General features: G+C 74.1%; 102 protein-coding genes (1 of these 102 only partly in view). 55 read left to right on the forward strand and 47 right to left on the reverse strand.

From position 1 onward, the window contains the following. Positions 1-92 precede the first annotated feature (92 nt). Positions 93-296: a cold-shock protein gene (locus ACFXDE_RS07805; RefSeq protein WP_359971493.1), complete on the reverse strand. Its 204-nt coding sequence runs from the start codon at positions 294-296 to the stop codon at positions 93-95. A gap of 415 nt (positions 297-711) precedes the next feature. Here ACFXDE_RS07805 and ACFXDE_RS07810 point away from each other — a divergent pair, with 415 nt between their 5' ends. Next, a complete protein-coding gene (locus tag ACFXDE_RS07810; protein WP_380447332.1) occupies positions 712-939 on the forward strand; it encodes a hypothetical protein in 228 nt (75 codons plus the stop codon). 372 nt (positions 940-1,311) lie between these two features. Continuing rightward, positions 1,312-2,082: a pirin family protein gene (locus tag ACFXDE_RS07815; protein ID WP_380491894.1), complete on the forward strand. Its 771-nt coding sequence runs from the start codon at positions 1,312-1,314 to the stop codon at positions 2,080-2,082. Positions 2,083-2,127: 45 nt separating this feature from the next. Here ACFXDE_RS07815 and ACFXDE_RS07820 read toward each other — a convergent pair whose 3' ends face one another. Next, entirely contained in the window at positions 2,128-3,096 is a 969-nt protein-coding gene (locus tag ACFXDE_RS07820; protein WP_380491896.1) for an RNA polymerase sigma factor, read from the reverse strand. 86 nt (positions 3,097-3,182) lie between these two features. Continuing rightward, entirely contained in the window at positions 3,183-3,758 is a 576-nt protein-coding gene (locus ACFXDE_RS07825) for a hypothetical protein (RefSeq protein WP_380491898.1), read from the reverse strand. 255 nt (positions 3,759-4,013) lie between these two features. On the opposite strand from ACFXDE_RS07825, the gene ACFXDE_RS07830 reads away from it, so the two are divergent. Beyond that, the gene (locus ACFXDE_RS07830) at positions 4,014-5,990 is read left to right on the forward strand and encodes an NHL repeat-containing protein (RefSeq protein ID WP_380491900.1); all 1,977 of its coding nucleotides are present in this window, start codon (positions 4,014-4,016) and stop codon (positions 5,988-5,990) included. A gap of 173 nt (positions 5,991-6,163) precedes the next feature. Next, complete coding sequence (locus ACFXDE_RS07835) at positions 6,164-8,416, forward strand: MMPL family transporter (RefSeq protein ID WP_380491902.1); 2,253 nt, start codon at positions 6,164-6,166, stop codon at positions 8,414-8,416. Between the two features lie 13 nt (positions 8,417-8,429). Here the strand turns inward: ACFXDE_RS07835 and ACFXDE_RS07840 are convergent, their stop codons facing one another. Then, positions 8,430-8,912, reverse strand: coding sequence for a hypothetical protein (locus ACFXDE_RS07840; RefSeq protein ID WP_380491904.1), 483 nt, complete (start codon positions 8,910-8,912; stop codon positions 8,430-8,432). A 258-nt stretch (positions 8,913-9,170) separates the two neighbouring features. Here ACFXDE_RS07840 and ACFXDE_RS07845 point away from each other — a divergent pair, with 258 nt between their 5' ends. Further along, positions 9,171-9,485 (forward strand): WhiB family transcriptional regulator, encoded by a 315-nt coding sequence (locus ACFXDE_RS07845; protein WP_380447346.1) that lies wholly within the window; start codon positions 9,171-9,173, stop codon positions 9,483-9,485. Positions 9,486-9,597: 112 nt separating this feature from the next. On the opposite strand, the gene ACFXDE_RS07850 is transcribed toward ACFXDE_RS07845, so the two are convergent. Both ACFXDE_RS07850 and ACFXDE_RS07855 read right to left on the reverse strand, forming a co-directional pair. Then, the gene (locus ACFXDE_RS07850; protein ID WP_380491907.1) at positions 9,598-11,169 is read right to left on the reverse strand and encodes an alpha/beta fold hydrolase; all 1,572 of its coding nucleotides are present in this window, start codon (positions 11,167-11,169) and stop codon (positions 9,598-9,600) included. Positions 11,170-11,297: 128 nt separating this feature from the next. Then, the gene (locus tag ACFXDE_RS07855; protein WP_380491909.1) at positions 11,298-12,329 is read right to left on the reverse strand and encodes a medium chain dehydrogenase/reductase family protein; all 1,032 of its coding nucleotides are present in this window, start codon (positions 12,327-12,329) and stop codon (positions 11,298-11,300) included. A 178-nt stretch (positions 12,330-12,507) separates the two neighbouring features. Between ACFXDE_RS07855 and ACFXDE_RS07860 the strand changes: the two genes are divergently transcribed. From ACFXDE_RS07860 to ACFXDE_RS07885, 6 genes are all read left to right on the forward strand, one after another. Beyond that, on the forward strand, positions 12,508-13,086 hold the full coding sequence (locus tag ACFXDE_RS07860) for a helix-turn-helix domain-containing protein (RefSeq protein WP_380447352.1): 579 nt from the start codon (positions 12,508-12,510) through the stop codon (positions 13,084-13,086). Next, positions 13,083-14,390 carry an MFS transporter gene (locus ACFXDE_RS07865; RefSeq protein ID WP_380491911.1) on the forward strand — a complete coding sequence of 436 codons (1,308 nt, stop codon included), beginning with the start codon at positions 13,083-13,085 and terminating at the stop codon, positions 14,388-14,390. The genes ACFXDE_RS07860 and ACFXDE_RS07865 overlap by 4 nt, the downstream gene beginning before the upstream one ends. Positions 14,391-14,403: 13 nt before the next feature. Beyond that, a complete protein-coding gene (locus ACFXDE_RS07870) occupies positions 14,404-15,129 on the forward strand; it encodes a class I SAM-dependent methyltransferase (RefSeq protein ID WP_380491913.1) in 726 nt (241 codons plus the stop codon). 131 nt (positions 15,130-15,260) lie between these two features. After that, positions 15,261-15,734, forward strand: a complete 474-nt coding sequence (locus tag ACFXDE_RS07875; protein WP_380491915.1) for a carboxymuconolactone decarboxylase family protein — start codon at positions 15,261-15,263, stop codon at positions 15,732-15,734. A 48-nt stretch (positions 15,735-15,782) separates the two neighbouring features. Further along, positions 15,783-16,706, forward strand: a complete 924-nt coding sequence (locus tag ACFXDE_RS07880) for an RNA polymerase sigma-70 factor (RefSeq protein ID WP_380491917.1) — start codon at positions 15,783-15,785, stop codon at positions 16,704-16,706. A gap of 139 nt (positions 16,707-16,845) precedes the next feature. Beyond that, positions 16,846-17,316, forward strand: coding sequence for a nuclear transport factor 2 family protein (locus ACFXDE_RS07885; protein WP_380491919.1), 471 nt, complete (start codon positions 16,846-16,848; stop codon positions 17,314-17,316). Here the strand turns inward: ACFXDE_RS07885 and ACFXDE_RS07890 are convergent. Beyond that, positions 17,297-17,608 carry a DUF6928 family protein gene (locus ACFXDE_RS07890; RefSeq protein WP_380492168.1) on the reverse strand — a complete coding sequence of 104 codons (312 nt, stop codon included), beginning with the start codon at positions 17,606-17,608 and terminating at the stop codon, positions 17,297-17,299. The two genes, ACFXDE_RS07885 and ACFXDE_RS07890, sit on opposite strands and share 20 nt — an antisense overlap. A 420-nt stretch (positions 17,609-18,028) precedes the next feature. On the opposite strand from ACFXDE_RS07890, the gene ACFXDE_RS07895 reads away from it, so the two are divergent. Continuing rightward, positions 18,029-19,525, forward strand: coding sequence for a helix-turn-helix domain-containing protein (locus tag ACFXDE_RS07895; protein ID WP_380491921.1), 1,497 nt, complete (start codon positions 18,029-18,031; stop codon positions 19,523-19,525). Between the two features lie 70 nt (positions 19,526-19,595). Here ACFXDE_RS07895 and ACFXDE_RS07900 read toward each other — a convergent pair whose 3' ends face one another. The 5 genes from ACFXDE_RS07900 to ACFXDE_RS07920 all read right to left on the reverse strand — a co-directional run bounded on the left by ACFXDE_RS07900 (position 19,596) and on the right by ACFXDE_RS07920 (position 24,328). Further along, positions 19,596-20,267, reverse strand: coding sequence for a hypothetical protein (locus ACFXDE_RS07900; RefSeq protein ID WP_380491923.1), 672 nt, complete (start codon positions 20,265-20,267; stop codon positions 19,596-19,598). Further along, the gene (locus ACFXDE_RS07905) at positions 20,264-21,640 is read right to left on the reverse strand and encodes a DUF58 domain-containing protein (RefSeq protein WP_380491925.1); all 1,377 of its coding nucleotides are present in this window, start codon (positions 21,638-21,640) and stop codon (positions 20,264-20,266) included. The genes ACFXDE_RS07900 and ACFXDE_RS07905 overlap by 4 nt, the downstream gene beginning before the upstream one ends. Then, positions 21,637-22,683: an AAA family ATPase gene (locus tag ACFXDE_RS07910; RefSeq protein WP_380491927.1), complete on the reverse strand. Its 1,047-nt coding sequence runs from the start codon at positions 22,681-22,683 to the stop codon at positions 21,637-21,639. Before ACFXDE_RS07910 ends, ACFXDE_RS07905 begins: the two co-directional genes overlap by 4 nt. A 95-nt stretch (positions 22,684-22,778) precedes the next feature. Continuing rightward, positions 22,779-23,309 (reverse strand): hypothetical protein, encoded by a 531-nt coding sequence (locus ACFXDE_RS07915; protein ID WP_380491929.1) that lies wholly within the window; start codon positions 23,307-23,309, stop codon positions 22,779-22,781. After that, positions 23,306-24,328: a DUF4129 domain-containing protein gene (locus ACFXDE_RS07920; RefSeq protein WP_380491931.1), complete on the reverse strand. Its 1,023-nt coding sequence runs from the start codon at positions 24,326-24,328 to the stop codon at positions 23,306-23,308. Before ACFXDE_RS07920 ends, ACFXDE_RS07915 begins: the two co-directional genes overlap by 4 nt. A gap of 384 nt (positions 24,329-24,712) precedes the next feature. On the opposite strand from ACFXDE_RS07920, the gene ACFXDE_RS07925 reads away from it, so the two are divergent. Further along, positions 24,713-25,150, forward strand: a complete 438-nt coding sequence (locus tag ACFXDE_RS07925) for a universal stress protein (protein WP_380445723.1) — start codon at positions 24,713-24,715, stop codon at positions 25,148-25,150. A 32-nt stretch (positions 25,151-25,182) separates the two neighbouring features. Here the strand turns inward: ACFXDE_RS07925 and ACFXDE_RS07930 are convergent, their stop codons facing one another. Next, the gene (locus ACFXDE_RS07930) at positions 25,183-25,881 is read right to left on the reverse strand and encodes a hypothetical protein (RefSeq protein WP_380491933.1); all 699 of its coding nucleotides are present in this window, start codon (positions 25,879-25,881) and stop codon (positions 25,183-25,185) included. Positions 25,882-26,020: 139 nt separating this feature from the next. Here ACFXDE_RS07930 and ACFXDE_RS07935 point away from each other — a divergent pair, with 139 nt between their 5' ends. Beyond that, positions 26,021-26,323, forward strand: a complete 303-nt coding sequence (locus ACFXDE_RS07935; RefSeq protein ID WP_380491935.1) for a hypothetical protein — start codon at positions 26,021-26,023, stop codon at positions 26,321-26,323. Between the two features lie 227 nt (positions 26,324-26,550). Beyond that, complete coding sequence (locus tag ACFXDE_RS07940; protein WP_380491937.1) at positions 26,551-27,789, forward strand: AI-2E family transporter; 1,239 nt, start codon at positions 26,551-26,553, stop codon at positions 27,787-27,789. On the opposite strand, the gene ACFXDE_RS07945 is transcribed toward ACFXDE_RS07940, so the two are convergent. From ACFXDE_RS07945 to ACFXDE_RS07955, 3 genes are all read right to left on the reverse strand, one after another. Further along, positions 27,676-28,014, reverse strand: a complete 339-nt coding sequence (locus ACFXDE_RS07945) for a hypothetical protein (RefSeq protein ID WP_380491939.1) — start codon at positions 28,012-28,014, stop codon at positions 27,676-27,678. The two genes, ACFXDE_RS07940 and ACFXDE_RS07945, sit on opposite strands and share 114 nt — an antisense overlap. 371 nt (positions 28,015-28,385) lie before the next feature. Then, positions 28,386-29,216: an alpha/beta fold hydrolase gene (locus ACFXDE_RS07950; protein WP_380491941.1), complete on the reverse strand. Its 831-nt coding sequence runs from the start codon at positions 29,214-29,216 to the stop codon at positions 28,386-28,388. 154 nt (positions 29,217-29,370) lie between these two features. Continuing rightward, positions 29,371-30,156: an HAD family acid phosphatase gene (locus tag ACFXDE_RS07955; RefSeq protein ID WP_380491943.1), complete on the reverse strand. Its 786-nt coding sequence runs from the start codon at positions 30,154-30,156 to the stop codon at positions 29,371-29,373. Positions 30,157-30,280: 124 nt separating this feature from the next. Here ACFXDE_RS07955 and ACFXDE_RS07960 point away from each other — a divergent pair, with 124 nt between their 5' ends. Then, positions 30,281-30,427, forward strand: a complete 147-nt coding sequence (locus ACFXDE_RS07960; RefSeq protein WP_380491945.1) for a hypothetical protein — start codon at positions 30,281-30,283, stop codon at positions 30,425-30,427. 1,008 nt (positions 30,428-31,435) lie between these two features. Here ACFXDE_RS07960 and ACFXDE_RS07965 read toward each other — a convergent pair. Both ACFXDE_RS07965 and ACFXDE_RS07970 read right to left on the reverse strand, forming a co-directional pair. After that, entirely contained in the window at positions 31,436-32,011 is a 576-nt protein-coding gene (locus ACFXDE_RS07965) for an HD family hydrolase (protein ID WP_380491947.1), read from the reverse strand. Between the two features lie 238 nt (positions 32,012-32,249). Next, positions 32,250-32,768 (reverse strand): HAD domain-containing protein, encoded by a 519-nt coding sequence (locus tag ACFXDE_RS07970; protein WP_380491949.1) that lies wholly within the window; start codon positions 32,766-32,768, stop codon positions 32,250-32,252. Positions 32,769-32,927: 159 nt separating this feature from the next. Between ACFXDE_RS07970 and ACFXDE_RS07975 the strand changes: the two genes are divergently transcribed. Continuing rightward, positions 32,928-36,278: a DEAD/DEAH box helicase gene (locus tag ACFXDE_RS07975; RefSeq protein ID WP_380491951.1), complete on the forward strand. Its 3,351-nt coding sequence runs from the start codon at positions 32,928-32,930 to the stop codon at positions 36,276-36,278. A gap of 79 nt (positions 36,279-36,357) precedes the next feature. Here the strand turns inward: ACFXDE_RS07975 and ACFXDE_RS07980 are convergent, their stop codons facing one another. Then, positions 36,358-36,786 carry an SgcJ/EcaC family oxidoreductase gene (locus ACFXDE_RS07980; protein ID WP_380491953.1) on the reverse strand — a complete coding sequence of 143 codons (429 nt, stop codon included), beginning with the start codon at positions 36,784-36,786 and terminating at the stop codon, positions 36,358-36,360. Positions 36,787-36,872: 86 nt separating this feature from the next. On the opposite strand from ACFXDE_RS07980, the gene ACFXDE_RS07985 reads away from it, so the two are divergent. Next, positions 36,873-37,400 carry a GNAT family N-acetyltransferase gene (locus tag ACFXDE_RS07985; RefSeq protein ID WP_380491955.1) on the forward strand — a complete coding sequence of 176 codons (528 nt, stop codon included), beginning with the start codon at positions 36,873-36,875 and terminating at the stop codon, positions 37,398-37,400. 110 nt (positions 37,401-37,510) lie between these two features. Here the strand turns inward: ACFXDE_RS07985 and ACFXDE_RS07990 are convergent, their stop codons facing one another. After that, the gene (locus tag ACFXDE_RS07990) at positions 37,511-38,653 is read right to left on the reverse strand and encodes an LLM class flavin-dependent oxidoreductase (protein ID WP_380491957.1); all 1,143 of its coding nucleotides are present in this window, start codon (positions 38,651-38,653) and stop codon (positions 37,511-37,513) included. 485 nt (positions 38,654-39,138) lie between these two features. On the opposite strand from ACFXDE_RS07990, the gene ACFXDE_RS07995 reads away from it, so the two are divergent. The 4 genes from ACFXDE_RS07995 (at position 39,139) to ACFXDE_RS08010 (ending at position 42,394) form a co-directional block, all read left to right on the forward strand. After that, positions 39,139-40,023: an ABC transporter substrate-binding protein gene (locus ACFXDE_RS07995; protein WP_380491959.1), complete on the forward strand. Its 885-nt coding sequence runs from the start codon at positions 39,139-39,141 to the stop codon at positions 40,021-40,023. 42 nt (positions 40,024-40,065) lie between these two features. Further along, positions 40,066-40,899: an amino acid ABC transporter permease gene (locus tag ACFXDE_RS08000; RefSeq protein WP_380491961.1), complete on the forward strand. Its 834-nt coding sequence runs from the start codon at positions 40,066-40,068 to the stop codon at positions 40,897-40,899. After that, on the forward strand, positions 40,892-41,647 hold the full coding sequence (locus ACFXDE_RS08005) for an amino acid ABC transporter ATP-binding protein (RefSeq protein ID WP_380445746.1): 756 nt from the start codon (positions 40,892-40,894) through the stop codon (positions 41,645-41,647). The genes ACFXDE_RS08000 and ACFXDE_RS08005 overlap by 8 nt, the downstream gene beginning before the upstream one ends. A 63-nt stretch (positions 41,648-41,710) precedes the next feature. Further along, positions 41,711-42,394, forward strand: coding sequence for an esterase/lipase family protein (locus ACFXDE_RS08010; RefSeq protein WP_380491964.1), 684 nt, complete (start codon positions 41,711-41,713; stop codon positions 42,392-42,394). Between the two features lie 21 nt (positions 42,395-42,415). Here ACFXDE_RS08010 and ACFXDE_RS08015 read toward each other — a convergent pair whose 3' ends face one another. Together ACFXDE_RS08015 and ACFXDE_RS08020 are read right to left on the reverse strand one after the other, a co-directional pair. Next, entirely contained in the window at positions 42,416-43,600 is a 1,185-nt protein-coding gene (locus ACFXDE_RS08015) for an erythromycin esterase family protein (protein WP_380491966.1), read from the reverse strand. 34 nt (positions 43,601-43,634) lie between these two features. After that, entirely contained in the window at positions 43,635-44,573 is a 939-nt protein-coding gene (locus ACFXDE_RS08020; protein ID WP_380492170.1) for an NADP-dependent oxidoreductase, read from the reverse strand. Between the two features lie 79 nt (positions 44,574-44,652). Here ACFXDE_RS08020 and ACFXDE_RS08025 point away from each other — a divergent pair, with 79 nt between their 5' ends. Continuing rightward, positions 44,653-45,312 carry a TetR/AcrR family transcriptional regulator gene (locus tag ACFXDE_RS08025; protein WP_380491968.1) on the forward strand — a complete coding sequence of 220 codons (660 nt, stop codon included), beginning with the start codon at positions 44,653-44,655 and terminating at the stop codon, positions 45,310-45,312. 16 nt (positions 45,313-45,328) lie between these two features. On the opposite strand, the gene ACFXDE_RS08030 is transcribed toward ACFXDE_RS08025, so the two are convergent. Further along, a complete protein-coding gene (locus ACFXDE_RS08030) occupies positions 45,329-46,621 on the reverse strand; it encodes an MFS transporter (protein ID WP_380491970.1) in 1,293 nt (430 codons plus the stop codon). 211 nt (positions 46,622-46,832) lie between these two features. On the opposite strand from ACFXDE_RS08030, the gene ACFXDE_RS08035 reads away from it, so the two are divergent. The 3 genes from ACFXDE_RS08035 (at position 46,833) to ACFXDE_RS08045 (ending at position 51,225) form a co-directional block, all read left to right on the forward strand. Next, a complete protein-coding gene (locus ACFXDE_RS08035; RefSeq protein WP_380491972.1) occupies positions 46,833-47,399 on the forward strand; it encodes a hypothetical protein in 567 nt (188 codons plus the stop codon). A gap of 111 nt (positions 47,400-47,510) precedes the next feature. Further along, positions 47,511-48,077, forward strand: coding sequence for an RICIN domain-containing protein (locus ACFXDE_RS08040; RefSeq protein WP_380491974.1), 567 nt, complete (start codon positions 47,511-47,513; stop codon positions 48,075-48,077). Positions 48,078-48,231: 154 nt separating this feature from the next. Continuing rightward, positions 48,232-51,225, forward strand: coding sequence for a BTAD domain-containing putative transcriptional regulator (locus ACFXDE_RS08045; RefSeq protein ID WP_380491976.1), 2,994 nt, complete (start codon positions 48,232-48,234; stop codon positions 51,223-51,225). Between the two features lie 272 nt (positions 51,226-51,497). On the opposite strand, the gene ACFXDE_RS08050 is transcribed toward ACFXDE_RS08045, so the two are convergent. Then, positions 51,498-52,787, reverse strand: a complete 1,290-nt coding sequence (locus ACFXDE_RS08050) for a nucleotidyl transferase AbiEii/AbiGii toxin family protein (RefSeq protein ID WP_380491978.1) — start codon at positions 52,785-52,787, stop codon at positions 51,498-51,500. Next, positions 52,784-53,533, reverse strand: a complete 750-nt coding sequence (locus ACFXDE_RS08055) for a hypothetical protein (protein WP_380448950.1) — start codon at positions 53,531-53,533, stop codon at positions 52,784-52,786. Before ACFXDE_RS08055 ends, ACFXDE_RS08050 begins: the two co-directional genes overlap by 4 nt. A gap of 222 nt (positions 53,534-53,755) precedes the next feature. On the opposite strand from ACFXDE_RS08055, the gene ACFXDE_RS08060 reads away from it, so the two are divergent. Next, positions 53,756-54,262 (forward strand): SRPBCC family protein, encoded by a 507-nt coding sequence (locus ACFXDE_RS08060; protein WP_380491981.1) that lies wholly within the window; start codon positions 53,756-53,758, stop codon positions 54,260-54,262. Positions 54,263-54,319: 57 nt separating this feature from the next. Here the strand turns inward: ACFXDE_RS08060 and ACFXDE_RS08065 are convergent, their stop codons facing one another. The 9 genes from ACFXDE_RS08065 to ACFXDE_RS08105 all read right to left on the reverse strand — a co-directional run bounded on the left by ACFXDE_RS08065 (position 54,320) and on the right by ACFXDE_RS08105 (position 67,797). Next, on the reverse strand, positions 54,320-55,723 hold the full coding sequence (locus tag ACFXDE_RS08065; RefSeq protein ID WP_380491983.1) for a hypothetical protein: 1,404 nt from the start codon (positions 55,721-55,723) through the stop codon (positions 54,320-54,322). A gap of 248 nt (positions 55,724-55,971) precedes the next feature. Further along, the gene (locus ACFXDE_RS08070) at positions 55,972-56,301 is read right to left on the reverse strand and encodes a DUF3040 domain-containing protein (RefSeq protein WP_380491985.1); all 330 of its coding nucleotides are present in this window, start codon (positions 56,299-56,301) and stop codon (positions 55,972-55,974) included. Positions 56,302-56,453: 152 nt separating this feature from the next. Further along, positions 56,454-57,359: a hypothetical protein gene (locus tag ACFXDE_RS08075; RefSeq protein ID WP_380491986.1), complete on the reverse strand. Its 906-nt coding sequence runs from the start codon at positions 57,357-57,359 to the stop codon at positions 56,454-56,456. Positions 57,360-57,775: 416 nt separating this feature from the next. Further along, a complete protein-coding gene (locus tag ACFXDE_RS08080; RefSeq protein ID WP_380491988.1) occupies positions 57,776-61,990 on the reverse strand; it encodes an SAV_2336 N-terminal domain-related protein in 4,215 nt (1,404 codons plus the stop codon). 7 nt (positions 61,991-61,997) lie between these two features. Then, positions 61,998-63,056, reverse strand: a complete 1,059-nt coding sequence (locus tag ACFXDE_RS08085) for an AAA family ATPase (RefSeq protein WP_380491990.1) — start codon at positions 63,054-63,056, stop codon at positions 61,998-62,000. Beyond that, positions 63,053-64,762, reverse strand: coding sequence for a hypothetical protein (locus ACFXDE_RS08090; protein ID WP_380492171.1), 1,710 nt, complete (start codon positions 64,760-64,762; stop codon positions 63,053-63,055). The genes ACFXDE_RS08085 and ACFXDE_RS08090 overlap by 4 nt, the downstream gene beginning before the upstream one ends. A 5-nt stretch (positions 64,763-64,767) precedes the next feature. Beyond that, positions 64,768-65,652, reverse strand: a complete 885-nt coding sequence (locus tag ACFXDE_RS08095; protein WP_380491992.1) for a trypsin-like peptidase domain-containing protein — start codon at positions 65,650-65,652, stop codon at positions 64,768-64,770. A 32-nt stretch (positions 65,653-65,684) separates the two neighbouring features. Beyond that, positions 65,685-66,119, reverse strand: coding sequence for a CU044_2847 family protein (locus tag ACFXDE_RS08100; RefSeq protein WP_380442850.1), 435 nt, complete (start codon positions 66,117-66,119; stop codon positions 65,685-65,687). 115 nt (positions 66,120-66,234) lie between these two features. Next, on the reverse strand, positions 66,235-67,797 hold the full coding sequence (locus ACFXDE_RS08105) for an MFS transporter (protein ID WP_380491994.1): 1,563 nt from the start codon (positions 67,795-67,797) through the stop codon (positions 66,235-66,237). A gap of 90 nt (positions 67,798-67,887) precedes the next feature. Here ACFXDE_RS08105 and ACFXDE_RS08110 point away from each other — a divergent pair, with 90 nt between their 5' ends. Next, on the forward strand, positions 67,888-68,625 hold the full coding sequence (locus ACFXDE_RS08110) for a TetR/AcrR family transcriptional regulator (RefSeq protein WP_380491996.1): 738 nt from the start codon (positions 67,888-67,890) through the stop codon (positions 68,623-68,625). Positions 68,626-68,644: 19 nt separating this feature from the next. Here ACFXDE_RS08110 and ACFXDE_RS08115 read toward each other — a convergent pair whose 3' ends face one another. Beyond that, positions 68,645-71,560 (reverse strand): AAA family ATPase, encoded by a 2,916-nt coding sequence (locus tag ACFXDE_RS08115; RefSeq protein ID WP_380491998.1) that lies wholly within the window; start codon positions 71,558-71,560, stop codon positions 68,645-68,647. Between the two features lie 155 nt (positions 71,561-71,715). Then, positions 71,716-72,378, reverse strand: coding sequence for a DUF4232 domain-containing protein (locus ACFXDE_RS08120; RefSeq protein ID WP_380442858.1), 663 nt, complete (start codon positions 72,376-72,378; stop codon positions 71,716-71,718). 223 nt (positions 72,379-72,601) lie between these two features. Here ACFXDE_RS08120 and ACFXDE_RS08125 point away from each other — a divergent pair, with 223 nt between their 5' ends. The 9 genes from ACFXDE_RS08125 (at position 72,602) to ACFXDE_RS08165 (ending at position 82,479) form a co-directional block, all read left to right on the forward strand. After that, positions 72,602-73,381 carry a phosphotransferase family protein gene (locus tag ACFXDE_RS08125; RefSeq protein ID WP_380492000.1) on the forward strand — a complete coding sequence of 260 codons (780 nt, stop codon included), beginning with the start codon at positions 72,602-72,604 and terminating at the stop codon, positions 73,379-73,381. A 33-nt stretch (positions 73,382-73,414) separates the two neighbouring features. Further along, positions 73,415-74,035: a sigma-70 family RNA polymerase sigma factor gene (locus ACFXDE_RS08130; RefSeq protein ID WP_380492002.1), complete on the forward strand. Its 621-nt coding sequence runs from the start codon at positions 73,415-73,417 to the stop codon at positions 74,033-74,035. A 104-nt stretch (positions 74,036-74,139) separates the two neighbouring features. After that, entirely contained in the window at positions 74,140-75,093 is a 954-nt protein-coding gene (locus ACFXDE_RS08135; protein ID WP_380492004.1) for a MerR family transcriptional regulator, read from the forward strand. A 205-nt stretch (positions 75,094-75,298) separates the two neighbouring features. After that, positions 75,299-76,582 (forward strand): NAD(P)/FAD-dependent oxidoreductase, encoded by a 1,284-nt coding sequence (locus ACFXDE_RS08140; RefSeq protein ID WP_380492173.1) that lies wholly within the window; start codon positions 75,299-75,301, stop codon positions 76,580-76,582. 17 nt (positions 76,583-76,599) lie between these two features. Next, positions 76,600-77,397 carry a DUF1365 domain-containing protein gene (locus ACFXDE_RS08145; RefSeq protein ID WP_380492175.1) on the forward strand — a complete coding sequence of 266 codons (798 nt, stop codon included), beginning with the start codon at positions 76,600-76,602 and terminating at the stop codon, positions 77,395-77,397. After that, on the forward strand, positions 77,394-78,692 hold the full coding sequence (locus tag ACFXDE_RS08150; RefSeq protein WP_380492006.1) for a class I SAM-dependent methyltransferase: 1,299 nt from the start codon (positions 77,394-77,396) through the stop codon (positions 78,690-78,692). The genes ACFXDE_RS08145 and ACFXDE_RS08150 overlap by 4 nt, the downstream gene beginning before the upstream one ends. 71 nt (positions 78,693-78,763) lie before the next feature. Further along, a complete protein-coding gene (locus ACFXDE_RS08155; RefSeq protein WP_380492177.1) occupies positions 78,764-79,543 on the forward strand; it encodes a DUF1295 domain-containing protein in 780 nt (259 codons plus the stop codon). After that, complete coding sequence (locus tag ACFXDE_RS08160) at positions 79,540-80,859, forward strand: cryptochrome/photolyase family protein (protein ID WP_380492008.1); 1,320 nt, start codon at positions 79,540-79,542, stop codon at positions 80,857-80,859. Before ACFXDE_RS08155 ends, ACFXDE_RS08160 begins: the two co-directional genes overlap by 4 nt. Positions 80,860-80,985: 126 nt before the next feature. Next, a complete protein-coding gene (locus ACFXDE_RS08165) occupies positions 80,986-82,479 on the forward strand; it encodes an SDR family oxidoreductase (protein ID WP_380492010.1) in 1,494 nt (497 codons plus the stop codon). On the opposite strand, the gene ACFXDE_RS08170 is transcribed toward ACFXDE_RS08165, so the two are convergent. Next, positions 82,451-82,831, reverse strand: coding sequence for a hypothetical protein (locus tag ACFXDE_RS08170; protein ID WP_380492012.1), 381 nt, complete (start codon positions 82,829-82,831; stop codon positions 82,451-82,453). The genes ACFXDE_RS08165 and ACFXDE_RS08170 overlap by 29 nt on opposite strands. A 128-nt stretch (positions 82,832-82,959) precedes the next feature. Here ACFXDE_RS08170 and ACFXDE_RS08175 point away from each other — a divergent pair, with 128 nt between their 5' ends. Together ACFXDE_RS08175 and trxA are read left to right on the forward strand one after the other, a co-directional pair. After that, on the forward strand, positions 82,960-83,388 hold the full coding sequence (locus tag ACFXDE_RS08175) for a MerR family transcriptional regulator (RefSeq protein ID WP_380492014.1): 429 nt from the start codon (positions 82,960-82,962) through the stop codon (positions 83,386-83,388). A 1-nt stretch (position 83,389) separates the two neighbouring features. Continuing rightward, a complete protein-coding gene (gene trxA / locus ACFXDE_RS08180; RefSeq protein ID WP_380442878.1) occupies positions 83,390-83,719 on the forward strand; it encodes a thioredoxin in 330 nt (109 codons plus the stop codon). Here the strand turns inward: trxA and ACFXDE_RS08185 are convergent. The 3 genes from ACFXDE_RS08185 to ACFXDE_RS08195 all read right to left on the reverse strand — a co-directional run bounded on the left by ACFXDE_RS08185 (position 83,712) and on the right by ACFXDE_RS08195 (position 86,584). Continuing rightward, positions 83,712-84,386 carry a DUF998 domain-containing protein gene (locus tag ACFXDE_RS08185; RefSeq protein ID WP_380492016.1) on the reverse strand — a complete coding sequence of 225 codons (675 nt, stop codon included), beginning with the start codon at positions 84,384-84,386 and terminating at the stop codon, positions 83,712-83,714. The two genes, trxA and ACFXDE_RS08185, sit on opposite strands and share 8 nt — an antisense overlap. A gap of 123 nt (positions 84,387-84,509) precedes the next feature. Further along, the gene (locus ACFXDE_RS08190) at positions 84,510-85,745 is read right to left on the reverse strand and encodes a hypothetical protein (protein WP_380492018.1); all 1,236 of its coding nucleotides are present in this window, start codon (positions 85,743-85,745) and stop codon (positions 84,510-84,512) included. Continuing rightward, entirely contained in the window at positions 85,742-86,584 is an 843-nt protein-coding gene (locus tag ACFXDE_RS08195) for an alpha/beta fold hydrolase (protein WP_380492020.1), read from the reverse strand. The genes ACFXDE_RS08190 and ACFXDE_RS08195 overlap by 4 nt, the downstream gene beginning before the upstream one ends. A gap of 344 nt (positions 86,585-86,928) precedes the next feature. Between ACFXDE_RS08195 and ACFXDE_RS08200 the strand changes: the two genes are divergently transcribed. From ACFXDE_RS08200 to ACFXDE_RS08235, 8 genes are all read left to right on the forward strand, one after another. Next, positions 86,929-88,770 carry an FAD/NAD(P)-binding protein gene (locus ACFXDE_RS08200; protein WP_380492179.1) on the forward strand — a complete coding sequence of 614 codons (1,842 nt, stop codon included), beginning with the start codon at positions 86,929-86,931 and terminating at the stop codon, positions 88,768-88,770. Next, positions 88,767-89,504: a class I SAM-dependent methyltransferase gene (locus ACFXDE_RS08205; protein ID WP_380442886.1), complete on the forward strand. Its 738-nt coding sequence runs from the start codon at positions 88,767-88,769 to the stop codon at positions 89,502-89,504. The genes ACFXDE_RS08200 and ACFXDE_RS08205 overlap by 4 nt, the downstream gene beginning before the upstream one ends. A gap of 3 nt (positions 89,505-89,507) precedes the next feature. Then, the gene (locus tag ACFXDE_RS08210) at positions 89,508-90,998 is read left to right on the forward strand and encodes an argininosuccinate lyase (RefSeq protein ID WP_380492022.1); all 1,491 of its coding nucleotides are present in this window, start codon (positions 89,508-89,510) and stop codon (positions 90,996-90,998) included. A 125-nt stretch (positions 90,999-91,123) separates the two neighbouring features. Beyond that, entirely contained in the window at positions 91,124-92,062 is a 939-nt protein-coding gene (locus ACFXDE_RS08215; RefSeq protein WP_380492024.1) for a kinase, read from the forward strand. Further along, positions 92,052-94,316, forward strand: a complete 2,265-nt coding sequence (locus tag ACFXDE_RS08220; RefSeq protein ID WP_380492026.1) for a pyridoxal-phosphate dependent enzyme — start codon at positions 92,052-92,054, stop codon at positions 94,314-94,316. Before ACFXDE_RS08215 ends, ACFXDE_RS08220 begins: the two co-directional genes overlap by 11 nt. Continuing rightward, on the forward strand, positions 94,313-95,032 hold the full coding sequence (locus ACFXDE_RS08225) for an AzlC family ABC transporter permease (protein ID WP_380492028.1): 720 nt from the start codon (positions 94,313-94,315) through the stop codon (positions 95,030-95,032). The genes ACFXDE_RS08220 and ACFXDE_RS08225 overlap by 4 nt, the downstream gene beginning before the upstream one ends. Then, entirely contained in the window at positions 95,032-95,331 is a 300-nt protein-coding gene (locus tag ACFXDE_RS08230) for an AzlD domain-containing protein (RefSeq protein WP_380442896.1), read from the forward strand. The genes ACFXDE_RS08225 and ACFXDE_RS08230 overlap by 1 nt, the downstream gene beginning before the upstream one ends. Before the next feature lie 186 nt (positions 95,332-95,517). After that, on the forward strand, positions 95,518-96,261 hold the full coding sequence (locus tag ACFXDE_RS08235) for an alanyl-tRNA editing protein (RefSeq protein WP_380442898.1): 744 nt from the start codon (positions 95,518-95,520) through the stop codon (positions 96,259-96,261). A gap of 432 nt (positions 96,262-96,693) precedes the next feature. Here ACFXDE_RS08235 and ACFXDE_RS08240 read toward each other — a convergent pair whose 3' ends face one another. Together ACFXDE_RS08240 and ACFXDE_RS08245 are read right to left on the reverse strand one after the other, a co-directional pair. Further along, the gene (locus ACFXDE_RS08240) at positions 96,694-97,677 is read right to left on the reverse strand and encodes an aldo/keto reductase (RefSeq protein WP_380492031.1); all 984 of its coding nucleotides are present in this window, start codon (positions 97,675-97,677) and stop codon (positions 96,694-96,696) included. A 55-nt stretch (positions 97,678-97,732) separates the two neighbouring features. Then, positions 97,733-99,016, reverse strand: coding sequence for a cation:proton antiporter (locus ACFXDE_RS08245; RefSeq protein WP_380492033.1), 1,284 nt, complete (start codon positions 99,014-99,016; stop codon positions 97,733-97,735). Positions 99,017-99,284: 268 nt separating this feature from the next. Between ACFXDE_RS08245 and ACFXDE_RS08250 the strand changes: the two genes are divergently transcribed. From ACFXDE_RS08250 to ACFXDE_RS08280, 7 genes are all read left to right on the forward strand, one after another. Then, the gene (locus tag ACFXDE_RS08250) at positions 99,285-99,470 is read left to right on the forward strand and encodes a hypothetical protein (RefSeq protein WP_380492035.1); all 186 of its coding nucleotides are present in this window, start codon (positions 99,285-99,287) and stop codon (positions 99,468-99,470) included. A gap of 182 nt (positions 99,471-99,652) precedes the next feature. After that, a complete protein-coding gene (locus ACFXDE_RS08255; RefSeq protein ID WP_380492037.1) occupies positions 99,653-100,846 on the forward strand; it encodes an ROK family protein in 1,194 nt (397 codons plus the stop codon). A 345-nt stretch (positions 100,847-101,191) separates the two neighbouring features. Continuing rightward, on the forward strand, positions 101,192-102,214 hold the full coding sequence (locus ACFXDE_RS08260; protein ID WP_380492039.1) for an ABC transporter substrate-binding protein: 1,023 nt from the start codon (positions 101,192-101,194) through the stop codon (positions 102,212-102,214). A 42-nt stretch (positions 102,215-102,256) separates the two neighbouring features. Next, positions 102,257-103,204, forward strand: a complete 948-nt coding sequence (locus ACFXDE_RS08265) for a TauD/TfdA dioxygenase family protein (RefSeq protein WP_380492041.1) — start codon at positions 102,257-102,259, stop codon at positions 103,202-103,204. Between the two features lie 54 nt (positions 103,205-103,258). Next, positions 103,259-104,122 carry an ABC transporter permease gene (locus ACFXDE_RS08270; protein ID WP_380492043.1) on the forward strand — a complete coding sequence of 288 codons (864 nt, stop codon included), beginning with the start codon at positions 103,259-103,261 and terminating at the stop codon, positions 104,120-104,122. Between the two features lie 13 nt (positions 104,123-104,135). After that, on the forward strand, positions 104,136-104,936 hold the full coding sequence (locus ACFXDE_RS08275) for an ABC transporter ATP-binding protein (RefSeq protein ID WP_380492045.1): 801 nt from the start codon (positions 104,136-104,138) through the stop codon (positions 104,934-104,936). A 61-nt stretch (positions 104,937-104,997) separates the two neighbouring features. Then, on the forward strand, positions 104,998-106,389 hold the full coding sequence (locus ACFXDE_RS08280) for an LLM class flavin-dependent oxidoreductase (protein WP_380492047.1): 1,392 nt from the start codon (positions 104,998-105,000) through the stop codon (positions 106,387-106,389). A gap of 716 nt (positions 106,390-107,105) precedes the next feature. Here the strand turns inward: ACFXDE_RS08280 and ACFXDE_RS08285 are convergent. Genes ACFXDE_RS08285 through ACFXDE_RS08305 form a run of 5 tightly spaced genes read right to left on the reverse strand, consistent with a single transcriptional unit; the run spans position 107,106 to position 112,028 of the window. Next, positions 107,106-107,969, reverse strand: a complete 864-nt coding sequence (locus ACFXDE_RS08285; RefSeq protein ID WP_380492181.1) for an LLM class flavin-dependent oxidoreductase — start codon at positions 107,967-107,969, stop codon at positions 107,106-107,108. A gap of 20 nt (positions 107,970-107,989) precedes the next feature. After that, a complete protein-coding gene (locus ACFXDE_RS08290; RefSeq protein WP_380492183.1) occupies positions 107,990-108,760 on the reverse strand; it encodes an ABC transporter permease in 771 nt (256 codons plus the stop codon). 55 nt (positions 108,761-108,815) lie between these two features. Then, positions 108,816-109,724, reverse strand: a complete 909-nt coding sequence (locus ACFXDE_RS08295) for an ABC transporter permease (RefSeq protein WP_380442912.1) — start codon at positions 109,722-109,724, stop codon at positions 108,816-108,818. Positions 109,725-109,727: 3 nt separating this feature from the next. After that, entirely contained in the window at positions 109,728-110,924 is a 1,197-nt protein-coding gene (locus tag ACFXDE_RS08300) for an ABC transporter substrate-binding protein (RefSeq protein WP_380492049.1), read from the reverse strand. Positions 110,925-110,966: 42 nt separating this feature from the next. Further along, a complete protein-coding gene (locus ACFXDE_RS08305; RefSeq protein ID WP_380492051.1) occupies positions 110,967-112,028 on the reverse strand; it encodes an ABC transporter ATP-binding protein in 1,062 nt (353 codons plus the stop codon). 182 nt (positions 112,029-112,210) lie between these two features. Between ACFXDE_RS08305 and ACFXDE_RS08310 the strand changes: the two genes are divergently transcribed. After that, on the forward strand, positions 112,211-112,467 hold the 5' portion of the coding sequence (locus ACFXDE_RS08310; protein WP_380492053.1) for a PucR family transcriptional regulator. 1,276 nt of this gene lie beyond the right edge of the window; the window shows 257 of its 1,533 coding nt (coding positions 1-257); its start codon is at positions 112,211-112,213; its stop codon lies off the right edge, out of view.

Raw genomic sequence — 112,467 nt, forward strand, 5'->3', positions numbered from 1 at the left:
GCCCGCACACCCACCCCCGCACCCCCCACGGGCCCCGTACCGCCAAAGGCGGGTTACGGGCCCCTCACTACCGGACGAACGCCCGGCCGGAATTACAGCGGGCGGATGTTCTCCGCCTGCGGGCCCTTCTGGCCCTGCGTGACGTCGAACTCGACCTTCTGGCCCTCGAGCAGCTCGCGGAAGCCGTTGGCGTTGATGTTCGAGTAGTGGGCGAAGACGTCAGCGCCGCCGCCGTCCTGCTCGATGAAGCCGAAGCCCTTTTCCGAGTTGAACCACTTCACGGTACCGGTGGCCATGAGAAATCCCCTTCAAGAGACCGTCCGAAGTCCGCACATTACGGACTTTCGAGTCGCCGCGATGAGAACCCTCCGAAAAGCCGGAAAACGAAAAATGCGCCTGCGACAATCAGCAGGCGCACACAAAGTTCATGGGAACCACTACTGCAACTACTTCGACTGTAGCAGGCCCCGACCCTCCCCGGCGAACACTCCGCGCGAATTTTTCGGCCGCCCCGCCCGGGCCCGCCTTCCCCGCTCCGACCCGGCCGGCAACCGGCATGCCTGGCAGTACAGTTGGAGGCGTCCGCGCCACCGTCCGGCCCGGTCCTGATTTCGGGCCCGACAGGGGGCGTGTCGGCCACGGCGCACACCGCACCGATTCGGACTCTCCGGAAAGACCCGTCCCACCGATTTTCGGAGCATACTGACCACGATGAGAAAACCACCGGCAGTCCGACGCCCCTTGCCCACCAGCCCCTTCAAAGCCCGGCCCGCCGCACCGCCCAAGCGGTTCGCCATGGGCGACCGCGTCACCCACGACAAGTTCGGCCTCGGCCGCGTCATAGACGTGGAGGACGGGCCCGAGGCCGCGGTCCTGGTCGACTTCGGCTCGCGACAGGAGCGGATCACCCCGCCCTACTCCTCCATGTACGCACTCTGACGGCCGCCGGACCGCTTCGCGCCCGCTTCCGGTCCCGGCCACGCCCGGGACCCCTGGAGCCGGAGCGGCCACCGGCGCCTTGAGCGTGTCCCGGGCGAACGGTCCGCCCTCACGGGTGACGCTGCCAGTGGCAGGCGGGTGAACTCGTCCCCGCCCAGCCGACCGCCGCCGTCCACGTCCAGCACGCAGAAGACGCGGCGCTCCGATTCCGGCACCGTGCTGCCTTCCGACCTCGTTCGGCGATCTTCCGGCACCGCAACTTCGCGCCGCCATCCCACGGAATAGTTGAACGATGAACTATGTTGGGCGTGACGAAGGCACCACCGGGCACCCGAAGGCCGCCGCCGGGCGACCAGGCGAAAGGACCACGAGATGAGCACCGCCGCGAACCTCCCCCGCATCGACGTCCGCCGCTCCGACGAGCGCCTCTCGACCAAGATCGACTGGCTGGACTCCAAGCACTCCTTCTCGTTCGGTGGCCGCTTCGACCCCGCCAACACCCACCACGGGGTGCTCCTCGTCAACAATGACGACACCGTCCGGCCGGGCAGCGGCTTCGAGACCCACCCGCACCGCGACATGGAGATCGTCACCTGGGTGATGCAGGGCTCCCTGGTCCACCAGGACTCCACCGGCCACTCCGGCGTGATCTACCCCGGGCTCGCCCAGCGCATGAGCGCCGGCAGCGGCATCCTCCACTCCGAGAAGAACGACTCCTGGCGCCTGGGCGGCACCGACGTCCACACCGACCCCGTCCACTTCATCCAGATGTGGGTGGTCCCCGACGAGAGCGGCATCACGCCGGGCTACGAGCAGCTCGAAATCGACGACGAGCTGCTGTCCGGCGACCTGCTCCCGGTCGCCTCCGGGATGGCCAAGCACGACGGCGCGTCCGCCATCCGCATCAAGAACCGCTACGCCGCCCTGCACGTCGCCCGGCTGCGCCCCGGGCAGGACGTCGAACTGCCCGACGCCCCCTTCCTGCACCTGTTCGTCGCCCGCGGCGACGTCGTCCTCGAAGGCGCCGGCCCGCTCACCGCGGGCGACGCCGTGCGCTTCACCGCGACCGGCGGCCAGAAGGTCACCGCGACCGAACCCGCCGAGATCCTGGTGTGGGAGATGCACGCCACCATCGCCCCCTGAGGCCCCTGAGGCCCCTGAGGCGGCCGTCGCCCGCCCGCCGACCCCTCAACCGCTCACCGGCCGTCCCGGGAAGACCACCTGGAGCCGCTGGACCCGCCGGTCGCGGCGGAACATGAGCCACGCCAGCGTCGGCGGGCAGGGGTCGGCGGCGCCGGCGGGGTTGACGACGTCCATCTCCCAGATCGTGATGTCCCGGCTCGCCACCACGTGCCGCACGTGCTGGCGCACGCCCTTCTCGCGCACCTGCCGCATGACCGGGAACGGGTGCACGCGCTCCCCCGGCCGGCCGAAGCGGCCGGTCATCTCGGCCTGGTCCGGCCACAACTCCAGGATCTCCCGGGGCAGATGGCCGCGCACGGATGCCTCCAGGGTCGCCACCGCCTCGTGCCGACTCTCCTCGGCGAGGGCGGAGGCGTCGTCGTGCGCCCGCGCGGCGGTCGTTTCGAGCGCCTTCGCCATCTTCGCGCGCGCCTGGCTGAGCCGGCTGCGGACCGTGCCGACCGGCACCTCGCACGCGGCGGCGATCTCCTGGTAGGAGGTGATGCCGCTGAAGTGCCGCAGCATCAGCACCAGCCGCAGCCGCTGCGGCAGTTCCTCCACCGCGCCCCAGATCCAGTCCCGCATCGCGTGCTGCTCGATGAGCCGCTCGGGCGGTGACTGCTCGTACCCGCGCAGCCGGACGAGGTCGCGCTCGTCCAGGCCGGGTGTCTCGCGCGCGTCGCGCAGTCGCATGCGGCAGGCGTTGCGGACGACGGCCCTCAGCCACGGCCCGACGGCCGCCGGGTCCCGGACGTCGCCGATGCGGCGCAGGGCCGTCAGCGCGGCGTCCTGCACCACGTCCTCGGCGTCCGGTCCGCAGCCGAGCAGGCGCAGCGCGACGGCGCGCATCGCGGCCTGGTGGCGGGTCAGGAGCAGCCCGAGGGCCGCCGTGTCGCCGGCCTGGGCGCGGCGCGTGAGCGCCGCGTCGTCGGCGGAGGCGGAAGCCGTGGTGGAGGTGGTGGTGAGCGGTGCCATCGTCCGTACGCCTCCGGGAAGACCTTGCGCGCCAGGCCGGTTGAGGCCTTCCGGAGGACGATACGCCGGTCGCCGCGCCCCGGCGGCTACTGCTCCTGCGGGACGGGCACCGCCCGCGCGAGCAGCCGCGCCCGTGCGCGGGCGGGATGCACCCTCGTGAAGACCGCCGGGCCGGTCAGGCCGGCGACGTGGGCGGCGATCCCGACCCAGGCCGGGGCGTGGACCGCGCCGCCGACGGCCAGGCTCGCGCAGATGAACGTGAACCCGGCGCCCCACGCGGCGGTGATGCGGTTGTTGACCGCGATGAACTCCGGCCGGTCCCAGTACTCGCGGGGCGTGCGCCGCCGCGCGATGCCGAGCGTGAACGGGCGGCGCAGCGCCAGGGAGCCCCAGGCGGTGACGGCCAGCCAGGCGAACGAGAGGATGCCGACCGGCTTCGACAGCGCCGCGTGCGGCGCGGCGAGGGCCACCGCGCCCACGGCCGCGAAGTAGACGACGGCGCTGACCTCCAGGACGAGCGCGTCGAGGCCGACCCCGCGCCGCCGGTCCTGGAGCAGGAGCAGCAGCCCCGACGCGAGCCCGCCGAGCGCGCCCCAGCGCCAGTCGAAGGACGAGACGGCCCCGGAGACGATCCAGGGGACGAATCCGCGCAGATAACCCATGGGAAGGAACCTCGCTGAGATGGTGAGGGTGGATGGCTGACACGGACTGGATGCACGGCGGGCGCGGAAGTTCGATCCCCGGCGCGTGATGCCGGTCACACGGGGCCGCCTCGGCGGGCGGGTCTCGCCCGTCCCGGGCAATTTCCGCCGTGTCCGGCGGCCGGTCGCGTACGGGCGGGCCGGGATGTGGCAGGTAGGAGGGCGGCGGGCGGCCCGTCCCCCTCCGATGATCCCCCTTCACCGAATGGAGCCCCCATGCGCAGACGTCGCGGTGTCCTGATCGCCGCCGCTCTCCTCGCCCAGCTCGCCGCCGGGCCGTCCCACGCGGTCGCGGCGGGATGGGAGCCCACCGAACAGTGCGGGGTGGTGCGCGGCGGTGACGGGCCGCTGGGCGGGGCCCAGGTGACGCTGTACCAGGCCGGGGACGGCGAGGGCGGCCGGCCGCGGGTGCTGGGCAGGGCGCGGAGTGCGGCGGACGGGCGGTTCACGCTCGACTACCGCCGTCCGGAGGACCCGCGCGCCGTGCTGTACGTGGTCGCCGACTTCGGGCGGGAGCGGCGCGGCACCGCACACTCCGCGGTGGCGCTCGCCGCCGTGCTCAGCGGGGCCGCCGCGCCGCCCGAGCTCGTCGTCAACGAGCGCACCACCGTCGCCACCGCCTACGCGCTCGCGCGCTTCACCGGCCCGGGCGGCGTCACCGGCACCTACCCCGGCCTGCAGAACGCGGCCGCCGTCGCGCACAACCTGGCCGACACGGGCACCGGCGAGATCGCCGCGCCGCTCGCCGCCCCGCCGAACGGCTCCCAGACCTCGACCATGGCGGAGTTCAACACCCTGGCCGACCTGCTCGCCTCCTGCGTCACCGGCGACGCCTGCGACCGGCTGCTCGACCTGGCCCACCGCCCCGGCCACGAGCGGCCGCGCAACACCCTGCAGGCCGCCGTCGACATCGCGCACGACCCCGGGAACAACGCGGCCGCCCTCTTCGACCTCGCGGCGACCACCCCTCGCTACGGGCCCGCGCTCCCCGCCGCCCCCGACGCCTGGACCGTGGCCCTGCGCTACGACGGCAACGGCCACGAGGTCGACGGCCCCGGCAACCTCGCCTTCGACGCCGACGGCAACGCGTGGATCACCAACAACTACGTCTACAAGGCCGACCGGCTCGTCCCGACCTGCGGTGGCCGCACCGTCCTCAAGTTCACCCCCACCGGCCAGGACGCCCCCGGCGCGCCCTACCAGGGCGGCGGCCTGTACGGCGCCGGGTTCGGCGTCACCGTCGACGCGAAGGGCAGCGCCTGGGTCGGCAACTTCGGCTTCCAGGGCCGCGGCTGTCCGATCGACCCGACCCGGCTCGAACGCAGCGTCTCCCAGTTCGCCCCCGACGGCACCCCGCTGTCCCCGCCGGAGGGCTGGCGCGGCGCCGGGATCGCCCAGCCGCAGGGCATGTCCGCCGACCGTGCCGGCACGGTCTGGGTGGCCAACTGCGGCAGCGACAGCGTGGCCCGGATCCCGGACGGCGACGCGACCCGCGCCCGGGAGATCGCCACGCCCGGCGTCCAGAAGCCGTTCGGCACCTCCGTCGACCCGGCCGGGCGGCTCTGGGTCGGCGGGAACGGCAGCGACACCGTCCAGGTCGTCGGCCCGGACGGCACCCCGGGGCCGACGGTCTCCGGCGGCGGCCTGAGCAAGCCGCTGGGCGTCGCCACCGACAGCCGGGGCAACGCGTGGGTGAGCAACAGCGGCATCCTGCCGGTGCCCTGCGGGAACGGCTCCGTGGACGACCTCGCGAACGCGGTGGCGACCGAGACGGGCCCGCGCCCGGGCACCTCGGTGACGTTCATCGGGTCCGACGGCACCCCGGCGCCCGAGCCGTTCACCAACGGCGGTCTGTTCCTGCCCTGGGGCATCGCCGTCGACGGTGACGACACCGTGTGGGTCGCCAACTTCGGCGGCCACCGCGTCGCCCGGCTGTGCGGCGTCAACCTCGCCGCCTGCCCGCCCGGGTACCGCACCGGCCAGCCCATCTCCCCGGCCGGCACCGGCTACACGAGCGACGGGCTGGAGCGCAACACGGGCGTCCAGATCGACCCCTCGGGCAACGTCTGGCTGGCCAACAACTGGCGGACCGTCCCGATCCAGACCAACCCCGGCGGCCACGAGATGGTCGTCCTGATCGGTGCCGCGGCACCCGTCCCGGCCCCGAAGCTCGGCGGTCCCGCGCAGCCCTGACGCCCGCGGGGCGAATGGAAGGGACCGCGAGCGCGCCACCCGGGTGGGCCGGGTGCCGGAGCAGCCGAAGCCGTCGGGGCGACTACCCGCCGGTACCGGTGCCCGGCCCGGCCCTCCCGGGAACACTGCGCCGGTTCGGCCGCACCACCGCGCAGAAGACCCGGGAGACGCCCATGCCGCCGTCCGCACGCCGCGCCCCCTCAGCCGCAGCACAGCCGGCCAGGCGCGCGGGCCTGCGCCGCCTCGGTGAGTGGTGCGCGCGCCACTCGGTGCTCGTCATCGTGCTGTGGATCGTCGCCCTGGCCGGCGTCCAGGCCGCCAACAAGACGGTCGGCGGGACCTACTCGGACGACTTCTCGCTCCCCGGCACGCAGGCGCAGCAGGGCCGGGACCTCCTCACGGCCCACGTGCCGGCCGCCGCGGGCACGAGCTCCCAGGTGGTGCTGCACGACCCCGCCCAGCTGGCCGGGTTCCAGTCGCAGATCGCCCAGACCGTCGCCTCGCTCCAGCAGCTGCCGCACGTGCTCTCGGTGCAGAGCCCGCTGCCGCCGCCCGGGCAGCCCGCCCCGCCCGGCGGGCCGCTGGCAGCCGACGGGCTGACGGGGTACATCACCGTCCGTTTCGATACCGCGCCGGCCCTGCTCGGCACCGAGTACCTGACCGGCGTGGACGCGGCCGTCCAGCCGCTGCGCCAGGCCGGGGTCCAGGTGGAGTACGGCGGGCCGCTGGGCGAGCTGGCCCGGCCGGCGCCGGACGACCGGGCGAGCGAGGTGATCGGCTTCGCGGTCGCGATCGTCGTGCTGCTGGTCGGGTTCGGCAGCGCCATCGCGGCCGGGCTGCCGCTGCTGACGGCCCTGTTCGCGGCGGTGGTCGGCCTCGGGGTGCTGGGGCTGGTCGCGGCGCTGTCCACCTTCGCGACCGTCGCCCCGACGCTGGCCACGATGATCGGGATCGGCGTCGGCATCGACTACGCGCTGTTCCTGCTCACCCGTCACCGGCAGAACCTGATGGACGGGGTGGATCCGGTCGCCTCCGCCGGGCAGGCGGTGGCGACCAGCGGCCGGGCGGTGCTGGTCTCCGGCTGCACCGTGATCATCGCACTGTCCGGACTCTCGGTGTCGGGCATCTCGTTCATCGCCAAGCTCGGGGCCGCCGCGGCCGTCACCGTCGTGTCGGCGGTGCTCGGCGCGCTCACCCTGCTGCCCGCCCTTATGGGGCTGATCGGCCGCCGGATGGACCGCTTCACCGTCCGCCGCCCGATCGCCGAGGCCGGCGGCGACGGGGGCGGCGGTGGCGAGGGCGGCGGCGGCGAGGGCGGGGCCTGGCACCGCTACGCCCGGCGGGTCGAGGCGCGCCCGTGGCAGTACCTGATCGCCGGGGTGGTGGCGCTCGCGGTGCTGTCGATCCCGCTGCTCTCCATCCAGCTCGGGCACATCGGCGACGGCGCCGACTCCCCCGACTTCACCGACCGGCGCGCCTACGACCTCATGTCCCAGGCCTTCGGCCCGGGCTCGAACGGCCCGCTCACCGCCGTCGTCGACCAGAGCGCCGTGCCCGCCGAGACCCGGCCGACCGTCCAGAGCGCCGTGCAGCAGGCCCTCACCGGCCTGCCCGGCGCCGCCAGCACCACCCCGCTGCAGACCAGCCCGGACGGCGACGTGCTGTTCGCCACCGTCATCCCGGCGGCCGCTCCCCAGGACCGCGCCACCACCGACCTCGTCAACCACCTCTCCGACACCGCCCTGCCGGACGCGGTGGCCGGCACCGGCGCGAAGACCTACGTCACCGGCAACACCGCGGCCCAGGTCGACTTCCTGGACATCGTGTCGAGCCGGCTGATCCTGATCATCGCCGTGGTCGTCGGCCTCGCCTTCCTGATCATCCTCGCCGTCTTCCGCGGCCTGCTCGTCGCCGTCAAGGCCGCCGTGCTCAACCTGCTCTCGATCGCGGCCTCCTACGGGGTCGTGGTCGCGGTCTTCCAGTGGGGCTGGGGCGGGCCCGCACTCGGCGTCTCGGGCAAGGTCCCGATCGAGAGCTACGTGCCGATGATGATGTTCGCGATCGTCTTCGGTCTGAGCATGGACTACGAGATCTTCCTGCTCTCGCGCGTCCACGAGGCCTGGCTGCGCACGGGCCGCAGCCAGGACGCCGTCGCCCACGCGCTGGAGATCACCGCCCGGGTGATCACCTGCGCGGCGCTGATCATGGTGAGCGTCTTCGCGGCGTTCATCGTCAGCGACAACATCGTGATCAAGATGATGGGCCTCGGACTGGCCGTCAGTGTCCTCGTGGACGCCACGATCGTCCGGCTGCTGCTCGTCCCGGCCGTCATGACGCTGCTCGGCCCGGCGGCCTGGTGGACCCCGCGCTTCCTGGACCGGATCCTGCCGCACATCGACACCGAGGGCGAGGGCGAAAGGCCTTAAGCCGTACTGGAGTTCACTCCGGAGGCAGCCGCTTCAGCGACGCCATCCCGTGCAGGACCCGGCCCTCGGTGCGCGCCTGTTCCAGACGCCGGGTGAACACCTCCAGCCGGACCTCGGGATCCAGTTCCATCAGCCCCGGCGGCCACGTGCCGGGCGGCACCAGGACCACGACGGCCCCGCCCCGGCCCACGGCCGCCGCCAGCCAGGTGGGCGAGGCCGCGACCACCTCGTCCGGCTGCCACACCTCGCGCCCGCCCACCAGCGCCAGCCGCTCCAGCCGCCCGCCGCCGACCTCGACGGCCCCGCTCGTGGCCGGCGGCTCACCGGCGGCCAGCACGAACCCGCTCTCGACGGCGTTGGCCAGCAGATCCGCGTGCAGGCCGGGCCCGACCTCCACCACGACCTCCGCGAGCGGCGGCCCGTCCTCCACCTCCCGCACCGCCAGCGCCCACACCACCGGCGTCCGCCCCCGCCCGTACCGCGTCTCGTCAGCCACACCCCACCAACGAGCCACCGCCCCGGGCGGCACCCGCCTCACACGATCGGGCGCGGGCGGCCGGGCGCGGTGGACCGTCCGGACGGGCTGCGCGGTGTGAGGGGCGCCCGGTCCGGAAATTCACTAGTCCGGTAGATTCACCCGATCGGGTGAGGTGCCGCTTCCGTGGGGGCTGGGGCGGTGCGTAGTGTCGACGACCCGGTCCGTGATCAACTGTCAGGGCCGGGTGGTATTGCGAGCCCTGGGGAGGGGATCGACGTGGAGGACACGGACTGGGCCAAGCGCGGGATCTGCCGTACGGCGGATCCGGACGAGCTTTTCGTCGACGGCGCGGCGCAGAACCGGGCGAAGGCGGTGTGCTCCGGGTGCCCGGTGCGCACCGAGTGCCTGGCGTACGCACTGGACGAGCGGATCGAGCACGGCGTCTGGGGCGGCATGACGGACCGCGAGCGGCGGGCCCTGCTGCGGCGGCGCCCGACGGTGGACTCGTGGGCCCGGCTGCTGGAGCAGGCGCGGACCGCGTACGAGCAGCAGACCGGGCGTCTGCGGGCCGAGCTGGTCCGCGCGAGCTGACCGGGCCGCGCACGTGGCGCGGCCCGGCCGGTCATGCGGTCGTACGGCCGTGGCGGTCGTACGGCTATGCGGTCGTGCCGTCTTGCGGTGGTGCGGCGGTGCGGTGCTGCCCTCAGCGGGTGACCGGTGCGACGGCGATCGGCGGGATCGCGGCGAGGCAGGACGTGTCGCCGGGCTCGCCGGTGCGGATGAAGTGGGTGGAGATCGCCAGCGTGCAGCCCGTCGACTCCAGCTCCGGGACGTGGCCGGCGTTCGGCACCGAGACGAACGTGCTGTGGCGGAACCGGGCCGCCGAGCGGCGGGAGTTGGCCTCCGGGGTGTTGGTGTCGAGGTCGCCGGAGAGCACGAGGACGGGGACGTCGGGCAGGTCGAGGTCGACGTCCTGCGGCTGGGCGGTGTTCTTGCGCGGCCAGGTCAGGCAGTTGTCGCCGCCGTCGCTCTGGCCCTCGGTCCACCCCTTGGGGCTGAAGGCGCCGAAGTCGGCCGGGTTCGCGGCGGAGAGGGCGCGCTGGTACTGCCGGCGGCGCTGCGCGAGCGGGGCATCGTGATCCCACGCACGGACGTAGTCGTTGCACGTGACGGCGAGGAACGAGGCCTGGTCCTCGGTGCTCGTGTGCTCCATCTCGGCGCGGACCAGCGCGGCCAGCGGGCCGTCGTCGCCGTTGGCGGAGGCGTGCAGGGCGGCGGGCAGGTCGCCGAGCAGGGAACGCTCGGCGGGGTGGGAGCCGATGCCGCGGCTGGCGGGCTCGTAGAGGAGATTGGCGAGCTTGTCCTCGGTGAAGGCGATGGTGCGCGGGGTGCCGCCGAGCGTCGCGGTCACGTCGAGGGGCCGGGTGCGCAGCTTGGCGGCGACGGTGGCGAGGTCGCGGACGGCGGTGTCGGGGTCGCAGGCGCCGCTGCGCTCGCAGATCCGGCGCAGGGTCTCGGAGACGTGCCGGGCGGTCGCGCGGACCAGCGGGTCGAAGTCGACGGGGTAGGCGCCGGACAGGACCATGGACTCGACGCGGTCGGGGTGGCGGTCGGCGAGGACGGGCATCAGGTAGGTGCCGTACGACAGGCCGTACAGGACGAGCTTGGGGGCGCCGAGGCGGGCGCGGGCGGCGTCGATGTCGTCGGCGGTGGCGGCGCTGGTGTAGCCGCGGGCGCGGGGGCCGAGTTCTTCGGCGCAGCGGGCGACGGCGTCCTGCTGCTCGGCGCGCGGGGCGAAGCGGTAGTCCGCCTCGGTGACCTTGCAGGGCAGGCGGCCGGACTTGCCGGTGCCGCGCGGGTCGAGGAGGAGCAGGTCGTAGTCGTCGAGGGCGCCTTCGAGGGCGGCGGCGACGAGACCGGCCCGGTCGATCAGCGTCTCGCCGGGGCCGCCGGGGTTGACGGCGATGGTGCCCTTGGCCGGGCCGGGGCGGGTGTGGCGGACGACGGCGTAGCCGACGTCGATGGTGCCGAGGCGGGGCGCGCCGTCGACGAGGGGGCGGCGCATGGTGTCGCAGTCGACCCGGTGGTCGGGGACGGTGGGGCACCAGGTGGGCTTGCCCGGGGCGTTGGTCGTCGCGCCGGCGGTCGCGGCGTTGGCGGTCGTGCCGAGCGGGACCGCCGTGGCCACGACGGCCAGCGCGGCGGCGGCCAGGGCCAGGCGGCGGCCCCGGGCCGCGGGGGTGTTCGTCGTGCTGCTGCTGGTGCTGGTCGTCATGGCTCTCCGGCCTTCCGTACGTCCTGCGGTCGTTGTGGGGACGACAGTGCACGGCGCCGGTCAGCCGCTCGGCAGAGCGGCGGCAAAGGCGGGTAAGAACTCGCCGCCCGTCCGGATCCCGCGGGCGGTCAGGGCGTCAGCACGATCTTGCCGGTGACGGTGCCGGACTCCGCGAGGCGCAGCGCCTCCGCGGCCCGGGTGAGCGGGAGGCGGGCGGCGATCGGGGCGGAGACCTCGCCGTTGTGCAGGGCGGTGAGCACCTGGGTGAGGTCGGTGCGCAGGCGGTCCCGGAAGCGGTCCTTGGCGAGGGCGCGGCCGGCCCAGATGTTGTAGAAGTGGGCCCGGCGTCCGTTGGGCAGGGTGTTCCAGAGCCAGGTGCGGGCGAGGATCTTCAGGACGGGCCACTGCTTGGAGCCGGTGTCGTCGCGGGTGGAGGCACTGCCGTAGGCGACGAGGGTGCCGCCGGCGGCCAGGAGGTGCCAGGAGTCGATCACGCTGCGGCCGCCGACGTGGTCGAAGACGGCGTCGACGCCACCCGGCGCGAGTTCCCGGACGCGGGCCGGGACGTCACCGGAGCGGTAGTCGACGGGGATGACGCCGCGTTCCCGCAGGGCGTCGTGGTGCCGGGCGGAGGCCGTGCCGATCACCGTGACGCCCGCCGCCAGGGCGAGCTGGACGAGGACGGAGCCGACCCCGCCGCTCGCGCCGTGCACGAGGATCGTCTGGCCGGCCCGCACCCGCGCCTGACGGTGCAGCATCTGCCAGGCGGTGATGCCGTTGACGACGACGGTCTCCGCCTCGTCGGCGGCGAGCCCCTCGGGGACCTCGACGGCGTCGGCCGCGTCGAGCACGACGTGGCTGGACCAGCCGCCGGTCTTCACCAGGGCGGCCACCCGCCGGCCGGTGAGGCGCGGGTCGACGTCCTCGCCGGTGGTCAGGACGCGGCCCACGAGGTCGTAGCCGGGGACGAACGGGAAGGGCGGCTGGTCGTAGTACCGCCCCCGCCGCATCTGCTGCTCGGCGAACGAGACGCCGCTCGCCTCCACCGCCACCACGACCTGTCCGCGACCGGCCCCGGGCACCCGGCCTTCCCGGATCTCCAGTCCCTCCGGCGCCACGATGCCCGGCAGAACGACCTGGACCATGCGGTCGGTCTCCATGCTGACCGCCCCCTTTCGTAGAGCCTGTTGCCTTCGTTAGAAGTTATAACCCTCGATGGAAGTGAGAGTCAAGAAGAAGAGTGAGAGGTTCTAACTCTCCGATCGGACGGGAATGTTGCAGAGAATTCTCTGCAGATGGACCTATGCAGAGAGTTCTCTGCACCCTAGAGTGATCACCATGACCGACCAGCCCCGCCGCCGGATCGACGCCACGAGCCTGCGCGGCCTCGCCCACCCCCTGCGGATGCGCCTCCTCGACGAGCTGCGCACCAACGGGCCCGCCACCTCCGCCCGCCTCGCCGAGCGGCTCGGCGAGAACACCGGCACCGTCAGCTGGCACCTGCGCCACCTCGCCGAACACGGCTTCATCGAGGAGGAGACGGACCGCGGCACCCGGCGCGAGCGCTGGTGGCGGGCCGTGCGCAGCCGCAACGTCCTCAACACCACCGACTTCGACCGCGACCCCGCCACCAAGGGCGCCCTCGACGTCTACCTCGGCGAGATGCTCCGCGAGCAGTTCCGGCGCGTCGCGGACGCCATGGCCGCCGAGCTGCCGGAGGAGTGGCGCGGCGTCGGCACCGTCTCCGGCTGGTCGAACCTGCGCCTCACGCCCGCCCAGCTGCGCGCCCTCAACGCCGACCTGATGGCCGTGATCGACCGTCACACCCCCGACCCGGACGCCGAGCCCGACCCCGCGGCCCGTCCGGTGATCCTCCAGATCCAGTCCCTGCCCCGCAAGGAGTCCGACCCGTCATGAGCGACGCCGCCGTCCCGACCGAGCGCCCCACCACCGGGCTGCTGCGCCGCCACCACGACTTCCGGCTGTTATGGACAGGCGAGACCGCCAACAAGTTCGGCTCCGCCGTCACCGGCCTGGCGATGCCGCTCATCGCGGTCACCACCCTGCACGCCTCCACCCTGGAGGTCGGCGTCCTGAGCGCGGCCGGCTGGCTGCCCTGGCTGCTGATCGGCCTGCCCGTCGGGGCGTGGGTCGACCGGATGCGCAGCCGCCCGATCATGCTGGCCGCCTCCGCCGTCTCGCTGGTCCTCTTCGCGACCGTCCCGCTGGCCGCCCGCGCCGGGATCCTGACGATGGCCCAGCTCATCGCCGTGGCGCTCGCCACCGGCGTGGCCACGGTGTTCTTCCAGACCGCGTACACCGCCTACCTGCCCAAGCTCCTCTCCCCCGCCGACCAGGCCGAGGGCAACGCAAAGCTGCACGGCAGCGCCTCCGCCGCGAGCATCACCGGCCTCGGCGCGGGCGGGCTGATCGCCCAGCTCACCGGGCCCGTCAACGGCGTGCTCGCCAACAGCGTCACCTTCGTGCTCTCGCTGGTGTGCACCGGCCGGATCCGGCACCGCGAACCCGTCAAGGCGGCACGGGAGAGGCGCCCGCTGCGCCAGGAGATCGGCGAGGGGCTGCGCCTGGTGTCCGGGGACGTCTGGTTCCGCACGTTCACGCTGTTCGGAGCCGCCGCGAACCTGACGCTGACGGGCTACCAGTCGATCCAGGTGGTCTTCCTGGTCCGGGACGTGGGACTGCCCGAAGGCGCGGTCGGCGCGCTTGTCGCGGCCGCGTCGACCGGAGGCATCGTGGGCGCCGCGGTGGCCCGCCGGGTCGCCGCCCGGATGGGCACGGCAAGGGCGATGCTCTTCTTCGAGCTGGTGCTGCCGGCCCTCACCCTCCTCGTCCCGCTCACCACGCCCGGCGCCGGCCTGGCGCTGTTCGTCCTCGGCGGGTTCGGCGCCTCGGCCGGTGTCGTCGCCGGAAACATCATCAAGTCGACCTTCCAGCAGCAGTACTGCCCCCCGGAGCTCCTCGGACGGCTCTCCGCGAGCGCCGCGATGCTCAACTACGGCACGATCCCGGTGGGCGCGCTGCTCGGCGGCCTGCTCGGCACCTGGCTCGGCGTGCGGCCCACCATGTGGCTGCTGACCGCCGGCGTGCCGCTGTCGGCACTGATCCTCTGGTTCTCGCCGGTGCGAAAGCACCGTGACCTGCCGACCGAACGGCCGGTGCAGCCGGCCGGGGCCGGTGCCACGGCCGCCATCCCGGCCTGAAAGGACGTGCAGCATGACGGACGCATCCTTCGCCGATCCCCGGCTGGCCGCGATCTACGACCCGCTCGACCCCGACCGCACCGATCTCGACGCCTACGTCCGGATCGCAAAGGAGTTCGGGGCCCGCCGGGTCCTCGACATCGGCTGCGGGACGGGGGTGTTCCCCCTCCTGCTCGCCGACCAGGGGGTCGAGGTCGTCGGTGTCGAGCCCGCCGGGGCGTCCCTCGACGTGGCGCGGGCGAAGCCGGGCGCCGAGCGGGTGCGCTGGATCCACGGCGACGCGACGGCATTGCCGCCCCTGCGGGTCGACCTCGTGACGATGACGGCGAACGTCGCCCAGGCCATCGCCGACCCGGAGGCTTGGCGGCGGACCCTGCGGGGCGCGTTCAAGGCGCTGCGGCCCGGCGGGCACCTGGTCTTCGAGACCCGCGACCCGGCCCGCCGCGCCTGGGAGGAGTGGAACCGCGCGTCCTCGTTCGGGACGACCGAGGTCCCGGGCGTCGGCGCCGTCGAGACGTGGGTGGAACTCCTGGGCGTGGACGGGCCGTTGGTGACGTTCCGGTGGACGTACGCGTTCGCCTCGGACGGACAGGTGTTGACCTCGGACTCCACGCTGCGCTTCCACGAGCGGCACGAGGTCGAACGGGACCTGGCCGAGCTCGGCTACCAGCTGCAGGAGGTCCGTGACGCGCCCGACCGGCCGGGCAGGGAGCTCGTCTTCCTCGCGCGGCGGCCGTGATCCCGGGCCGGGGCCGAGTCTGAGACACGGGTCACAGTCCGCCTCGCAGTCCGCCGTGTCACAACACGGCGGGCTGTCCCGTCTCAGGGTGTAGCCACGCACGATCACCCACGATCACGGAGGAACACCCCATGGACGCCCGACTCGACTACTTCGCCAACGCGACCGTCGGCAAGAGCTTCAAGCACATCATGGCGGCGGGCAGGAGCATCAAGGAGTCGTCGCTGCCGCCCGCCACCCAGGAGCTCGTCGCCCTGCGGATCAGCCAGATCAACGGCTGCGCGGTCTGCGTCGACATGCACACCAAGGACGCCGCCGCGGCCGGCGAGAGCGCGGTGCGGCTCAACCTGGTGGCGGTGTGGCGCGAGGCCACCGTCTACACCGAGGCCGAGCGCGCCGCCCTGGCCCTCGCCGAGGCGGGCACCCGGGTCGCGGACGCGGCCGGCGGAGTGGCCGACGACGTGTGGGCCCGCGCCGCCGAGCACTACGACGGGGACCAGATCGCCGCGCTGGTGCTCCTCGTCTCGTTCATGAACATGGTCAACCGGCTCAACGTCATCACGCAGCAGCCGGCCGGGAGCTACGAGGCCGGACAGTTCCACTGACGGGACGGACCAGGCGACGAACGAGGCAACGGACGAGGGGAGAGCGACATGAGCAGGGTCGACGACTTCGAGGAGCTGCGGCCGCTGCTGTTCTCGATCGCCTACCGGATCCTCGGCAGCGTGAGCGAGGCCGAGGACGCCGTCCAGGAGACGTGGCTGCGCTTCGACGCCGCCGCGGCGCAGCCCGTCTCCGCCAAGGCCTACCTGTCGGCCGCCGTCACCCGGATCTCCATCGACGTCCTGCGGTCCGCGCGGGTGCGGCGCGAGGCGTACGTCGGGCCGTGGTTCCCCGAGCCGCTGCTCAGCGATCCGTACCAGGACCCGGCGCGGGCGGCCGAGTTGGCGGACTCCGTGTCGATGGCGGCGCTGCTGCTCCTGGAGCGCCTCAGCCCGTTGGAGCGGGCGGTGTTCGTGCTGCGGGAGGTGTTCGCCTTCGGGTTCGACGACATCGCGGCGGCGGTGGGGCGCTCGGAGGCGGCCTGCCGGCAGCTGGTGGTGCGGGCACGGCGGCACATGGCGGAGGGGCGCCCCCGGTTCGCGGCGGACCGCCAGGAGCGGCAGGAGCTCGCGACGCGGTTCTTCGACGCGCTGACGGACGGCGACGTGGGCGCGCTGAGCGCCCTGCTCGCCGCCGACGTCCAACTGCTCGGGGACGGCGGCGGCAAGGCGCCGCAGCTGGCCAACGCCGTCGTCGGGGCGGACAACGTGGCCCGGGTGCTGGCCGCGTTCTTCCCGCTGCTGCGACGGATCGACGCGACGTGCGCGCCGCAGGAGGTCAACGGGCAGCCCGGCGCGGTCGTCCGCGACCGGAACGGCCGGGTGCTCCACGCGATGACGCTCGACGTGCTCGACGGGCAGGTCCAGGCCGTCCGGGTCGTGATCAACCCCGACAAGCTCGGCCACCTCGGACCGGTGGCCGACGCCTGGGCCGTCACCCGGGAGCTGCAGGCCGTCCGTCGGCAGCGGGACTGACCGGGGCGGTGGTGGCCGGCCGCGGCGCTGCGGTCGGCCACCACCGCGGCGCGGCCATCCGATCCGGCCGACCGGAAACCCGCGCGGATGCCCGACTAGCCTGTGCAGCGAAGATCATCCGCCGCACGAGGGGGAGCCCATGCCCGCACTCACCGACCCGGCCCTCGCCCACCGGGCCATCGAGAACCTGATCGCCCGCTACGCCGAGCTCGTCGACGACGGCGACTTCGCCGGACTCGGCGACCTCCTCGCCCACGCCACCTTCACCGGCAGCGGCGAACCGGTGAGCGGGCGCGCGGCGATCGAGCGGCGGTTCCGTGACACGGTGATCCTCTACCCCGACGGCACACCGCGCACCCAGCACGTCACCACGAACACCGCCATCGACCTCGACGGCCCCACCGCTACGGCCCGCTCCTACGTCACCGTCCTCCAAGCCGCCCCGGGCCTCCCCCTCCAGACCATCGCCGCCGGCCGCTACCACGACCGCTTCGAACACACCGAAGGCCAGTGGCACTTCACCGAACGACGCGTCCGCATCACCCTCCTCGGCGACCTGACCCACCACCTCCACCAGGCGAAACGGGGAGCTACGGAGCCCCCTGCCTGACCCAACTGCCATCCGCCCCCACCACGTAGGTACGCCGCGGCTCCATGGCCGCGACCCTGGCCCGCGGCTCGGCCTCCACCACCGCGGGGTCCGGAGCAGCCGAATCCCGCACGAGGAAACCATGCAGCCCGACGGCGTCGGCATCCACGTCGTCGGGCGCCGGCAGCCCCTCCAGGACGAACCCGCAGAGCGCGCGCAACGCGTCCTCGCCCATCTCCAGCGGGTGGAACGGCAGCGGGTACGGTCTGTCGTCCCTGTCCGGCCACGGAATGACGGCGGCCGCTAGTTCCAGCCGGTGTCGGAGCCGGAGGTGTCGTGCTCGTCGGGCGATGCGGTGGTGGCGGCGGTGTGCGGCGTGTACGTCGTTGTGATCATCTCTCGTCCTTTCTCGAATGAAGGCGCGGTCGGCCCACGCAGGCACCCTTTGGGCGGAAACGAGAAAACCAATCGGGCGTCATTGTGTCCGCCCGCCGCTCCCGCCGTGACATTCCGGCCAAAGGGAATCGAGCCTCCCCGTGCGGCCGGTCTTCGGCTCCTCGCCTCGCCCGGCCTCGGTAAGGAATCTACGGCCGCGGGCAAGGGGGCAACAGTGCCTTTCTGCACAGTTGAAGGCTTCGTACGGTGCCGAAGTGCACAGTGTTCCCGCCGTCCTCCGAATTACCACCGCGTGTATTCTGCGGAGTGACGTACCGAACGTTCCGGGGGGAATGGCATGAAGGTCGACAACACTCGGGTTTCGACCGGGGCTCGACAGGCCGAACGGGCGGACGACATCCTCGCGCTGTACCGCGCCGCCCGCAAGGGCGGGACGGCGCAGGTGCTCCGCCGGCTGGCCCACCGCACCGGGACGGTCGCCTTCCTGCTGAACCGGTCGGGCACCCCGGCCAGTCCGGCCGCGCCGCCGCCGGGGAGCGCCGCGCACGGGCTCTGCCTGCGCGGGGCGCGCGAGATCGCCGGCCGGAGGCTGCAGTCCGTCGCCGTCGACGAGGGCGCCCTCACCGGCCTCGTGCTGACCCTCGACGACACCGGGGAGACGCCCCTCCTCGCCGTGGTGGCGCCGCGCCCGGCCCCGCCCGGGCTGCCGGCCCTCGTCGCGGACGCCGCGTCCGTGCTCGGCCTCGCGTGGCAGGCGGAGGACGTCCGCCGCCGTCAGCGCCGGCTGCGCGCGGCCGACGACCGGGTCCGGGAGGCGGTCCTCCAACTGCTGATGAACGGTCAGACCGCCACGGCGCGCCAGATCTCCGGCGCTCTGCAACCCGCGCTGCCCGAAGTGGTGCAGGTGTACGTCGTCGAGGGTCGGCGCGGTGCGCGCGACGAGGTGGCGCACCGGCTCGCCGAGTCGGGCGGCGGCGCGTGGGCCGTGCCATGCCCCGTCTACAGCGACCACATGATCGTCCTCGCACCCGCGGCGCCCTCCCTCCCGGCCTGGGCCACCGCCCGGCCCGCGACGGCGCACCCCTGCCGGATCGGGGTCAGCAACGCCGTGCCCCTGCGGGAGACCGTCACGGGCTACGCGCAGGCGTTCCACGCGCTGGCCGCCGCGCGCCACCGCCCCGACCGGGTCGCGACCTTCGCCTCCGACCAGGACCTCCCGCTCACCATCGGGACGGCCGCGGCGGTGTGGGCGGACACCTTCCTGTCGCCCCTCAGGCTCCACCGCCCCAGGCGCCTCCAGGACCCGGACGGCGCCGAGCTGTTGGCCACCGCCTCCTCCTGGCTGCGGTTCTCCTCCGGCGCGGCGGCCCACCTGAGGATCCACCGCAACACCCTGGCCGCCCGCCTGGCGTCCGTCCAGGAGCTGCTCCAGCTGGACCTGGCCCGGCTCGCCAACCGCTCCGCCCTGGCGCTCGCCCTGCACGCGGCCCCGGCCGCTCCCCACGGCGCCGACGACGCCCCGGGCGACGACCGACCGGCACCCGCCCTCGACGACCTCCTCGCCCTGCCCCGCGTCGAGGCCTGGGCCGAGCAGCAGCTCCGGCCACTCCACGGCCCCGACGCCCCGACGGCCGTGGCGCAGACGCTCGCCACCTGGCTGCACCTGGACGCCCGCCTCGTGCCGACGGCCGAGGCGCTGTCCGTCTCGCCCTCGGCCGTCCGCAAACGCCTGGCCCGGGCCGAGGAGTTGCTGCAGCGCTCGCTGGTCCGCTCCCCCACGTCCGTCCACGACCTGTGGCTCGCCGAGCGGGCCCTCGAACTGGCCGAGCACTGACCCCGGTGCCGTGGCACCGGCGAGCACCGGCGAGCGTCGGCAAGCACCGGGCTCACCCCCGGGCGGCCGCCTAGGAGGTCGCGTCCTCGGGCTTCCCGGACGCGGCGGTCCCGTCCTCGGCGGTCGCGGACGCGGCGGTTTCGGACGACGCGGACGGGCGCAGCCCGAGGCCCACGCCCCAGGCCGCGGCCGCCACGCCCAGCAGCGCGATCGGGCGCGACCACTCCCCCGCCCCGGTCGGCGCGAAGGCCACCGGCAGCACCAGCAGCGACGCCGCGACGGCGGCACAGGCCGCGGCCGGGCGGACGGTCCGGCGCTGCGGGCCGAACGCGTCGAGGAGCAGCAGGTAGGCCGCGAGGAGGACGGTCACCGCGAGCGCCTGCCACACCCGCGGCTCGCACAGAGCGGCGAGCACCACCGCACCGGCGGCGAGGAGGGTCGTGCGGGACGCGGCGAGGCGCGCGGGCCAGGTCGCCGTCCGGCTCGGCGGATCGTCCTGCGGCGGCGCGGCCCAGAGTGCGAGGCCGGTGGCGACGACGGCCGCCGCGGGCCCGAACCGGTCGGTCGCGCCGCCGCTGCCGGGGAGGCCGACCGCGGCGAGGGCCAGGGCGGCGCCGGTGCCCCGCAGGACGGCCCGTTCGAGTCGCGGGGCCCACCGGACGGCGCCGGGCGGGGGTGCCGCTTCCGTCGCACTCACGGGCGGTGCCGGAGTCGTCACGGTCATCGAGGTCGTCGGGGTCATCGGGCCGCTCCCGTGATCGTGCGACGCAGCAGCGGCGCGAGTGCCAGGTCGAGGGTCTCGCCCGGTGTGTGGCGGGCCACCGGGATGCCGCGCCCGCGCAGCGTCGAGCGCATCGCCTCGCGTTCGGCGCGCCACAGGCGCAGGGCGAGGGCGTCGGTCTCGTCGTCCGGGCGTGCGGCCGGTTCCCCGGCCGGCACCTCGACCACGACCAGCGGGTTGCCGCGTTCGCGCACCTGGCCGAGCACGTCGAGGATCCGCTGGTCGGCGAGCGGAGTGAACGCGTACACGAGGGCGTGGCCGGGCAGGACCGGCAGCGGGATGCGGGGTACGGCGGCGCCGCGCTGGGGGCGGTCCTGACGGACCTCCAGCACGCTCTCCACCATGCGGTAGAACTGCCGGTCCCCGCTGCCCGCGTTGAGCCAGCGCAGCGTCCCGCCGACCGCGACGAGGCCGATCCGGTCGTGCCGGCGCAGGTAGGAGCGGGTCAGTCCGGCGGCGGCGCGCAGCGTCTCGTCGAGGCTGCGCAGTCCGGTGGTGGCGTCGCGGAAGTCGGCCAGGGTGTCCAGCAGGACGACCGCGTCGGCGGCGCGCTCGGCGGTGAACTGGTTGATCTGGACGGCGTCGCGGCGGGTCGTCGACGGCCAGTGGATGCGCCGCTGCCGCTCGCCCGGCACGTGCGGGCGCACGCCGATCACCTCGGTGCCGGTGCCCTCGTGCGCGGTGGTGTGCTCGCCGATCCGCTCCGGCAGCCGGACCGGGATCGGGGTGAGGCGGGCCGCGCTGGGCACCGGGAAGACGTCCACCGTGCCGAGGTCGGTGCGCACGGTGCGCCGGGTCAGGCCGCCCGCGTCGTGGACGTCGACGTCGATGACGCCGAGCTGCCAGCGGCCCCAGCTGTCGGCGTGGACGACCAGGTCCACGCCGGTCGCGGTGACGCTGAGGGCGTCCAGCGTGACGCCGGGGCCGAGCGCCAGGGTGGGGTCGAGCCGGCCGGTCCGTCCGTCGTGCCGGACGGTGACGTGCACGGTGACGGGCTCGCCCTCGAAGCAGCGGCGCGGCTCGGCGGTGCTGTCCGCGGACAGCGCGGTCGGCCGGGTGCGCCCCGGGGCGGCGAGGGCGAGCAGGACGGCGGGCCCGGCCGCCAGGGCGAGCAGCCACGCGTGCCCGGTGAGCAGCGCGGCGACGGCCGCGGCGGTGGCCACGGTGAGCAGGCGCAGCGTCTGCTCACCGGCGCGCCAGTGGGGCGGGGGCGGGCTGCTCGGCAGGCCGTCGACGAGCCGGGCGCCGACAGGCCGGGCGCCAACGGGCCGGGCGCTGGCGGCCCCGGCGGTGGACCGGGTGGCGGACTCCCCCGGATGCGGTGCGCGGTTCACGAATTGGCCGCGCGGGGCAGGGTCTGCGGCGCCGGGACGGCGTCGACCAGTCGCCGCACGACGTCGTCGGCCTCGACCTGGCGCACCCACAACTCCGGTGCGAGGGTGATGCGGTGGGCGAGCGCGGGGACGGCGAGCGCCTTGACGTCCTCCGGGGTCAGGTAGTCGCGGCCCTCCAGCATCGCCCGTGCCCGGGCCAGCTGGATCAGCGCGAGGCCGCCTCGGGGCGAGGCGCCGACCTGGATCTGCTGGTCGTTGCGGGTCGCGTCGACCAGCGCGATGACGTAGTCGACCAGGTCGTCGTCGACCTCGACCCGCTCCACCGCCGCGCGCATGGCCAGCAGTTCCGACGGGCTGCTCACGGCGTCCAGCACCGCCTCCGGCGCCGCGCGGTCGAGCCGGGCGCGCAGCATCGCAGCCTCCGTGACGGTGGGGAGGTAGCCCATCCGCACGCGGAGCAGGAAGCGGTCGAGCTGCGCCTCGGGGAGCGCGTACGTGCCCTCGTACTCGATCGGGTTGGCGGTGGCGATCACCAGGAACGGGTGCGGCAGGCGGCGGGTCTCGCCGTCGACGGACACCTGGCCCTCGGCCATCGCCTCCAGCAGCGCGGCCTGGGTCTTCGGCGGGGTGCGATTGATCTCGTCGGCGAGCAGGAGCTGGGTGAACAGCGGGCCGGGGCGGAACACCATCTCGCCGGTGTTCCGGTCGTAGAAGGGGGCGCCGGTGACGTCCGAGGGCAGCAGGTCGGGGGTGAACTGGATCCGGCGGAAGTCCAGGCCGAGGGTGGTCGCGAACGAGCGCGCCAGCAGGGTCTTGCCGAGTCCGGGCAGGTCCTCGATCAGGACGTGGCCGCCGGCCAGGGCGCCGAGCATGACCAGGCGCAGCGCCTCCGGCTTGCCGACGACGGCCCGTTCGATCTCCGCGAGCACCGCGAGGGCGCGTTCGCCGGCCTCCTTCGGGGTCAGCGCCGGTATCGCCACCGCCGGTTCGGCCGGGGTGTGCGCGCCGTCGAGTGCGGCGGGGGCCTGGGGTAGGACGGACATGGCTCTCCTGCAGGACTGTTCGTGGATGGTGGGATGCGAAGGGTCAGGCGCGGGGTGCGGCGCCGTCAACGTGCCTCAGGGGGACGGCTGGACCGTCACAAGGACTCCAGCCGGTCGACGAGGGCGCGCAGGACCGGGGCCGGGACGGTCGCGGCCGGGGCCGGCGCCTCGGGGTCGACCCAGGGCCAGAGCCGGGGGCCGACCAGTTCGGCGGCCCGGTCGCGATCGGCCGGCAGCCGCAGGCCGTGGGCCTCCGACAGCCGTACGGCGTAGAGCCGTTGGAGGCGGGTGCGCAGCGGCCTGCAGTCGCCCTGGGGGTCGGTGGCCTGGCCGACGGTCCAGCGCCAGTCGCCGAGGCCGGGCTCGTGCGCCTCCATTAGCCGGGGCCGGCGGCGCAGGATCGTCTCCAGGGCTCCCGCGCCGGCCACGTACCGGGCGGTGACGAGGGCGGTGGCGGTCAGCAGGCCGGCGCCGGCGCCGGCCCCGGGCAGGCCGCCGACCAGGGCGAGGAGTGGTTCGGCGAGGACGGCGGTCACGGTCAGCTCGATCAGGCTGTGCCGGACGGAGCCGGGCGCGGCGAACCCGTCGGCCGGGTCTCCGGGTGTCCGCGTCTGCGGGATTCTCATCGGCCGTGTCCTGTCGATCCTGCCGGGCCTGCCGCGCCGGCGGGCGTCGGCTCCGTCGGCTCCGGCCGCGCGGGTGTGCCCTCGGTGAGTGCGGCTGCGAGCGCCGCGCCGATGGTGTCCAGGGCCGCCCGGGCCCGGCGCACGTGGCCGTCGTCCATCGGGTGCGTCGAGTACCTGGCCTCCCGGTACAGCGCGGTGAGCGCGTGTGCCTGGCCTGGGTCGATGCTCTGGTGGGACAGCGCACGTTCCACCAGTTCCGTCGGGCTGTCGGAGTCGCGCCGGGACACGCCGGCGGCGGCGAGCGAGCCTTCCATGGCGACGAAGCAGGCGATCACGGCCGCCCGCGCGTCGTCACCGGTCAGCGCCGTGCGGGCGGACACCACTGCCTCGGCGAGGACGTCCTCCGGGGACGGCGGCGGCGCAGCGGGCAGCAGCACCGGGGCCACCCGACGGCGCAGGCGCCCTCGCTGACGCAGCAGCAGGACGATCACGGCCACGAGCACGACGGCCATCGCCACCCCCAGCACCGCGAACAGAAGCCCGGGCAGGAGCATGAGCGCGCCGTCGTCCGTCTCCTTCGACGGAGGCGGCGGTGTCGCAGTGGAGGTCGGCAGCAGTTGCGGCGGCAGCTGCGGCGTGAAGCCGTGGTCGCCGCCCGTGCGGCTGTTGAGGACCAGCATCAGCGCCGGCACCCCGAGGGCGGCCAGCGGCAGCAACACCATCGCCGCCTCCCGCAGGCGCTCGGTCCGCGGCGTCGGCCCGATGAGGGTCCGGACCTCCTCCCGGAAGCGCACCGCGAACCGGCCGATCAGCACCGCCCAGCCGATCCCGAGCAGGACCACGAAACCGATGGTGCGCACCGGCCCGGCCGTGGCCGTGCCGAGCAGCCCGCCGTCGGACCGCAGCGCCGCCGCGGCCGTCAGCAGGCCGACGACGACCAGCAGGACGCCCGTCAGCCTGGTGTCCCCCTGGGCCCGGTCGCTCCGCCGACGTCCCGTCAACGGCGTTTCGCCGTCCATGCGCCCCCCGATTCCCCCACAGCGCGGTCGACGACGCGCATCGTACAACGCCGCTCACCGACCGCCGCGCCGACCGGGCGCCCGTCGTCCACGACGACAACCCCCACCGTTCCGTTCCTTCCGTCCCCCGTCACCGCCCACCACCGTTCGTGTGCGGGCGCCGTCAAGATCGTGTCAAGGGCGCGGTCACCGCACACTGCCAGAACCCGGCAGTCTTCGGCCCCCTCCCGTATCCGGATTCGATCACCCGCCGGGCCGCCGCACCGTCGTCACCCGGGTGCCGGGCCGTACTGGCGGCGGCGTGCGGCGGCACGCACCGTGGTGCGTGGGGCAACGACGGACCGGGCGGCGACGGACCGGGCAACGACCGACAGGACGGTACAGATGAACGCGAACGACTCCGTTCCCCGCGTCGTGGTCGGCGTCGACGGCTCGCAGCCGTCGCGCGCCGCGCTGCGCTGGGCGGTCCGGCACGCCGAGCTGATCGGCGGGGTCGTCGACGCGGTGGGCGCGTGGGAGCCGCCGAGCCACTTCGGCTGGTCCGCGCCCGTGGTCGACACGTCCTTCGACCGGGACCTCGCCGAGCGGCGGTTCCACGACGAACTGGACGAGGTGCTCGGCGTGGACGTGCCGGTGCAGATCCGGCGGACGATGGTGATGGGCGACCCCTCCGACGTGCTCCTGGACGCGGCACGCGGCGCCGAACTGCTGGTCGTCGGCAGCCACGGCCACAGCGGCTTCACCCGGGCCCTTCTCGGCTCGGTGAGCACCCGCTGCGCCCAGCACGCCGCCTGCCCGGTGGTCATCATCCGCCCGCAGTAGCGCAGCCCGCATGAGAGCACCTGCCCCGTGGTTCAGCGGCTGTTCGCGTCGTCGGCGGCAAGGTCGACCCGGGTGCCCGGGGTGACGGGCAGCGCCTCGATCCCGTCGTCCGCGAGGATCAGCGCGGCCGCCTCGGCCGAGCACCCGACGTAGGTGGACAGCAGGTCGTAGTCGCTGGTGACGACCCAGCTCCGGTCCTCCGGCCACCAGAACTCGGGCCCGGTGATCTCCTCGTACTCCGCATCGAGCCCGACCTCGGCCGCCACGAAGGGCCGCGAGGAGTCCAGCCCGGCCAGCGACGAACGCCTGACCAGCGGCTCCGGCGCGCCCCACAGCAGGGCCGCCAGGTCGTAGGCGAAGAGGACGGGCTGCTCACCCGTCACCCGGCCGAGGCAGCGCGCCAGTGCCCGGCGGGTCCCGACGTCGGGCTGCCCCGAGTCCGCCAGCCACCGGACGTCGGCGTCGGGGCCGTCGGCGTCCTGCAGCAGCGGTCCGTGGCTCATCTCGGCGTGGAACGGACGGCCCGCCGCCTCGGCCCGCTCCCGCCAGGACCGGGTGCGGCCCGACCCGTCCGAGGCGTCGAACCGGTGGAACACCCGCAGGTACGCGTCGAACCCGCCCGGCACGAGCTCGCCCACGACGTGTCCCTCGCGCTGCCCGGGCCGCTCCAGGGCAGCCTGCAGCCAGGCCAGCTCGGTCCCGTCGTAGCTCCACGTGTGCGTCTCGGTCATGCGCCCATCCTGTCCTGCCCGCCGACGCGGGTGTGCGGCGCCCCCTCGAAGCCGCCTGCCTTGCAGGGCCCGGGTGCCAGGGCGACGCTGGACGTGGCGGACAGCCACCCTCCCTGCCGCTGAGACGAGGAGCCCTGACGTGAGCTTCATCCAGATCATCGAGTACAAGACGACCCGCATCGACGAGTTCAACGCCCTGCTCGACAACTGGGTCGAGAAGAACGCGGGCAACCGCATAGCGACCCGGTCCCTGCAGACCCGTGACCGCGACCAGGAGAACGTCTACCTGAACATCGTCGAGTTCCCCTCGTACGAACAGGCGATGGAGAACTCCGACCGCCCGGAGACGACGGAGTTCGCCGCCCGGCTCGCGACGCTGTGCGACGGACCGCCGGTGTTCCGCAACCTCGACGTGCTGAACGAATGGACCTTCCAGGACTGAGACCCTCCGTGGACGCGTGCCGCTCTCGGAGACCGGCGCCCGAGCTGCGGCGAACGGGTGGTCCGGGGCGCTGATCCGGCGGGCGTCGGCGTTGCACGCGGGGCGGGGGCGCCGGTCGGACGGTACACCTGGGGCCGCCACGGCGCCGGGCGCGGCCGTTTCCGGTGCGCCCGCCGGGGCACCCGAGAGGACCGGACGGAGCCCGGCCTACGTCAGGGAGGCGGTCCGTGGGAGTGAACGGTGCCCGACCGCCCCGGCGTCCCACGCCGCTCGGCAGCCGCCGGCCCCGGGTGGCGCCGCCCCGGGCCCTGCCGTCGGCCTCCGGGGACGGCGTCCCGCCCGGGCTGCGGACCGCCGCCGGGTACGCATGGCGGCTGGTCCTGCTGGGCGTCACGGCCTACCTCGTCGTGACCGTCCTCGCCCAGCTCGAAGTGCCCGTGGTCGCGGTGTTCGTGGCGCTGGTCATCACGTCCGTCCTGCGGCCGCTCGTCGACCTCATCGCCCGGGTGCTCCCGCGTTCCCTGGCCGTGCTGCTCGCCTTCGTGTGCGCCGCCGTGGTCATGGGCGGGGTCCTGGCGCTCGTCGGCACGACCGTCGCCGACGAGTGGAGCCGCCTCGGCGCCGAGCTGCGCGGCGGCCTCGGCCGGATCGACCACTGGCTGACCGGCGCGCCCTTCCACCTCCGGCCCGGCACCGTCACCGACCTCCGCGCGAAGATCGGCGAGTGGATCACCGCCCACCGCTCGGCGCTCGTCAACACCGCGCTCAGCGGCGCGAGCCGGGCCGTCGAGTTCGTCACCGGGCTCGCGCTCGCGGTGTTCTGCTCGGTGTTCTTCCTGCACTCCGGCCACCGGATGTGGTCCTGGGCGCAGCACCAACTCCCCGGCCGGGCCCAGCCGGTGTGGGCGCGGGCCGGGCGCGCGGCCTGGCGCACCTTCGCCGGGTACACCCGCGGAGTGCTGATCGTGGCGGCCGTCAACGCCGTTCTGGTGGGCATCGCGCTCGCCGTCCTGCGGGTGCCGCTGGTGCTGCCGCTGATGGTCCTGGAGTTCGTCGCGGCGCTCGTGCCGCTGATCGGCTCGCCGATCGCGCTGGCCGTCGCCGCGCTGGTGGCCCTGGCGGCACGCGGTCCGGTGGTCGCGCTGCTGGTACTCGCGCTGATCGTCGTCATCGGTCAGATCGAGGGCCACCTGCTGCACCCGCTCGTGATGAGCTGGTCGGTGCGGATCCACCCGGTGGCGGTGGCGCTGTCGGTGATCGGCGGCGCCGTCCTGGCGGGTGTGCTGGGCGCGGTGGTCGCGGTGCCGGTGGTGTCGGTCGCGTGGGCCGTGGTGGGCGAGCTCCGGGACCGGTCAGCGGCCGGGCCGCCGCGCGCCGGTGCGCCACCGCCACGCGATGAGCCGCGCCGCCGACAGGACGAACGTCGGCACCCACACCAGGGAGAAGGCGGCCAGGACGTCGGGTGAGTTCGCGTCCGCGCTCACCAGGGCCAGGCCCGCCGACAGCGCCAGCAGCACCGACAGGACGGAGGCCGGCACGCGCACGACCGCCCGCAGCGCGCGGACGAGCAGCCAGCCCGGCCCGCGCCGCATCGTGCGCAGGGCGCGGTCGAGGCGGCCGTCCGCCCGCAGCTCCTTCTCGATCTCCGCCAGGATCCGCAGCTCCCGGTGGGAGAGCCCCTGCCCGTCCATCGCCGCCACCTCCGAGCACGTGCCCCCACCACACCGTTGCCCGCTCGCGAGGCTCCCTAACACCGATCGGCCGGGACGGCACGTGCCAGGTCGGGACGCACGTCCGGGACGCCCCGCACCGGGTATCGGTCGGGTGCCGATCCGACCACCACGAGGAGCGGCACGGACGGCACGGCGACGAGCGGCACGGCGGCCGGATTCCCAAATTGCGGCGGCGGCGGACCACAACTCACCCGGGCCGTAGGGCCGTTCACCCACGGCCGGGCCGGCCCGAGGTCGCCGGTGCGCGGGGCGCGCCCCCGGACGCAATGGTGGTGCGCCCCCTGGGCGTGTCCGGCCACGACCGCCCCAGGGGGCGCGCGTCGGCAGCCTCAGGTGTGGGCCTCGATGAAGGCGGTCAGGTTCTGCACGTACTCGGCGGGATGGGTGACGTGCGGGATGTGTCCGGCCCCGACCAGCTGCCGCACCTGCGCCTGGGGCAGCGCCTCGGCGAGCCGGGCGATGATGACTGGGAACCAGGGCGGGCTCACCGTGCCCATGGTCAGCAGGGCCGGGCCCCGGTAGCCGGACAGCCCGCCGAGGTCGATGGACGACCACCCGGGGTCGTCCTGCTCGTCGAGGAAGGTCGGGGCGTTCGTCAGGAACGTCTCCCGGACGACCTCCGGGAACCCGTCCCACGCCCCCGGGCCGATGGCGACCTCCTCCACGAACTGGTGGGCGCCCTCGATGGTCTCACCGGCGCGCAGGTGTGCGAGAACCGAGTCGACCTTCACCTGCATGTCCCGCATCCGCGTGTCCTGCGAGACCGGCCCACGTCCTGCGTCCGGCGTCACGATCCCCATCAGCGGCGGCTCGTGGGCGACGAGGCTCCGGAACAGCCCGGGGCGCCGCGCGGCCAGGCCCAGCGCCGTCGACGCCCCGAAGGAGTTCCCCGCGACGTGGGCCGGTGCTAGGCCGAGCTCCTCGACCAGCGCCGCGAGGTCGTCCTCGTCCTCCGTCCGGGAGCCCTGCCCCGGCGGCCGCTCGCTCCGACTGTGCCCCCGCCGGTCGTAGACCAGCACCCGGTACCGCTCGGCGAGGGCCGGCAGGACGGGCACCCAGTTGAAGTGGTCGCCCCAGGAGCCGTGGACCAGGACGAGCGGGTCGCCGCCCCCCGCCAGCTCGTAGTAGAGATCGACGCCGTTGACCCTGGCCCTTGGCATGCGACGGCTCCTCATCCGCTCGCCCGCTCGTCCGCGCACCTGCTCGCCTGCTCACGTGCTCGCCTGCCGGCCTGCGGAACGACGGTTTCCCGTCCATTCAGACATCGCGACGCGCGGGCGGCAATACGGGGGACGGCCCGGTCGGCTCCGTGCCCTACGGCAGGTAGTACATCGGGTTCGGCAGCTTGAAGCCCTTGTCCGCGTGCCCGCCGGACAGGTCGCTCTGCTGGTCCCCGAAGTTGCCGACGATCTCGTAGCCCAGGTCCTCGATGTGGGCGCGGGTGCCGGACTTGTACTCGATCACCGAGCACTTCGCCCCGCACGCCAGGTACGGCGCGGGCGAGGCCGTGTTCTTCAGGAACAGGTGCGCCTCGTCCGCCACCGGGTACCCGACGGCCGCGAGGTTGGCGGCGGTGGCGGCGCGCTGGGCCTCCGGGCGGCCGGTGATGTAGAAGACCGTGTAGCCCTGCTGCTGGGCCCAGGTCGCCAGGTCGTTCATGCCGAACACGGCCGGCATGGTCTTCGTGGCGATGTACTGGGCGTTGCTCGCCGGGTTGTAGACGAAGGTCGTTTCGAGCTCGTAGTTGTACGTCGACAGCGTGGTGTCGTCGACGTCGAGGACGATGGCCTTCCTGCCGTCGCGGTCGTGCTTGATCTGCTGCGCCAGGTACTTCCGGGCCTTGGTCTCGACGCCCTTGACCTGGGCGGCGTAGTTGCTGTCCGGGGAGGGCCAGTGCTCCCCGTTGGCGTCGACGGTGTCCCCGTAGTACGCCTTGATCCTGGCCACCTCGTCCGTCATGTTGGTGATCTGACGGTCCGTCCGGGGCGCGGCGGCATCGGCCGCGGCCAGCCCGCCGCCGGCCACCACCGCGCCGACGACGACGCCGACGGCGAGGGTGGGAACCTTCCGCGCACGGGACGTCAGGGTGCTCTCGGGCATGAGGGTCTGCTCCTTCTCCCGCAGGCCGGGAGGGCGCGACTCGCCCGTCGAACCGGCGTGGGGTCTGCGTGATCCACGAACCGTAGGGGCGATCAACCCCACAGGTCAAGGAGTGTCTACGCGCATGGTCTACGCGCGATGCGGCCAGGCCGCGCTCGCCCTGCGCCGAGACGCCGTGACGTCGCGCACCGCGCCCCCGAACTCGGAGCGCATGGCGGCGGTGGCGGACTTCAGCGCCGCCGACGCCTTCTGCATCCGAGGTGGACGTTGATGCGACGAACTTCAGGCCCTTACCTCCGTGCTTGCGCTCAGCCTCGGCCTTCAGGTCGGCGAAGTCCGGGGTGGTCAAAGGGGGATGCCTCCAGGCGGTTTGACATATCTGACGGAAGGCCATGAAGCTACTGCCGAGAGGTTGGCACCTCTCGGTACGTCGCAACCCCGGGTGCAAGGGAATACACCCGGGGTTACCCCCCGCATAGCCGCCTGAGTACCGGTGTACTGACAGCGGCTGGGCGGGGGTTGACGCTCAACCCGCACCGGAAAGCCTCGACTTCACCAGCTTGAGCGAGTTTTCCGAGCACCTGCACCGGCAGGTCTCGATTCATCTACCGCTTGCGGTAGGTCGGGTCGAGCCTGCCTAAAAACAGGGACCTCCCCCGATCTGCCCTATCAAAGGGAGTTGTCGGTGAGAGTCCCTGAGTGGCTGGTTGCTCTCGGTACAGGCGTTGCGGGCCTTCGGTTCGTGCTGCTTCGGGTTATCCCGCGGCTCAGCGAGGCGGCAGTCGTCGCGATCCGCGCCGTTCGCAGGGTCCAGCGTGAACTTCGCGGCGACGACGAGTCGCCCGGAGGGGGCGACAGGCTGCCAGGGCCTGGAGGCCGGCGGCCAGGCCGAACACGGGGGTGACCGCCGAGCCGGACGAGCGCGAGCGCGCCGAGCGGGCCCGCACAGGAGCAGACATCGACCTCACGCGCCCCGCCGGGCACCCTCCAGCCGGGGTACGGCCACCGGCTCCGGGCCGCGGCCGGCATCGAGCCGTCCATCGCCGTCCCACTCCCGCCGCCGGAGGAAGAGGAGAAGTACCGGGTGACACCAAACCCGCACCGCTGACGGAGACAAGCCCAAAAACCCCAGCACCCCCGCCTCCAGAACGAGGCGGGGGTGCGAGCGAGACGGCCAGCGCCTACAGGCCAAGCCGAGCGCGGATAGCGTCCATGCCGTTTGCCATGGCGATGAACTCACTTTGCCGAGCGGACTGCTTTTCGCCCGGTGCCGGCAGCGTCACCCGAGGAAGACCCTCTGCCACTCCAAGGACGTCATTGTCAGTGCGGCCTCAGCAAGGGTGCGAGCTGACTCGGTCTTGAGGCTGCCGAGGCTGCTGTCGATCCACGGCTGAACGTTCTGATACCCCTGCTCGCGGTACTCCACGGCCTGAATCAGGCACTCCAGCTTGTCCGCATCGTGGGCGACGATGACTTCCGGGCTCTCGGCGTTTTCGTACTCCTCCACGATTGCCTGAACCCCGGCGACGACGGCAGGGTGAGCCGCGCTGACCTGGTCGGCGGTCACGCGTTCGTTCGAGGCGGCGGTGAGGTAGCGGCGGCCGATGTGCGGGATATCGCCGACCCGGGTCTCCTGGGTGTCGTGGAAGAGGCACAACAGGGCGACCTTGGCGGGGTCGGCGCCCTCCATCATCGCGAGCACCGCGCCGACGACACCCGTCCGGAACGAGTGTTCGGCAATCGTCTCGGGGTCCTTGACCCCAGCGATCCACCAGCCGGAGCGCTTCGCCCGCTTGAGCATGCCCGCCTCGAACAGGTAGCCCGCGGTGCCCTTCGCCTGCTTGTCGTCCGTCATCGCTGTCCTTCGCTGTTGGGTCGGTTGTTGCTGTAGCCGCCTACCCGCAGACCGTCGTGCACAGACTCCAGCTCTCGGCGGGACTGCTGTGAAAGACCGTCACTTTCAAGCAGCGTGCGCACTCGTGCGGCCAGATGGGGCGATCAACCCCACAGGTCAAGGAGTGTCTACGCGCATGGTCTACGCGCGATGCGCCCGGGCCGCGACGGCCCTGCGCCGAGACGCCGTGACGTCGCTGTCAGGGCAGGTTCCGCAGCCAGGAGTCGAGAGTCGCGTAGTCCCCGTCGGTCAGCCCGCGGCGGGCGTCGACGCGGTGCAGGAGAGCGTGACCGCCGTGGTGGGCGGCGACCCACACCCGATCGGCGTCCGTGATCTCGTCATCGACCCAGACGAACGGGCGTCCGGCCGCCCAGTCGACGACGGCGCGGGTCTTCCAGTGCAGGCCGTCCCGCTCGTCCTGGTCGTCGAGGTCGGAGGGCTCCGGCCACGGCACCACCGGCAGCTGCGGCAGACCGAGCAGCGGGGCCACGCACTCGTTCGCGTCGGCCATCCAGGTCGTGGCCCACACAACGTCGCACGGCAGCGCGGCCAGCCGGTGGCCGTGCTCGGGGTTGATCCTGCTCAGGAGCGGATTCGCGTCGGCCCCCGGCCCGAGGCCCGTCGCGTAGGTCGGATACTCCTGCGGAGCCGCGCCGAACGGGATGAGCGGGCCGTCGACGTCGAGGAACAGCAGCGGACGCTGCGCGGTGTCGGTCACGTCGGCACGATAGTGCGGGCCGCCGGCCGTCGTTCGTCACCGCCGGGCCGACGGGCGGACTGCCGCCGTGCCCCGAGGTGTCCCGCGGTGCCCCGGCATTCCGTAGGCTGATCGTCGCCGATGAGCAGGTGAGCAACCAGGAGCTGCGGGGGGAATGCCATGACGGCGGAGCGTCGGCGTAGGGCGGCGGTGGTCGGGTACTGGCGGGCGGTGGAGCTCTTCAGCCCGCAGAAGGTACCGGCCGCGTCCCTTCGCGAGCGGGTGTACGAGGTCTCACCGGATCGGCCGCTGCCCTGGCAGGACGGCCATCCGCTGCGCCGGTTGCCGCTGGAACCGGGCTTCACCTGGCAGCACGTCGTCTACGGCGGGGTCTTCCCGTTGAGCGCGGTGCGGGACGCCCTCCTGGAGGTCTTCGGCGAGGACGACGAGGACCACGACGGGCGCATGGCCGGCGAGAGCGCGCTGTTCGCCCTGACCGTCAACGACGAGGGCCGCCTGCTCCTCGACTCCCCGATCTTCTCCACCTGCGCCTGGGCGACCGGACGCGCCCGCCGCCCGGGGCCCGGACGGCCGGGCTGGCTGGACGGTTTCGACGGGGAGGCCCAGTCCTGGCACGCACGGGCCGGTGAACTCGGCGAGGACCCGGTACCGGTGCTCGCGGCGGACGGCGCTCCGGCCGCGGAGGCGCTCACCGCAGCGCGGGCCCTCCTCGCAGAGGGAACCGATGGACCGGACGACGGCGCGGACGGGTCGGAGAGCCCGGTCGGCACCCGTCACATCACGGCGGCGGACCTGCTCGGCTTCGCCTCCGACCTCGCCGACGACTGGTCCGTGGCGAAGGACCTGGCGCCGTTCGCCGTCCGGGTCAGGAGCGTACAGGTCCGGTCCGACCGCGCCGACGACGTGGACCAGCAGGACTTCCTCAACAGCTTCATCGCCGCCGACCTCGACCGCGTCACCCGCGACCTGGCGCTGAACGATCCCGGCCATGCTCTGGGGACCTACCTCGCGCCCGCCGCGGCCTTCCGCCCCGAGCACCGGATCGACCTCCGCCACCAGCCGGAGCAGGCGCTCCTCCGGGTGAGTCCCGCCGCGGCCCCGCCCGGCCGCTGGCCGGCCAGTACGAAGTACCCGCTGGCGCTCAGCCAGCAGTTCGCCGTCAACCTCGTCGGGGGTGAACTCACCGACTCCGCCGGGGTCTTCGCCGTGAACGGCCCACCCGGCACCGGCAAGACGACGATGCTGCGCGACATCGTCGCCCACCTCGTCGTGGAGCGCGCGACACGGCTGGCGCGGCTCCGGCTGCCGTCGGCCGCCTTCAGCGACACGACGCACCAGTGGAAGTCCGGGGAGTACTCCCGCACCGTCAGGGAGCTGCGCCCGGAGCTCACGGGATTCGAGATGGTCGTCGCCTCCGCCAACAACGGCGCCGTCGAGAACATCTCCACCGAGATCCCCTCGCTGGGGGCCGTCCACGAGGACTGGCACGCCCAGGCCGACTACTTCGCCGAGCAGGCCACCCGCCTGCTCAAGGGCGAGCCCGCCTGGGGTGCCATCGCGGCGAGGCTGGGCAGCAAGAGGAACCGCGGTGAGTTCGTCTCCCGCTTCTGGTGGGGCCAGGAGAAGGCGTCCGACACCCGACCCGGCAACGGCAACAGCACCGGCACCGGCCCCGGCCCCGGCCCCGGCCCCGATGGTGGCCCGCGGGCCGACGCCCGCCCGTCCGCCGGCCGGACCGCACGGCGTGACGGCTGGATCGACACCGGGCGCGGCCTGCAGCACCTGATGGCCGAGTACGCCGCCTCCCCGCAGAGCGGCGTGTGGCGCACGGCCGTCGACCGGTTCCGCAGCGCGCTGGCCACCGTCGAACGGCTCGGCGCCGAGCGTGCGGAGGCCGCCGAGGCCCTGTCCGGCCTGCCCGCCGCGCGGGCCGCCGCCGAGGCCGCCGCCCGCGCCGTCCGGACCACGGCCGAGGACCTGCGACACCGTCAGGAGGACCTTGCCGGAGCCGCCCGGGCGGCAGCCGAGGCGCAGCGGCGCCTGGAGGACTGCGAGCGCGAGCGGCAGGCCCACTTCGAGCGGCGCCCCGGGTTCACCGTCAGCCTCTTCACCGCCGGCCGGGCGGCTCGTGACTGGCACGCGGGCGACGCGCCGCTCGCCGAGCGCGAGCAGGCCGCCCGGCTCGCCGCCGACGGGGCCAGGGATGCCGAACAGCGGGCAGGATCGGCCGCACACCTGGCCGACACCGCACTGCACCACCACCGCACCGAGCGTGCCGACGCCGTAGAGCGGGCCGAGCGGCTGGAGTCCACTCTCGCGACGGCCCGCGCGCGCTGGGGCGACCGTGTGCCCTCCCCCGAGCTGTTGGCCAAGTCCGAGCGCCGCGAGCTCTCGTCCCCGTGGGCCGACGAGGAGATCACGGCCGCGAGGACCGAGGTGTTCTTCGCGGCGATGGAGGTCCACAAGGCCTTCCTCCGGTGCACCGCGAAGACGATGCGCGCCAACCTCAGGGCCGCCATGGACGTGGTCTCCGGAGCCGCTCCGAAGACCGTGCCCGAGGAGGCCCGCCGCGCCGCGTGGCAGAGCCTCTTCCTGGTCGTCCCCCTGGTGTCGACCACGTTCGCCTCGCTCGACCGGGTCTTCTCCGGCCTCGGCCGCGAGTCCCTCGGCTGGCTCTTCATCGACGAGGCCGGGCAGGCCACCCCGCAGATGGCGGTCGGAGGGCTCTGGCGGGCGCGGAGGAGCGTGGTCGTGGGCGACCCGCTCCAGTTGGAGCCCGTCGTCGTCCTGCCCTGGACGGCCCAACAGGCGCTGCGCCGCGACTTCGGCGTGGACGAGGAGTGGGCGCCGAGCCGCACGTCCGTCCAGCGGGTCGCCGACCGCGCCAACCGGTACGGCACGACGCTGCCCGCCGAACTCCCGGACGGCTCCACCGAGGTGTGGGTCGGCGCGCCGCTCCGCGTCCACCGCCGTTGCGACGACCCGATGTTCGCGGTCAGCAATGCCATCGCCTACGACGGCCTGATGGTCCACGGCACCCCTGATCGCGGGGCGTTCCCGTACGCGGGCAGTTCGTGGGTCGACGTCGCCTCCCCGCAGGCCGAGGGCCACTGGATCCCGGAGGAGGGGCGGGCCCTGCGGCAGATCGTCGAGAAGCTCCTCGACCGCGGGGTCTCCGCCGACGACATCTTCGTCATCAGCCCGTTCCGCGACGTCGTCGCCGGCGCGCAGCGCGTCACCCGCGGCCTGCTGGACCGTACGCGCGTCGGCACCGTCCACACGACGCAGGGCAAGGAGTCGGACGTCGTCATCCTGGTGCTCGGCACCGATCCCCGGCACCCCGGGGCACGCGGCTGGGCCGCCTCCCGGCCCAATCTCCTCAACGTCGCGGTCAGCCGCGCGCGCCGCCGTCTGTTCGTCATCGGCAACCGGGACGCCTGGCGCGACCAGCGCTTCTTCAACACTCTGGCCGACGCCCTGCCCACCCATGTGTGGCACCCGCCGCGGTGACCTCCGCAGGAAGCCTCCGTACACGAGCGGGCGCGCCCCGGTCCCGACCCCCGTGCGGGGCCGGGGTGCACCCGGCCGTCTACCCCGCGTGAACCGCAGTGTTCTGGCAGGCGTGCAGGAGCCACCGTCCGTCGGCGCCGCGTGTCATGACGTAGAGCGGGCTGCCCTCGGAATCGCCGTCGGAATCGCCGTCGGAATCGCCGTCGGCCGACCGGTACACCTGGCGCACCTTGACGGCAGCGACGTCCGGGCGCAGGAACCGCACGTGCGCCACCTCGTACGTCACCTGCCCGTCCCAGTCGTCGGCGGGCAGCACCGCGCGGGTGAACCCGGCGATCGCCTCGCGCCCGAGCAGGACCCTGCCGTGCGCGGTGGTCCACAGGGCGTCGGGGTGGAAGAGGGCCAGGAAGCCGTCCACGTCCTTGGCCCGCTGGGTGCGCTCGACGGTGGCGACGACGTCGGCGATGGCTTTGACATCGGGGTTCTCGGTACTCGTTTCGTGACTCATGCGCACCACCCTCGCCCTTCAAGTGGGCTTGAGGTCAAGGGAAACCAGCCTGCGGACGGCGGATCGACGGGAGTACGGTTCCGCGCATGGGTCCTCACCAGCCGCTCCCCCGTGACCTGTCCGCCGCCGCATCGACCATCGCCGTGCCCGTGAGCGTGCGGGACCTCCGCCCGGAGGACCTGCCCGCGTGCACGTGGTCCGGATCGACCCTCCATCTGCGCAGCGTGGAACGGGAGTTGCTGCGCGCGGCGGCGGGCGACGTCGACTACCTGGCCGTCTGCACACCCGTGGACATCCCGGTGGCCATCGGCGGCGTCGACTACCGGGCCGCTGCGGGCGCCGGCACGATCTGGCAGCTCGCGGTGCTCCCCGCCCTCCAGTCCCGCGGCCTGGGCACGCTCCTGATCCGCGCCGCCGAACAGCGCATCAGGGACCGCGGCCTCCGCCGGGCCGAACTCGGCGTCGAGGAGGACAATCCCCGGGCCCGCGCCCTGTACGAGCGCCTGGGCTACGCCGCCTACGGGCGCGAGACCGACGCCTGGGACGAGGAAGCGCCCGACGGATCGGTCCGCCGCCACGAGACGATGTGCGTCCTGATGCGCCGGGAGCTGTGACGCCCCCCTGGCCTTCCCATGGACCACTGCGCCAGGGCGTGCGGAACCACAGATCCGCTACGAACGTCGACGAGCCCCGGCGACGGCGGCGAGGTGCGCTGGATAGCGCGTCACACCAGGCCGGGCAGGGGTCCGACCAGGCCGCGGGACTGGAGCACCGGGCGGACGCCCTCGCCGAACCAGTAGGCCTCCTCCAGGTGTGGGTACCCGGAGAGGACGAAGTGGTCGACGCCGAGGGCGTGGTACTCCTCGATCCGGTCGGCGACCTGTTCGTGGCTGCCGACGAGAGCGGTGCCCGCGCCGCCCCGGACCAGGCCGACGCCGGCCCACAGGTTCGGGTGGATCTCCAGCTCGGCACGGGAGCCCCGGTGGAGGGCCAGCATCCGCTGCTGGCCCACCGACTCGCTGCGGCCCAGCAGGTGTTGGGCCCGCGCGACCTCGGCGTCGCCGATGTCGTCCAGGAGCCGCTCGGCCTCCTGCCAGGCGTGGCGGGAGGAGTCGCGCGAGATGGTGTGCAGGCGGATGCCGAAGCGGATCTCCCGGCCCTCGGCCTCCGCGAGTCCGCGGATCCAGTCGATCTTCTCCTTGACCTGCGCGGGCGGCTCGCCCCACGTCAGGTAGACGTCGGCGTGCCTGGCGGCGACCGGCCCCGCGGCGGGCGAGGAGCCGCCGAAGAACACCGGGACGGCCGGCGTCGGCGGCACGGGCACGTGGGCACCGGCGACCCGGTAGTGGGCGCCCGCGAAGTCGAACGGCGTCCCGCTCCAGGCGCCGCGCACCACGGTGAGGAACTCGTCGGTCCTGGCGTAGCGGCCGTCGTGGTCGAGGTGGTCGCCGAAGCGGGCCTGCTCGTCGGCGTCCCCGCCGGTGACGACGTTGAGCAGCAGCCGGCCGCGGGTGGCCCGCTGGTAGGTGGCGGCCATCTGGGCGGCCAGGGTGGGTGAGATCAAGCCGGGGCGGAAGGCGACGAGGAACTTCAGGCGCTCGGTCTCGTGGGCGAGGAAGGCCGTGGTGAGCCAGGCGTCCTCGCACCAGGTGCCGGTCGGGGTGAGCACGGCCTCGAAGCCCAGCCGGTCGGCGGCCTTGGCGATCTGCGCGAGGTACTCGACGTCGGGCCGGCGCACGGCGGCGGCCGCCCGGCCGGGGACGGCGTTCCCCGCGGCACCGTCGAGGTTGCTGGCGTAGGCGTGGCGGTCGACCAGGCCGCGGCCGTCGCCGCCGGTCGGCAGGAACCAGTGGAGGTGGACGTTCACGGTGGATGCTCCGGAGTGGTTCGGGGGGCGCAGCGGGATGGTGTCGTCGTCCGGCGCACGGCAGGAGCGCGCCTCGACTGTGCACGGACGGGGAGGGCCGACTACACGCAACGGCTGCCGATGGGCTCGGCCGGATCGGGCCGTGGAGGCAGGCGGGCGGGGCGCTCTCAGCAGGAGCGACAGGCAGCGGAACAGACCCGGAGGAGGTCGATGTGACCGCGGGTCGTCAGGGCGATGGAGCGCTGCTGCATGCCGTGGAAGCTAGCCGGACTGCGCCGACGGCGTCAACGGGTGCCCGGCGGGCGGCCCGGGGAGCTTTCATACCGCCGCAACACCTCGGCAACGATCATGGCGGATATTGATCAGGTCAATCGTTCGACCGACGCGGTGAGGCCCGCGACCGGCCCGACCGGGCCGGGACCGCCGTCTCGGCACCGCTCACCGACGGTCGCCTCCTTCACCGCCACCGCCTTTCTGGAGCCACCATGCGCCCGCGCCGGGTCCTCGTCGCCGCCCTCGCTGCCCTCACCTCCCTCGTGCCCCTCACCGCGTGCAGCAGCAGCGCGTCGTCCGGCGCCAAGTCCGCCGACAACCCGTACCAGCTCACCGAGCCGGGGACGCTCCACGTCGGAACGCTCTCGGACGCGCCGCCGAACGTCTACCTCAAGGACGGCAAGTTCACCGGCTTCGACAACGACCTCTTCGCCGCCGTCGCCGCCAAGGCCGGCCTGAAGGTCCAGTTCGCCTCGACCGACTTCTCGGCCCTGCTGTCCCAGGTCGCCAACCACAAGTTCGACGTGGGCAGTTCGTCCATCACCGTCACCGAGGCGCGCAAGAAGACGGTGGCCTTCACGAACGGCTACGACTTCGGCTACTTCGGGCTCGACGTGCCCGCGGGTTCGTCCGTCACGAGCTTCGACCAGCTGACGGGCAAGCGGGTCGTCGTCGTGCAGGGGACCGTCCAGGACGACTACGCCACCAAGCGCAACCTCAACCCGGTGCGCGTCCCCGACTACAACAGCGCGCTCAACCAGCTGAAGACCGGCACCGCCGAGGCCTGGATCTCCCCCGCCGAGATCGGCGAGAAGAGCGCCAACGACAGCGGCGGCAAGGTGCTGCTCGTCCAGAAGCAGCTCAGCCCCTCGCCGACCGCCTTCGCCGTCGCGCCGGACCGACCGCAGCTGCTCGCCGCCCTGAACAAGGGCCTCGACGAGGTCATCGCGGACGGCACCTGGAACCGCCTCCAGGACCAGTACTACCCGGGCCGCGCCGTGCCCGACGGTTTCCACCCCGGCAGCGGGACGGCGTCCGGTGGCGCGACGGCGGGCCAGTCGACGCCGGCCGCCCCCACCGCGTCCGCGACGCCCTGACCCCCAGCCGATCCGGCCCTACTCACCAATCAGGAGATCGACGTGGACCAGCTGGGCACGCTGGCGGAGACGTTCTTCAACTGGGGATCGATGCGCGAGGCGATCTCCGACCTGCTCACCACCGGCGTCCCCAACACGCTGATCCTCGCGGCGACTTCGGCCGTCATCGGCACCGTCCTCGGCCTGCTGCTGGCCGTGGCCGGGATCTCCCGGACCCGCTGGCTGCGGTGGCCGGCCCGCGCCTACACCGACGTGTTCCGCGGCCTCCCCGCCGCGGTCACCATCCTGCTGATCGGCGTGGGGCTGGCCCCGCAGGGACTACGCATCTGGGGGCCCGACCCGTACCCGCTGGGGATCCTCGCGCTCTCGCTGATCGCCGCCGCCTACTTCGGCGAGATCTTCCGCTCGGGCATCCAGAGCGTGGAGGCGAGCCAGCTGGAGGCCGCCCGCGCGCTCGGCTTCCGGTACAGCGCCGCGATGCGGCTGATCATCGTCCCGCTCGGGATCAGGCGCGTCCTGCCCGCCTGGGTCAACCAGCTCATCGCGCTCATCAAGGACTCCAGCCTGATCTACTTCCTCGGGCTCACCGCCGGGCAGCGGGACCTGTTCCGGATCGGCCAGGACGCCGCCGCCACCACGGGCAACGAGTCCGCGCTCGTCCTCGCCGGGCTGTTCTACCTCCTGCTCACCGTGCCGCTGACGCACCTGGTCAACGTGATCGACCGCCGTCTGCGGAACGGTCGCCGGGTCACCGAGCCGGCACCCGCCGAGGCACCCACCGAGACACCTGCCGAGGCACCCGCCGAGGCACCCGCCCGGGAAGCGCTGCGGGAGCCACTGTCGACCACCGCGCCCGAGGGAGCGACCCGTGCCTGACGAGCGACCCACCCCCGCGTTCTCCCCGGTCAGCCTGGCCACCCGCGACCTCCACCTGTCCCTCGGCGGCAACCCCGTCCTGCGCGGCGTCGACCTGGACGTCCCCCGGGGCAACACCCTCTGCGTGATCGGGCCGTCCGGCTCCGGCAAGTCGACGCTGCTGCGCGCCGTCAACCGCCTGGTCGAGCCCGACCGCGGCGACGTCCTGCTGGACGGCGAGAGCGTGCTGCGCCGCGACCCCGACCGGCTGCGCCGCCAAGTCGGCATGGTGTTCCAGCAGTTCAACCTCTTCCCGCACATGAGCGTCCTGCGCAACCTGACCCTCCCCCTGCGCAAGCTCAAGGGCCTCTCCCGCGACGCCGCCACCGAGGCCGCCCTCCGCCAGCTCGACCTGGTCGGGCTGCGCCACAAGGCGGACGCCCGCCCGGGCCGGCTCTCCGGCGGGCAGCAGCAGCGGGTCGCCATCGCCCGCGCCCTGGTGATGGACCCCCAGGTCATGCTCTTCGACGAGGCCACCTCCGCGCTGGATCCGGAACTGGTCAAGGGCGTCCTCTCGTTGATGGCGGACCTCGGCCGCGCGGGCATGACGATGGTGGTCGTCACGCACGAGATGGGCTTCGCCCGCGAGGCCGCCGACGGCGTCGCCTTCATGGACGGCGGCGTCGTGGTCGAGTCCGGCCCGCCCGAGGCGGTCTTCGGCGCGCCGCAGAGCCCGCGGCTGAGGACGTTCCTCTCGGACGTACTGTGACGTAACATCGTTGGCCTGCACTGGAGTTGTGTCACCCCGCCGACGTTCACCGGAGGACACGCCATGCGCCGCGCCGCCACCGCCCTCACTGCCGCCGTGTCCGTGCTCCTGCTCGCGGCACCCGGGGTCGCCCCGTCGGCCCACGCCGGCCCGGCGACCCCGGTCGTCCTCGTCCACGGACGCAACGCGGACCCGGGCGTGTGGCGGGCCACGATCTCCGGCCTGGAGGCGAAGGGCTTCCCGGCCGACCGGATCTTCGCTTGGTCGTACGACACCTCCCGGTCCACGAACGAGGTCCTGGCCGGCCGGCTCTCCGCCTACGTCGACCAGGTGCTCCAGAAGACCGGCGCGGCCAGGGTCGACATCGTCGCGCACAGCCTGGGCAGCCTGCCGAGCCGCTGGTACGTCGAGTTCGGCGACGGCGCACGCACGGTCGCGAACTGGATCTCCCTGGCCGGTCCCAACCACGGCACCGGCCTCGCCTGGCTCTGCGCCGCGTGGGACCAGGGCTGCCGCGACATGACGCCCGGCTCGTACGTCGTCACCAACCTGAACCGGGACGACGAGACGCCCGGCCCCGTCCACTACTGGACCTTCTGGTCCCCCTGCGACGAGCAGATCCTCCCCAACGCGAGCACCCCGCTGAACGGCGCCGCCAACACCGAGACGTCATGCCTCAAGCACAACGACTTCCTCACCGACCCCGCCGTGATCGACGCCGTCGCCGGGATCCTGGCCGCCGGGTAGGCCCCTCCGTCCCGGCCGGGCTCACGGCAGCCAGCGCACCGGGGAGACCTCGCGGATGTGGACGAGGACGTCGAAGGCGTCGGCCAGGGAGGCGACGGCCAGGTGTTCGGCGGCGTCGCGCTCCGGGGTGTAGACACCGCTGACGACGCGGGCCTTCGCCGGTCCGTCCCACTGCGCGCGCACGTCCTCGTCACGCAGGTCCAGCCAGCGCGCGGGCAGGCCCGTCTCACCGAGCCTCGCGTCGACGAAGTCCGCGGCCGGGCCCGGCACGACGGCGACGCCGAGGTCCCCGTGGTGGAAGCCGATCGCCACGGAGACGTACCGCCGGCCGTAGCGCTCCCGCAGCAGGCTGCCGACGCCGGCCTGCGAGCCGCGCTCGGCCGCCAGGCCCACCACGGCCTCGCCCGCCGAGGTGTGCGCGATGCCGTCCCAGTAGACGGTGCGCGCACCGGTCCGGCCCTGGGCCTCGGCGACGGCCTCGGCCCACACCTCGGCCTCGCCCGCGTAGTTGCCGCGCCCGGCGACGCTGCGCTCGTGGTACTCCACGATCAGCCGCATCCTCGCGGACGCGTCGTCGGCGCCGGGAGTGGACTCGACCAACTCGAGTGCGTCACGGGCGTGTTCGACGAACGGCCGGCCGGGGTGGACGCCGCGCGCCCGCTGCACGTGCTCCTCGATCTCGTGGACGGTGCGGATGGGATCCAGGTGGGCCGCCACCTCCGCGAGCCGCTCCGGCGCCACCAACCGCACGTGCTCCAGGACGGCGTCGTAGTCGGCGGGCACCGCCTGGAGCGGCTTCACACCGAAGATCCGGACCGGATCGTCCGCGTGGTCCCGGTTGAACGCCCGGATCCACTCCAGGGCGGCGACCATCTCGGCGGTGCGCCACGGGCGCCAGGCCCCGGCCAGCGCGGACGCGGCCGAGCCCTCTCCCCCGCTCACGTACGCGTCGAGGGCTGCGGCGGCGCCCGCGTCGTCCTGGACGGCCAGCGCGCGGAAGCCGTGGTCCCGAACGAGCCGGCGGAACAGCTGGTCCCGCACCCCGAAGGTCTCGCGCGAGAAGCGCGTGGACTCCCCGATGCCGACCACCGTCGCTCCGCCGACCAGTCGGCCGGCGATCTCGTCGAGCACGGTGTCGGCCAGCGGGAGGGAGTCGGTGCGCTGAGGGTCGGTCAGGTCGTCGATGACTGCGGTGTTCTTCGGCATGTCGTGCAGTCTCGTACCTGAAGTCGACTTGAAGTCAAGCGACTCGATCGGCGGGAACGGACACAGCGCGTGAGTCGCCTCGGACGACCAGGACCCGGCGCCCGCGCGTGTGCCCGGCCCGGCTGTCCGCGTGCGCGGCGGCGGCCTCGGCGAGGGTGTACGCCTTGTCGACCGGGATGTGGAGCAGCCCCCGTGAGATGAGGTCGACGGCCTCGGCGAGCGCGTCGGGCACGCTCCCGGCCACGCCGGAGAAGCGGACGCCGAGCCCGGGTGCGGTGAGGTCGGCGATGGAGACCACCTTCCGCGCGTCCCCGGTCAGTTCGACGAGTTCACGGATCACGCCGGAGCCGGACAGGTCGAGGGCCGCGTCGACCCGGCCGAGCCGCCGCACCCGCTCGGCCCAGCCCGGGCCGTAGGTCGTGGCGGCGGCGCCCAGGCCGCGCAGGTAGTCCTGGTTCGCGGCGCCGGCCGTGCCGATGACCGCGATGCCGCGGTCGCGGGCGATCTGCAGCACCGCCGATCCGACTCCGCCGGACGCGCCGCAGACCAGCAGCGTCTGCCCGGGCCGCACGCCGACCTCGCGGATGATGCGCAGCGCGGTCTCGACCACGGAGGGGTAACCCGCCGCCTCCTCGAACGTCAGCCCTTCGGGCATCCGGGCCCAGGCGGACAGGACGGCGAACTCGGCGTAGGTGTCGACCCCTTCGCCGAACACGTGGTCGCCGACCTCGACGTCGTCGACGCCCTCGCCGACCTCGTCCACCACCCCGGCGGCGTCCAGCCCGACGCCGGACGGCAGGCGGGTCGGATGGGCCCCCAGGACCTGACCTTCGCGGATCCTCCAGTCGACGGGGTTCACGCCCGCCGCCCGCACCGCGATGCGTATCCGGCCGGGGCCCGCGTGGGGTTCCTCGGCGTCCACCAGGTGCAGGACCTCCGGGCCGCCGAACTCGGCGAAGCTCACCTTCTTCATGTTCTTCATGCGGCCGACCGTAACACTAACGGTTAGGATTTTGGAACTGTTTCATTTTCATGCCTGGTAGCATCACGACATGACCGAGCCAGCCGAGCCGACTGCCCAGACCGGGCGGACCGGGCAGACCGGGCGCCGGGAGCGCAAGAAGGCCGCGACCCGTCAGAAGATCGCCGACACCGCCCTGCGGCTCTTCCTGGACCGCGGCTACGACGCGGTCGGCATCCGCGAGGTCGCCGCCGAGGCCGACGTCGCCGTCACCACGGTCTTCTCCCACTTCGCCTCGAAAGAGGCCCTGGTGTTCGAGCAGGACGAGGACTTCGAGCAGCGCCTCACCAAGGCGGTCACCGACCGCTCGCCCGACGAGGCGCTCGTCCCCGCGCTGCGTCGCGAGATCCACGCCATGGTGCGGCACTGCACGGCGGACGGCGCCGCCCCGGTCTGGCGCATGATCGACGAGTCACCCGCCCTGCGGGCGTACGAGGAGTCGATGAGGCTGCGTCATGCGGATTCGCTGGCAACGGCCATCGCCGCCCAGTCCCGGTCGCGGCCGCAGCCCGGGCCGGTGCCGACCGCGACGGCCTGCCGGGCGATCGCGAGGTTCGTGATCGGCGCCTTTTCGCTGGCCCGCGAGGCCGCCGACCCGGAGGCCGTCGTCGACGAGGTCTTCCGGATGATCGAGGCCGCTTGGGCGGTCACCGCCACCGGAAGACCGCCGGGGGATCTTGCCCAGCTGTGAAAGGCCGTGGTTCCGGTCAGTCGAGCAGCAGGGACGGGAAGGCCCGCAGCGTCCGCACGTCCTCCGTCGCGATCAGCGGCAGGCAGGAGAGCAGGCCGATCCCGGCGATCGTCCACAGCGTCAGGCGCGTGCCGAGCACGGACCCGAGGTAGCCGCCCGCCAGGGCCCCGACCGGGCGGGTGCCCCAGATGGCGAACCGGACGGAGGCGTTCATCCGGCCCTGCAGGCCGGTGGGCGTGATGGCCTGGCGCAGGCTCACCTGGCTGATGTTGTAGACGGTGATGCCGCACGCCATGATGCCGGTCGCGACACTCAGCGTGAGCACCGCGCGGGCCGGCGCCGCCGTCGCGAGCACGAGCACGGCGATCCCCGACATCGACTTCGCCGCGACCAGGACCGGACCGAGCCCGACGAGCCTGATGAGCCGGCTGCTGAGCGCCGCCCCCAGCAGCGCACCGCAGTTGCCCACGCTCAGGGCCAACCCCAGCTCCCCCGGCGACAGCCCGAGGTCGCGCAGGGCGTACGCGGTCAGGACCGCCCCCAGCGCGCCGCCCAGCCCGACGAGGTTGCTGATGCCCGTCGCCAGCGCCAGGGACCGCAGGGTCCGATGACGGAAGACGAACCGCAGTCCCTCGGCAATCTGGCTGCGCATCGAGGCCCTGACCGCGGGCTGCGACACCTGCGTCCGGGGAATCCGGATGAGGCAGAGCAACAGCGCGGACACCAGGTAACTCACGGAGTTGACGACCAGGACCAGCGGCGCGGTGACCACCTGCAGCAGCAGTCCACCGATGCTGGGCCCCGCCAACTCCGCCGTCGAGCGGGAGAATTCGAGCCTGCTGTTGCCGTCCGGGGTCTGCTCGCGCGCCACGACCGTCGGCAGGAAGGCCTGGTCGGCGATGTCGAAGAACACCGTGCACAGCCCGATGGCGAACCCCACCGCACAGAGCAGCGGCACACTCAGCACCCCCGCGAGGTGTCCGACCGGCAGCACGACGATCGCCACGGCCCGGCCGACGTCCGCCACGACCATCACGCGCCGGCGGTCCCACCGGTCGAGCAGCGCGCCCGCCGGCAGGCCGACCAGGAGGAATGGCAGGGTCTCCATCGCCGAGACGAGCCCGAGCTGGCCGGTCGACGCGGAGAGCGTCGTCAGCGCGAGCACCGGAATGACGAAGAACGTGATCCGCGTCCCGAACTCGCTCACGGTGTGCGCCGACCACAGGACCTGGAAGTCGCGCTGCCGCCACACACTGACCAGCCGTGCGGCGGGGGTCGCCAGAGCCGGATCGGAGCCGACGCTCGCCATGTCCACGTTCCCTCGCTTCTGGTCGGTGACCGGCTCCCCCGCGCGGCAAGTCTCCGGAGAGTAACAACGGCATCACGGCGAGCTCCGACACCGGACCGAAGGGATCGGTCGGGTACGGCCGTACGGGCGACCGCGGCAGGGTGTGCCGCCCACCGCTCGGCGAGTACGTACGGCCGGACTACCATGATCCGCAACAGGGGGAGGGGCGGACGTGGAACCGACGACACGCAAGCGCTGGCTGGCCGTGGTGGGGCTGATCGGGCTCGGGGCCGGGGGCTACTACACGTGGTGGGACCAGTTCTCCTACCACGAGCTTCCGTACACGCGGCGCGACGCCTCGGTCCTCGGCCGGATCAATGCCGGCGGCGGCCTCAACGCGTGGAACCCGACCGTCCTGGCGGACGACCGCACGATCACCGTGGATGTCGGCTGGGGCGGCTGCGACTACAAGCCCGACCTGGTGGCACGGGAGACGGCGGACCAGGTCACGCTGCTGTTGAGCCGCCGGGACGCCTCGGGCCCGGACGTCGGCTGCGAGGACGGCGGATACGCGCAGGTCAAGACCGTCCTTCACCAACCCCTCGGCACACGGCCATTGACCGATGCCGTCACCGGCAAGCCCGTCCCGATCGGACGCCCAGCCGCAGCCCCCGAAGACCTGACGTCCGCGCGGCCCGACCGGGCTTTCCCGTCCTTGATCGATTCTTGGCCCGCCGTTCACCCGCACCCGCGTACGATTCACGCGCGTCGGCGGTGCGGACACCCGTCCGAACCGTAGGGGGAACGGAACACCGGTGTCGTACCGGGGCCGGGCCGACGCGGATCGGGGGCGCGTGCGCGTCCGCCCGCCTCCCCTGCTCCTGCTCCTCGTGCAAGGGACCGGTCCTTCTTGACCATCCGCAACGCCCTCCCCCGCGCCCGTACGGCCGCAGTCGCCGCCGGTGCCGCCCTCACGCTGGCCGCCGCCGTGCCGGCCACCTCCGCGTCCGCCGTCGGCGGCAGCTTCGGCAACCCGACGACCAGCACCCTGGTCAACGTCAACTCCGGCAAGTGCCTGGAGATCGCCGACTGGCGCACCGACGACGGCGCCCCCGCCCGCCAGTGGGACTGCACCGGCGGCGCCAACCAGATCTGGGACTACGTGCCCGACGACGGCGGCTTCGAGCTGGTGAACCGGAACTCCGGCAAGTGTCTGGAGATCGCCGACTGGCGCACCGACGACGGCGCCCCGGCCCGCCAGTGGGACTGCTCCTGGGGCGGCAACCAGCACTGGAACTACGTCGGCACCCTCGGCGACCGGGGCGAGCTCGGCATCGCCAACTTCAACTCCGCCAAGCTGCTGGAGATCGCCGACTGGCGCACCGACAACGGCGCCCCCGCCCGCCAGTGGCAGGGCAGCTACGCCGGCGTCGCCCAGGGCAACCAGGCCTGGCTCACCGCCATCAAGCGGTACTGACCCGCACGGATTCCCGGGGACGGACGTCCCCGGGAACCCGCAGGCGGCACCCGGCACCTGCGCACGGATCCTTCCCTTGCGAACCAGGCGCCGCGCCAGCGAGGATGGGCGCCCGGGGCAGCATCCGACGCTGCGTCAGATTGTGGGGACCGCCGTGCGGCCAGGCAGTGATCCGGACCGGCCGAGCTTCGCGCTGCTCGGCGACCTCCGCGTGCGGCGCGCCGGTGCGGACGTGGCGCTGGGCGGCCCGCGGCAGCGGTCCGTGCTGGCCGCCCTGCTGCTGCGGCCGAACACGGTCGTCCCGGTGGAGGAGCTGGTCGCCGGGCTGTGGGGCGAACGGCCGTCCGGTGCGCCGGACGTCACCCTGCGGACCTACGTGTGGCGGTTGCGGAACCTGCTGGAGCCCGTCCGCGACTCGCCGAGGGTGTTGCTGTCCCAGGCGCGCGGGTACCGCCTGGCGGTCGAACCGGACCGTGTGGACCTGTGGCGGGTCGGGCGCCTCAAGGAGCAGGCCGGGAAGTGTTCCGCCGAACGGCCCGCGGATGCCCGGGACATGCTGACCGAGGCACTGGCCCAGTGGCGCGGTGAGCCGCTCGCCGGCCTGCCCGGGCCGCTCATGCGCCGCGAGCGCGAACGGCTGTCGCAGTTGCGCCTCGCCCTGCGCGAGGAGCGGCTCGCCCTCGACGTGGCGCTCGACGGCCCCTCCGGCTGCCTGCCGGAGCTGGAGGCGCTGGCCACCGCCCATCCGTTCCGCGAGCGCCTGCACGGGCTGCTCATCCGCGCATTACAACGACAGGGCCGGATGCCCGAGGCGCGCGCGGTCTACGACGCGCTCCGATTACGGCTCATGGAACACCTGGGACTCGAACCGGGGCCCGAGCTATCGGCCCTGTGCCACGAACTCGATGCGGACTCCCCCGCCGGGCCGAGGACCGCTCCCGCACCCAGCCGGCCCGTTCAGCTGGACCAACTACCTCCGCCCCCGGCCCAGTTCACCGGGCGGCAGGAGCACATCGCCCGGATCGGACGGGCACTGACCGAACGGACCGGCCCCGGCCTGCGGCTGGTGACCGTCACCGGCATGGGCGGCGTCGGAAAGACGGCCCTCGCCGTTCGGGCCGCCCACACCGTACGCCCCGACTTCCCGGACGGCCGGCTGTACGCGGACCTGCGCGGCGCCGACCTGGTGCCCGCGAGCGCGTCGGACATCCTCGCGGACTTCCTCACCGCGCTGGGCGTCCGGGAGGCCGCCGTCCCGAAGGACCTCGCGGGCCGGTCCGCCCTCTTCCGCACCGCCACCGCCGGACGACGGCTGCTCATCCTCCTCGACAACGCGCGCGACGACGCCCAGATCCAGCCCCTCCTGCCCGGATCGCCGGACTGCGCGGTCGTCGTCACCAGCCGCGCGGTGCTCAACAGCGTGCCGTCGGTGCTGCACATCGCGCTGGACGTGTTCAGCGAGCGCGAGGCGCTCGGGCTGCTGGACGCGGTGATCGGCAGGGCGCGCCGGTCCGCGCAGAGCGTCCAGGCCGCGCTGCTCGTCGAGGCCTGCGGCCGGCTCCCCCTGGCCGTACGGATCGCGGCGGCCCGGCTCGCCGCCGAGCCCGACCAGCCGATCGCCGACCTCGTGCGGCACCTGGCCGACGACGGGATCGGTGCGCTCCGCACGGGAGACGTCGAGATCGAGCAGGTCTTCGCGGTCGGCTACCGGCTGCTTCCGCCGCCCCTGGCAACGGCGTTCAGGATGCTCGCCTGGGTGGAACCCGACATCGGCCTGGCCGCCGCGGCCGCAGTCCTCGGCCTGACGGAGGACCAGGCGGAGCGCCTCGCGGAGGCACTGGTCGACCAGGCCCTGCTGGAGTCGATCGGCGCCGGGCGCTACCGCTACCACGACCTCGTGCGCGCCTTCGCCCGCCGGACCTCGCTGCGGACCGGCGAGCACGAACGGGCCGCCGCCCACGAGCGGCTGCTGGCGCTCCTGCTCGGCTGCGCCCGCACGGCCTTCGCCCTCGCCGTTCCCGGAGACCCGGTCGCCGACGTCTTCGGCTCGCCGCGCCCGCCGTCGGCCGCCGCCCGGGACTTCACCGACCCGGCGGACGCCCGCCGATGGGCGCGGGCCGAGATCCCCGGTGCCGTGGCGCTCGCAGCCGCCGTCGCGACGGTGCCCCTGCTCCCGGTGGCCGCCCTGCGCGCGGCCATCGACCTGCTGATCGCCCTCACCCCGCTCGGCCTCGGCGCCCTGGGCGGCCGGGCCGAGGAGGCGGCCCGCCTGCTCGTCGACGCGGCGGTCGCGTGCGGCGACCACGGCCGCGACCACGCCGGCACGGCGGAGGGCCGGTCGCGCTTCCTCCTCTGCACGATCCTGCTGGCCCACGCCCGGCTCGACGAGGCCGACGCCCAGGCCCGACTGGCCGCCCGGGCCTGCCGGGAGGCCGGCGACCGGGCCATCCTCCGGCAGGCCCTCAACGATCAGGGCCTCATCGCCCAGGCCGAGGGCCGCCACGAGGAGGCGATCACGGCCTTCGACGAGGCGGCCGCCATCGCCCGACAACTCGGGCACCACTCCGGCGAGGTGGCGAGCAGCGCGAACGCGGCCCTCTCCCGGGTCCGCAGCGGTGACGCCGCCGGGGCGGCATCGGCCTGCCGCGGCATCCTCGCGACACCGGGCGCGGCGGCCGACCCCGCGATGACCGCCTACGTGCACTACGTCCTCGGCCTCGCCTACCAGGAGTCGGCGCGACTCGACGACGCCGCGGCACACCTACGCTCCTGCATCGACGGCGCGAGCCTCACCGGCGACCTCGACCGCGAGTCGGCCGCCCGGAGCCGCCTGGCCGACGTGCTGCGCCTGCTCGGGCGGGCCGACGAGGCCGTCCACCAGGCGCAGCGGGCCCTGGACCTCGCGGACGAAGGTGGGCGACAGCGCGAACGCGCCCTCGCCCACCTGGTCCTGGCCCACGCACTGACCGCCCGCGGCGACCACGGCGCGGCCCGGGGTCACGAGGCGGGCGCGCGCCTGCTGCTCGGCCGGCTGGGCCCTCGGGCGACGGCCGACGCGCAACCGCTCCTCACCGCACTGGCGACCGCCGCCGAAACCCTTACGGCTGCGGGTCGGGAGAAGGAAGGAGCCCCGTCCCGTTCCAGATGATGTGCCCTGCCGCGCAGTACACGCCGGCGGACCCGTCGCAGGCCGGGGCCGGCGAGGTCGGCCGTACGGGATCCCCCGTGCCCACGGCGAGGGCTCCCAGCACCGAGAGTGAAACGGCCGCGCCGGTGACAGCCGTGCGGACCATGGTCGTTCGAAACACCGATGACGCTCCTTGCTCAGGTATGACAGGGCGTCCGAACGCTCGCAGGGGCGGATATACAACACGTCAACACCCTGACGATTCACCGCAGCGCACCGCGCCGGCCACCGGTTTACGGAGCGGTGGGGGCCGCTCGGTCGGCGGTGAGGCGGGTGCAGGTCTCCTGGAGCTTCTTGAGGCGCGGGTCCGCCGGGTCGTCCAGGTGGGTGATCACGGCCTGGTGGGCGCGCTCAAGGTCGCCGTCGAGCAACTCGGAGGCCACCATCAGGAGGCGTTCCGGCCGGGTGCGGCGTTCGCTCAGGTGCCGGAGGACCGCGTCGAGGCCCTCGCGGGCCATGAGCTCCCGCAGGCCGTCCACCACGGGGGCCATCCACAGCGCGCGCAGGGCGTACTCGCCGCGTCCGGCGAAGGTGGGGGCGAGGGAGACGAGCAGTTCGGCCGGGTACGCCTCGACCGCTTCGGTGAAGGCGGGGTGGTCCTTCGCGAACTCGTCCCAGTCGACGTCGAGTTCGGCGATCGCGTCCGGGAGCACCGGCCACCACGCCCAGTTCTCCTCCGAGCGCAGGAAGACGTCGCGCAGCAGCTCGTACGGGACCCGGGCCGTGCGGGCGAGCAGGACCGCGTCGTGGAGGTCCTTGCCCTGCGGGTGGTTGTCCGAGATCAGCCAGAGGATCTTCCAGGCCAGCGAGAGCTCCGGCGTGGCGGCGACCAGCGGGCCGTCGACGCCGGGGAGTTCGACCTGCCGCGGCTCGGCCGGCAGGTGCTCGGTGAAGACGAAGTCCAGCTGGACGGTGCCCTCGGGCACGCCCGGCGCCGTCCACGGCAGGACCAGGCGCCGGCCCGGCACGCGGCTGTACGTCCAGATCTCGTCGGCGACCGCCCGGTCCGCGTGCAGGCGCACGCCGCACGCGCCCGCCCCGGACGACGACGACTCGTCGGCGGAGGCGGCGAGTTCGTCGAGCATGCGGCCCGTCCGCTCGTCCTCCAGCTGCCACTCCACGGGCCGCACCACGAAGTCCAGATCGCCCGGCTCGCGCGCCTCCTCGCCGTACCAGGCGCGCAGCAGCACGCTGCCCCGCAGCACCAGGTGCTCGGCCCAGGCGGAGCGGGCGACGGCGGACAGCACCGTGTTCAGCGCCTCGCGCCGGGCCGCCAGCCAGCGCGCGGCCACCGCGGGGTCGGCGAAGGCGGGCTCGCTGGGGCGCAGCGCGCGGGCGTAGCCGGCCAGGGCGGGGTCGAAGACCGGCTGCTGGGTGACGGTCTCGTCGTCGATCGGCCGGAGGCTCCTGGGCAGGTCCTGCTCGGCGCGGACCTCCTCGGACGGCGGCTGCTTCGGCAGCACCACGTCCTCCCAGGGCCCGTACGGCAGGTCCTCCCACGTCGCGGTGCGGTCCTCGGTCATCGTGCTGCTCCTTCCGCGCGCCGCGGGGCGACCCGGCCCCCGGCGGCCCTTCCACCAGTGCTCCGGCCCTCGGTGCACTGCTCTTGAGTGATCCAGCCGCTGTCCAGCGCCTCGTCACTGTCCACGGCGACGAACTCCCGCTCCACCGAGACGACCTCGCGCCCGTCGACCGCCAGCTCGCCCAGCAGCGCGTCCAGCCGCCGCCCGGCCGTGGCCAGCCCCACCAGGCGGCAGCGCTGCGTGACGAACTGCTCCCGCAGCCCGTCCGCGCGCACCCGGCGGGCGTTGCGCGACAGGTGCGCGCCGTGCCGCACGGCGAGCGCGGCCAGCCGGACGGTGTCCTCGCCGGGGACGAGCAGCAGCTTGACGTGGTGCTCGAAGTACCGCCCGGGCCCGTGCTGCGCGGCCTCGCCGTCCGTCGCGGGGACGCCGTCGGCCCAGGGCGTGGCCTCGACCTTGGCCCGCAGGACGGCGAAGCCCGCGTCGGTCAGGCGCCGCGCCGTGCGGGCCGCCGCGGCGGCGACCTCGTCGAGCGTGCCGGAGGCGCGGAGGTTGAGCATCGGCTGCGACACGGCGGCGCCGCGGGCGAGCAGGATGTGCGTGTACGTCAGGCCGTTGGCCGCGGCCCACTCGGCGAGCGCGTCGACGGCGCCCGGCTCCACGGTGAGGTGCACCTCGAACTCCCCGCTCAGCGCGGGTGGAGGCAGGGGTCGGGCCAGGCCCAGGTCAGGATGGGTGACGAGCATGGGAGCATCCTGGCAGGCCTCTCTGACAACCCGTCCCCGGGGCCCTCACCACGTCGCACGGAAGCAGTTCGAACCCCAACGGGCCCGCCCCGCAGGCCAACCGCGGACGGCGGCGGGACGGGCCGTCCGCGCGAAACCGGTTACCGATCGGTAGAGCCGCGCCGCCCGTCAGCACTAGGGTGGCCGACGTCGCAACGGTGCGGCAGGGGAAGAAGGACGACGATGGTGCGGTTGGTGGACGGCCCGACGGTCGAACTGGACGTGTACGTCGCGGCGCCGTGCGCGAGGGTCTGGGCCCTGGTCAGCGACATCACCGTGCCGACCAGGTTCGGCGGGGAGCTGTACGAGGCCGAGTGGCTCGACGGCGCCACCGGGCCGGCCGTCGGCGCTACCTTCGTCGGCCGCAACCGCAACGAGCTCCTCGGGCAGTGGGAGACCGTCTCGCGGATCGCCGACCACCGGCCGGAGCGCGCGATCGGCTGGGACGTCCGCGGCTTCAAGGGCGGCTTCGACCGGCCGGTGGCCCGCTGGCGGCTCGACCTCGAACCCGAGGGCGACGGCACCCGGCTCCGGCACTCCGTCACCCTCGGCGCGGGCAGCTCGTACCTGAGCCGGGCCATCGCCGCCGAGCCCGGGCGCGAGGAGGAGATCATGGCGCTCAGGCTGGGCATGCTGCGGCAGGGCATGCGGACGACCCTGGACGGGATCAGACGCCTCGCGGAGGCGTGAGCACCCGCCGGAGCGGAGGCGTGAGCGCCGGCCGGAGCGGAGGCCCCGGCGCCCGGGTCACAGGTACACCGGGTGCGGCCGCCCGGAGCCCGCGACGTTGTGGCGCTCCCCGTGGCTGGCGCGGGCGAAGGCGGAGACCAGACGGCCGTCGACCGCGCCCAGGGCCACGTCGTGGCGGGGGGCCGGCCCGTCCACGACACCGTGGAGGTGGGGGCTGGTCACGTACTCCTGGACGAGCCACCCCTCGGCGCCCGCGAGGCCGACGGCCGCCTCCCAGGCCGACCCGTCGGCGGTCTCCCGGCCGATCACCACACCGTGGCCGCGGGTGTCCAACGGCCGCTTGAGGACGTAGCGTTCGCGGTCCCGGACGACGGCGCGGAGGGTCGCGGCGTCGCAGTGCGCGAGGTTGCGCGACCACGGGACGGCGGGGTGGACCCGCCGGTAGTCGGCGGGATCGAAGAGGTGCGCGAAGCGCGGGTCCGAGAGCACCGCGAGGCACAGCTTGTTGTCGCCGATCAGGCGTCCGCGCAGCCCGTTCTGCACGAACAGGCCGCCTTCGCGCACGGCCTCCAGGTACGGCGCCGCTCCGTCACCCATCCGCAGCAGGTCCTGGATGCCGACCTTGGCGAACGCGTGCCGCACCGGTTCCCCGTGCAGGGTGACGCCGTGGCGCCCGTCGGCCACGAGTTCGCGCGGGTCCGCGTGGAGGACGCGGACCCCGAGCGCCATCAGGGCGGTGTCGTAGTCGCGGGTGTCGGCGCGGTAACTGCCGTCCGGGCAGAGCAGGGCGACGGTCTCGGGGCGGGTGCCGGTGTGCTGCTCGGCGACGCGCACCAGCCAACTCCCCGGCCAGGCGGGGTCGTCGGCGGGCAGCGGGGGCGGCAGGCTGATGCCGTGCCGGTCCAGCAGCGGCCGCCAGGCCGTGCGGCCCCGGCCGGCGCCGGGCAGGCCGCCGGGGCAGTTGGCGTTGGTCTCCAACACCCGGAGCGTGCCGTCGGGTTGGGGCAACAGGTCGATCCGCAGCAGGTGCACTCGCGTGTCGCGGGCGGCGGCCACGTGATCGTGCAGGGCCTGAGGAACCGTCACGACCTCGCGCAGTCCGCGGTCGTGCTCCCAGGCGGCCACGACCGTCTCGATCACCCGGTGGTACGAGGCGACGAACGCGTCCAGCTCGCGACGCAGGTGCGAACGCAGACGCAGCGGCAGCCCCTGCGCCTGCGGCTGCGCCCGCACGATCTCGAAGACCTGGGACTCGGCCAGCTCGCGCCCCTCGGACTTCCGCGCGATCGCGACGACCTCGCGGGTGAACTCCTCGTCCAGCCCGGGCCACGTGTACCCGTCGGCTCCGGCCTCCTCCGGATCGGGCACGAAGGCAGGGGGCGGCATGACGGTGGTCGCGGTGGTCGACCTGGCGGCGGCCTGCTCGACGTCGGGGCGGCCGGGGCCGGGGATCGGGTGCATGACGGAGGTCCTTCCGGACGGGGGTGGAGGCGTGCGGCGGCCCCTCCGGCACGATGTGGTGGGCACGCACGTGATCCCGGAGTATCCAGCCCCCCGCGAACGACTCGGCGCACCGCACCGCCCGGTTCGCCGGATCGGGTGAGGCGGCCGAACACGCGCGGGATTCGCGGCGGCCGGAACGACCCGTCGTCAGCGACCTTCGCTCCACCCGTCGTCGGCGGGTTCCCGAGCGCTGACGCGCCGGCCCGTCAGCGCCCCCGCCGCCTGCGACGGCCGGCGACGACGCGTGCGGACAGCAGGACGAGCACCGCCGCCCACACGAGGCCGACGGCCGTGAGGTCGACGGCCGAAGGGGCATGCATGCTCGCGCGCAGGACGATGAACGACAGCGCCACCAGCACCATCAGCGCCGTCATGGGCACCCGCCCGGCCACCCGGGCCACCCCCGGGAACCACGGCGACATCCGGGGCCTCATCGTGCTGAGCCGACGGTGCAGCCGCCCGTCCGTCGCCCGCAGCCCCGCCTCGATCTCCGCGAGCACCTGCCGCTCCTGCGCCGAGAGCGCACGCCCGTGCATCGCCGCCTCCTTCCCGCCCCCTGGACAACGGGTGGCAACGAGCCGTTTTCCCACTGCGGCGGTCTCCGACACGCCCGGAGGAGAAGCCGCGGCCGGCGCGCCGCCGCCGGGGCCCCGACTCCCGGCCCCGGCCCCGGCGGCGCCCGCAGTGATCAGCCGCCGTAGACCTGGTCGGCGGGCGGCGCGGCGATCGGGTACGCCGAACCGATCTCGCTGACCACGGTCGTCATGGCGGGCTGGACCCCGGCGGGGGCGGTGCCGGCCGGCCCGGGCTGTCCCGGCAGCGCCGCGAGCTGCGCGGCGACGACGTACGGGTGGTCGGTGTCGGTGACCGCGAAGACGGCCCCGCTCTCCGCCTCGGCGAAGGTCAGACAGGCCTGGCCGTCGACGGTCACGGCGGGACCCGCGGTCACCGTGCCGACGTCGCTCAGGTCCGTCTTCGACCCGTCGCCGCCGGCATCGCAGACGTCGGCGTCCAGCGGGCTCGTGGGCGCGTCCGACGTCTGCTTGACCCACGTGCCGACCCGGTCCGCCGGCAGGTCCGGGGTCCAGTCCCGGGCGCCGGCGGCGTTGGACCTGACCCATTCGTCGGCCCCGATCAGGACGGCCTCCACCACCTCCGGCACCGCCGCCGCGCCGCCGTTCGGGGCGGGCGTCGCCGTCAGCGTGCCCGCGCAGCCGACGGGCGTGACGTGGACGTCCCAGACCCCCTCGGCGTACGAGACGGGGTTGCTGCCGATGGACGACAGCGCGTGTTCGACCGTCTTCTTCCGGTACGAGGTGACCTGGTCCGAGTTCGTCCCGGCCTCGGTGAGGATCTGCGCCGCGGTCAGCCCGCGCAGCCCGGCGGCCTTCGGGGTCGCGGCCGGGCCGCCGCGGGGCAGGACGAGGCCCTCGATGCCCGACCCGCCCGCCGGGCTCGGCGCGGCCGCGCCTCCGGCCGCCCCGGGGCCACCGGCCGGTGCCGGGAGCGGCGTGCCGGAGCACGCCGCGAGCAGGGCCAGGACTGCGGTGCCGGCCACGGCTCTGCCCAGCGCCCTGAGTGCGGTTTCCTTCATGGCGGCCATCCGTTCCCCTCAAGGTGGCGATTTTCCCGGCCGCTCCCTGCGCATCGCCCGGAATTCCGACGGCCGCGTCCAGGAAGGCGAACCCGGAAACCTCATACGTCACGGAGCTCTTGCATGCCGGGCACAGGAATCGGTTGCTGTTCCGAACCGGCGCCGTCCGTCGGCATGAACCGACCTGCCTCAGGCCTCGGCCTGGCGGATGCGTCCTGCGGGTCGCTCACTCTGCCACTCCTCGGAAGGACGCCGGAACCCTGCGCCAAGTGTCAGGGTTCCGGCGGATGTGCGCGCCCCTCGGGAGTCATCGATATCGTTCTGATACTCGGTCAGGAATTTCTCCCGACCCCTTTTCTGAAGAAACGTTTCATCACTGGCATCGAATGACTGCTCCCGGTCAATTTCCGAATACCTCATCCGGCGCCGGTAAAGCGCGCGATCGGGCGCAGGCGGGGATGGTCGGGGCCGAGGCACTCACGGAGGTACTCGTGGGCGCTGCCGGCCAGGCGGGCGGCCTCCTCGCCGTCCCCCTTCGCCGCCAGTACCTGGGCCAGGCGCCAGCGGTTCTCTCCCAGGGCGGGGTGGGGGCGGCTCTCTCCGTGGACCCGGCGGTGCAGGACCGCCGCCTCGTCGAGTGCGGCCTCGGCCTCGTCGTGCCGCCCGAGGGCGGACAGCACCATGCCGTACATGTCGAGCGCGACGGCGAGGCGGTGGGGCTGCTTCTCCGCGCGTTCCCGGCGGTAGGCCAGGACCGCGTCGGCGACGGCCGCCATCTGCGCCAACTGCCGGACGCGGAGCTGCTGGTAGGTCTCCGGACTGGCCTCCCAGCGGGACTTCAGCTGGTCGAGGTACTCGCGCATGACGTCCACCAGCGTCTCGCTGGCGGCCATGATCACGTCGAGCCCCTCGACGTCCTGACCGGTCCCGGCCTTGCGGATCGCCGCGGCCAGGACTTCGCAGGCCGACAGGCTGGGGCGGTCCTGGAGGAGGGAGAGCCGGGCGCGGTCCTGCCGGATCGCCACCTCCAGCACCTCCGCGCCGGCCGGCAGGTCCGAGCCGAAGCGGAGCAGCCCGGTCCAGGCGTGTTCGAGGTGGGTCTCGGCCACGTCCAGCTCGCCGGCCTCCAACTCGGTGAGGCCGAGTTCGCGGTGGACCTCCGCCTCGACGAGGAGGTCGGACACGGCCGGGGTGCGGGCCGACCTGATCGTCTCGGCCGCCGCGGACAACTCGCTTCTGGACGCGTCCAGTCGGTACCGCTCCCGGTGGATGGCGGCGGCCAGTCGGCGGGCGCGGACGGTCCCGCCCCCGGGCAGCGCGAGCGCCTCCTCGACGCTTTCGAGGGCCTGGTCGAACCGGCCCGCACCGTAGAGGACGCCGGCCATCAGCACCACCGCGTACACCGACGTGCCCGGCGCTCCACGGACCAGCGTCCGGCGCTGACGCAGGTACGCCTCGGCGGCGTCGTAGTCGCCCTGGGCCGCACGGAACCTCGCCAGCCGGTAGAGGAGCTCGGCAGCGGGCTGCACCACGTCGCCCTCCAGTGCCGGGTGTTGGAGCACCGTGTGGGCGTGCGGGAGGAGAGCCGTGCAGGCGGCCCAGCCCTCGCGGGGCGTCGGGTCGGGCGGGAAGCCTTCGAGTACGGCGCGGAGGGCGGTGGTCGCCCACTCCTTCCGCTCGTCGGACGTCATCCGCGCCCGGACGGCGCGCTGCAGGCCGACCGCCATGTGGAAGGACAGCGAACCGCGGCCGTCCGGAACGAGCCGCAGCAACCGCGCGGCGGACACCTGCTCCAACGCGTCGGGCGAGAGCGACGCTCCCCTCCGGTGGGAGGCGCGCAGGCCGTGGTTGACCAGTTCCACGGATATTCCGGCGAGGTCCAGGAACGCGCAGACCGCGAGGGCGTCCAGTGCCTCGCCGCCGAGTCCGGCGAGCAGCGGACCGTAGTCGACCGGTGGTTCGGGTGCCGGCCGGGCCGGTTCCCGGCCGGCCCCGGTCCTCGGCGCTACCGCGGTGTCGGTGGCCCGGGAGAGCACGTCGGGCAGGGCGGCGAGGTCGTCCTCCGCCGCCTTCGTGGAGGCCGCGGAGCGCGGCTCGGACCGCCGTTGGTAGGCGGGGAACTGGAGGACGTGTCCGTCCAGCACGGCGCGTTCGGTGGTCACCACGCGGGAGGTGATCAGGACGCTGCCGTAGCCGTCGGGCGGCCAGCAGTCACCCAGCAGGGTGCGCGGTGACGTACCGGCCATCCAGCGCTCGTGGTCGGGGAAGTCCCTGCCGAGGTCGTCGATGACGATCAGCCAGCCCGGGTGCTCGGTCAGCCACCGGTTCCGCTCGGTCGTGACGTCGCTTCCCGGCGGCGCGCCGTGCACGGCGGCCAGGCTGTCGAGGGACCGCGCGACCGTGTCGCGACTGCGGCCGTCCACCCACCACACCATCGTGTAGTCGGCGAGGTGGAGGTGCGCGTAGGCGAGCGCCACGGAGGTCTTGCCGGTGTGGTTCGGGCCTTGCAGCACACAGAGCGAACGGCCGGCCGGCCGGACCGTACGGCGGGCTCCCGCCGCGGAGCCGTCGGGATGCAGGATGCGCTCGACCTGGACGAGCCGGCTCTCCCAGCCCGTCACGTCGGGCAGGTCGGGCGGAAGGTTGTTCCAGGCCGGCCGGGTCGCGTCGGGAGGGGGCACGGCGGTCTCCCCGCCCGCCGGCCTGCGCCGCTGCCACCAGCGCCGTTCCGGGCGGGGTTCGTCCGCACCGTTCAGGTCGGGGAACCACGCGGCGAATTCCATCGCCGCCCCGGGGATCACCATGGGCGACGCGTCCGGTTCCCGCTTCCGGGCCCGCTTCTTCGGCGTCGCTTCCGCCTGGGGTTCCACCGCCACCCGTTCCCCGGCCGCCCGCGCCCCCGCCGGCAGGCTCACCGCCAGCCGTTCCGCCAGTGCCCGGTCGGCGCCGCCGAGGCCGCGGAGCACCTCCACCGCCACCTCGGCGAACGGGACGCTCTCCGCCGGCAGTCCGGCTCCGGTGCCCGAGCCGGCGTCGGCGAGCGCCGCCAGGGCGCGGAAGTCGAGCGTGCCGCCGAACGCGCCCGCCACCGACTGGGACACCCCGGCCAGCACCCGCAGGACCTGGGCGGACTCGCTGCGCGTCAGCGTGCCGAGCAGCCGCTCCCGCACGCCCGGGCGGAAGTCGTACAGCACCGTCTCCGGGTCCTCGCCGGGCCGTACCGGGGAGCGCCGTTCGAGCAGGCCGGACAGGTAGATCTCGGCGAGGTGCATGGCGGAGGAGTCGCGGAGCATCGCCGCCTGCACGTGCCGCATGACCGGCAGGCTGAGGGGCGCCGCGGCCAGGAGGCCGGCGAGTTCGTACGCCGTCGGGGAGGCCTCCCGCCGGAAGCGGGCGAGCAGGTGGGCGGGCGGTTCGTCGGCGGGCGGCGACGGCTCGGGGCCGGTCGCGTGCCCGTCCAGCGGCACGGCCAGGGCCGGCGTCCAGTCCGATGCCCGTCCGGACAGCATGCGCGCCCAGGGGGCGAGCCAGTCCGCCCGCAGTTCCAGGACGCCGGCCCAGGCCGTCCCGGGGGCGCCCCACCCGTCGTCCTCGGGCGCGTGGACGACCGTCGGCCGCTCCCCCGGCCGGAGGCGCGCGCGGGCCGGGACGGGCCGTAGAGCCGTGCGGTGCCAGTGGCGGCGCGGCAGCACCTGGAGGACGGTGACCGGGGCGTGCCGGCTCCACCCGCGCATGGCCGCGGGCAGCGCGCCGCTGTGCCACAGCGGGCCGACGCCGTCCGTGAGCAGCAGGATCACGCGGCGTCCGCGCGGGTCGGCGGTCAGGCCGAACTCCCGTCCCTGCGCGGTCGCGCCGCGCGGTGCCAGGGCGGGCGCCCCGTCGCGGTCGTGGACGGACCACACGCGTACGCGGTGGAACGCGCCGTGGCGGCGCAGCAGTGCGCCGAGGTCGTCGCCGAGGGCGGACCAGACGGCCATGGTCGGGCCGCCGTCGATGACGAGGTCGACGTCGAGCCAGCGTTCGGGGGCGCCGCGCCAGACCGGGAGGAGCAGCCCGGCCTGGCCGGAGGCGGAGACGGTGGCTTCCTCGTCGAGGACGAGTTCGCGGGTGGAGCGGACGGTGCGGCGCAGCGGGCGCAGGGCGCGGGAGAGGGCGAGGGTGCCGGTGAGTGCGGGCCGGGCGGGGCTGCGGACGGTCGCGGCGGGTGCGGCACTCGCGGCCGGCGGGCCGGGTGCGGGCGGCAGGTGGAGGGGGATCACCGGCTCGGGCTCGGCGGGTCGGGGAGTGGGCGGACCCGGCGGAACGGGTTGCGGCGTCGTACCGCTCTCGGCCGCCGCCCGGTCCACCGCGGCCCGCAGCGCCGCGCTCCACGCCGCGGTGGCCTGCTCGTCCGCGGCCGGGTCGACGGCGGGCAGCGGCGGGAGCGCCAGCCCCGCGACCGGGCGGTCCTGCGGCACGTCCGGCGGGGCGTCCGGGCGCAGCCCGCAGGCCCGCGCGAGCCAGAGCACGTCGGCCAGGTCACGCGGGTCGGTGCTGCCCGCAGGCTCGGCGCCGTCGGCGGTCAGGAGGCGGCCGAGCTGGCGCAGGAGCTCCGGGGGGACGCGGGTGGCGGGCACCGGGGTGGCGGGCACGGTGGGGTCAGCGCTCCTCTAGCGAGCGCAGGAGGTCGCGGTCGACCAGGCGCCGTCCGGCTTCGTCGTCCCACAGGCCGCGGGAGGCCATCAGGAGGGCGTTGAGCAGCTGGTCGTTGGCGAGGTCGGCGCCCTCCTCGTGCTGCTTGGCGAGGAAGCGGGCGATCAGCTGCTCGCGCACCGCGGCGGGGACGGCGGTCGGGCCGGCGAGGTGGGCGGCGACCATGCGGGCCAGCTTGTCGGGGCCCGGGCGGGGGATCTCCAGGCGCAGGCAGCGGCGGAGGAAGGCGGGCGGGAACTCGCGTTCCTCGTTGCTGGTGAGGACGACCAGCGGGAACTCCGTGCAGCGGACCCGGCCGCGGTGCAGCGGGGCCCAGCCCTCGTCGTCGGCGGTCATGACGCGGGCCTCCTCGTCGTCGAGGCGGCTGAGTTCGGGGATGACGAACTCGCCCTCCTCGAAGACGGTGAGCAGGTCGTTCGGCAGGTCGAGGTCGGCCTTGTCGATCTCGTCGACGAGCAGGACGCGCGGCCGGTCCCAGGGCAGCAGCGCGGTGCCGAGCGGGCCGAGCCGCAGGTAGGGGCCGATGCCGGGGGCGGGCCGGGAGCGGCCGTCGGCGTCGGCGGGTCGCAGTCCGGTGTCCTGGAGGCGGCCGATCGCGTCGTAGTGGTACTGGCCCTCCTGGAGGGTGGAGCGGCTGGTGATGGGCCAGTGCAGCACGGGGCCGAGGCGCAGCTCGTGCGCGACGCTGTGGGCGAGCGTGGACTTGCCGACTCCGGGCGGGCCGGTGACGAGCAGCGGGCGGCGCAGGTGCAGGGCCATGTTGACGAGGTGGATCTCCTTCTCGTCGGCCTGGTAGGCGGCGGCCTGGTGGGCGCGGCCGAGTTTGCGCGCGGCCACGGCCTCGGCCATCTCGGGCGGCGCGGGCAGGTCGGCGACGTCGTCCTCGCGGCGGAAGGAGCGCCAGGGCGGGGCGTCGGGGAGGTCGCGGATGCCGTCGTGCGGGGAGCCGGTGGACCGGTAGATCCACCAGTCCGGGCCGCCGGTGTCGTCCGGGGCGGTGGTCATGCGTGTGGTCCTTCCGGCGACGGGGCGGTCGAGGAGACGGGGGCGGAGACCGGGGCGGGGACGGGGGCGCGGAACGGGGCCGGGGCGAGCCAGGCGGCGTGCCCGGGCTCGTCCCAGAGCAGGGTGAGGTGGTGGCCGAGGTCGCTCCCGTCGTCCTCCCTGGCCGCGCGGCGGCGGCGCTGGACGTGGGTGGCCAGGGCGGGCAGCTGAGTGGCGGACAGCTCGGCCAGCAGCACGTTGATCTCGGCCGGGCTGCCGGTGTCGTCGCGCCGCCAGATCATGACCGGGATGCCCTCGCGCACGGCGTCCTTGACGGCCTGGTGCCCGACCCCGCGCCGCTTCGGGTGGTAGGCGTACGGGAAGGACAGCGCGAGGATCGCGGTCTGCGGCCGGCTGTCCAGCCAGCGCCGGACGTCGCCCTTGGTGCCGCCGAGGTGCAGGGCGCGCCCGGTGAGCTCGGCGTCGATCGGGGCGGTGCCGTCCGGGTGGACGATCCAGCCGGGCAGGTCGGCGACGGTGCCGGGGCCGCTGCTCTCCACCGTGGCCTCCAGGGCCCGCCACTTGTTCTTCCACGCGGTGTGCCAGAACGCGGACCTGATCCGGTCCAGCGAGCGCACCACGACCGGGAAGTGCATGCCGACGCGGTAGCCGTCCTCGTCCATCGGCCAGAGTTCGGCGGGGTGGCCGAGCAGGGACCAGGGCAGCAGGAACTCCACCCGAAGGCCGTCGGCGCTCGCCGCCTCGGCGGCCAGTTCGCCCCAGGTGGTCAGGTGCCGGCTGCCGTGCTGCTCCAGCGCGGAGCGGGGCAGCGGTTCGTCGCCCGCCCGTTTGGAGATCAGGCGCCAGGGCTGCTCGTCGGTGCTGTAGAGGGCGGCCTCGAACTCGTAGACGGGCTCGGCGTCGGAGCCGACCGGCGAGACGTCGTCCAAGGTGATCTGCAGGACCAGCGGGTGGTGCTGGGCGGGGCCCGCCGCCTCCCGGGCTCGCCGCGCCGGGGCGGCCAAGTCGCGTTCGGTCAGGCCGAGTTCATGGGCGTGGCGCTTGACGAGGTCGGTCAGCAGGACGGCCTCCGGCCCGGGGCACGCCGCGGCGAGGCGGACGAGGAAGCGCAGCAGCAGCGGGGGGCCGTCGTCCAGCCGGGCCTGGTTGAGGCGGCTCACCGCCTCCGGCAGGCCGTCCTGCGGCCGGACCGGGTGGGTCTCGCCGGGCTCGCACGCCGACTCCACGAGGTGCAGGACCCGGGCCGGCCTCGGCTGGGGGTTCAGCGAGCGCAGCGTCCACAGGAGGACGAGCTGCGCCTGCGGGTCCAGCAGTCCGGGCTTGACGACGGCGTCGACGGCGGCGTCCAGCCATCCGACGGCGGCGGTGCCGGGGCGCAAGGTCCGCAGGGACTCGCCGAGTTCGCTGAGCGCGTGGAACGGTTCGTGCCACTGGCGGCAGGCGCGGACCAGTTGCAGGAGGTGGTCCCGCGCCTGCGGGCCGTCCGGTACGACGAACGGCGCGGACGGCCCGAGCCGGTCCCGCAGGTCGGCCAGGAGCAGGTGGCGGCTCTCCGGCTGGTCGAGGTCGGGCACCTCGCACAGGAACGCGTGGAGCACGGCGTCCGTCTTGGCCGACCACGGCGCCCGGCCGCCCGGCCCGCCCGGGGCCGGAGGGGCTCCCGGCGGGCTGTGGTGGCCGCCCAGCTTGGCGAGCCGGTGGAGCATTTCCCTCACGGACCGCCCTCCGGGTCGCTCGTCAGGGTGCGCAGCTCGTCGACGGCGGCGTCGCCGAGGCGCAGGAGCTCCAGCGCGTCCGTCACGGCGGCCAGCGCCGCGGCCGGGTCGCGGTGCCGCAGGCAGGCCTGCACCAGCTCCAGCAGGTGGTCGGTGGTGTGCGGGCGGTGGGCGACGTGCAGCGGGCCGGCGGCGAGGCTCTCCTCCGCCGTCCGCACGACGAGGAGGCGGAAGTCCGGGTCGTCCATGCCCGGGACTCGGAGCAGGACGGGCAGCAGGGCGCGCGCAGTGGGCAGCGGACGTTCCGCCACCCGTCCCGCGAGCCGCGCGTGCAGCGGATCGTCCGCGGGCAGCACGTCGGCCAGCGCCGACAGCGGTGTGAACCAGCCGCCGCGCACGCCGTCGAAGTCCCGGCTGCCCTTGAGCACGCCGCAGACGGCGCCGGAGTCCAGCCGGATCACCATGCCCCCGCTGAACCCGTCCCGGACCTCGTCCCCCGTCAGCCGCACGTACCCGGCCGCCGGTCCGGCGACGGTGAGCAGCAGCGAGTCCCCGTGGACACCGGGCGTCGGGGTGTACGGGGTGAAGCCCGCCACGAGGACGGCCGTGCCCGGGGGCGGGACGTCGGTGTCGAGGACGAGCGGTGAGGGCGACTCGAAGGGCACGGCGAGCGTGAGCAGGGCGAGGTCCGGAAAGGCGTGGAAGCGCCCCTCCCCCGGATCGGCCGGGAACCGCCGCGCCGGGCGGACCACCGGCGCCCGCCCGAACCACCCGTCCGCGGCCGGCTCGTCCACGGCCCGGCGCGCCACGTGTGCGGCCGTCAACACCAGCCCGGGCGCGACCAGGAACCCGCTGCCCAGGAACGCCGTCCCGTCCCTCACCCCGACCGCGGCACCGCGCGCGGCCGGCCCGGTCACCGCTCGTCGCCGCCCTGCGGCACGAACCCGGCCCCGCGGCCGGCCCGCGCCGCCGCGACCCGGGCGGTGTCCCAGCTCATCCGGACGGTGAACGACGCCTCGCCGCCGGCCTCGGCCAGCACCCCGATCACCGCACCGGACTTGACCGCGAGCTTGAGCCCGAACTCGACCTCCAGCGTGTCCGGAACGGCCGCCCCGGTCCCGCCGATGCTGTCCGCGGCCCACCGCCCGACGCTCTTCACCACCTCGCGCACCGCGTCCAGCCGCTGCGGCAGCTCGGCGAGCGCCTTGGCGGCGGTGTCCCGCACCCCGGCGTCCCCGCCGGCCTCGGCCCGGTCCAGCACCGTCACCTCGGCGTGGACGTACGCGCCCTCGCCGAGATCCACCGTGATGACGTCCCCCATCGACAGACTCCCCTCCGTCCGGTTCAACGACAGAACTATAGGACGATCAGCCGATGGTGACTGCTGATCAGCAGACCTCGGGAGCCACCCGGACGTCCGCCGGGCCGTGCGGGGGCGGTGAACCCGCCCCCGTCGCGGGCGGTCACAGCGCCGGACGGGCCAGTGCGTCCGGTGCCGTGCGGCCGGCCGCCGGCGACGGAGCGGTCAGTGGTCCGCCGGGCAGGGCGAGTGCGGCGAGGGCGCCGAGCAGGCAGACCGCCGCGGCCACGACGCCGGCCACGTGGAAGCCGGTCATGAACGAGTGCCGGACGGCGTCGAGCAGGCTCCGCTGCGACGCCGCGGGCGACTGGGCGGCGATCCGGAGTGCGGCGCCGACCGACTGCCGGGCGGCGGCAGCCGTCGCCGGCGGCAGGCTGCCGAAGGACGTGGTCGCGAGGTGGTGCGCGTAGAGCGAGGTGAAGACGCTGCCCAGGACGGCGACGCCCAGAGTGCCGCCGGCCTCGCGGGTGGCGTCGTTGACGGCCGATCCGACTCCGGCCTTGGCCGGGGGCAGGACGCTGAGGATCGACTCGGTGGCCGGTGCCGTGGTCAGGCCGAGCCCGAAGCCCATGAGCACCATCTGCCCGACGACGCTCGTGTACGAGCTGAACGTCGGCGAGGCGGCGATCCACCCGAACGAGGACGCCAGCAGCAGGAGCCCGGCCGTCACGACGGCGCGGGTGCCGGCGCGGGTGGCGAGGGCGACACCGCCGACCGAGCCCAGGGCGAGGGTCGCGGCGACGGGCAGGATCCGCACGCCGGTCGACAGGGTGCCGTACCCGCGGACGAACTGGAAGTACTGCGTGACCAGGAAGATGAATCCGAAGAGCGCGAAGAACGCGACGGTGACGCAGCCGCTGGCGGCGGCGAACGCGGGCGTGCGGAACAGGGTCACGTCGATCATGGGCCTGGGGCGGGCGCGCTCGACCACGACGAAGGCCGCGGCCAGGGCGGCCGCGACGGCGAACCCGGCGATCGTCGCGGGGGCCGTCCAGCCGCGCACCGGCGCCTCGATGACCGTGTAGACCAGGGTGCCGATCGCGCCGGAGGACAGCACGAGACCGGCGGGGTCGAGCCGCGCCTCGGCCGGGGCGCTGGACTCGGGCACCCAGACCCACGCGGCCGCGAGGGCGACCAGGGCGACGGGGACGAGGGCCAGGAACACGGACGGCCAGGCGAAGTGCGCGAGCAGCAGCCCGCCGCAGACCGGGCCGACGGCCACGCCGAGGCCGGTGACCGCGCCCCACAGGCCGACGGCCTTGGCGCGCTCGCGCCGGTCCGGGAAGGTGTTGGTGATCACCGACAGCGTGGTCGGGAAGATGACCGCAGCGCTCGCGCCCATCAGCACGCGCAGGGCGATCAGCGCGCCGGGGCCGCCGGCCGTCGCGCCCAGCGCGCTCGCGAGCGCGAAGGAGGCGAGGCCGAGGAGCAGGGCGGGCCTGCGCCCGAAGCGGTCGCCGAGGGAGCCGGCGGTCAGGACGAGCGCGGCGAAGGCCAGGTTGTAGCCGTCCACGATCCACTGCAGGTCGCGCGTGGTGGCGTGCAGCTGGCGGCTGAGGTCCGGCAGGGCGACGTTGACGATCGTCGCGTCGAGGTTGATCGCGAAGGCCGCCAGGCAGACGGCGAAGAGGACGGCGCCGCGCCGGCGGGGAACTGTGAGGGACATGGGGTGCCTCCGTACTGCCGGAGCAGCATGTTGACAGTGGGCACATTTGCGACGATTCCACTCAAAGTGGACAATGTCAACATGGAATCCGTGGAGACCGCCACAAGCACCGCCGAGCCCGCGCCCCGCCGGGGCTACCACCACGGCGGACTGCGGGAGGCCCTGATCGAGGCCGGGGTCGCGCTGGCCCGCACCGGAGGGCCGGACGCGGTGGTGCTGAGGGCTGCGGGCCGGGCCGCCGGCGTGTCCCACAACGCCGCCTACCGCCACTTCGCCGACCACGAGGACCTCATCGCGGCCGTCGGCGAGCGCTGCATGCACCACCTCGGCCGGCTCATGCTGGAGCGCGCGGCCCGGGCGACCGCACCGGACCCGGCCACCCGGGCCGCGGACCGACTGGAGGCCATCGGCCGCGCCTACGTCGACTTCGCCCTGACCGAACCCGGCTGGTTCCGCACCGCGTTCTCCGGAGCCTCGCCGGGCGGCAAGCGGCTCTGCGCGACCGAGCCGGAACCGCCGGCTGCCGAATCCACCGAGCCCGCTGAAACCGCTGACCGAGACGTCCGGGCCGACCGAACCGACCCGGGGACGGATCCCTACCTGATCCTGGGCGCAGCACTCGACGACCTGGTCGAGGCCGGGGCGATGCCCGCCGAGCACCGCCCCGGTGCGCAGTACGCCGCGTGGTCCGCGGTCCACGGCCTCAGCGCACTCCTGGTCGACGGACCGCTGCGCACGCTGCCGCCCGCGGAGGTCGAGTCCGCCGCGGACGCCGTCCTGGCGGTCGTCGGACGCGGCCTGGTGACGCCACCGCCCCCGGCGGGCTGACGGCCGGACGGGTTCCGCCTCACCCGCCCGCGTCGGTCCCGTCGGCCTCCGGCAGCCGGCTCAGCGCGTCGCGCAGCGCGGCCCTCGTCGTGATGCCCAGTTTGGGGAAGACGCGGTAGAGGTGCGAACTGACGGTGCGCGGGGACAGCCGGGTCCGCTCGCCGATCTCCTTGTTCGTGAGCCCGCTCGCGGCGAGGTCGGCGATCCGGCGCTCCTGCCAGGTCAGGGCCGCGGGTTCCGGGGTCGCCGGGCCCGAGGGCAGGCCGGCTTCCCGCAGCTCGGCGCGGGCCCGGTTCTCCCACGCCGTCGCGCCGAGCCGGTCGAACTCCTCGGCGGCCAGCAGCAGCGGGGCCTGCCGGGCCGCCCGGGGCGCCTTCAGCTGCCGCAGCCTGATGCCGTGCGCCAGGCGGATCCGCGCCAGTTCGAAGGGGAAGTCCTGAGCCTCGGGGTACGCCTCGACGCGCGCGTACGTCCGCGCGGCCTCCGTCAGGTCGTCCGCGGTCATCGCGAGGGCGCCGTAGGCGGACAGGGCCAGCCGCGGGGACGCCTCCGGCAGACCCGCGTCGCACGCCGCGAGCGCGTGCCGGCGCGCCTGCTCGCGGCGGCCGCTGTACAGCGCGGCCTCGGCCAGTTCGAGCAGCGCCCGCGGGGCGATCTGGTGGGCGTGGCGGTCGAAGCTGCCGGGTGGCGTCATGCCGATGGCGTACAGGTAGGCCGCCTCGAAGTCGCCTTCGGTGAGCGCCGCTCCGGTGGCGATCGCCTCGGTGATCTGGGTGAGCAGGCCGACGCCGCGCGGCCGCGCCCAGGCGTCCACGGCGGACTGCAGCTCGCGCGCCTCGTCGAGCCGCCCCTGCCGGGCGGCGAGCTGCCCGAGGCAGGCGCGGGCGTGGTAGGCGAGCAGGACGTGACCGTGCGCGGTGGCCAGGTCCAGCGCCCGCTGCGCCAGCCGGCGCGCCTCGTCCCACTCGCCGGAGTACATCCGGTCCAGCATCAGCATCCGCAGCAGGACCATGACGCTCGACACGGCGCCGGCCTCCTGCTCGCGCTCGACCGCGCCCCGCAGCTGGGTGCGGTACTGGTTCAGGACGTCGACGTGGGACGCGCAGACCCCCAGCCGCGCCAGGTCCCAGGGGGCCAGGTTCGCCGGATCGGCGAACGCCTGCTCCAGGCGCGCCCGCAGGCCGACCCCGCTGCGGGCCACGGCGCTCGCGTCGTGGTACATCGCCGTCAGGGGGTGGACCAGGTCGCCGAGGGCGTCGAGGATGCGGTCTGTCCGCTGCCACAGGGCGGGGTCGCCCGCGTAGTGGGCCATCGTCACCAGGGCGTCCGCCGCGCGGGCCAGCGTCTCGTCACGGGTCAGGGTCTCGTCGCGGGTCAGGGTCTCGTCGCGGGTCAGGGTCTCGTCGCGGGTCAGGGTCCCGTCGCGGCTCAGGGTCCCGTCACCGGTCCGCGCCGCCCCGCCCGCCCGGCGCTCGACCGCCGCCGCGAGCCGCTGGAAGGCGGGCCGGACCGCCCCGGACTGGACGAAGTCGGCGTGGGCGGAGGTGAGCACGGCGGCCAGCGGCTCGGCCGCGCCGGGTTCCGGCTCCGAGCGGTGGAGCAGCCGCTGGGCCTCGTCCAGCAGCGCCGCCTGACCGGCGGTGTAGGCGGCGTCGCCGAGCCGCCGGGAGCGCTGCGCGGGGTCCTCGCTCAGCTCGGCCGCGCGGGTCAGCCAGCTGACGGCGGCCGCCGCGCCGCCGCGCCGGGTCGCGGAGCCGGCCGCCGCTTCCAGCGCCGCCGCCACGGACTCGTCGGGGTCGACGGCCGCCGCGGCCAGGTGGCCGGCGTACCGCTCGACGTCCGCCCGGTGCACCCGGGCCAGTTCGGCGTGCGCGGCGCGGCACTGCTCGGGCGTCGCCAGCTGGACGACGGCGGAGCGCACCAGCGGGTGGCGGAAGACGAAGTCGCCGCCGGCCGCGTCGACGTCGAGCAGACCGGAGGCGGCGGCCTCCTCGACGCCGCGCATCCGGTACCGCGTGCCGTGGTCGCCGCCGCGCTGCCGGCCGGCGGTGCCGTCGAGGGCACCCCGCAGCAGTTCGGCACGGGTGCCGGGCTCCAGGCGCTCGATCCGTGCAGCGTAGAGGAGTTGGAGGCGCCGGGGCAGCGGGAGACCGGCGCCGCCCGGCAGACCGCCGCCGGGGTGCGGCGCGGCCGGGCCGGGCGGGAGCTCGTACAGCGCCAGCGGGTTGCCCCGGGCGTGGTCGAGGACGGTGCGGCGGGCGCGCGCGTCGAGCCGTGGACGGTGCAGCTCCAGGAGGCGCTCGGCGTCCTCGTCGGACAGCGGCGCCACCGGCAGTTCCGGGAGGCGGGCGTCGTCGAAGCGGGAACGCTCGTCGGCCCGCAGGGCGATCAGCATCTTCACCGGGCCGGCCGCCAGCCGGCGGGCGACGAAGCCGCACACCTCGGCGCTGGCGTCGTCCAGCCAGTGCCCGTCGTCGATCAGCAGCGTCAGCGGCCGCTCGGCGCCGGCCGGGGAGAGCAGGTCGAGCACGGCGATGCCGAGGGCCATGACGGACGGCGGCTCGCCAGTGCCGCGCCCGAACACGACGTCGAGGAGCGCCCGTTGCCGCGCGCCGAGGCGGGCGGTGCGGTCCAGCACGGGGTAGAGGCACTGGTGCAGCCCGGCGAACGGCAGCTCGGACTCCGCCTCGACCCCCGTGACCCGGATCAGTGCGTGCCCTTCCCGGTCGGCCAGCCCGGCCGCGTGGCCGACCAGGGCGCTCTTGCCCACGCCCGCCTCGCCCCGCAGCACCAGGGCCCGGCCCTCGGGCGCGGTCACGAACGAGGCCAGCGCGGCCAGTTCGCGCTCCCGGCCGATCAGGGGCACGCCCGAGGGGTCGGAGGCGCCGGGCCAGGGCCGGATGCCGTCGATGCGGAGCCTGCCATCTGCGGCCACGTCCCGTCCTTCACCACTGATCGGCGCTTGAAGTGCCTCCGACTGTCACACCGATGCAGCAATTTACACGTCCATTGCCATCCGATCATCGTGCTACTGCCTGGGCCCGGGCGCGCCGCGACGTGACGGGCGCCGCGCCTGGGGCCGTGTCGGTGCTACTTGGGTGCCGCCGTCATGGAGGCGACCGCCTCCGCCGTGGTGGCCCGGTAGAGGCCCATGCGGGGGTTCAGGACGCGGACGCCGTCGGGGAGCGGGAAGTTCTGGGTGTTCGCGAGGGGCATGTTGGTGCCCTCCTCGTCGGCCAGGACGTTGAGTTCGTTGATGCCGGGGGCGGTGCCGGTGGTGGCACCGCTCGGGTCGAGGTCGATCACGGCGTAGGCGTTCTTGCCGGCCGGGACCGGGAAGCGCGAAGTGCCGCTGGCGAGTACCGGCTTGATGTTCTTGCTCTGGTCGCGCGCGGCGGAGTTGCCCAGGTCGACCCCCGGGGACGAGCTCAGGGTGCAGGCGCTCGCGCCGGTGTTGCGGACGTCGATGACCCACTGGTTGGGCGCCCCGGCGCGTGCCGTCACGTGGATCGAGAGGTGCTGGATGTCGCACGGGTCGGTGGCGGCGCCGGTGCCCCCGGTGGGAGGCGTGTGCGTGGCGGGGCGCGACGCGGCGCCCGTCGGGGGCGTGACGGCTCCCTTGGTGGGCGCCGCGGTGGCCGTCGGGCCGGCGACCGGGTCGGCGTTGTCGGGCCCGCAGGCGGTCAGGGCGAGTCCGGCCCCGACGACGAGGACGGCGGGGACGAGCAGCGGGCGGCGGTTGCGGACGGACATGGTGGCTCCCCGATGGCGGTTCGTGCTGACTGCGTGGACACCTCACAGGACGGTCGTCCGACGGCATTCGGTGGCACGCGTGGCGTCACAATCATCAGGACATGACAGGGACGCGACCGTGACATTCCGTCAGGTGTGGCGCGGTTGACACGACGAGCCGTCCGGAGTCGGCCGGTCGGATATTCCCTGTGACATCCACGGCCCTCCCGGGATACTGCTCGCCATGGATGAGATCGAGGTCGTCGTCGCCCATTCCGAGCGCGCGACCCTGCGCGTCGGCGACGTGTTCCTGAAGGTGGACGCCGACCGGGCGCGCATGGACGTCGAGGTCGAGGCGATGGCCCTGGCGCCGGTGCCGACGCCGGAGGTGCTGTGGCACGAGCCGCCCGTGCTCGCGATCGCCGCGCTGCCGGGGCGGGCGCTCGGCCGGCTCGGCGAACCGTCGGCCGCGTCACCGGCGGCGTGGGCCGCGGCCGGCGCCGCCGCACGCAGGCTGCACGACGCGCCGCTGCCGCCGTGGTCGGCCCGGGGAGTGGACGAGTTGGCGGCGGACCTCGACCGCGAGTGCGCGTGGCTCGTGGCGAACGCCGTCCTGCCCGCCGACCTCGTCACCCGCAACCGGCGGGTCGCCGAGGCCGCGCTGCGGCCGTGGACCCCGGTGTTCACGCACGGCGACCTGCAGACCGGTCACGTGTTCGTCGACGGCGACGAGGTCACCGGCATCATCGACTGGTCCGAGGCCGCCCGGGGCGACGCCCTGTTCGACCTCGCCGTCCTGACGCTCGGCCACGAGGAGCACCTCGGCGACGTCCTCGCGGGCTACGGCGCCGACGTGGACGTCGACGTGATCCGCGCGTGGTGGTCGTTGCGGAGCCTGCTGGCGAGCCGCTGGCTGGTCGAGCACGGCTTCGACCCGTCCGCGCCGGGCTGCGAGTTCGACGTGCTCAAGGCCCGGATGCAGGAAGCCCGCGCGGGCGAAACGCTGCACAGACGCTGCGAGTAGCCCTGATCATCCGCCCGGCCGCACCGTTGCCGTGTGACCCTCTGCACGCAGCAGCGACCCGATGTGCAGCCCCTCCCCTGGATCAACGACGTGGCGCCCGAGGAGTTGCGCCGGCTCGTCGTGGCCGTGGCGGGCGGGAGCGAGGAGGCCTTCGCCCGGCTGTACGACGCCGTCGCCGGACCGGTCTACGGCACCGCCCTCCGGACGCTGCGCAATCCGGCGCACGCCGAGGAGGTGGCGCAGGAGGTGCTGCTGGAGGTGTGGCGCGGGGCAGCCGGGTACCGGCCGGAGCGGGGCACGGTGATGGCGTGGGTGCTCACGATCGCCCGCCGCCGCGCCGTGGACCGGGTCAGGTCGGTGCAGGCCGCGTCGGACCGGGAGACGCGCGCCGCGTCGCTCGAACCGCCCGTCGGCGAGTCGGTCGTCGACCTGGTGGAACACGGGCTGGACGTGGAGCGCGTACGGGCGGCGCTCGCGGGGCTGAGCCGGGTGCAGCGCGAGTCGCTGGTGCTGGCGTACTACGGCGGGTACTCGCAGCGTGAGATCGCGCAGATGCTCCGTGTGCCGCTGGGCACGGTCAAGACGCGCATGAGGGACGGACTCATCCGGCTGCGGGCGTCGTTCGCCACCGGTCCTGCGGTCGGCCTCGGATGAGTGCCGGCCCGAAGGCCGTGGGGCGGGGCCGCCGGCCGGACGACAATGGGTGCGCCTCCGGTGACTCTCCGGGGGCTTCTGACGCCCCGTTCCCGGAGGACCTGATGGCCGAACCGCCCGTGCCCGACGCCGGGATGCCCACCGGGAGCGTGGCCCGGCGCCTGGGCGTGTCACCGACGACGGTCCGCTCGTGGGAGCGCCGCTACGGCATCGGCCCGTCGGACCGGGAGCCCGGGCACCACCGCCGCTGGAGCGCGCGCGACATCGCGGTGCTGGAGGCCATGTGCCGGCTGACGGCCCGTGGTGTCCCGCCGGGCGAGGCCGCGCGGGTGGTCCTCACGACGGCGAGCGAGGAGCCGCTCCAGCCCGAGGAGACGGCGGCCGCACGCCCCGGGGGAAGCCGGGCGCTGCGCGTGGGGACGGTACGCCCCGAGTGCCGCGGCCTGGCCCGGGCGGCCGTGCGGCTGGACGCCCCGGAGGTGGCCCGGATCCTGCGCGACGCCGTCCACGCGCTGGGGGTCGTGGACGCGTGGACGGAGGTGATGATGCCCGCGTTGCGCGCCGCCGGCCGCAAGTGGGCCGCCGAGGGCGAGCAGTACGTCGAGGTCGAGCACCTGCTGTCCTGGCACGTGGCCTCGGTGCTGCGGCATGCCGCCGTGCAGCCCGCGGAGGTCCGGGCGGTGCCGCCGGTCGTGCTGGCCGCGATGCCCGCCGAGCGGCACACGCTGCCGCTGGACGCCACCGCGGCCGGGCTGACCGCGCGCGCCCTGCCGTTCCGGATGCTCGGGTCGACGGTCCCGCCGCGGGCGCTGCTCGACGCGGTGCAGCGGATCGGCCCGGGTGCGGTGATGCTCTGGTCGCAGGACCGGCGGACGGCCGACCGGCAGCTGGTGCGGCGGGTGACCGACAGTGCGTGGGGGCCGCGCGGCTCCCGCGGCCGGGCGGTGGTGCTGGTCGCCGGTCCCGGCTGGGACCGCTCCCGGCTGCCGGCCCGCACCGCGAGCCCCCGCACCCTGGCGGGCGCGCTCGACCTGCTGGAGGAAGCGGTCGTCCCGTAGTCCCGGCCGCGGCACATCGCCGGCGCCACAGCCCGATCCGCCGGCCGATGCCCCGACCAATCCGCCGAATGGACGGCTCCGAAGGTCCGGTGCAGACAGCACCCGGGCCGCACCCGCGGCCCCGACGAACCGAGGGGCCTTCGTGACGACAGTCGACACCGTCTCCACCTCCGGAGCCGTCCCGCGGCCCCGGAGCGGACCGCCCGTGCGCCACGCGGTGGTGGTGGGCGCCGGCGTGGCCGGGCTCACCGCCGCGTACGAGCTGTCCGGGGCGGGCGTGCGGGTCGAGCTGTTCGAGGCGGACGAGCGGCTCGGCGGGCACGCGCACACGCAGGAGGCCGTCGGGCCGGCCGGGCGCGCGGCGGCCCTGGACACCGGGTTCCTGGTGCACAACGAGCGCACCTACCCGCACCTGGTGCGGCTGTTCGCCGAGCTCGGTGTGCGCACGCAAGTCAGCGAGATGAGCCTCTCCGTGCACTGCGACGGGTGCGGCCTGGAGTACGCCGGTGCGCGAGGCCCGGCCGGTCTGCTGGCCCGGCCCGGGGCCGCGCTGCGCGGCCGGTACCTGCGGATGCTGGCCGAGGTGCCGCGCTTCCACCGGCGGGCCCGCCGCCTGCTCGCGAGGCCCGGGGACGACGGCCCCAGCCTGCGCGAGTTCCTCGCCACCGAGGGCTTCTCGCCGTACTTCGTGAGCCACTTCATGACGCCCGTGGTCTCGGCGGTGTGGTCGTGCGCGCCGGATCTCGCGGGCGACTACCCGGCGCGCTACCTGTTCAGGTTCCTCGACAACCACGGCCTCCTCAGCGTGAACGGCTCGCCGACCTGGCGCACGGTCGTCGGCGGCTCCCGGACGTACGTCGAGCGGATCGCCGGGAAGCTCGCCGAGCGGCAGGGCGCGGTGCACCGGTCGGCCCCCGTCCGGGCGGTGCGCCGCCACCCGGGCGGCGTCACGGTCGTCACCGCGGACGGACGGCGCACCCGGGCGGACGCCGTGGTGATCGCCACCCACGCCGACCAGGCGCTGCGGCTGCTCACCGACCCGACCGACGCCGAGCTGGAGGTCCTCAGCGCCTTCCGGTACTCGCGCAACCCGACCGTCCTGCACCGCGATTCCTCCCTCCTCCCGGAGGCCGGCTGGGCCCGGGCCTCGTGGAACTACCGGATGCCCTCGTGCGACGGCCCCGCCGACCGGGTGCGGGTGAGCTACCACCTCAACCGGCTGCTGCGGCTGGACACCGGCGACGACTACCTGGTCACGCTCAACGAGGACGAGCACGACACCGTCCCCGAGGATCTGGTGGTGTCCCGCACGGTCTACGAGCACCCGATCTACACCGCCGGGACCGTCGCTGCCCAGCGCCGCCTCCCCGAACTCGCCACCGCCACAACCGCGTTCGCCGGCGCGTACCACGGCTGGGGATTCCACGAGGACGGCTGCCGCTCGGGTGTCCGCGCGGCCCTGTCCCTGCTCGGGGCGGAGGCGCCGTGACCGCCGAAGTCCGCCGCCTGCCCGGCCCCTGGGGCGCCGTGCTGTACGACACGCGCACCGCCCACGTGCGCACGGCCCCGCTGCGGCACGCCTTCCGGCACCGCGGCTACCTGTGGCTGGTGGATCTCGACCGGCTCCCCCGACTCCCCTGGCCGCTGGGAGCACTGGCCTCCTTCCGGCCCCGAGACCACCGCCTCGACCCCGGCCACGGGAACGCGACGATCCGGCAGGATCTCCAGGCCCACCTCGCCGCCCGGGGTGTGCACCTGGGCCGCGGCCAGGTGCTGATGCTCACTCAGGCCAGGTCGCTCGGCCACGTGTTCAACCCCCTCACCGTGTACTGGTGCCGCGACGAGGCCGGGCGTCCGCTCTGCACCGTCGCCGAGGTGCACAACACCTACGGCGGCCGCCACCGCTACCTGCTGCGCCCGGACGCCGAGGGCCGGGCCGGGACGCCGAAGGAGTTCCACGTCTCGCCGTTCTTTCCGGTCGACGGCGGCTACCGGATGTCCCTGCCGGAGCCGGGCGAGCACCTCCGCCTCGCCGTCCACCTGGAGCGCCCCGGCGGGCGCGTCTTCACCGCCACCGTGCGCGGCACCGCACACCCGGCGAGCCCCGCCGCCCTGCTGCGGGCCGCCCTGCGGCACCCGTTCGCCACGCAGGCGGTGAGCCTGCACATCCGCTACCAGGGCGTCCGGCTGTGGCTGCGCGGCCTGCCCATTCACCCCCGGCCCATTCACCCCCGGCCCGTCCCCGACAGCGCCCAGCCCGCCGCCGGGCACCCCGTACGCGAGGAAGAGGTGCCCTCCGCATGACCACCACCCCGGCCGCCCCGCGGTCGGCGCCGCCCGCCCCGCCGACCCCGGTCGTCGACCCCGCCCGCTGGCCCGACGTCGCCCGCGTGCCGCACGCCCCGCTGCGCGCCGCCGTCGCCGGCCGGCTGCTGCGCCGGGTCGCCGCCCGCCGCGGCCTGCGCGTCGAACTCCCGGGCGGACACGTCCTGCGCCCCGCCGCACCCGGCGCCCCCGTCCTGCGGCTGCACCACCCGCGGGCGTTCCTCCACCGCATCGGCGAGAGCGGCCTGATCGGCTTCGGCGAGGCCTACCAGGCCGGCGACTGGGACAGCCCCGACCTGACCGCGCTGCTCACCGCGCTCGCCGCCGCCCCGCAGACCCTCGTCCCGGCCGGCACCCGCTGGCTGCGCCGGCTGTACGTCCAGCGCCCGCCGGCCGCCGAGTCGTCCACGGTCGACGGCGCCCGGCGCAACATCCCGCGCCACTACGACCTCTCGAACGACCTGTTCGCGCTCTTCCTCGACCCGACCATGACCTACTCGGCGGCGCTCTTCCCGACCGGCCCCGGCCGGGCGCCGCTCGCGACCTGGGACGGCCTGCCCGCCGCCCAGCACCGCAAGATCGACCGGCTGCTCGACCTCGCCGGCGTCGGCCCCGGCACCCGGCTGCTGGAGATCGGCACCGGCTGGGGCGAACTGGCGCTGCGGGCGGCCGCGCGCGGCGCCCGGGTGGTCAGCCTCACGCTGTCCGAGGAACAGCTCGCCCTCGCCCGCCGCCGGATCGCCGAGGCCGGGTACGAGGGACGGGCCGAGGTGCGGCTCTGCGACTACCGCGCCGCCGAGGGCGCGTACGACGCCGTGGTCAGCGCGGAGATGATCGAGGCCGTCGGACGGCCGTTCTGGCCGGGCTACTTCCGCACGCTCGACCGGGTCCTCGCGCCCGGCGGACGCGTCGCCCTACAGACGATCACCATGCCGCACGACCGGATGACCGCGAGCAGCCGCACCTACACGTGGATCCTCAAGTACGTCTTCCCGGGCGGCCTGATCCCGTCCCTGCGGGCGGTCTCCGAGACCGCCGCCCGGCACACCGCCCTGCGCGTGCGCGCGGCCGACGCGTACGGGCCGCACTACGCCGAGACGCTGCGGCTGTGGCGCGAGCGGTTCACCGCGCACTCCGGCCAGGTCGCGGCACTCGGCTTCGACGACGTGTTCCGGCGTACCTGGGAGCTGTACCTCGCGCACTCCGAGGCCGGGTTCCGCGCCGGCTACCTGGACGTCCACCAGATCCTCCTCACCCGCGGGGCGCCCTCGTGAGCCGGGCCGTCCCGGACGGCGGCGCGTTCGCGCTCAACCTCGCCGTCACCGCCGCCGCCGTCCTCGCGATCATGCTCGCGACGTTCGTCGTCGGGGTGCGCACCGGTCGGCACCGGGCGGTCGACGTCGCGTGGGGGCTGGCGTTCGCCGAACTCGCGCTCGTCGGCTACCTCCTGTCGGACGGTGAGGGCGACCCCGGCCGGCGGATGCTCGTCACCGTGCTCGTCGCGGTGTGGGGCGTCCGGCTCTCCGCCCACCTGTGGTGGCGCGCCCGGGGCCTGCCGGAGGACCGGCGCTACGCCCGCATGCTCGCCCGCGTGCCCGAGGGCCCGGCCCGCGTCCGGTACGCGCTGCGCAAGGTGTACCTGCTCCAGGCCGCGATCGTCTGGTTCGTCTCGCTGCCCGTCCAGGCGGCGCAGTACGTGCCGTCCCCGCCCGGCGCGCTCGCCTGGGCCGGGGTCGGGCTGTGGAGCGTCGGCCTGGCCTTCGAGGCGGTCGGCGACCGGCAGCTCGCCCGCTTCAAGGCCGACCCCGCCAACCGGGGCCGGATCATGGACCGCGGCCTGTGGCGCTACACCCGCCACCCCAACTACTTCGGCGACGCCTGCGTCTGGTGGGGCGTCTTCCTGCTCGTCGCCGACACGCCCGTCGGATGGGCGTTCGTCCTCAGCCCCCTCCTGATGACCTGGTTGCTGGCGTTCGGCAGCGGAAAGCCGATGCTGGAGCGCCGGCTCGCCGGCGAGCGCCCCGGCTGGGCCGAGTACGCGGCCCGCACCAGCGGGTTCGTGCCGCTGCCGCCGCGCCGGGACCCGAGCACCCCGACCGCACCACCTGCGAGGCCCCACCCGTGACCGTCTCCATCGCCCTGTTCACCCAGGACCTGCGCCTGCACGACAACCCCGTCCTGCACGCCGCCCGCGCCGCGGGCGACGAGGTCGTGCCGCTGTTCGTCCTCGACCCCGCCGTCGAGGCCGCGGGCTTCGCCGCCCCCAACCGGCTGGCGTTCCTCGCCGACTGCCTCGCCGACCTGGACGCCTCGCTGCGGCGCACCGGCTCCCGGCTCGTGCTGCGCCGCGGTGACACCGCCGAGCAGGCGGCGCGCGTGGCGACCGAGGCCGCCGCGGGCACCGTCCACCTCGCCGCCGGGGTCAGCGCCTACGCCCGGCGGCGCGAGGCCGCGCTGCGCAAGCACTTCGGCGACCGCCTGCACGTCCACGACGCCTCGCTGACGGTCGTCGGAGCGGGCCGGCTCACCCCGGCGAACCGCGACCACTACGCGGTCTTCACCCCGTACCACCGCGTCTGGCAGGAGGCCCCCCGGCGGACCGTCCTGGGCGCGCCCCGGAAGCTCGACACGCCGGACGGCATCGGCGGCGAGGACCTGCCCACCGCCCGCCCGGCCTCGCCCGCCCTGCCGCGCGGAGGCGAAACGGCCGCCCGCGAGGTCCGGCGCCGCTGGGACATCGACGCGTACGCCGACATCCACGACGACCTCGCCGCCGACGCCACGTCCCGTCTCTCCCCCTACCTGCACTTCGGCTGCCTGTCCCCCACCGAACTCGCCGTCCGCGCCCAGCAGCACGGCGGCGACGGAGCCCAGGCCTTCGTCCGGCAGCTCGCCTGGCGCGACTTCCACCACCAGGTGCTCGCCGCCCGCCCCCACGCCGCCCGGCGGGACTACCGCACCAAGGACGACCACTGGCACCACGACGACGGCGAGGCCGAGGCGTGGCGCCGGGGCCGCACCGGCTACCCGATCATCGACGCGGCGATGCGCCAGCTCGCCCACGAGGGCTGGATGCACAACCGCGGCCGGCTGCTGACGGCGAGCTTCCTCGCGAAGAGCCTCTACCTGGACTGGCGCATCGGCGCCGCCCACTTCCTCTCCCTGCTCGTCGACGGCGACGTGGCCAACAACCAGCTCAACTGGCAGTGGGTCGCGGGGACCGGCACCGACACCCGCCCCAACCGGGTCCTCAACCCGCTGCGCCAGGCCGACCGCTACGACCCGGACGGGACGTACGTCCGCCGGTGGGTGCCCGAACTCGCCCACCTCCCGGGGGCCACCATCCACCGCCCCTGGCTCCTCGCCCCCGACTACCCGGCGCCGATCATCGACCCCGACACGCTCACCGCGCGGCTGCGGCACGCCCGGGGCCTGGACTGACAGGGTGGCCCGGCGGGCTCCGCCGATCCGACCGGGCCACCGGCTCCGAAGGCCGCGCGACGCCTTCCTAGCTAGGACCCCGACACGAACCGCCCGACATGAGCGACCCGACATGAACCGCCCGACATGAACGACCCGCCCCCCGCCCCGCCGCGCTGCCTGGTGACCGGCGCGACCGGCTACATCGGCGGCCGCCTCGTCCCCGAGTTGCTCGCCCGCGGCCACCCCGTCCGCTGCCTGGTGCGCGACCCCGGACGGCTGCGGGACCAGCCCTGGCGGGCGCGGGTCGAGACCGCCGTCGGCGACGTCACCCGGCCCGCCACCCTCACCGGCGCCTTCGACGGAGTGGACGTCGCCTACTACCTCGTCCACTCCCTCGGCACCGGCCCCTCGTTCGAGGCCACCGACCGGGAGGCCGCCCACGCCTTCGGAGCCGCCGCAGCGGCCGCGGGAGTCTCCCGGATCGTCTACCTCGGCGGGCTCGTCCCCGACGGCGTCGACGAGAGCGGGCTCTCCCCGCACCTGCGCTCCCGCGCCGAGGTCGGCCGCGTCCTGCGCGCCGGCGGCGTGCCGACGGCCGAACTGCGCGCCGCCGTCATCATCGGCTCCGGCAGCGCCTCCTTCGAGATGCTCCGCCACCTCACCGAGCGCCTGCCCGCGATGGTCACCCCGCGCTGGGTCGCCACCCGCATCCAGCCGATCGCCGTCCGCGACGTCCTGCGCTACCTGGCCGGCGCCGCGCTCCTGCCGCCGTCGGTCAACCGGACCTTCGACATCGGCGGGCCCGACGTCCTCACCTACCGCGAGATGATGCGGCGCTACGCCCGGATCGCGGGCCTGCGCCGACGCGTCATCCTCCCCGTCCCCGTGCTCACCCCCGGCCTCTCCAGCCACTGGGTCGGCCTCGTCACCCCGGTGCCGGGCTCCATCGCCCGGCCGCTCGTCGAGTCCCTGCGCCACGAGGTCGTGTGCGGCGAGCACGACCTCGCCCGGTGGGTGCCCGACCCGCCGGAGGGCCTGACCGGCTTCGACCGGGCCGTGGCGCTCGCCCTGCGCCGCATCAAGGACGCCGACGTCGCCACCCGCTGGTCCTCCGCCTCCCTGCCCGGCGCCCCGAGCGACCCGCTGCCCACCGACCCCGACTGGGCCGGCGGCAGCCTCTACCAGGACCTCAGGGAACGCACGGTCGCCGCCGCACCGGCCGACGTCTGGCGCGTGATCGAAGGCATCGGCGGCGACAACGGCTGGTACTCCTTCCCCCTCGCCTGGGCCCTGCGCGGCCTCCTCGACCGCCTGGCCGGCGGCGTCGGCCTGCGCCGGGGCCGGCGCGATCCGGCCCGCCTGCGGGTCGGGGACTCGCTCGACTTCTGGCGGGTCGAGGAGATCGAACCGGGCCGCCTGCTCCGGCTGCGCGCCGAGATGCGGCTCCCCGGCCTGGCCTGGCTGGAGCTCTCCGTCACCCCGGACGGCGACCACGGCACCCGCTACCGGCAGCGCGCGCTGTTCCACCCGCACGGCCTGGCCGGACACGCCTACTGGTGGTCGGTCGCGCCGTTCCACTCGGTGGTCTTCGGCCGCATGGCCCGCAACGTCACCGAACGCGCCCGCCGGGCGGGCTGAGCGTCGACAGCCACCGCCAGCGCGGAAGTTCGGTGCCGCAACAGGCGAGCGCGAGGACGGAGACGAGCACCGCCGCCCACACCGGGAACAGCAGCCAGGCGGCGGCGACGGCCCCCGCGAGCTCGGCGAGCACCATCAGGACCGTGACCCACCCGGGCACCGCGACGACCGTCCCCGGCTTGTCCCCGGGCGTCTGCAGCACGGCCGGCACGCCGATCAGCACGACGTCCACCCCGATCGCCAGCAGCACCGAGTGCGGCCACAGCGCGATCGGCAGCCCGATCCACCCCACCAGCTCCAGCCCGGCCCTCAACCCGGTGGCGTACCAGGGCTCTTCGTACGTCCGCGCCATCGTCGCCTCTCCCCCGTCCACGAGTGCCGGGGCAGCGTAGCGCGCGACGGACCCCGGGCCCACCCGTCCCGCCGGTCCGGACGGCGGCGCTGGCGTTGACGTCGGCGTCAAGGTCTAGCGTTCTCTCCATGCGGATCGGCGAACTGGCGGCACAGGCGGGGACGACCACCCGCACCCTTCGGTACTACGAGTCGCGCGGGCTGCTGCCCGCCCGGCGCAACGGCAACGGGTACCGGGCGTACGACGAGGCTGACCTGCGGCTCCTGCGGCAGATCCGGACGCTGCAGGACTTCGGCTTCGACCTGGAGCAGACCCGCCCGTTCGTCGAGTGCCTCCAGGCCGGGCACCCGGAGGGCGACTCCTGCCCCGCGTCGCTGGACGTCTACCGCGGCCGGCTCGCCGAGCTGGACGAGTGCCTGGCGCGGCTGCACGAGGTGCGCGACCGGGTCGCCGCCCAGCTGGCCCGCGCCGAGCTCCGGGTCGAGGCCGAGCATCCCGGCGGGCCCGAACCGCACTGCGAACTGTCCACCAACCATGCCAAGACGAAGGAGAGTTGAGATGACGGGAACGGAAATTCCGGCCGTGACGGACGCGAGCTTCGCCGCCGAGGTGCTCGCGGCCGACGTGCCGGTCCTGGTGAAGTTCACCGCCGACTGGTGCCCGCCGTGCCGGATGGTCGCGCCGGTGCTCGCGGAGATCGCCCGGGAGAAGGCCGGGGAGCTGAAGGTCGTCCAGCTGGACGTCGACACCAACCCCGAGTCCCAGGCCGCGTACTCGATCCTCTCCATGCCGACGATGGTGCTCTTCCGCAACGGCGAGCCCGTGCGCAGCATCGTCGGCGCGCGGGCGAAGGCCCGGCTGCTGCGGGACCTGGCCGACGTCATCTGAGGGCCGGACCTCGGGCGCACCCGTCGGCCAGGGCCTGGCGGGTGCCGAGGGCCAGCAGGACCACCCCGGCCGACGCCGCCAGGGCGAGGGCCCGTTCCGCGTAGCCGGCGCCGGCGTGGCCGTGCAGCCCGATGAAGCCGATCACGCCGATGAACATCACCGGGCTGAAGGCCAGGGCGCCCCCGGACCAGCCCTGCCACGCCGGGTTCGCGCGGAAGTGGGCGGCCAGGACGGACGGGGTGATCACCATGACGGGGAAGCCGACGAACGAGATCGCCAGGTGCCCCGTCGCCTGCCACGAGCCGGACCCGAGGCCCTGGACGCACCCGGGGTCGGCGGCCCGGCAGTCGAGGCGGAAGAGGACGTCCCACACGTTGTCCAGGCCCAGCGGGGACGCGGCGACGAGCCAGGCCCCCGCCGGTCGCCGCCCGCCGGGGGCGGCCAGGGCCGGGCCCAGCGCGAAGAGGGCGAACGCGATGGTCAGGACGCCCGCGACGCCCTGCGCCGCGAGCACGAGCCCCGCGTGATCGGCCGTCCGCGCACCCAGGTCGCTGATGCCGTGCGCGGAGCTGCGATAGCCCCGGCCTTCCGTCAGACCGCCGACCAACCACACGGCAGCGAACAGGACTTGAGCGACGACTGCTCCCCTAACGAGTGCCATCCGCATGCTCTGCTCCCCCCGACGCCCATCCCCCGTTGATACAGTTGTATCAGATGGAAGGCGTCGCGGTAGAGCCGCCGCCCTCCGACCCGGCACGCCTTACCGCAGCACGCCTTACCGCGGCACCGCTTACCGCAGCGCCTCCGCGAGCACCTCGCCCAGCGGCGGTCCGTCCATCGCCGCGCGCAACTCCTCGACGGCAGAGCGCCGTTCCGCCGCCCCGAGCGCCAGGTACTGTCCGATCCGCTCGTTCAGGCAGCGGCGGAACCGGTCGTAGTGGCCGTCGTCGCGGCGGATCCGCCCGGCCAGCTCGACCAGCGCCGCCGTCCCCGTGAAGTCGTCCTCCGGGACCGGGCGGTCGGGCAGCAGGTCGGCCAGGCCGACGGCGGTCTTGGCGAACAGCGTCCGCTCCAGCCGGCGGACGGTGAACAGGTGCGCGTAGTGCTGCTCGGGCAGCGCGAGCGGGAGCCGGCCGAGCGCCAGCGCCTCGTGGAGGGCGGTCAGGCCGGGGGTGAGCAGGTAGTGCGGGGTGGAGGCGACGTGCCGGAGCAGTTCGCGCTGCGGCACCAGCCGGCAGTCCGCCCGCCGTCCGTCCACCGTGACCGTGCGCGCCCGCCGGCCGCCGAACGGCCCGCCGCAGACCAGGACGCGGCGGAACCGGGGCCAGTCGCGCAGCAGGTCGGGCAGCCAGCGCTCGATCAGCAGCAGGTAGTCGTTGTGCTCGTCGAAGTCGAGCAGGAAGTTGCGGAACCCGCCGAGGTTGATCAACAGGTCGTACTCCGACGCGGCCGGCGCCGCGCTCGCGGCCGCCCGCAGCCCGTCGTGATCGACCAGCGCGCCGGTCGTCCGGGGCACCCGCCCCACTCCCAGCCCGGCGAACTCCGCGATCCGCTGCCGCACCCCGGGGAAGTTCTGCACCAGCCCGTGGGTGGCCAGCAGGTGGGCGGCCACCACCCGCTCGTGCGGGGACAGTTCACCGAGGTGCCGGTCCGCCGCCCCGAACCCGGACCGCGGAAGCGTCTCGCAGAGCCGCAGGATCTCCGCGAGCGGCCGTTCCAGGCGCCAGAACGCGAACAGGCTGTCCAGCAGGACGACCGGCCGGTCCGCCAGCACGCCGTGCAGCACGAGGTCGGCGTCCATCACGGACACCACGCGGTCGCAGCCGGCCAGCAGCCGGCTCAGGTCCGCGTCGCGCGGGGCCGGCGAGCGGATCTCGTCGAAGGCGTCCGGATTGCAGTGCGCGAACTCGGCGGCCACGCCGTCCCCGACGAAGATCCGCTCGTGGCCGCTCAACGCGCGCGAGACCGCGACGAGTTCGGCCGCCGGCCCGAACCCGCAGTTCTGCGCCCCCATCACGAGTCTCACGACACCTCCTCCGGACCCGCCGGCACCGCCGCGGACCCGGCCGGGAGTGCGTCCAGCACGGCGCCCAACTGCCGGGCGAACTCCTCCGGATGCTTGGCGTACCCGGCGTGGCCGCCCGGAAAGAGCGCCAGGTCGCGGCCGAGGAGGGCCGCGAGAGCGGCGACCGGACGGTGGATCAGGTAGCCGCGCGACTCCAGGCCGCCGGCCGGCGTGATCCGGTCGGCGAGCCCGCTGAGCGCGGCGACGTCCAGGGGGAACGCGGTCGTCGGGCGCATGACGTGGGCGAGGAAGAACTCGGTGTTGTCCCGCACTTCGGGCAGCGCGGGCGCCGGCCGTCCGCCGAAGGCACCCGCGAGGCTCAGCATCGCCGCCTCGACCCCGTCCCGCCGGTAGGTCTCGTGCACCTCTTCGAAGAACGCGACCTGCGCCTCGCCGTCCGGCAACAGCCGCATCGCCGGGGGCTCGTGGGCGACCACCGCGGCCACGCGGCCGGGGTGCGTCCGCAGCAGTTCGAGGGCCACGAGCGCGCCGGCGCAGCTCCCCAGGGCGAGCACCGGTTCGTCGCCCACGGCGTGCCGGTCGAGCAGCCGGAGCGCGTCCTGCGCCTGGACGTCGACCCGCTGGTCGACCGGCGGCCCGTGGAGGGGGCTGCGGGAGATGCCGCGCGGGTCGTAGCTCAGCACCCGGTAGCGGGTGGCGAGTTGTTCGGCCAGTGGTTCGAACACCGCCGCGTCCGAGGCGCCGCCGGGCACCAGCAGGAGCAGTGGTCCGGTGCCTCTGAGCTCGTGGTGCAGGCGCGCCCCGGGGACGTCCAGGGTGCCGGTCTCCAGCGCTGCCATCACGTGCTCCAGGCGCGTTCCGGTGTCGGGCGGTCCCCGGCAGGATACCCACCGGACGCGAACGTTCCGGTGGTCCGACGCGCTGGCGGAAACCGGCCGGAACGCGAGTGCGCCCCGGCACGGAAATCGCCTCAGGATCCTCCCGGACAGCACGCAGCACACGAATTGATCGAAGCACCTTGCGTCACACTGATCGAGCACAGACTCTCCGGTAAGGCCACGTCATAATCGGAGTATGGACTTTGGGTTGTCGGTCGCGTAGCGTGGCCGCCGTCGATCTCATCGACTTCTCATGTCTCCGGGGGTTTCACTTGGCATCGGAGTATTCAATCGCCATCATCGGCATGGGTTCTCGCGGGTGCAGCATCCTTGAACGGATCGTCACCCTGGCGCCCAGGATCGGAAAGCACGGCGCACCACCCGGCCGGTTACGCGTGGAGATCATCGACCCTTTATCCGAGGGCGAGGGACTCCATTCCGTCTCGCAACCCGACTACTTACTGCTGAATACCTTGTGCGGCGAGATATCGATGTTCCCCGACCGGGACGCGGTCGGGGCGTACGCGGGCGAGGCCGGCCCGAGCCTGTACGAGTGGGTGACCGAACGCGGTCTGATGATCGCCGGGGACGGGCACACGGTGGGCCGCACCGGCCGTCCGGTCCGGCCGAACGACTTCCTGCCCAGGCGGCTGCTGGGCGAGTACCTGCAGTGGTTCCTCGCCCGCCTGCGCGAGCGGGCCCCGTCCTGGCTGAGCGTGACCGTGCACCGCTCCCGGGCGACCTCGCTGGCCTCGGATCCCGGCTCCGGCGTCCGGATCGGCCTCGCCGACGGTTCCACGGTCGGCACCGATTACGCCTTCCTGACCGTCGGTCACGTCCCCAACCGGGAGAATTCCCCGCCGATCGCAGCCGAATTCCCGTCGGCCGCCGCCCGGCACATCGGCGACCCGTACCCGATCCCCGACAAGCTCGCCGTGATCCCGCCGGAGGGTTCGGTGGCAGTCGCCGGATTCGGCCTGTCGGCCATGGACGTCATCGCCGCATTGACGGTCGGCCGCGGCGGCCGATTCGTCCCGGACGGCCGACGGCTGCGATACCGGCCCGGCGGCGCCGAACCGGAATTGCTCCTCTATTCCCGTTCCGGAGTCCCGTTCCGGGCCCGCCCGCACCGCATGCGAATGAGCAGCCGCTTTCAGCCGCTCGTCCTCACCCGGGCGACGGTGGCCGAGTTCCGCGAGGCCGGGCCCCTCGACTTCGACGACTGCCTGTTCCCGCTGCTGCTGACCGAGATGCGGATCGCCTACCACCGGTGCCGCGCCCTGGTCGAGGGCGGCGCCGACGCCGAGGCGGCGCTCGCCACCGAGCTCACCGCGGCGGCCGACACCGACAAGCTCCCCGCGACGCTCGACCTGCTCGACCAACTGCACGGCCCCTTCGACCCGTTGAAGGCCTGGGACGACTCGGCCGCCATGGAGCTGCACGACAGCGTCGGCTATCAGCACTGGCTGACGGAAACGATTCGCCACGATCTCGTCGAGGCCGACCGCGGACTGGACCACAGCCCCCTGAAGGCGGCCCTGGAGGCCGTCCGCGAGGTCCGCGACACCCTGCGCGACGCCGTCAACTTCGGCGGCCTGACGAACGCCTCCCTCGACCGGTTCCTGCGCACCACCGTGCCGCTGTTCAACCGCGCGGTGGTGGGCCCCCAGAAGGAGCGGCACGCCGAACTCCTCGCCCTCATCGAGGCGCGGGTCGTGCGCACGCCGTTCGGCGCGGCCCCGTCGGTGCGCTGGAACGACGACGACGGCCGGTGGACGATCGCCTCGACCCGCCTGGCGACCCCGCACCGCGAGGACGTCGACTGGCTCTGCGCGGGCAACTCGCCCTGGCCCGCCGTGGACTCCTCCGCCAGCCCGCTGATCCGCTCCCTCCACGAGGACGGCCGGATCCGCCGCCTGCTCCCGGAGAGCACCGCCGTGCGGGGCGCCGACGTCGACGCCTCGCTGCACCCGGTCGACGCCGCCGGCGTGAGCGACCCGCGGCTCTGGCTGATCGGGCCCCTGTGCGAGGGCGCCACCTTCTACAACCACCTCGTTCCGACCCCCGGATACTCGCGCGCCTTCGTCGACGCCCACCGCTGCGTCGCGGAGCTCTTCGCCCTGGACAACGAGAGGAACGCCCAGTGACCACCGACACCGCCGCCGGCCGCCCCGGCGCCGCCAACGCGCAGGACGAACTCGCCAAGGGCCAGTGGAACGACGCCTACCGGCTGGAGGACGGCCACACCAACCTCTGGGGCGACCCGCCGGTGCCCTACGTCGTGAACGCGGCCAAGCTGTTCGCCGACCACGACGCCTTCGTCGTCCTGGACCTCCCGTGCGGCGACGGCCGCAACCTGCCGCCGCTCGCCCAGGCGGCCACCGTCGTCCTCGGCGGCGACACCTCCCGCAACGCGATGGGGATCGCCCGCCGGGTGGTGGCCAAGGCCAACGCCGACAACGTCGTCTTCAAGGTGACCGACGCCTTCGCCACCGGGCTGCCCGACGACTCCGTCGACGGGATCTTCTGCTGGGACCTCCTCGGTCACCTCACCGAGCCCGTCAAAGCACTCCAGGAGCTGTACCGGATCTGCCGCCCCGGCGGGCACGTCGTCGCGAACATGTGGACGATGAACGACTGTCAGGTCGGCGACCCCGGCATGAAGGAGGTCCGGCCGAAGGAGTACCTGGACCACGCCGACTTCTACTGCCGCTTCTTCGACCGCCCCGATCTCGACGCCTACCTCGCCGACGCCGGGCTCGCCGACGAGGTCGCCGCGGTGGAGCTGCTGCGCTGGATGGAGCCCCCGCACGCCGGCTACCGGCCCTACTTCCACGAGCACGAGAGCCTGGCCTTCACCATCCGGAAGAAAGGTCGGTGACCCGTGGCGGCTCCCCTGACCGGAAGGATCACCGCGAACCCGCACACCCTGCTCCACGAGGAAGTCCTGGCCCCCCAGTTCGAGTTCGAGCTGGAGCACCTCCTGCCCTGGTACCTGGCGATCGAGAAGGTGCTCGCCCTGGAGTACCTGCGGATGGGCCTGATCGACGCCGGGCAGGCCGAGCTGATCGGCAAGGCGCTGCACGGCATCACGGCGGCGACGGTCTCCGCCGATCCCGAGCGCAACATGTCGGACATCGCGTTCGCGCTGGAGCGGCACGTCGACCAGCGACTGCCCGCGCCCGTCCCGGCCTGGCACGTCGACCGCAGCCGCAACGACCTCCAGGCCTGCGCCCAGGTGATGTTCGCCCGGCACCAGCTGGCGCTCACCGCCGACGCCCTGCTCGCCCTCGGCCGCTCCGCCCACCGCCTGGCCGGGGAGACCACCGAGCTGCTCATGCCCGGGTACACCCACGCCCAGGCCGCGCAGGTCATCACCCCCGGCTACTACTTCGCCGCCGTCGGCGAGGAGGTGCTGCTGGCGGCCCGCCGGCTCCTCACGGCCCACGACGAGATCGACCTGTGCCCGCTGGGCGCGGGCGCGATGGCCGGTCAGGAGCTCCCCTGGGACCGCGACCGCGCCGCCCGGCTGCTCGGCTTCGCCGGCCCGCGCCCGCACGCCCTCGTGGCGGTCGCCTCCCGGGACTGGGCGCTGCGGATCACCGGCGAACTGGCGCTGTTCGGCGTGGTGCTGAGCCGCTTCACCACCGACCTGATCTCCTGGGGCAGCAGCGAGTACGGCTTCATCGACCTGCCGGACGCCTACGCCGGGATCTCCTCGGCGATGCCGCAGAAGAAGAACTTCCCGCTCCTGGAACGGATCCGCGGCAAGACGGCCCACCTCGCCGCCTTCCACGTGGACACCCTGACGGGCCAGCGGAACACCCCGTACTCCAACTCGGTCGAGGTCTCCAAGGAGGCCGGCGCCAACGTCCTGACGGCGTTCCGCACCGCCCGCAGCGCGTTCACCCTCGCCACCGCCGTCCTGGACAACCTGGAGTTCCGCGCCGACCGCATGCGCGGGGCCTGCGAGCGCGAGTACCTCGGCGGGTTCACCCTCGCCAACCTGCTCACCCTCGACGAGGGCGTCCCCTGGCGGACGGCGCAGGTGGTGGCCGGCGGCTACGTCCTGGCCGCCGCCGAGCAGGGCGCGTCCCCGCAGGACGTCCGGCCCGACCTCCTGCGGCAGGTCGCGAAGGACCACGGCTTCGAGATAGCCGAGCCGCGGCGCCTGCTCGCGACCGCCTTCGACACCGACGCGAGCATCCGGCGCAAGGTCTCCGCCGGGTCGACCCGGCCGGACGAGGTCCGCACGATGCTCGCCGACCAGTCCGACCGCTACGACGGGATCCAGGCCGCCTGGGACGCCCGGCGCCGCCGGATCCGCGAGGCCGGGGCAGAGTCGGACCGCCTGCTGGGCCTCACGTCCGGCTGAGCCGCCGGCGGGACACGGCAACGCCCGGCGCCGCACGGCGGCGGACGATCACGGACATCCACCGACGGCCACCGACGCTCAATGACGGCCGATGACGCTCAATGACGGTCAACGAGGAAACCATCATGTTCATACGGAAGGAAGCGGGCATCGGGGTCGCCAACGGCACCTTCGGGGAACTGCTGCAGGGGATGCTGCTGGAACGCCAGCGCCGCTTCCTGGTGACCCTGCCCATCGACGCCTGGTCGACCGCGGTCTTCCGGGCCACCACGACCACCGACGAGATCACGGTCAGGCCCACCTGGAAGCACAAGTCCCGGCACCTCGCCACCCGGATCCTGCGCGCCCACGGGTACATCGGCGGCGGCACCCTGGAGCTCGACTCCGCGATACCCGAGGGCAAGGGACTGGCCAGTTCCTCGGCCGACCTCGTCGCCACCGCCCGCGCCGTGGCCGACACCCTGGGGATCACCCTCGCCGAACCCGAGATCGAGTACTTCCTGCGCGGGATCGAGCCGTCCGACGGCGTCATGTACGCGGGCGTCGTCAGCTACTACCACCGCGAGGTGCGCCTGCGCGAGCGGCTCGGCTTCCTGCCCCCGCTCACCGTCGTGGCCCACGACCCCGGCGGCACGGTCGACACCGTCGGCTTCAACCGGACGGTCACCGCGCCGACCCTGCGCGAACGCCGCGAGTACCGCGACCTGCTCGAAACCCTGAGCACCGCCGTGAGCTCCGCCGACCTCGCCACGATCGGCGAGGTCGCCACCCGCAGCGCCGAACTGCACACCCGCCGGCTCCCCCGCCCGGACTTCGAGGAACTGCACCGGATCTGCCGCGACCACGACGGCCTCGGCCTGGTCGTCGCCCACAGCGGCACCGTCCTCGGCATCCTCCTCGGCGAACACGGCGCCGACCCGCCGCGGCTCGAACAGGTCCTCGCCCGCTGCGCCCGCCTCCCGGGCACGGTCGAGGTCCACCGCACGCTCGGCAAGGCCGATTACGACACCCCGCACCCCTCTGTCCACCACGCCGGCTCCATCGGAGGAGACTGTGCTCTTTGACAGTGTTGTCGACGCGATAGGCCACACCCCACTCGTGCGGCTGCGCCTCGACGCGCCCGCCGGCGTGGAGGTCTTCGCCAAGCTGGAGTGCCAGAACCTCTACGGGATGAAGGACCGGGTCGCCCGCACCATCATCCTGACCGCCAAACGGACCGGCGCCCTGCCCGACGGCGCCGCGATCGTCGAGAGCTCCTCGGGGACGATGGCCCTCGGCGTGGCCCTCGTCGGCCGCGCGCTCGGCCACCCCGTCCATATCGTCACCGACCCGCGCATCGACGACATCACCCTCGCCAAACTGCGCTCCCTCGGGTGCGAGGTCCACATCGTCGAGGCCATGACCGGGACGGGCTGGCAGGGCGCCCGCCTGGAGCTCCTGGCCCGGTTGCGCGCCGAACTCCCCGGCGCGTTCTGGCCGGACCAGTACGGCAACCCCGACAACCCGGCCGGCTACCGCGCCCTCGCCGCCGAACTGCTCGACGACCTCGGCGGGTTCGACGTGCTGGTCGGCTCGGTCGGCAGCGGCGGCTCGCTCTGCGGCACGGCGCGGCAGTTGCGGACCACCCTGCCCGAGCTGCGGGTCGTCGGGGTGGACTCCGTCGGCAGCGTCCTGTTCGGCCAGCCCGACCGGCCCGGACGCAAGCAGAGCGGCCTCGGCAACAGCCTCATGCCGGGCAACCTCGACCGGCGGCTGATCGACGAAGTGCACTGGCTCAACGACCTCGAAGCCTTCACCGCGACCCGCGACCTCGCCCGCGACCAGCAGATCTTCGCGGGCAACACCTCCGGGTCCGTCTACCAGTTGCTGCGCCACCTGGCGGCCCGCGCGGCCCCGGGGACGAGGATCGTCGGCATCCTCCCCGACCGCGGTGACCGCTACACCCGCACCATCTATGACGACGACTACTGGACCGAACATCAGGTGGACCGACAAGTGCCCGCCACCGCACCCGTCACGATCGCCCCGGGCCAGGTCGCCGAGCACTGGTCCCGCACCGAGGAGATCGAACGCTCCGCGGACCGCCAGCGCCTGCTCTTCGTCGAGTCGAACACCACCGGCACCGGCATGCTCGCCCTCCGGCTCACCCGGGACCTCGGTCTCACCCCGGTCCTGCTCACCAACTCCCCCGAGCGCTACCCGGACGTGGCCGGCACCGGCTGCGAGGTGGTCACCTGCGACACCAACTCCGCCGCCGCACTGCGCGAGACCGTCCGCGCCGCCTGGCGCCGGGAGGAGATCGCCGGGGTCGCCACCACGAGCGACTTCTACCTCCCCGCGGTGGCCGGACTCACCACGCTCCTGGGCCTGCCGGGGAACTCCGTGGAGAGCATGACCGCGTGCCGCGACAAGGCGGTCACCCGGGCCCGCCTGGCGCAGGCCGGCGTCCGGCAGCCGCGGTTCGCGGTCCTGGCCGACCCGGCGGACGTACCGGAGGCGGTGGCCCGGATCGGCCTGCCCTGCGTGGTCAAACCCGCCGACGACAGCGGCTCCAACAACGTGCTGCTCTGTTCGACGGCCGAACAGGCGGTGGCGCAGAGCCGGGTGATCCTCGCCGAGACGGTCAACGTCCGCGGGCAGGCCACCGCCGGCACGGTGCTCGTCGAGGAGTACCTGGACGGGCCGGAGTTCAGCGTCGAGACGTTCAGCCGGGCGGGCGAGGTGCACTGCGTCGGGATCACGCAGAAGCACCTGGCGGGCCCGCCGCACTTCGTCGAGCACGGCCACGTCTTCCCGGCCGCCGTGCCGCCGCACGTCGCCGACGACCTGACCGGGGCCGCCCGGCGGGCCGTCCGGGCGGTCGGGCTGACCAACGGCGCCGCCCACACCGAGGTCCGGCTCACCCCGGAGGGCGCGGCCGTCATCGAGGTCAACGGCCGCCTCGCGGGCGGGATGATCCCCGAGCTCGTCCGGCTCTCCACCGGGATCAACCTGCTCGAGGAGCAGGTCCGCGCCGCCCTCGGCCGCCCGCCCCGGCTGGACCGCGTCCCGGCCCGGGCCGCCGCCATCCGCTTCCTGCTCGCCGAGCGCGAGGGCACCTTCTCGCACGTCTCCGGGACCGAGGCGGCGCGAGCCCTCGAAGGCGTCCGCCATGTCACCGTCACGGCTCGCCCGGAACAGCGGGTGGAGCCCGCGAAGAACGCATACCATCGGCTCGGCTACGTCATCGCCGAGGGCGAAACCCCCGACGCGGCCGCCGAGTTGTGCGCCAAGGCGCACGACGAACTGACGATCGTGCTGCGAGAGCGGAATCCATGACCAAAGCGCAATCCACCGCGAGCCCGGTACCCACCGCCGACAGCTGGCCGCGGCAGAGAGCCGCCGTGCTGCGGGACGCGGTGGGCGTCGGGCTCGCGGTCGGCGCCCTGGGCCTGTCCTTCGGCGCCCTGGCCGTCGTCGCCGGCTTCTCGGTGCTGCAGAGCTGCGCGCTGTCCCTCCTGATGTTCTCCGGCGCCTCGCAGTTCGCCGTGATCGGCGTCCTCGGCGCCGGCGGCGCGGCCCTCACCGGCGCGGCGACCGCGACCCTGCTGGGCGTGCGCAACAGCCTCTACGGGCTGAACCTGTCCGCCCTCCTCCAGGTCGGCGGCCTGCGGCGGGTGGCCACCTCGCAGCTGGTGCTCGACGAGAGCTCGGCGATGTCCATGGGACGCGGGACCCGGCGCGAGGCGCGGCTGGCCTTCTACGCCACCGGCGCGGCCGTCTTCGTCTGCTGGAACATCGCCACGCTCGCCGGCGCCCTCGGCGCGAAGGTCCTGCCCGACCCGGAGGCGCTCGGCCTGGACGTCGCGTCGCCCGCGGCGTTCGTCGCCCTGCTGATGCCCCGGCTGCGCGAACGGCGGTTCTGGGCGGTGGCCGTGGCGGCCGCCGCCGTCGCGCTCGCCGGGGTGCCGCTCCTGCCCGTCGGGGTGCCGGTGCTGCTCGCCGGCCTGGTCGCCGGCGTCGCCGGCCTCGCGCTGCGCAAGGAGAACCGCTGATGTGGACCGCGATCCTGCTCGGCAGCCTCGGCGTCTACCTGCTCAAGCTGGCCGGCCTGTGCGTGCCGGAGTCGGTGCTCAAGCGACGGCGGGTCCAGGAGATCTCGGCGCTGCTGCCCGTCGCCCTGCTGGCGGCACTGGTCGCCGTGCAGACCTTCAGTCGCGGCCACGACCTCGTCCTGGACGCCCGCGCGGCCGGCTTCGGCGTCGCGGTGGTGGCCGCGCTCCTACGGGCGCCCTTCCTCCTCGTGGTGGCGCTCGGCGCCGCGACCGCCGCGCTGCTCCGGCTGGTGAGTTGACGTAGCGTCACGTGTTCGACGACGGACCGCGTATGCTCGGAGCGACTGGCGAGGCGCGGCCGTACGGGCGAGTTCGGGCAGGTCCGCGCGCGGGGATCGCCACGCGTACCGCAGAACTACCGCAGTGTCACCGGAAAGGAGAAGGAGCCGGCGGGCCCGGTCGGGCGACCGCGGCTCCAACTGCCCATGGGAATCGACCACCACGGCCGCACGCACCGGCTGGACTGGGAAGACGTCACGCTGAGGGAATGGGACTGCACGGTCCTGTGGTCGGATCCGGCCGATCCCGAGGCCGGGATCGTCCTGGACCGCTCGGCGTTCTACCCCGGCGGCGGCGGCCAGCCGCCGGACCACGGCGTGCTGATCTGGCAGGGCGTGCAGACCTCGATCATCGGCACCCGCAAGGGCGACGACCTCTACCTGCTGCCGGCCCCGGGCGACCCCGTCCCGCCCGCGGGCACCACCGTCACCGGCGCCCTCGACGACCAGCGGCGCAGCTCCCTGATGCGCACCCACTCCGGGCTGCACGTCCTGTGCGGCACCGTCTTCCGGGACTTCGGCGCCCTGGTGACGGGCAACAACATGGAGCCGGGCGAGGCCAGGATGGACTTCAACCTGCCCGAGGTCCCGCCGGGCTTCAAGCAGGCCCTGGAGGACGCCGTCAACGCGGAGATCTCGGCCGACCGCAAGATCGTGGTCCGCACCCTGCCCAAGGCGGAGGCCGAGGCCATCCCGGACCTCGTGCGCACCCAGTTCAAGGCGCCGCCGGACGTGCCCGAGGTCCGCGTGGTCGACATCGTCGGCCTCGACGCCCAGGCCGACGGCGGCACCCACGTCGCCTCCACCGGCCAGATCGGCCGCATCACCGTCACCAAGGTGGAGAACAAGGGCCGCCAGAACCGGCGCGTCCGCATCCGCCTGGAGCCCTGAGGCCGGGCGGTTCGGGCGCCCGCGCCGACGGCACTCGCAAGAAAGTTCCCCTTCGCCGAAACCTTCGCGCCTTGTCATGACTGAAACACCGTCAGGGCGGGCATAACGATGACAGCCACCGACGGCCTCGGCTGAAGCTCCCCCACGAGCCCAACCGAGGCCTGGCCGGCGACCGGGCCTGGACGTGACTCCCCCCACGGAGTGGCGACCAGGCCCGCATGGTGTTCAACCAGCGACACGCAGCGTACATGCCATATCAACGTAACGCTACTGTGCCGCCGGATCGAGTGCCGCCGGGCCCGCCGGGAGGCCCCCTTCGCGACGCCTTCGGTGCCCCTGACCTGCGCGGACCCTCTGCGGCGCAGCGGCTGTTAGAGGTGCCCGCCCGGACGCGGCCGCCCTGAGGCACTGCGGCCCCAGGGCGGGCCGGCGTCACCAGCGGTCGTGCACCTGGGGCCGGATCCGGCGGTCGTACAGCTCCCGCACGGCGTCCAAGATGGCCTCCGGCAGTGGCGCCAGGTCGGCGGCGGCCGCGTTGGCCCGCGCCTGCGCCACGTTGCGGGCGCCCGGGATCACCGTCGTCACCCCCGGCTGCTGGGTGATCCAGCGGAGCGCCGTCTGCGCCGCCGTGGCGCGCTCGGGCGCGAGTGCGGCGAACTCGGCCGCCGCCTCGACGCCGGTCGCGAAGTCCACCCCGGAGAAGGTCTCGCCCTGGTCGAAGGCCTCGCCGTGCCGGTTGTAGGTGCGGTGGTCGTCGGCGGCGAACACGGTCTGCCGGGTGTAGCGGCCGGAGAGCAGCCCGGAGGCCAGCGGCACCCGGGCCAGGATCCCCACCCCGGCGGCCTCGGCGGCCGGCAGCACCCGCTCCAGCGGCTTGAGCCGGAAGGCGTTCAGGATGATCTGCACGCTCGCGACACCCGGGCGTGCGATCGCCGTCAGCGCCTCCGCGCAGGTCTCCACGCTGACCCCGTACGCGGCGATCCGCTCCTCCGCCACCAGGGTGTCCAGGGCGTCGAACACCTCGTCCGCCGAGTACACGGGCGTCGGCGGGCAGTGCAGCTGCACCAGGTCGAGCCGCTCCACGCCCAGGTTGGCCCGTGAACGGTCCGCCCAGGCACGGAAGTTGGCGAGGTGGTAGTGCTCGGGCCGCTGCTCGACCCGGCGGCCGAACTTCGTGGCGACGAACACCCCGGCGTCCGGGCGGCCCTTGAGGTAGCGGCCGATCAACTGCTCGCTGCGGCCGTCGCCGTAGACGTCGGCGGTGTCGAAGAGGGTGACACCGGCCTCCACCGAGGCGTCCAGCACGGCGAGGGCGTCCTCCTCGCGGACGTCCCCCCAGTCCGCGCCGAGCTGCCAGGTACCGAGTCCGACGATCGAGACGGGACGGCCGGTGCGGCCGAGTACGCGCTGTTCCATGACGCGAGCCTCTCACGCCGCACCGCGCGGCACCCCGCGCCGCCCCGGCCGGCCGTCACTCCCTCGGCGCCCCCGCCCCCTCGTGCCCCGGGGCCGCGGCGGTCGCGACCGGCTCGGCGGACCGGCCGTTCAGGAGCCGTGCGATGGCCACCGACCCGGCGCCGTGGATCAGGATGCTGCCGAGCACCGTGAGCGTCATGGTGTCCAGGGCGGTGACGGCGAGCGGCCCCTCCGGGAGGCCGTTGAACGCGAGCAGGCCGAACACGATGGACGTCGTGCCGCGCGGACCGAGCGCGCCGACCATGAGCCGTTCGCGCCAGCTGAACTTCGAGCCGAGGAACGCGAGCAGGACCGGCACGATCCGCACGACGGTGAGCGCGGCGACGGCGACCACGACGATCGACCAGTCGACGCCCTCGCTCACCGTCAGCACCACGGCGTTGCCGAAGAAGAACCACATGCCCATCGTCATGATCGAGTTGGTGTCCTCGATCAGCTGGAAGTCCGAGGCGTCCGGAGCCGAGGCGCCGTGCCGGCGGACCGGCGCCTGCCGGATGAACCGGAAGGCGATGCCGCACACGAACGCGGCCACGAAGCCGTTCCCGTCCACCGACACCGTCACCGTGTACGCGATCAGCGGCGAGACGAGCACCATGATCCGCCGCGACTGCGCCGTCATCCAGCGCGCGCCGTCGGCCCGGTTCATCAGCCACGCGATCAGCGCCCCCAGCAGGAAGCCCGCCAGGACGGCCTTCACCGCCGCCGGCACGGTCGTGCCCAGCGCCTCCGCGGGCGTGCGCGCCTCGGAGTGCGTCCCGGCCAGGATCAGCGCGAACAGGAACAGCGGCGACACGATGCCGTCGTTGTAGCCGCTCTCCACGTTCAGCACACCGCGCACCCGCGCCGGGATCCGCGGATCGCGCACGAGGGTCTCGGCCGGGGCGAAGTCGGTCGGGACGATGATGCACGCGATTAGCAGCAGCACCGACCACGGCATGGCGGGCAGCAACAGCCACCCGAGCAGCACCATCAGACCGAGGCTCAGCGGCATCGCCACCAGCAGCGCCCGCACCGCCGACACGGGGTCGTTGCCGAACAGCCGCCCACCCGGCAGCTCGGTGGCATCGACGAACAGCAGGACGGCCAGGATCACCTCGGCCACGTGCTGCGCGACCTCGGAGTCCATCGTCGCCGCGAGGTGACTGTGCGTGAACACCCCGGTGAGGACCCCCGCCAGCACCAGCACCAGCGGAGCCCGCACGTGCCACTGCTCCAACCGCCCGGCGACCAGCGACCACGCCGCCACCACGCTGGTGATCACGATTAGTACAAAGATCATCGTCGAGAGGGTACCCCACCAAGGTGTCGACACAGCCCGATCACCGCCCGTGCCCATCCGTATCGTGTACGCCATGGCGAACGAGGGAGATTCGAGGACGTCCGGCGGCGCATTCCCCCGTCACACCTGCACGTGCTTCGAACAGTCCCGGGCGACCAATCGGCGCCGCGTGCGCTTCCACGACGACCAGCAGGACGTTCCCCCCCCCCCCCCGCTCCGGTCCGGCGGCGAGGGGGCGGGCAGCACGTGCAGTGTGTGCGCACGGCCGTTGGACGGCATCGGGATCCACCGTGCGTGGATCTCCCTGCGGGTCGCCACCGACGTGCTCCCGCTCCTGGTCGACGCCTGCTCCGAAGCCTGCGTCCAGGCTCTACCCACACCTCCGGACGGCTACGTCCGAACCCCCCACCCGGGCGGCCCCGGGATCGACCAACCCACGGCCGACTACGCCTGACCCCCACCGCGGAGCGACGACCCGCGCGGCTGTTCGCAGGACTGCCATCCGGCTGTTACGGGTGTCCATTGACCTGCTGGAACGGGCTCGCCACCATCGGGGCATGACCTTCGCGAGCTGTCGCCGTCCCCGGTAGTCACCCCACAGGCCGTTGCCGAACCTCGACCGGACCGAGGACCTCCATGACGCTCGCACTCGTCGCCGACCCCGCCCCGCCGTCCGCCGCCGACAAGCCGGAGGGGGCCACCGCCGTGCTGCGCGCCGTGCTCGATCACGGGCCCCTCGGGCGCGGGGAGCTCAGCCGGCGTACCGGGCTCAGTCCGGCGACCGTGTCGCGGCACAGCGCGGACCTGGTGGCCCTGGGGCTGGTGCGCGAAGCCGCGGCCGACCGGGAGCCGGCCCGGCCGGGGCGCCCGCGCAGGGCACTGGAGATCGACACCCGGCGGCACGTGGCCGCCGGGGTACACATCGCCGGTCCGTGGCTGACCTTCGCGCTCACCGACCTGCGCGGGCGGGTCGTCGCCCACGAGCGGACCGCCAAACCGCAGGGCGCCGACGCGCGGTGGGTGGCCGCCCGGCTGCCGGGCTTCCTGCGCCGGCACGCCGGCGGACGGTCGGTGCTCGGCGTCGGCGCGGTCACCGGGGGCTGGGTGGACCCGGTGCGCGGGACCGTCGTGGAGAACGCGGCGCTCGGCTGGCGTGAGGTGGCGCTGCGCCAGGAGCTGGAACGGGCGACCTGGCTGCCCGTGCACGTGGAGGGCCACGCCCACGCGCTCGCCCAGGCGGAGTGCCTGTTCGGCACGGCACGCGGCGCCGACCTGGTGCACCTGTTCGTCGGCAACGTGGTGGACGCCGCCATCGTGGCCGGGGCCACCCCGCTGCGCGGCCCGCGCAACGGGGCAGGAGGCATCGCTCACCTGCCGGTGCCGGACTCCACCGCGCGCTGCTCATGCGGCGCCGTCGGCTGCCTCCAGGCCACCGTCTCGGACCGCGCCTTCGCCGCGCGGGCCGCGGCGGAGGGGGTCATCGACCGGCCCGACCTGATGCTGCTGCTGACGGCGGCCCGGGACGGTGACGCCCGCGCACTGGACCTGTGCCGGACCCGGCTGCGCCTGCTGGCCGGGGTGGTGAGCCTGCTGCTCGACCTCATGAACCCGCAGGCCCTGGTGCTCACCGAGGCCGTGGCCATCCACCTGCCGGAGCTGCTGCCCGCGCTGCACACCGCCGTCGCGGCGCGCGGGCCCCGCGCCGGGGAGGCCGTGGTCCGCGCGGGCTCCTTCGGCACCGAGACGCTCGCCGTCGCGGCGACCGCCCCGGTGCTGGCGGCCGTCCACCAGGACCCGCTGGGGCTGCGCACCGCACGGAGCGTCCGGTGAACGGCATTACTTCCAGGCCGTCAGAAAACCTTGCCGGTGCCGGGAGCGCCCGGGAGACTTCAGCCATGGACGCACAGCGCAGGGCGACGATCCGGGCAGCCGCCGACCGGCAGCCCGTAAACGCCTTCCGCCTGCACCACTTCGCCGGCCTGGGCTGTTGAGCCGCCGCTGAGCCGACGGGGCACCCACCCCTGGGGCCCGTCCCGCCCTTCGAACGCCGTCGGCGTACTCCCGTGACCGTTCCGGGAGTCCTGCCCGGCCCGTACCCCCTTCACCTTCACCGCTCGGCTCACCCCACGCCGACCGCGCTCCCCGTCACGTCGCGCCCACCTCCCTAGGAGCACCATGACTCCCCCCGCCGTCCGCCGCGCCCGGCCACTGGCCCTGGTCGCCCTGCTGTCCCTGGTCGCCGCCTGCGGCACCAGCGCGAGCGCCGACAGCGCCGCCGGGGGCGGATCCGGGCAGCTCACCCTGCACGTCGGCGACCAGGGCAAGTACCTGCAGACGCTGCTCGATACCTCCGGCCAGTCCCAGGGGCTCGGCTACCGGGTGGTCTTCGACCAGTTCAACAGCGGCCCGCTGGTCAACCAGGCGTTCGCCGCCGGGGCGATCGACCTCGGCGTGATGGGCGACACCCCCGCCATCTACGCCGCCGCCGCGGGAGTCCCCGTCGACGTGGTCGGCGTCAGCCACACCGTGGGCCCCGGCTACACGCTGGTGGCTCGGGCCGGCACCGGGATCCGTACCCTGGCCGACCTCAAGGGCCACAAGGTCGCCTACTCCAAGGGCACCGCCAACCAGGGCTTCCTGCTCCAGGCCCTCGACACGGTCGGCCTCAAGCAGCATGACGTCACGGCCGTGGACGTGCCGTTGCAGAACATCGGCGGCGTGCTGGAGTCCGGCACCGTCGACGCCGCCACCGCCTCGCCGCAGGACCTGATCACCTACGGCCGCGCGCACGCCGACGCGGTCACGCTGATCAACGGTCAGCAGGTGTCCTCCGGCTACACCTTCTGGCTCGCCGCGCAGAAGTCGCTCGGCGACCCGGCCCGCCGCAAGGCCCTGGTCGACCTGGTCGGCCGGATCATCACGGCGAACAGCTGGAACCGGACCCACCCGGACGCCTGGATCGACGCCTACTACGTCAAGGTCAACAAGCAGACCCCTGAGGTCGGCAAGCTCGTCTGGCAGGCCTCCGGGGAGACGGAGTTCGCCCCGCTGAGCGACCAGGTGGTCGCCGCCCAGCAGCGCCAGGCCGACCTCTTCCTCGCCAACGGCCAGGTGCCGAAGAAGGTGGACGTCTCCGGCGGGTTCCCCGCCGACGTCCGGCGCGACTTCAACCCGGCCGTCGCGGCCGGCCAACACTGATCGCCCTCCCACCCCCGTCGAAATCCCAGCAGAGGAGTTCCCGTGAGCAACGTCTCGGTGCGCCCGGTCGCCGGCCACATCGGTGCCGACGTCGACGGCGTCGACCTGTCCCGGCCGCTGCCGGCCGAGTCCGTGGAGCGGATCAGGCAGGCGCTGCACCGCCACAAGGTCCTGTTCTTCCGCGGCCAGCGGCTCGACCACGCCACCCAGATCGCCTTCGCCCGCCAGTTCGGCGAGCCGACCCACGCCCACCCGCACGACGACGCGCCGCCGGTCGACCACCCGCAGATCTTCACCATCGACCCGCGCCGCTTCGAGGAGCGCTACGGCGCCGGCTTCCGCGACGAGTACCGCCGGCGCCAGTACAGCTACTTCGACGGCTGGCACACCGACGTCACCGCCGCCGTCAACCCGCCGGCCGCCTCGATCCTGCGCGCCGAGGTGGCCCCCGACATCGGCGGCGACACCCAGTGGACGAACCTGGTGGCCGCCTACCAGGGCCTGTCCGCGCCGGTGCGGGCGTTCGTGGACACCCTGCGCGCCGAGCACCGCTACGGCGGCGCACGGGAGTTCGGCGCGGGCAGCGAGTACGCCAGGCGGATCGACGGCAACCTGCTGGTCGCCGTGCACCCGGTGGTGCGGGTGCATCCGGAGACCGGCGAGCGGGCCCTGTTCGTCAACCCGGGCTTCACCAGCCACCTGGTGGACGTCTCGGCCGCGGAGAGCCGGCGCCTGCTCGACCTGCTCTACGCCGAACTCACCCGCCCCGAGTACACCGTGCGGTTCCGCTGGGAGCCCGGACACGTGGCCTTCTGGGACAACCGGGCCACCGCCCACCTGGCCCCGCGCGACCTGGAGCACCTGGACGTGGCCCGCACGCTGCACCGGGTCACCCTGATCGGCGACGTGCCGGTGGGGCCGGACGGACGGGAGTCCGAGCTGGTGCACGGCCGCCCGTTCACCGCCGACCGCGTGGTCAACCCGGTCTGATCCCGGCCCGCCTGAAGAGAACCCGAAGAGAATCCGAAGAGAGGAGGACCCACCATGGCGACCGCCGCCCTCGCGGCCCCGCCCGCCGCCCCACCGGCCGACACCGCCCCGCTCGTCGACGCCGCCGGGCTGAGCCGGCCCCGCCGCGCCCGTCTGCCCCTGCCGCGGCCCGTACGGCGCCTGGCCGGACCGCTGATCCTGGTGGCCCTGTGGCAACTGCTCGGCAGCCTCGGGCAGATCGACCCCCGGGTCCTCGCCACCCCGGGCCAGGTGCTCGCCGCCGGCTGGGACCTGGCCCGCAGCGGGGAACTCGCGAGCAACCTGCTCGCCTCGCTGCTGCGGGTCGCGCAGGGCCTGGTGATCGGGGTGAGCCTGGGCGTGGTCCTGGCGGTGGCCGCCGGCCTGTTCCGGCTGGGCGAGGACCTGGTCGACTCCACCGTGCAGGTGCTGCGCTCGCTGCCGGTCCTCGGGCTGCTGCCGCTGGTCATCATCTGGTTCGGCGTCGGCGAGGAGCCCAAGGTCGCCCTGGTGGTGTTCGCCACCGTCTTCCCGGTGTACCTGAACACCTACGCCGGCATCCGCGGCGTCGAGGGCCGACTGGTCGAGTCGGCCCGGGTGCTGGGGCTCGGCCGCCTCGCGCTGATCCGCCACGTGGTGCTGCCCGGCGCCGTCCCCGGTTTCCTGGTCGGCCTGCGCTTCGCGCTCACCAGCTCCTGGCTGGTGATCATCATCGCGGAACAGCTCAACGCCACCAGCGGCATCGGCTACCTGATGAACCAGGCCCAGGCCTGGTACCGCACCGACATCATCGTGCTCGGCCTGCTGATCTACGGGCTGCTGGGCCTGGGCGCCGACGCCGTCGTCCGCCTGCTGGAACGCCGGCTGCTCCGCTGGCGACGCGGATTCGACGGAAGCTGAGAGGAGTCGGACCATGACCACGGCCACCACTCGCACCCCTGGCACCGCAAACACCACTCGCGCCCCTGACACCCCTGGCACCCCTGACACCAGCCCGGCCCAGGACACCGCGGTCCTCGCCCGCGGCCTGCACCGGTCCTTCAGGGACCGGCAGGTGCTGGCCGGCCTCGACCTGCACATCCGGCGCGGGGAGTTCCTGGCCCTGCTCGGCCGCAGCGGCTCCGGCAAAAGCACCCTGCTGCGCGCCATGGCCGGCCTCGATCCCGACTTCCGGGGCCGGTTGCTGGTACCGCGGCGGCGCTCCGTGGTCTTCCAGGAGCCACGCCTCCAGCCCTGGAAGCGCGTACTGGACAACGTGGCGCTGGGGCTGCCGGGGCCGCGCGCCGCGGCCCGCTCCCGGGGCCTGGTCGCCCTGACCGAGGTGGGCCTGGAGCAGCACGCCCGGGCCTGGCCGGTCACCCTGTCGGGCGGCGAGGCGCAGCGGGCGGCCCTGGCCCGGGCCCTGGTCCGGGAGCCCGAGCTGCTGTTGCTGGACGAGCCGTTCGGCGCGCTCGACGCGCTGACCAGGATCCGGATGCACGGCCTGCTGCGGGAGCTGTGCCGGCGGCACCGGCCGGCCGTGCTGCTGGTCACCCACGACGTGGACGAGGCGGTGCTGCTGGCCGACCGGATCGTGGTCCTGGACGAGGGGCGCCTGGGCGAGGCCCACGAGGTCCGGCTGCCGGCGGAACGGCCGCGCAGTCACCCGGAGTTCGGGCGGCTGCGGGCCGCCCTGCTGGCGGAGCTGGGCGTGCCGGCCGGGGAGGCACCCTGATCGACCCGCTGCCCGTCCCGACCCCGAACAACCCTCTGACCGAACGGAACGGAACCGCACCATGACCTCGGCCGAGCGCCAGCTGCACCTCAACCTGTTCATCCTCGACACCGGCCACCACGAGGCCTCCTGGCGGCTTCCCGAGTCCGACCCGCTGGCCCACGTCGACCTCGATCACCACCGGAACCTGGCGCGGATCGCGGAGGCGGCCACCTTCGACTCGGTCTTCCTGGCCGACGCCCCGGCGCTGTGGGGCGACGTGGGCCAGCGGCCGAGCGGCCGGCTGGAGCCGACGCTGCTGCTGGCGGCGCTGGCGGGCGCGACCAGCCGGATCGGCCTGATCGCCACCGCGTCCACCAGTTACAACGACCCGTACAACCTGGCCCGCCGATTCAATTCGCTGGACCACGTCTCGGGCGGGCGCGCGGGCTGGAACATCGTCACCACCGCCGGTGACGCCGCCGCCCGCAACTTCGGCCTGGACGCCCAGCCCGCGCACGCCGATCGGTACGAGCGCGCGGCCGAGTTCCTGGAGGTGTCGACGCTGCTCTGGGACAGCTGGCAGGACGACGCCGTGGTGGCCGACAAGGAGCGCGGCGTGCACGCGCTGAACGACCGGGTGCACCCGATCGGCTTCGCCGGCCGCCACTTCCGGGTCGAGGGCGCGCTGAACGTACCGCGCTCGCCGCAGGGGCACCCGCTGCTGGTGCAGGCCGGCTCCAGCGAGAGCGGCAAGGACTTCGCGGCGCGCTGGGCGGAGGCGGTCTTCACCGCGCAGCCGACGCTGACCGAGGGCCGGGCGTTCTACGCCGACGTGAAGCGGCGCGCCGCGGGCTTCGGCCGGGACCCCGAGCTCCTGAAGATCCTGCCCGGGATCGTCCCGGTGATCGGCGACACCGAGGCCGAGGCGCGGGAATTGGAGGCCGAGCTGGACCGGTTGATCCGCCCCGAGTTCGCCCGGCGGCAGCTCGCGGGCCTGCTCGGCTTGGAGCCGGAGCAACTGCCGCTGGACGAGCAGCTCCCGGCCGACCTGCCCGCCGAGGACCTGATCGAGGGCGCCAAGAGCCGCTACACGCTGATCGTGGAGCTGGCCCGGCGCGAGCGGCTGACGGCCCGCCAGCTGATCGGCCGGCTCGGCGGCGGACGCGGCCACCGCACGTTCGCCGGGACCGCCGAACAGGTCGCCGACACGATCGAGGAGTGGTTCCGCCACGGCGCGGCGGACGGGTTCAACATCATGCCCGCCGTCCTGCCGTCGGGCCTGGAGGTGTTCGCCCGGCAGGTGGTCCCGATCCTGCGCGAGCGCGGCCTGTTCCGCACCGAGTACACCGGCACCACCCTGCGCGACCACTACGGCCTGCCCCGTCCGGCCGGCCGCTCCGGCACCGCCGCGAGTCGAGCTGCGAAAATCCCGGCCCCGGGGCGTCGCCGCCCTCGGTCATGTACCTTTTGAGCACTGATGACTGACAGTTCATCAGATAGCTGATCCGATGACTGGCGCAGGGGCGTGACGTGGCTTCTCCTTCTTCCGACCCATGGTTGAAGCAGCACACCGTTCAGATTGCCGCGGCGATCATCGCAGCCATGGGGGCGATCGCAGTGGCCCTCATCAGCGGCGCCTTCTCGCACCCTTCCTCGGCCTCGCGATCCCCCGGATCACCCGTCGGAGTCTCGGTTCCGACTCCCACGCCGACCCCGGAACCGGCGTCGAGCCGGCCCCCGCCTTCTCCTGCTCCGGCAACTGCTCCGGCACCCGCCACACCAGGTGCCGGAGCAGGAGAGGACGGCGCGGACAGCTGGATCGCTCAGCTCTACTCCGAACCGGTCTCCACGGGCATCGCCACTCGGGACCAGCGGCTGGCACAGGTCAGGGCCGACGTACCGACGGCCCAGGTCCTGCGGAGCGACGACTTCGCCTCACTGCGCCCCGGGTACTGGGTCGTCTACGACCCGGGTCCCTTCAGCGACGGTTCCGCGGCTCTCGCCTTCTGCGCAACACACGGCCGCGTCGGCCAGGACCGGTGCATCGGCCGCTTCCTGAGCCATCACGCCGCGGACTTGCCGTACCAGTGCTTTCCGCCGGCCGCCAACCCGTCCGGCTACTGCAGGCACGGTTGACGATGCAGGGGACGGTCGCATGCGCGGCCCGAGCCGACGGCGGGCGGGTCGTCAGAGCACCGGCGGGCCGGCCTCGATGCGGCGCAGGACCGGGGTGAGGCGGTCGAGGTCGGGGCCGGTCTGGAGCCGGCGTTCGTCCCACCAGGTGGCGCCGGCGTCGCGCAGGGGGCCGATCAGGTCCCTGGCCCTGGCCGCGTCCGGGGGTGTGGCTCCGCCGAGCACGAACTCGAACGGGCGGTCGGGCTCGGCCGTGCGCTGCTCGCGGACGTAGCCGATCAGGTCCCGCACCTCGGCCGCGTCCGGCACGTGGCCGTGCCGGGCGCGTTCGAAGAGCGGGACCGCGCCGTCGAAGCGGGCCGCGCGGCGCATGGGTGGGCGGCGCGGCCAGAAGCCGCCGATCCAGACCGGCGGGCCGGGCCGCTGCACGGTGGCGGGCAGCAACGTCACGTCGCGGGCCTCGTAGTGCGTGCCCCGGTGGTCCACCGGGGTGCCGGACCAGAAGCGCCGCAGCAGGTCGAGGCCTTCGTCGAGCCGCTCGGCCAGGACGCGCGGGCCGGCGGTGTCGCCGAAGCTGCGGTACTCGTCGTCCACCGGGCCGCCCAGGCCCGCGGCGAAGACGACCCGCCCGCCGCTGAGGTGGTCCAGGGTGGCCACCTGGCGGGCGAGTTGCTGCGGGCGGTAGCGCGGGACCGGTGTCAGCAGGGTGCCGAGCCGGATCCGGGTGGTCGCCAGCGCGGCCGCGGTCAGCAGCATCCAGGGGTCGCCGAACGGCCGTCCCTGGTGGTGCCGGTGCAGGACGTGGTCCCAGACGAACAGCCCGTCCCAGCCCGTGTCCTCGGCGGCCACGGCCACGGTCGCGACGTTGCGGGGATCGGCGAAGTCGCCGAAGTTGGGGATGTTGACGGAGAAGCGCATCCCCGTGCGTTCCGACGGGATCACGACCGGCCTCCAGGGGTGTCGGCGGAAAGGCGTTGGGCGAGGTACACCGGGACGACCGAGAGCAGGACCAGGACCGCGGCGACGACGTTGACGACGGGCGCCTGGTTGGGCCGGGCCAGGTTGGCGTAGATCCACACGGGGAGCGTCCGGACGCCGGGGCCGGCCGTGAAGGTGGTCACCACGATCTCGTCGAAGGAGAGCGCGAACGCCAGGAGCGCCCCCGCCAGCAAGGCGGACCGCACGGCGGGGAAGGTCACGTAGCGGAAGGTCTGGAAGGTGTGCGCGCCGAGGTCGGCGGAGGCCTCCTCGGCCGAGGGCGACATGCGGCGCAGCCTGGCGACGACGTTGTTGAACACGACGACGATGCAGAAGGTCGCGTGCCCGATGACGACGGTGAGCAGCCCGAAGCCGATGCCCGCCGGGCCGAGGACCGTGCGGAAGGCGGCGTTGAGGGCGATGCCGGTGACGATGCCGGGCAGGGCAATCGGCAGGATCACGAGGAACGACACCGTCTGCCGGCCGAAGAAGCGGTGGCGCTGGACGGCGAAGGCGGTCATGGTGCCGAGGACGAGCGCGACCAGCGTCGCCCCGGCGCCCGCCTGCACGGAGGTGACGAGCGCGGTGCGGGCGCCGTCGGACTGCCAGGCCCGGACCCACCACTCGGTGGTGAGTCCGGTCGGCGGCCAGGCGAAGGATCGGTCCTTGTTGAGCGAGTTGACCAGGACCAGGAGCAGCGGCAGGTAGACGACGGCGAGGCCGGCGATCATGGCCGTGCGCAGCGCGATCCGGGCGCGGCGGGAGAGGATCACTGGTGTTCGCCCCCTACAGCGAGTCCAGGGCGCCGGTGCGGCGCACGGCGAGCAGGTAGCCGACGATCATCACCACGGGCACGCAGGACAGCGCGGCGGCGAGCGGCAGGTCGAGGGTCACGTTGTCGGCGATCGCGGTGCCGAGCATCTGCGTCTTCCCGCCGACGATCCGCACGGCGATGTAGTCGCCGAGGCTCAGCGAGAAGGTGAAGACGGAGCCGGCGAACACCGACGGCAGGACCTGCGGCAGCACCACCGAGCGGAACGTCCGCCCGGCGGAGGCGCCGAGGTCGGCGGAGGCGTCGAGGAGGTTGGCCGGCAGGTTCTCCAGCCCCGCGTAGACCGGCAGGATCATGTACGGCAGCCACAGGTACGCGAGGACGACGACGACCGCCGCCGTGCCGTACCCGGGGCTGGACAGCCCGAGCGGCGCGCCGAGCCAGTCCAGCACGCCGCCCTGGCCGAGGATGACCCGCCAGGCGTACGCCTTGACGAGGTAGCTGGCCCACAGCGGGGTCAGGACGGCGACCACGAGGAGCTTGCGGGTGCGCGGGCGGGCGATCCGGGCCATGTAGAAGGCCATCGGGAACGCCACCACGGCGTCGATCACCGTGACGGCGGCGGCGATGCCGAGCGTGCGCAGGGCGATCGCCCGGTAGACCGGCTCGGTGAGGACGGTGGTGAAGTTGGCGGTGTTCCAGGTCCGGACGACGTCGGAGGTGAAGTCGTCGACCGTCCAGAAGGCGGAGAGGAGCAGGACGGCGAGCGAGCCCAGGTAGGCGAGCACCAGCCAGGCCATCGGCGCCGCCAGCAGCAGCGCGAGCCGTAGGCCGGCGTGCCGGTGCAGGACGGACGCCGCCCGGCGCAGGCCGCCGCGCCGCCCGGGTCGGGCCAGGGGCGGGGCGGCCACGTCGGTCGTCACCGGTCAGCCCTTGATCTCGGTCCAGGCGGCGGTCCAGGCGGCGTAGTCGGTGCAGGGGGTGCTGCGGCCGTCCAGGCAGTTCTTGACCGGGGTGGTCCAGTAGTAGACGTTCTTCCAGTACGGCTCGTCGGTGGCGTGGAAGGTCGTGCAGAAGTTCTTGTCCGCGGTCTGGTCGCAGGCCTTGGCGTTGGCCGGGGCCTCGCCGAACCATTCGGCGACCTGGGCGTTGGCCTTCGGCGAGACGATCCAGTTCATCCACTGGTAGGCGCAGTTCGGGTGCGCGGCCTTCGCCGACACCATCCAGGTGTCCGACCAGCCGGTCGCGCCCTCCTTCGGCAGCACCGCCTGGACCGGCGCCTTGTCGGCCTGCGCCAGGTTGGCGATCACCTGCCAGGTGGTGCCGACGACGGTGTCGCCGGTCTTGAAGGAGTTCTCCGCCTTCTGGTAGTCGCTCCAGTACTCGCCGACGGACTTGTGCTGGGCCTTCAACAGGTCGACGGCCGCCTTGAGTTGGGCCTGGTCGAGGGCGTAGGGGTTCTTGATGCCGAGTTCGGGCCTGGTCTTCATCAGGTAGAGCGCGGCGTCGGCGATGTAGATCGCGGAGTCGTACGCGGTCACGTGGCCCGCGTACGACGAGGCGCCGTCGAAGACGACGCTCCACGAGTCCGGCGCCGGCGAGACCTTGTCGGTGCGGTACATCAGCAGGTTGGCGCCGCGGCCGTGCGGGATGCCGTACATCCGGCCGCCCACCGAGTTCCACGGCTGGTTCTTGAGGCCCTCGAAGATGTCCGCGTAGTTCGGGACGAGGCTCGTGTTGACGGGGGTGACGTCGCCGGAGGCGATCAGGCGCAGCGTCGCGTCGCCGGAGGCCGAGACGGCGTCGTACTGGCCGGTCTTCATCAGCGAGACCATCTCGTCGGAGGTGCCGGCGGTCTTCGTGCTGACCTTGCAGCCGGTCTGCTGCTCGAAGGGGTGGACCCAGTCGACGTTCTTGTCGTCCGAACCGTCCTCGGCGTAGCCGGCCCAGGCGACGAGGTTGACCTGGCCCTCGCCGGCGCCCAGGGACTGGAGCATCGGGAGGTTCGGCGGGTTCGGGCCGTGGGCGCCGGTCGTCGCGGTGTTGCTGCTGCAGCCCGCGAGCAGGAGGACCGCGGCGGTCGCGGCGGTTGTCGCCCTGCGGGCGATCGAGGGGATGCGCATGGGATGTCTCCGATCTTCAGGGGAGAGGAACTGCGGGGTGGATTACCGGCCGACGCGCACGGTGTGCTTCCGCTGCCAGGCCAGCACGACGTCCGTGCCCCGGTGGCGGACGACGTCGGCCGAGCCCTCGTCGAGGTTCTGCCGGACGGCGGTCAGCCGCCCGCCCGCCTCCAGGTCGACCAGGAACCGGGTGTGGCCGCCCGCGTAGACGACCTCGGCCACCCGCCCGGTCGCCGACAGCTCGTCCGGCCCGGCGGGATCGTCCGGGTGCGCTATCCGGATCTTCTCCGGCCGGATGCTGAACGGCCCCGCCTCGCCCACGACCTGCTCGGCCGCCGCGCCGTCCAACAGGTTGGAGGTGCCGACGAAGCCCGCGACGAAGGCGGTGGCCGGGTGCTCGTACACCTCGGCGGGCGAGCCGACCTGCTCGATCCGCCCCGCGTTGAACACCGCGACGCGGTCGCTCATCGTGAGGGCCTCGTCCTGGTCGTGGGTGACGAACACGAAGGTGATCCCGACCTCGCGCTGGATCCGCTTGAGCTCCGCCTGCATCTCGTGCCGCAGCTTCAGGTCCAGCGCGCCGAGCGGCTCGTCGAGCAGCAGCACCTTCGGCCGGTTCACCAGCGCCCTGGCCAGCGCCACCCGCTGGCGCTGGCCGCCCGAGAGCCGGGCCGGGCGGCGCCGCTCGAAGCCGTCGAGCCGGACCATCGCGAGCGCCGCGCGCACCCGCCGCGCCCGTTCGGCCTTGGGCACCCGGCGGACCATCAGTCCGTAGCCGACGTTCTGCTCGACCGTCATGTGCGGGAAGAGGGCATAGTCCTGGAACACCGTGTTGACGTCCCGGTCGAACGGGGCGAGTCCGGTGACGTCGGCCCCGCCCAGCAGGACCCGGCCGGCGGTCGGCGACTCGAAGCCCGCGATCATCCGCAGCACCGTGGTCTTCCCGGAGCCCGACGGGCCGAGCATCGCGAAGAACTCGCCCTCGCCGATCTCCAGGTCCACGCCGTCGACCGCGCGGACCTGGCCGTCGAAGCTCTTGGCGAGCGCTTCGAGCCGGACCGCCGCGGGCGGCGGGGCCGGTCGGGGCGCGTGGTCGTCGCTCATCAAGTCCTGCGGCCTTCCTGGTCGGTGTCCCGTCGTCGCTGCCGTGCAGGTGGCGTGCGGGTGGGTGTCATGCAACGGACGAACGGCTCGGCGCTCGGAAACCTAGGGGGATTCCCCCGATCCGGCTATGGACGCCCGCACGGTCTTCCGCCGCCGAGTTGTGCGGCGCTACAGTCCGGCGCATGTCGGTGACCCTGCGCGAACTGCTTCGGGAAGAGGCCCTCGGCCTGCGGCTGTGCACCGGCCCGGCCGGGGCCGAACGCGTCGTGCGCTGGGTCGCGGTCACCGAACTCGCCGATCCCACGCCGTGGATGACGGGCGGCGAGCTGCTCCTCACCACGGGCCTGCGGCAGCGGACCGCCGCCGCCCAGACCGCCTTCGTCCAGCGGGTGGCCGCCGCCGGCGCGTCGGCGGTCGGCTTCGGCACCGGGCTGAGCCA

The sequence above is a fragment of the Kitasatospora sp. NPDC059408 genome, assembly GCF_042751525.1.
Lineage (GTDB): Bacteria > Actinomycetota > Actinomycetes > Streptomycetales > Streptomycetaceae > Kitasatospora.

What these genes read in the sequence shown, in the direction of transcription:
- ACFXDE_RS07805 (WP_359971493.1), bottom strand. Translation starts at nt 296, where the DNA reads ATGGCCACCGGTACCGTGAAGTGGTTCAACTCGGAAAAGGGCTTCGGC.
- ACFXDE_RS07810 (WP_380447332.1), top strand. Translation starts at nt 712, where the DNA reads ATGAGAAAACCACCGGCAGTCCGACGCCCCTTGCCCACCAGCCCCTTC.
- ACFXDE_RS07815 (WP_380491894.1), top strand. Translation starts at nt 1,312, where the DNA reads ATGAGCACCGCCGCGAACCTCCCCCGCATCGACGTCCGCCGCTCCGAC.
- ACFXDE_RS07820 (WP_380491896.1), bottom strand. Translation starts at nt 3,096, where the DNA reads ATGGCACCGCTCACCACCACCTCCACCACGGCTTCCGCCTCCGCCGAC.
- ACFXDE_RS07825 (WP_380491898.1), bottom strand. Translation starts at nt 3,758, where the DNA reads ATGGGTTATCTGCGCGGATTCGTCCCCTGGATCGTCTCCGGGGCCGTC.
- ACFXDE_RS07830 (WP_380491900.1), top strand. Translation starts at nt 4,014, where the DNA reads ATGCGCAGACGTCGCGGTGTCCTGATCGCCGCCGCTCTCCTCGCCCAG.
- ACFXDE_RS07835 (WP_380491902.1), top strand. Translation starts at nt 6,164, where the DNA reads ATGCCGCCGTCCGCACGCCGCGCCCCCTCAGCCGCAGCACAGCCGGCC.
- ACFXDE_RS07850 (WP_380491907.1), bottom strand. Translation starts at nt 11,169, where the DNA reads ATGACGACCAGCACCAGCAGCAGCACGACGAACACCCCCGCGGCCCGG.
- ACFXDE_RS07855 (WP_380491909.1), bottom strand. Translation starts at nt 12,329, where the DNA reads ATGGAGACCGACCGCATGGTCCAGGTCGTTCTGCCGGGCATCGTGGCG.
- ACFXDE_RS07860 (WP_380447352.1), top strand. Translation starts at nt 12,508, where the DNA reads ATGACCGACCAGCCCCGCCGCCGGATCGACGCCACGAGCCTGCGCGGC.
- ACFXDE_RS07865 (WP_380491911.1), top strand. Translation starts at nt 13,083, where the DNA reads ATGAGCGACGCCGCCGTCCCGACCGAGCGCCCCACCACCGGGCTGCTG.
- ACFXDE_RS07870 (WP_380491913.1), top strand. Translation starts at nt 14,404, where the DNA reads ATGACGGACGCATCCTTCGCCGATCCCCGGCTGGCCGCGATCTACGAC.
- ACFXDE_RS07875 (WP_380491915.1), top strand. Translation starts at nt 15,261, where the DNA reads ATGGACGCCCGACTCGACTACTTCGCCAACGCGACCGTCGGCAAGAGC.
- ACFXDE_RS07880 (WP_380491917.1), top strand. Translation starts at nt 15,783, where the DNA reads ATGAGCAGGGTCGACGACTTCGAGGAGCTGCGGCCGCTGCTGTTCTCG.
- ACFXDE_RS07885 (WP_380491919.1), top strand. Translation starts at nt 16,846, where the DNA reads ATGCCCGCACTCACCGACCCGGCCCTCGCCCACCGGGCCATCGAGAAC.
- ACFXDE_RS07895 (WP_380491921.1), top strand. Translation starts at nt 18,029, where the DNA reads ATGAAGGTCGACAACACTCGGGTTTCGACCGGGGCTCGACAGGCCGAA.
- ACFXDE_RS07900 (WP_380491923.1), bottom strand. Translation starts at nt 20,267, where the DNA reads ATGACCCCGACGACCTCGATGACCGTGACGACTCCGGCACCGCCCGTG.
- ACFXDE_RS07910 (WP_380491927.1), bottom strand. Translation starts at nt 22,683, where the DNA reads ATGTCCGTCCTACCCCAGGCCCCCGCCGCACTCGACGGCGCGCACACC.
- ACFXDE_RS07915 (WP_380491929.1), bottom strand. Translation starts at nt 23,309, where the DNA reads ATGAGAATCCCGCAGACGCGGACACCCGGAGACCCGGCCGACGGGTTC.
- ACFXDE_RS07920 (WP_380491931.1), bottom strand. Translation starts at nt 24,328, where the DNA reads ATGGACGGCGAAACGCCGTTGACGGGACGTCGGCGGAGCGACCGGGCC.
- ACFXDE_RS07925 (WP_380445723.1), top strand. Translation starts at nt 24,713, where the DNA reads ATGAACGCGAACGACTCCGTTCCCCGCGTCGTGGTCGGCGTCGACGGC.
- ACFXDE_RS07930 (WP_380491933.1), bottom strand. Translation starts at nt 25,881, where the DNA reads ATGACCGAGACGCACACGTGGAGCTACGACGGGACCGAGCTGGCCTGG.
- ACFXDE_RS07945 (WP_380491939.1), bottom strand. Translation starts at nt 28,014, where the DNA reads ATGGACGGGCAGGGGCTCTCCCACCGGGAGCTGCGGATCCTGGCGGAG.
- ACFXDE_RS07950 (WP_380491941.1), bottom strand. Translation starts at nt 29,216, where the DNA reads ATGCCAAGGGCCAGGGTCAACGGCGTCGATCTCTACTACGAGCTGGCG.
- ACFXDE_RS07955 (WP_380491943.1), bottom strand. Translation starts at nt 30,156, where the DNA reads ATGCCCGAGAGCACCCTGACGTCCCGTGCGCGGAAGGTTCCCACCCTC.
- ACFXDE_RS07960 (WP_380491945.1), top strand. Translation starts at nt 30,281, where the DNA reads ATGGTCTACGCGCGATGCGGCCAGGCCGCGCTCGCCCTGCGCCGAGAC.
- ACFXDE_RS07965 (WP_380491947.1), bottom strand. Translation starts at nt 32,011, where the DNA reads ATGACGGACGACAAGCAGGCGAAGGGCACCGCGGGCTACCTGTTCGAG.
- ACFXDE_RS07975 (WP_380491951.1), top strand. Translation starts at nt 32,928, where the DNA reads ATGACGGCGGAGCGTCGGCGTAGGGCGGCGGTGGTCGGGTACTGGCGG.
- ACFXDE_RS07980 (WP_380491953.1), bottom strand. Translation starts at nt 36,786, where the DNA reads ATGAGTCACGAAACGAGTACCGAGAACCCCGATGTCAAAGCCATCGCC.
- ACFXDE_RS07985 (WP_380491955.1), top strand. Translation starts at nt 36,873, where the DNA reads ATGGGTCCTCACCAGCCGCTCCCCCGTGACCTGTCCGCCGCCGCATCG.
- ACFXDE_RS07995 (WP_380491959.1), top strand. Translation starts at nt 39,139, where the DNA reads ATGCGCCCGCGCCGGGTCCTCGTCGCCGCCCTCGCTGCCCTCACCTCC.
- ACFXDE_RS08010 (WP_380491964.1), top strand. Translation starts at nt 41,711, where the DNA reads ATGCGCCGCGCCGCCACCGCCCTCACTGCCGCCGTGTCCGTGCTCCTG.
- ACFXDE_RS08015 (WP_380491966.1), bottom strand. Translation starts at nt 43,600, where the DNA reads ATGCCGAAGAACACCGCAGTCATCGACGACCTGACCGACCCTCAGCGC.
- ACFXDE_RS08020 (WP_380492170.1), bottom strand. Translation starts at nt 44,573, where the DNA reads ATGAAGAAGGTGAGCTTCGCCGAGTTCGGCGGCCCGGAGGTCCTGCAC.
- ACFXDE_RS08025 (WP_380491968.1), top strand. Translation starts at nt 44,653, where the DNA reads ATGACCGAGCCAGCCGAGCCGACTGCCCAGACCGGGCGGACCGGGCAG.
- ACFXDE_RS08030 (WP_380491970.1), bottom strand. Translation starts at nt 46,621, where the DNA reads ATGGCGAGCGTCGGCTCCGATCCGGCTCTGGCGACCCCCGCCGCACGG.
- ACFXDE_RS08050 (WP_380491978.1), bottom strand. Translation starts at nt 52,787, where the DNA reads ATGACCGAGGACCGCACCGCGACGTGGGAGGACCTGCCGTACGGGCCC.
- ACFXDE_RS08055 (WP_380448950.1), bottom strand. Translation starts at nt 53,533, where the DNA reads ATGCTCGTCACCCATCCTGACCTGGGCCTGGCCCGACCCCTGCCTCCA.
- ACFXDE_RS08060 (WP_380491981.1), top strand. Translation starts at nt 53,756, where the DNA reads ATGGTGCGGTTGGTGGACGGCCCGACGGTCGAACTGGACGTGTACGTC.
- ACFXDE_RS08065 (WP_380491983.1), bottom strand. Translation starts at nt 55,723, where the DNA reads ATGCACCCGATCCCCGGCCCCGGCCGCCCCGACGTCGAGCAGGCCGCC.
- ACFXDE_RS08070 (WP_380491985.1), bottom strand. Translation starts at nt 56,301, where the DNA reads ATGCACGGGCGTGCGCTCTCGGCGCAGGAGCGGCAGGTGCTCGCGGAG.
- ACFXDE_RS08075 (WP_380491986.1), bottom strand. Translation starts at nt 57,359, where the DNA reads ATGAAGGAAACCGCACTCAGGGCGCTGGGCAGAGCCGTGGCCGGCACC.
- ACFXDE_RS08085 (WP_380491990.1), bottom strand. Translation starts at nt 63,056, where the DNA reads ATGACCACCGCCCCGGACGACACCGGCGGCCCGGACTGGTGGATCTAC.
- ACFXDE_RS08090 (WP_380492171.1), bottom strand. Translation starts at nt 64,762, where the DNA reads ATGCTCCACCGGCTCGCCAAGCTGGGCGGCCACCACAGCCCGCCGGGA.
- ACFXDE_RS08105 (WP_380491994.1), bottom strand. Translation starts at nt 67,797, where the DNA reads ATGTCCCTCACAGTTCCCCGCCGGCGCGGCGCCGTCCTCTTCGCCGTC.
- ACFXDE_RS08120 (WP_380442858.1), bottom strand. Translation starts at nt 72,378, where the DNA reads ATGTCCGTCCGCAACCGCCGCCCGCTGCTCGTCCCCGCCGTCCTCGTC.
- ACFXDE_RS08125 (WP_380492000.1), top strand. Translation starts at nt 72,602, where the DNA reads ATGGATGAGATCGAGGTCGTCGTCGCCCATTCCGAGCGCGCGACCCTG.
- ACFXDE_RS08135 (WP_380492004.1), top strand. Translation starts at nt 74,140, where the DNA reads ATGGCCGAACCGCCCGTGCCCGACGCCGGGATGCCCACCGGGAGCGTG.
- ACFXDE_RS08150 (WP_380492006.1), top strand. Translation starts at nt 77,394, where the DNA reads ATGACCACCACCCCGGCCGCCCCGCGGTCGGCGCCGCCCGCCCCGCCG.
- ACFXDE_RS08155 (WP_380492177.1), top strand. Translation starts at nt 78,764, where the DNA reads ATGCTCGCGACGTTCGTCGTCGGGGTGCGCACCGGTCGGCACCGGGCG.
- ACFXDE_RS08165 (WP_380492010.1), top strand. Translation starts at nt 80,986, where the DNA reads ATGAACGACCCGCCCCCCGCCCCGCCGCGCTGCCTGGTGACCGGCGCG.
- ACFXDE_RS08170 (WP_380492012.1), bottom strand. Translation starts at nt 82,831, where the DNA reads ATGGCGCGGACGTACGAAGAGCCCTGGTACGCCACCGGGTTGAGGGCC.
- ACFXDE_RS08175 (WP_380492014.1), top strand. Translation starts at nt 82,960, where the DNA reads ATGCGGATCGGCGAACTGGCGGCACAGGCGGGGACGACCACCCGCACC.
- trxA (WP_380442878.1), top strand. Translation starts at nt 83,390, where the DNA reads ATGACGGGAACGGAAATTCCGGCCGTGACGGACGCGAGCTTCGCCGCC.
- ACFXDE_RS08185 (WP_380492016.1), bottom strand. Translation starts at nt 84,386, where the DNA reads ATGCGGATGGCACTCGTTAGGGGAGCAGTCGTCGCTCAAGTCCTGTTC.
- ACFXDE_RS08195 (WP_380492020.1), bottom strand. Translation starts at nt 86,584, where the DNA reads ATGGCAGCGCTGGAGACCGGCACCCTGGACGTCCCCGGGGCGCGCCTG.
- ACFXDE_RS08200 (WP_380492179.1), top strand. Translation starts at nt 86,929, where the DNA reads ATGGGTTCTCGCGGGTGCAGCATCCTTGAACGGATCGTCACCCTGGCG.
- ACFXDE_RS08215 (WP_380492024.1), top strand. Translation starts at nt 91,124, where the DNA reads ATGTTCATACGGAAGGAAGCGGGCATCGGGGTCGCCAACGGCACCTTC.
- ACFXDE_RS08225 (WP_380492028.1), top strand. Translation starts at nt 94,313, where the DNA reads ATGACCAAAGCGCAATCCACCGCGAGCCCGGTACCCACCGCCGACAGC.
- ACFXDE_RS08230 (WP_380442896.1), top strand. Translation starts at nt 95,032, where the DNA reads ATGTGGACCGCGATCCTGCTCGGCAGCCTCGGCGTCTACCTGCTCAAG.
- ACFXDE_RS08235 (WP_380442898.1), top strand. Translation starts at nt 95,518, where the DNA reads ATGGGAATCGACCACCACGGCCGCACGCACCGGCTGGACTGGGAAGAC.
- ACFXDE_RS08240 (WP_380492031.1), bottom strand. Translation starts at nt 97,677, where the DNA reads ATGGAACAGCGCGTACTCGGCCGCACCGGCCGTCCCGTCTCGATCGTC.
- ACFXDE_RS08245 (WP_380492033.1), bottom strand. Translation starts at nt 99,016, where the DNA reads ATGATCTTTGTACTAATCGTGATCACCAGCGTGGTGGCGGCGTGGTCG.
- ACFXDE_RS08255 (WP_380492037.1), top strand. Translation starts at nt 99,653, where the DNA reads ATGACGCTCGCACTCGTCGCCGACCCCGCCCCGCCGTCCGCCGCCGAC.
- ACFXDE_RS08260 (WP_380492039.1), top strand. Translation starts at nt 101,192, where the DNA reads ATGACTCCCCCCGCCGTCCGCCGCGCCCGGCCACTGGCCCTGGTCGCC.
- ACFXDE_RS08270 (WP_380492043.1), top strand. Translation starts at nt 103,259, where the DNA reads ATGGCGACCGCCGCCCTCGCGGCCCCGCCCGCCGCCCCACCGGCCGAC.
- ACFXDE_RS08275 (WP_380492045.1), top strand. Translation starts at nt 104,136, where the DNA reads ATGACCACGGCCACCACTCGCACCCCTGGCACCGCAAACACCACTCGC.
- ACFXDE_RS08280 (WP_380492047.1), top strand. Translation starts at nt 104,998, where the DNA reads ATGACCTCGGCCGAGCGCCAGCTGCACCTCAACCTGTTCATCCTCGAC.
- ACFXDE_RS08285 (WP_380492181.1), bottom strand. Translation starts at nt 107,969, where the DNA reads ATGCGCTTCTCCGTCAACATCCCCAACTTCGGCGACTTCGCCGATCCC.
- ACFXDE_RS08290 (WP_380492183.1), bottom strand. Translation starts at nt 108,760, where the DNA reads ATGATCGCCGGCCTCGCCGTCGTCTACCTGCCGCTGCTCCTGGTCCTG.
- ACFXDE_RS08300 (WP_380492049.1), bottom strand. Translation starts at nt 110,924, where the DNA reads ATGCGCATCCCCTCGATCGCCCGCAGGGCGACAACCGCCGCGACCGCC.
- ACFXDE_RS08305 (WP_380492051.1), bottom strand. Translation starts at nt 112,028, where the DNA reads ATGAGCGACGACCACGCGCCCCGACCGGCCCCGCCGCCCGCGGCGGTC.